We start from the raw sequence: 113,362 nt of genomic DNA on the forward strand, positions 1-113,362 counted from the left end.
CCGGGCCTGCGGGTCGTGCACGCCTACACCCACACCCAGGGCGGCGAACTGCGCGGCTTCTTCTCCCCGGACCACCTCGAACAGGTGGCGCCGTGGTTCCGCGACGCCGAGGCGTTCGTCTGCGGCCCGAAGCCGCTGATGGACGCCGTGCGTGATCATTTGGGTGAACGCGTGCACACCGAAGAGTTCACGCCGCCGGCGTTGACCTTCGACACGGAGAACGCCGAGGGCCAGGTGCGCTTCAAGCGCAGCGGGCGGGAGTGCGCGAACTCGGGGAAGCCGTTGCTGGAGCAGGCCGAAGAAGCGGGCCTGTTGCCGGAGCACGGCTGCCGGATGGGCATCTGCTTCTCCTGCACCCAGCTGAAGACCGCCGGGCGCGTCCGCAACGCGAAGACGGGCGAGATCTCCGGCGAAGAAGACGAAGAAATCCAGCTCTGCATCTCCGTCCCGGTCGGGGACGTCGAGATCGACGCTTAGAGGAGACAGCCATGACCGGTCTGCAGGATCGCCTGACCCCGGCGCAGGTCGAGGAGTTCGGCCGCGAGCTCGACGCGCTGCGCCAGCGGATCGTCGACGACCTCGGCCAGGAGGACGTCGACTACATCCACAACGTCATCAAGACCCAGCGCGGCCTGGAGGTCGCCGGCCGCGCGCTGCTGTTCGCCGGGTTCTTCCCGCCCGCGTGGCTCGCCGGCGTCGGCGCGCTGTCGGTGGCGAAGATCCTCGACAACATGGAGATCGGCCACAACGTCATGCACGGCCAGTACGACTGGACGCGCGACCCGGCGCTGAGCTCGCAGCGCTTCGAGTGGGACACGGTGGCGCCCGCGGAGAACTGGCGGCACTCGCACAACTACATCCACCACACGTACACGAACATCGTCGACAAGGACCGCGACGTCGGCTACGGCATCCTGCGGATGGACACCGCCCAGAAGTGGCACCCGTACTACCTGGGCAACCCGGTGTACGCGACGCTGCTGGCGCTGTTCTTCCAGTGGGGCGTCATGCTGCACGACCTCGAGGTCGAGAACGTCGTCAAGGGCGAGCGGTCGTGGGCCGACAACGTGCCGGTGCTGCGTCGCATCCTGCGTAAGGCGTCGCGGCAGGTGGGCAAGGACTACGTGCTGTTCCCGCTGCTGACCGGCCCGCTGGCGCCGCTGACGTTCCTCGGCAACGCGACGGCGAACCTGACCCGCAACCTGTGGGCGTTCGCGATCATCTTCTGCGGCCACTTCCCGGCCGACGTCGAGAGCTTCACCGAGGAAGAGACGTCGGAAGAGTCGCGCGGCCAGTGGTACCTGCGCCAGATCCTCGGCTCGGCGAACATCACCGGCGGCCCGCTGTTCCACATCATGAGCGGCAACCTGTCGCACCAGATCGAGCACCACCTGTTCCCCGACATCCCGGCGCGCCGCTACCCGCAGATCGCCGGCGAGGTGCGCGCGATCTGCGAGAAGTACGGCCTCCCGTACCACACGGGGCCGCTGCACAAGCAGCTCTGGTCGGTCGCGAAGAAGATCGTGAAGCTCGCGCTCCCGCAGACTTCGCCCTCGCCGACTACCGTGGAACCCGACCGGCAGCTCCGAGCAGCGTGAGGGTGACATGGTGGGCCAGTTCGAACGAGACAAGGACACCTTGCAGGTGATCACCGAATCGGCCGCGACGCACGTCGGCAACATAGCTTCGATCATCACCGGCGCGATCCGCGACATCGCCCGCGAGACGGGCGACTGGCTCACGGACGTCATCGAGATGCGCGAGGCGGCGCAGCGGGCCCGGGAGGACGACCCGGACACCCCCTGAGCCGAGGTTCGTGAAGGTCACCTTGAGGAACGTGGAGTTCCTTGAGGTGGCCTTCACGGCTTTCGCGATCCGGGATTGTCGGTGGTCGCCGGTAATGTGGAAGACGGGGGGCGCCCCCGCGGGCCCGCTCGCCGGCACTTGGTCACCTCCACTCGCCGAGCAGGTCGCGAATGTCTCATTCGCGACCTCAGCGGTCCCCCATGAGTCATTGGCGACGCAAGCGACCCGCCTCGCCGACCGCAGAGCCCCGCCCCCGACGCCATGAACGTCCCCTTCACCACGTCCGGGCCCCCCGGGCGCTTCCCCGAGCCCGTCCCGGGGGAAAACCGGATGGGCAGCAGGCCCCGCCCGGGCGAAACTGAACCCGTGACCAGCCTCGATCTGCCCCGACCCCACCTGCTCCGCCGGGTGTTCGGCCCCCTCGCCGCGCGGGACTTCCGGGCCGAGTACGCCTGGCTGTGGCTCGCCGGCCCGCTCAGCCTGTTCTCCCTCTTCACCTTCCTCGCCCTCGTCTTCGCCGGCCTCTGGCTGACGCCGGTCCTGCTCGGCTTCCTCGTTCTCGCCGGCGCGCTGCTCTACGCCCGCGCCCTCGGCGCCGCCCACCGCGGCCTCGCGAAAGCCCTGCTCGGCGTGAGCGTCCCCGCCCCGCGCCGTCCCGAGCTGAAACCCGGGCTCTGGAGCTGGGTGAAGGCCCGCGTCGGCGACCCGGCGGGCTGGCGCACGGCCGGCTACCTGCTGCTCCGGCTCCCGCTGACCTTCGCGGGCCTGCTCGCCGTGGGCTCCGCGACGGTCTACGGCGTGGCCGCGACCTCCTTCGCCGTCTTCTGGTTCCCGCTCGGCGAACGGGAGCTGCCGACCTTCGGCATCCGGGCCGACCATTGGGCCGGCGCGCTCGCCTGGTCGGCGTCGGGGCTGCTGGTGCTCGTGGTGCTGCCGCGGGTGACGCACGCCTTCACCGCGCTCGACCGGCTGCTGGTCGTCGGCCTGCTCGGCGAGCGGGTGCTGTCCGAACGGGTCCGCGACCTCGAGGAGAGCCGCGCGACCGCGGTCGAGGACGCCGCCCTGCGGCTGCGGCGCATCGAGCGCGACCTCCACGACGGCGCCCAAGCCCAGCTCGTCGCGCTGTCGATGAAGCTCGGCCTGGCCAAGGAGGAACTCGAAGGCGTCGACCTCCCCCAGGTGAAAGAGCTGGTCACCGCCGCGCACACCAACGCGAAGCAGGCTTTGACCGAGCTGCGCGACCTCGCCCGCGGCATCCACCCCGCCGCGCTGGACGCCGGTCTCGACGTCGCGCTCGCCACGCTCGTCGCGACGTCCGGGATCGACGCGCGGATCACCGTGCACCTGCCGCGCCGCCCGCCGCCGTCGCTGGAGACGATCGTCTACTTCAGCGCCGCCGAGCTGCTCACCAACGCCGCGAAGCACGGCGGGACGACGTCCGTCGAAGTCACGGAGGAGCGCGACGTCCTGTGGCTGCGGGTGCGCGACCACGGGGGCGGCGGCGCCCGGGTCGTGCCCGGTGGTGGCCTGGCCGGCGTCGCCGAACGGCTGCGGACCGTCGACGGCGAGCTCGCCGTCACCAGCCCCGCGGGTGGTCCGACCGAAGTGACCGCACGGGTGCCGCTGCCCCGCTAGGGTCGCGGCATGCGGATCGTCATCGCGGAGGACTCCACCATCCTGCGCCAAGGCCTCGTCGAGCTGCTGACCTTCCGCGGCCACGAGGTCGTCGCCGCGGTCAAGGACGCCGACGCGCTGCGGGCCGCCGTCGAAAGCCACACCCCCGACGTGTCCATTGTGGACATCCGGATGCCGCCGACGCACACCGACGAAGGCCTGCGGGCCGCGATCGCCCTGCGCGGCGCGCTGCCGGGCTGCGCCATCCTGCTGTTCTCCCAGTACGTCGAGACGAAGTACGCGGCACAGCTGCTGGCCGACCGCGCGGGCGGCGTCGGCTACCTGCTGAAGGACCGCGTCGCGGAGGTGTCGGACTTCCTGGACGCGCTGCGCCGGGTCGCGGACGGCGAGACCGTGCTCGACCCCGAAGTCGTCAGCCAGCTGTTCTCCGCGACGCGCCAGACCGACGCGCTCGACAGCCTCACGCCACGCGAACGCGAAGTGCTGGGCCTGATGGCCGAAGGCCGGTCGAACTCCGCGATCGCGGCGAAGCTGTTCCTCTCGGCCGGTTCCGTGGAGAAGTACGTGACCTCGATCTTCGGCAAGCTCGGCCTGCCACCGTCCGAAGGGGACAATCGGCGGGTGCTCGCGGTGCTGCGCTACCTCGACTCCTGAGCCTTACGCTGGAGCCATGTACTCCACCGAGATCGAGGTCCGCACCGGCTCCGAAGCCGTCGTCCACGACCTCACCCGCGAAGCCGAGGCCTTCCTGCGCGACGCCGACGCGGCCGACGGGCTGCTGCACGTCTGGGTCCCGCACGCCACCGCCGGGCTGGCGATCCTGGAGACCGGCGCCGGCAGCGACGAAGACCTGCTGACCGCGCTCGACGAGCTCCTCCCCCGCGACGGCCGCTGGCGGCACCGGCACGGGAGCCCGGGTCACGGCCGTGACCACGTGCTCCCGGCGCTGGTGCCGCCGTACGCGACGATCCCGGTGCTGGGCGGTGTGCTCGCGCTGGGCACCTGGCAGTCGATCTGCCTAGTGGACACCAACCTCGACAACCCGGTCCGCAAGGTGCGGTTCAGCCTGCTCGCGGGCTGAGGGCCACAGCGTCACCAGCAGGCCCGCGGCGAGCAGCGCGCCCAGCACCCACAGCCCGGTCGTGACGTCGGGCGCGTCCGGCACGCCCTGCAGCAGGCTGCGCAGACCCTCGGCCGAGAAGCGGAACGGCGTCCACGACCACAGCAGCGCGCGGTAGGCGGGGTTCAGCAGTTCCGGCACCTGGCCGGCGACCGCGGGCGCGACCAGGTACAGCGGCCCCAGCACGGCCATCGCGCGCAGGCCGAGCAGGCGGAGCAGCCCGGCTTGCACCGCCGCGAACGCCGTCGCCGCGAGGAAGACGAAGCCGAGCACGCCGGCGTCGAGCGGCAGCGCCGAGTCCCACAGAGCGAAGAACCCGGCCACGACCGCCGTCAGCAGCACACCGACGCCGACGACCTGCGCGAACCGCGCTCCGGCGCCGGGCACGCGGCCGGTCCGCTTCGCCAGCTGCGTCAGGCCGAGGCCGGCCACCAGCGCGCCGATCCAGGCCAGCGCGGACGCGGCCAGCGGCGCGGTCCGGCCGGCGAGGCTCACCGGGTGCAGCACCTCCTGCTTCGGCGGCCCGGCCAGCGCGGTCGCGGCGCCGGTCAGCGCCTGCTGCGCGACCTGCGTGCCCGCCGGGTTGACCGCGCCGGAGGTCACGACCGTCGCGACCGGTCCCGGCGCGAGTTCGAGCACGCCGTAGACCTTCTTGTCCGCCAGGAGCCGCCGCGCTTCGGCCGGGGTCGCGACGGTCCAGGCGAGCTGGCCCCCGCCGTGCGCGGCGATGCGCTGGGCGATCTCGGGCGGCGCGGCGACGGCGACCGGGACGCCGTCCGGCGCGACGGTGGCCTGCGCGCCGAAGGTGAGGAACCCGAGCACCGCCGCCACCAGCGCGCCGGCCGCGGCGGCGACCAGGGCGAGCGCCCCGGCGGGGCGCCGGACAGGACCGGTCATGACAACCTCCAGTTATTCGTCGCTTGTTGAATTCAACGCTACGACCACCCGGCCCCGGAAGTCAACACGTGTTGAATAGTGTCGCCGGTAACCTCGATCCCGTGACGAAGAAGCGGCTGGTGCTCTGGGACATCGACCACACCCTCGTGGACTTCACCGAGCTGGGTTCGGCCTGGTACGCGACGGCGTTCACCGCCGCGACCGGGGCCACCCTGCGCGTCAACCCGGTGTTCGGGGGCCGCACGGAGCTCGCCACGACGACCGACCTGCTCACCGCGAACGGCTTCGAGGCCGCGCAGGAGACGATCGAAGCGCTGTTCGAAGCCCTCGTGGCGGAGTCCGAACGCGCCGCGCACCGCTTTCCGGCGGAAGCCCGCGTGCTGCCGGGCGCGGTCGAGGCGCTGACCGCGTTCGCCGGGCACGGCGGCGTCGTCCAGACGCTGGTCACCGGCAACCTGCCGGAGATCTCGCGGCACAAGCTCGCCGCGTTCGGCCTCCAGGAGCACCTCGACCTGGAGATCGGCGGCTACGGCACGCTTTCGGTGCACCGCCCCGACCTGGTGCCGCACGCCATGGGGCTGGCCGCGGCCAAGCACGGCACCGAGTTCGACGCCGGCGAGGTCGTCGTCATCGGCGACACCCCGAACGACGTCAAGGCCGCATTGGACAACGGCGCGGTCTCCATCGCCGTGGCGACCGGCCACTTCTCCGCCGAGGAACTGTCCGCGGCGGGCGCGCACACCGTCCTGCCGGACCTGGCCGACACCGACGCCGTCCGCGCCGCCGTGCTCGGCTGATCTCCTCCTGAAGGAGGGGAAACCCTCAGCCGAAAGAACGATTTCCCCTAGGGGAAATCTCGTTCCCTTGCCCGATGTCCCCCGGCGACGCGGCTCGACAGACTCTTCCCATGACTCAAACAGGGGCGGCGGGCAAGCTCGCCGGAGGGGGACGTGTCCGGGCAACGGCCGCGGTGCTCAGAGAGCGGCTGCCGTTCACCAGCACCGTCACGGCGGCCATGCTCGTGCTCGCCGTCGCGTCGGGGGCGCTCTGGAACGCGGCCGAAGACCGCGCGGCCTACCCGTTCATCGCCTACGGACTGCCGTCACTGGAGGCGGGCCGGTGGTGGACCATGCTCACCGGGCCGTTCTTCGCCGTCATCCCTTGGTACTACTTGCCGATGGTCGGCAGCTTCGCGCTCTTCGCCGGCTTCGCCGAGTGGCAGCTGGGAACGCGGCGCGCGATGGCCGTGACCATCGGCGGCCAGATCGCTTCCGTCCTCGTCGCCACGCAGTTCCTCGCGCTGTGCCGCAACTCCGGCTGGCTGTGGGCCGAGCGGATGGCGGGCAGCCTCGACGTCGGGTTCTCCGGCGGCGCGCTCGCCGCGGTCGCGGTCGCCAGCGCGACGCTGCGGCCGCCGTGGGCGCTGCGGCTGCGGGCCGGGCTGTGCGTGTACGCCGGCGTCGCGATCGTCTACGTCGGCACGCTGGCCGACCTCGTGCACTTCTTCGCGCTGCTGCTGGCGATCCCGCTCGGCAAGCGGCTCGTCGGCGGCCGGCGCTCCGCCGACGCGGCGGGCCCGAACCTGCGGGAGTGGCGGCTGCTGGCCGTCGCCGGCCTGCTGCTGCTCACCGTCGCCGAGATCGTGATGTTCCTGGTCCCCGGTAACGGGCCGTTCGGGTCGACGGAAGGGGTTTCGCTGTCGGCGCCGGAGCTGGCGATCCTCGTGGTGCTCGTGCTGCCGATGCTCAACGGGCTGCGCCGGGGCGGGCGCGTCGCGTGGCGCTGGGCGGCCGCGCTGTCGGCTTTCGTGACGCTGCAAGGGCTCGCCGTCGCCACGCTCGTCGGGCTGGCCGACGTCTTCGGCGGAGACTACGACACCGAGGGCCTGCCGCTGTTCTTCGTCGACAATCTCTTGTGGACGGTCGAGCTCGGCGTCCTGATCGCCGCGCGCCACGCGTTCCGGGTGCCTTCGCGACGCCGGCTGCGGCGCCACGCGCAGGGCCCGGGTCCGGCGCTGGCCCGCTCGCTCCTGGGACGTCACGGCGGCAGCACGCTGTCGTGGATGACGACCTGGCCGCGCAACACCTACTTCGTCCGGGAAGACGGCCGGTCCTACCTCGCCTACCGGCGGCACGCGGGCGTCGCGGTCGCGCTCGGCGACCCGATCGCGCCGGACGGCACCGCGGCGGCCACGGTCACCGAATTCACCACGATGTGCGAGAACTCCGGCCTGGTGCCGTGCGTGTTCTCGGCGACGGAAGCCACCGTCGCGGCGACGCGCGAGCTGGGCTGGCAGCACGTCCAGGTCGCCGAGGACAACGTGCTGGACCTCGACGGTCTTGAGTTCCGCGGCAAGGCGTGGCAGGACGTCCGGTCCGCGCTGAACAAGGCCGCCAAGCAGCAGATCGACTTCCGGCTGGTGCGCTTGGCCGACCAGCCGGAACCCATCCTCGCCCAGGTCCGGGCCCTCTCGGAGGAGTGGATCGCCGACAAGGGCATGCCGGAGATGGGGTTCACCCTCGGCGGGCTCGACGAGGCGATGGACCCGGCCACCCGGGTCGGCCTCGCGGTCGACGCGGAGGGCACCGTTCACGGCGTGACGTCGTGGCTCCCGGTCCACACGGGAGCGGGCAAGATCGGCGGCTGGACGCTCGACGTCATGCGCCGCAGCGCGCACGGTTTCCGCCCGGTGATGGAGTTCCTCATCGCGTCGGCCTGCCTGGCGTTCCGCGACGAAGGCGCGCGGTTCGTCTCGCTGTCGGGCGCACCGCTGGCCCGCAGCGGCTCCGGCGCGGCGCGGCCGGTGGACCGGGTGCTGGAGTCGCTGGGCCGCGTGATGGAGCCGTACTACGGTTTCCGTTCGCTGCACGCGTTCAAGGCGAAGTTCCAGCCGCGGCACGTCCCGCTGTACCTGGCGTTCCGCGACGAAGCCGACCTGCCCCGGATCGGGCTGGCGCTGAGCCGGGCGTACCTGCCGGACGTCCGGCTGCGGGAACTGGCGAAGCTGGTCAGTAGCTCTCGGGCACGCTGATCCGCTGGGGAAAGCGGATCTTCCGGCGGCTGACGACGTTCTGGTCCTTTTCGATCAGCCTGCCGTCGGTCAGCCGGAGCCAGTGGCCGTTCCGCGAATCGGTGAAGGCGAGCATCACCCCCGGGGTCATGTCCGGGCGCTGCCACGATTCGCGGATCGGCATCCGCCACTTCCCGGGCGGGAGGATCGCGTAGAGGTACTCGTCGTCTTCGATCACCGGCCCGCGGTGCAGCGTGGATCCGGTCATCGGCAGCTGCCGCACCAGGTCGAACGAGACGACGACGTGGTTGACCGCCTCGGCGTTCGCGTTGGAGACGACCATGTACCCGGCCGCGTCCGTCCCGGGCTCGGCGCGCTCGATCCACGCGGTGACCTTCGCGGCCTGCTCCTGCCGCTCGCGCCGGTCCCGTTCCCGCCGGTCCGCCTGCGCGACCCGGCCGTCGCGGATGGCGATCCACAACGCCACGACCACCGCGGCGATCGTGCCGATGCCCCCGACCCACTGCCCGGACGCGCCCCACCAGTCCGGATCCCGCGGCTCGACGAGCCAGATCGCCCCCTTCGCCAGCAGCGGCCCGAAGAGGAGCAGGACCCCCGCGACCCCCAGCACCGCGAACGCGCCGATCCTGATCCGCGCGAGCCGTCTGTCCGCGTCACCACCCATGCGGGCAGCCTGCCGAATTCCGGCGCCTAGCGGTAGGTGGTCGGCGGCGGAGTCGTCGTGCTCCGGTCCGCCGCGGGGACGAACCGGTAGCTCCGCACGATCCCGACCAGGTCGTCGCGCACCGAGGGACCGCCCCGGTCGCTGTCCGCGTACGCCACCACGACCCCGGCCGTCCCGGCATTCCCGCCGAACGCCATCGCCGCCACCAGCGCGTGCTTGGCCGCGCACTCCCCCGTTTCCGTGGGGACGACTTCCGCGACCACGATCCGCGCCGGCGCCTTCGTGCCGTCGGCCTTCGTGAGCTGTGCGTCGGTACCCGCGTCCGCGGTCACCGCGGCGAGCGGGCCGTTGTCCGGGCTGAACGCGCTCATCCCAAGGTCGGTCACCGCCTTGCGGGCCGCCGCGTCGAGGTCGGTCAGCGGTTCCGTCGTGACGCCCGCGCCGCCGAGGTTGCTGTCGCCGCAGAAGTCCTCGCCCAGGAACGCGCTCGTGATCAGGCGGAGGCCCGGGACCGCGCCGGTCTTGTCCCAGCCGTGCAGCGTGCCGGGTTCGGGCGCCCAGCTCGGCGGGACGTCGTAGGCGTACGAACCGTCCCGGCCCGCGACCGACCGCCAGCCCGTGACGACCGCCGGGACCTCGGCCCGCGGCGACGGCGTCACGACTACCGGCGTACGCGGCGTCGGCGACGAGGACGCGTCACGCGGCTTGCCGACCCCCAGCGCGTTCAGCACGCCGGCGACCAGCGCGATGAACACCAGGCCGAACCACGGCGCCCGCCGCCATTTCAGCGGCTTCGCGGCCGGGCGGATCCGCTTCGGCCGCGCACGCGGCGGCTCCGGCGCGTCCGCGGGTTCGTAACCGCCGAACCCGCGGAGCGCCGCGTTGTCCTCGTACCCCGGCGTCTCGTCTTCGGGCCGCCGGCGGAACCGGGCCATCAGGACCGGACGAGCTTGACCAGGTGCTCGGCGACGGCGTCGACCGCGATCTCTTCGCGCTCGCCGGAGCGCCGGTCCTTGACCTCGACGACGCCGTTGGCCAGGCCGCGCCCGACCACCAGGATGGTCGGCACGCCGAGCAGCTCGGCGTCGGCGAACTTGACACCCGGCGTCGCCTTGCGGTCGTCGAGGATGACCTCGATGCCCGCCGCGTCCAGCTCGGCGGCGATCTTCTCGGCGCCGGCCGCGATCGCCTCGTCCTTGCCCGCGATGACGATGTGCACGTCGAACGGCGAGACCTCGCGCGGCCAGATCAGGCCGAGCTTGTCGTGGTTCTGCTCGGCGAGCACGCCGACCAGCCGCGAGACGCCGACGCCGTACGAACCCATCGTGATCCGGATCGGCTTCGAGTCCGGGCCGAGCGCGTCGAGCTCGAACGCGTCCGCGTACTTGCGGCCGAGCTGGAAGATGTGCCCGATCTCGATACCGCGCGCGGCGACCAGGGTGCCCTGGCCGTCGGGCGACGCGTCGCCCTCGCGGACCTCGGCGGCCTCGATCGTACCGTCCGGGGTGAAGTCGCGGCCGGCCAGCAGGTCGACGACGTGGTGGTCGACCTTGTCGGCACCGGTGACCCAGGCGGTGCCGGGGACGATCCGGGGGTCGGCGAGGTAGCGCACGCCGTTGTCCTGCAGCGCCTTCGGGCCGATGTAGCCCTTGACCAGGAAGGGGTTCTTCGCGAAGTCGGCCTCTTCGAGCAGCGCCACCTCGGCGGGCTCCAGCGACGCTTCGAGGCGCTTCATGTCCACTTCGCGGTCACCCGGGACCGCGACGCAGACCAGCTCCCACTCCTTCGCACCCGGCTGACGCGTCTTGAGCATGACGTTCTTCAGCGTGTCGGCCGCGGTGAACGTGCGGCCCAGGTTCGCGTTGTTGAGGAAGTTGACCAGCGTCTCGATGGTCGGCGTGTTCGGCGTGTGGTGCACCTGCGCCTCGGGGCGGCCCTCGATCGGCTGCGCGGGGGGCGCGGGCGTGACGACGGCTTCGACGTTCGCCGCGTAGCCCGAGTCCGTGCTGCGGACGTAGGTGTCTTCGCCCGTCTCGGCGACCGCGAGGAACTCCTCGGACGCCGAGCCGCCCATCGCACCCGACGTCGCCTTCACGACGACGTACTCGAGGCCGAGCCGGTCGAACAGCTTCGTGTAGGCGTCGCGGTGCGCCTGGTAGGAGCGCTCCAGGCCCTCGTCGTCGAGGTCGAAGGAGTAGGAGTCCTTCATGACGAACTCGCGGCCGCGCAGAATGCCGGCTCGGGGACGCGCTTCGTCGCGGTACTTCGTCTGGATCTGGTACAGCGTGACCGGGTAGTCGCGGTACGAGCTGTACTCGCCCTTCACGGTCAGCGTGAAGAGCTCCTCGTGCGTCGGGCCGAGCAGGTAGTCGGCGCCCTTGCGGTCCTTGAGGCGGAACAGGCTGTCGCCGTACTCGGTCCAGCGGCCGGTCGCCTCGTAGGGCTCCTTCGGCAGCAGCGCGGGGAACTGGATCTCCTGCGCGCCGATCTTGTTCATCTCGTCGCGCACGACGTTTTCGATCCGGCGCAGCACGCGCAGGCCCAGCGGCAGCCACGAGTACCCGCCCGGGGCGACCCGGCGGACGTAGCCGGCACGTACCAGGAGCCGGTGGCTCGGTACCTCGGCGTCCGCCGGATCCTCGCGCAACGTGCGAAGGAACAACGACGAAGTCCTGGTGATCACTGCGGGGCTCCCTGCGCCGGGCGGGTGTGAAAGTCCCGCTCAGGGTAGTCACTCACCCCGCCGTGACTCCAACGGGTTACTCGGCGGCCCGTTTTTGTCGGGGGTCGCCGCTAGCTTCGGGGCCATGGCTATCCACCTGGGCATGATCACGATCGACTGCGCGGACCCGCGCGGTCTGGCGGAATTCTGGACCGCGGCGCTGGAGACGACGGTGACGCAGGACTACGAGGGCGAGTTCCTCATCCTCGCGCCGACCGCCGGGGGCATCCCGCTTGCGCTGCAACGGGTACCGGAGCCGAGAGCGGGCAAGAACCGGGTGCACGTCGATTTCGGCGGTGACGATCGCGAAGCCGAGGTGAAACGCCTGGTGGGGCTGGGTGCGAAGGAGCTCGCCGAGCACCAGGTGCCGGGGCTGGCCTGGACGGTGCTGGCCGATCCGGAGGGCAACGAGTTCTGCGTTTCGGGAGGTGAGCACTGAGCGCGCGGCGTGCCGAGGCGAGCGGGTAGAAAGGCGGCATGAGCGCTCGCGTACTGCTGCCCTGGACCGACATCGAGGTGCCGGAGGGCGTCGAGGCCGCGTACTACGACGGTGGCGAGGCGGTTCCGGCCGGCCTCGGCGACGTCGAGTTCTACGTGCTGCCCTACGACCGCGGGCCGGAGCCGCCGAAGCTGATCAAGGAGCTGCCCGCGCTGCGGGTGGTGCAGTCGCTGTCGGCCGGCGTCGAGGCGCTGGTGCCGCTGCTGCCGCCGGGCGTCCGGCTGGCGAACGGGCGCGGGCTGCACGACCTGAGCGTCGCCGAGCACGCCCTCGCCCTGATCCACGCGGCGCAGCGGGACCTGCCCCGCTGGTTCGCGCAGCAGGCGCGGGGCGAGTGGGTGCGCGAGCACACGCGGTCGCTCGCCGACAGCCGCGTGCTCCTGATCGGCCACGGCTCGATCGGGCAGGCGATCGAGCGCCAGCTCGTCGCGGCGGAGGCGGTGGTGACGAAGGTGGCGAGCCGCCCTCGTCCGGCGGAGGGCGTCCACGGCGTCGCCGAGCTGCCGGAGCTGCTGCCCGCCGCCGACATCGTGGTGCTGATCCTGCCGGACACCCCGGCCACCCGCGGCCTGATCGGCCGCGGAGAGCTGGCGGCGCTCCCGGACGACGCCCTGGTGGTGAACGTCGGCCGCGGCACGGCGATCGACACCGCCGCGCTGCTGGCGGAGACCCGCACCGGACGGCTGCGCGCGGGCCTCGACGTGACCGACCCGGAGCCCCTGCCCGCCGACCATCCACTGTGGAGGTCTCCGGGCGTGGTGATCACCCCGCACATCGCGGGCGGGTCGGCGTCGTTCTACCCGCGCGCGAAGAAGCTGGCGGCCGAGCAGCTGAGGCGGTACGTGGCCGGGGAGGAGCTCCTCAACCTCGTGGAGCACTGAGCACGTACACGTGCCACTCGTCCGCGACGCGGTACCCGCACCGCTCGTAGACACCGAGCGCCCGGTGCGCGTTGTCGACGTCGACGTTGAGCGCCGACCGGTCGAACCCCGCGGCCTTCGCCGCTTGGAGCGTGTGGCCCAGCAGACCCGACGCGACCCCGCGCCCGCGCAGCACCTCGCGCGTTCCGACCCAGGTGGCGTGCAGCTCGCGGACGCCCGTCGCCGCGGCTTCGGCCGCGTAGAAGTGGCACAGCACGAACGCCAGGACCTTCTCCCCGTCCAGGACGAGGAACGACAGGTCCGGCCGGAAGTCCTTCGAGCCGGTGACCAGGTGCCGCCACGCCTCCGGCTCGTAGACCGTGCTGCCCCAGTGGTCGGCGAAGGTGTCGTTGCGGGCATCGAGGACGGCACGGTCGTGCTCGAACCCGAACGGCACCGCCTCGAAGCCGTCCGGCAGCGGCGGCTGCGGTGGCAGGTCCGCCAGGCCGACGCGCATGGTCACCATGGTCCGGCCGTGCCGGTAGCCCGCCCGGGCGAGGACCCCGGCGATCCAGCGCTCGTTCTCGTGGAGGCCGTAGTGCAGTTCCAGCGGTGCGCCCGGGAAGGTGCGCTCGTGGACCTCGCGGCTCGTCCGCGAGAACCAGCCGGCCAGGTGAGCGCCGAGAACGTCGTCACGGTGGTCCGGGTGCACGATCGACTGGAGCCGGATCATGTGCACGGGGTTCGCGGCGTCGCGGCGGCGGATCAGGCCGTACCCGACGAGCCGGTCGCCGGCCCAGGCACCGGTCGTGGCGCGCGCCAGGTCGATGTTGGGACCCTCGAGCTCCTCGCGGAGGTCTTCCTCGCTGAAGTGCTCACCCGTCCGGTCGACTTCCTCGGCGGCCGCGTACAGGCGGGTCAGCGCCGGTACGTCGGCGAACGTCAACGGGCGCCAGGTCAGGTCCATGCCGGGAGGCTAGGCCGGACGGCGGCGCCCGCGCACGCCGATTTACGCTCGGCACGTGCTGGTGCTCCTCCCCCCTTCAGAGACCAAGGCCGACGGCGGCCGCGGCGGCTCGCTCGACCTCAGCGCGCTGTCGTTCCCCGAGCTGAACCCGGCCCGCGCGAAGCTCGCGGACGCGCTGGTCGACCTGGCCGCCGACGTCCCGGCCAGCCTGGCGGCCCTGGGCCTCACCGAGCGCCAGGCCGGGGAGGTCGCGCGCAACGCCGAGCTCCGGACGTCCCCGACGATGCCGGCCCTGCACCGCTACACGGGCGTCCTCTACGACGCACTCGACGTGAAGAGCTTCACGAAAGCGGGCCTGGAGAAAGCCCACCGCCGCCTGGCGGTGACGTCCTCGCTGTTCGGCGTGGTCTCGGCGACCGACCCGATCCCGGCCTACCGCCTTTCGGGCGGCAACTCGCTCCCGTCGCTGGGCACCGTCCGCGGCCTGTGGAAACCGGTCCTCGAGCCGGTGCTGCAGGCGGTCGAAGGCCTGGTCGTGGACCTGCGCTCGGGCACGTACTCGGCATTCGCCAAACTCCGCCCGGACGCGGTGACGGTCCGCGTGGTCACCGAAAACGCCCGCGGCGAGCGCGTGACGGTCAGCCACTTCAACAAGGCGTACAAAGGCCGCCTGGCCCACGTGCTGGCCGTCACCCGGGCCGAACCGTCCACTGTGGACCAGCTGGTGAAGGTGATCACGAAGGCGGGCTTGGTGGTCGAGCGCACCGGCGAGCACACGCTGGAACTGGTCACCGAAGGCTGACGGCCCGCTCGAACAAGGCGCCGGAACCGCCGGGCCCGCCGTCGATCCGCACCAGCCGGAAGCCCTGCCGCCGGTAGTAGGCGTGCAGGCGGGCGTTGCTCTTCCACGCGTCGAGCCGCAGCCACCGCTTGCCCCGCCGCGCGGTCTCCTTCGCCGCCTCCTCGAGCAACCACGCGCCGACGCCGAGCCCGGCGAACGCACGGTCGACCGCGAGGTGACTGAGGTACAGCGCGGCGCAGCGGTCGTCCGCCGGACGCCAGAAGTCCGCCGTTTCCTCGCCGAGGGTCATGGTCGCGACCGGCACGGGCGCCGGCCCCGCGGTCTCCGCCATCCGCAGCGCGCCGGTCGCGAGGCCCGGCCGCAGCTCATCGGTGCGCCACGGCGTTCCCGCCCACTGGTCGAGCCCCTGGGAGCCGAGCCACGAGACCGCGCCGTCGAGGATCGTCACCAGCGCGGCGAGGTCCGCCTCCGTCGCCGCGCGGAGGCGGTGGCCGTTCAGAAGCGGTCCGGGGCGAACGGGGTCAGGTCGAAGCCCGGGTCCTCCCCCACCGCCAGCGCCGCGACGAGCTTGCCCGCGAACGGCGCGTTCGTCAGGCCGCCCGCGCCGAAGCCCGTCGACACCGCCAATCCGGGACGGAGCAGGCCGAGGATCGGCAGGCCGTCCGGTGTGCCCGGGCGGAAGCCGACCCGGGTTTCCGCCAGCGTGGCGTCCGCGAGGCCGGGCGCGACCGCCAGCGCGTGGTCCAGGACCTCGCGCTGCCCGGCGGCCGTGACGCGGTAGTCGAAGCCGGACTCCGCCTCGCGGGTCGCGCCCGCGACGACCCGGCCACCGCCGAACGCGAGGAGGTAGTGGCTGGTCCGCGGCAAGACCACCGGCCACGCCGCCGTGTCCGTGCCCGGCAGGTCGAAGTGGCTGATCTGGCCGCGGTGCGGCGTCACCGGCAGGTCGATGCCGAGCGGGGCCAGCAGGTCACGGCTCCACGCGCCGGCCGCGACCACGACGCTGTCCGCCTCCAGCGGTCCCTCTTCGCCCGCGACGGTGCCGTCGGCCCGGAACGCGACCTCCCCTTCGACGAACTTCGCGCCCTGGCGCTCGGCGTCACGCAAGAACGCCCGCCGCAGCTCGTGCCCGTCGACGCGCCCGGCGCCGGTCAAGTGCACCGCGCCCAGCCCGGGCGCCAGCGCCGGGAAGAGTTCGCGGGCCTGCGCCGGGTCGAGCCGGCGGACCTCGCCGATTTCCTGTGTGTCGGCCGACCGCTTGTCCAGCCGTTCCCGCGCTTCGGTCAGCTCGGCCTCGTCGGCCGACACGATCATCCCGCCGACCACCTCGAACGACGAGCCCTCGAGCTCCGCCGTGAATTCGCGGTAGTACCGGCCGGCGGCCGAGGCGAGCGGGTACAGCGCGTCTTCCCACTTCGACGTCCACGGGCTGACGATCCCGGCGCCGGCCTCGGTCGCCGTTCCCGGCCGCGCCGCGTCCGCCACGACCACTTCCACGCCGCGGCGCGCCAGGTGCCAGGCCGTCGCCGCGCCGCCGATTCCGCTTCCGATCACGAGCACTCGCATGGTTTCCACCCTGCCCGAACGTGCCGCGCCCGGGCCAGCAGGATTGTTCCGCGCCACGGCCCGGTCGGTCGTATGCTGCGCGCCATGCCGAGCCGTGCCGAGCGGTATGTCGCCCATCTCGACACCCTGACCGGGACCAGCGAACCCCGTCTGCAGCCGATCCCGTCGACCCACGACGGGCTCGACGACGTCATCGCGTTCGTCTACGACGACGAACCGGAACCGCGCTACGTGACGGGCGCGACCTACGGACTTTCGCTGGCCGACCACCCGGACTGGCACGGCGTGAGACCGGAGCTGTGGATCAGCGTCCGGTCCGACGACCCGACGTGGGCGCTGGCGATCGGCTACCTCGCCGAGCAGCTGCGCGGCACCTGCCCGTTCGTCTACGGCGACACGATCGACTTCGGGCAGCCGATCGCCGAGGAGTCGGCGATGACGGCCTTCGCGGTTTCGGCACCCGCGGGGCTCGACGCGCACCAGTACACGCTGATCGACGTCGGCGGCCCGCCGATCAGCATCGCCGGTTGCTTCCCGGTGCACGACACCGAGCGGAAGTTCATCCGCGAGCACGGCATCGACGCGTTCTGGCAGCTGGACTGGGACCTCTACGACGTCCGCCGCGGGCCAGTGGTCTAGACCCGATCCGCGAGCGAGCTCAGGCTCGGTACGCGGCCATCGCGATGTGGGCGAACGAGTGGACCAGAGGGTTCGTGCTCGCCTTCTGCCACGCCATGACCACCGGGCTCGGCGGCATCGCGGGCAGCGGCACCACGACCAGGTCGGCGGGTGGCTGGTGCCCCAGCGGCATCAAGCCGACCGTGCCGTTCCAGAGGACCGCCTGCAGGCATTCCTGGACCGCGCGCACCACCGGGCCCTCCCGGGGTTCGCCGCCGTGCCAGTACGACTGCCAGCGCGGGTCGGTGCCGTCCGGGAAGCGGAACCAGCGACGGTCCGCCAGGTCGGCGAGGTCGAGGTGGTCGCGGGCGGCCAGGGGGTCATCCGCGCGCAGGACCGCGCCCACCGGGTCGGTGCGCAGTTCGTGCACCGACAGGCCGGTTTCGTCGAACGGCCCGCGGGTCAGCGCCACGTCGACCAGGCCGGTGCGCAGGCCGCAGGTCGGGTCGGTCAGGTCGGCGTCGCGGACGCGGACCTCGACGTCCGGGTGGCGCTGCCGGTAGGTGTCGGCGAGCCGGACCGCGTCCGGGTCGGTGCTGTCGCCCAGGATGCCGACGGTGAGCACCGCTTCGCCCGCCGCCGCGGCCACGCGCACGCGGGCCCGGTCGGCCTGGTCGAGCAGGGACCGGGCTTCCGCCAGCAGCGCCGTTCCGGCCGGGGTGAGCGTGACCCCCGTGGCGGAGCGCAGCAGCAGCACGGCACCGACGTCGCTCTCCAGTTGCTTGATCGCCCGGCTCAGCGGCGGCTGGCTCATGTGCAGCCGCGCGGCCGCCCGCCCGAAGTGGAGTTCTTCGGCGACGGCCACGAAGTACCGAAGCGTGCGCAGCTCCATGACCGGCGACGATAGCCACCCGGTATCGGCGCCACCGAACCGGTCTTGGACGCCCGCGCTCCGGCGGCGGTGGAATCGGGGCATGACCGAACTGACCGATCCCGTCGTGCGCGTCGACGGCGCCGAAGAGATCGCCCCGGACCTGCTGGTGATCCCCAACCACCGGGTCGACCTGGTGCCCAACATCGGCGTCGTCGGCGGCTCGGAAGCCGTCCTCGTGATCGACACGGGCATCGGCACCGCCAACGCCGAGCAGGTCCTCGCTTTCGCGACGGAAGTGGCGAAGGGCCGCCGCCTGTACCTGACCACGACCCACTTCCACCCCGAGCACGCCTTCGGCGCGCAGGTGTTCGCCGGCGAGGCCACCTACCTGGTCAACCGCGCCCAGGCCGACGACCTGACGACCAAGGGCCCGGGCTACCTGGAGATGTTCCGGGGCCTGGGCGAGGTGGTCGCCCGCCGCCTCGAGGGCGTCCGGCTGCCCGTTCCCGACCAGGTCTACGAGGACGGGTACGACCTCGACCTCGGCGGCCGGACCGTCCGGCTGCGCCCCACCGGCCGCGGGCACACCAAGGGCGACCAGGTCGTCGAGGTGCCGGACGCCGGTGTCCTGTTCACCGGCGACCTGGCCGAGACCGGGCAGTTCGCGATCTTCCCGTGGTTCCCGCCGCACGACGCCGACGTCTCGGGCGTGGGCTGGCTCGCCGTCCTGGACCGGCTGACCGCCGCCGGGCACCGCGTGGTGGTTCCCGGGCACGGAGAGGTCGGCGGCGGTGCCGTACTCACCGACGTCCGTGACTACCTCCGGGAACTGCGGGACGAGACCTGGCGGCGCCGGGACTCGGCGATGGGCGTGGACGAGGTCGTCGCCGAGGTCCGCGCGCTGCTCGTCGAACGGCACCCGGAATGGGCCGGCCGCGAGTGGATCGAGCCAGGCGTCGCGTGTCTGTGCACCGAACACGACGCCTGACCCGGGTCACCGGGCGCCGAGCACCGCCATGGCCGCGTTGTGGCCGGGGATGCCGCTCACACCACCTCCCCTCGCGGCTCCCGCGCCGCACAACAGGACGCGTTCGTGCGGTGTCTCCACGCCCCAAAGGCCGGCCTGGGCCGGATCCTCGGCGAACGGCCAGGAAAGGTCCCGGTGGAAGATGTGCCCCGCCGGCAGGCCCAGCTCGGCTTCCAGGTCCAGCGGGGTTTTGGCTTCCACACAGGGTTTTCCGTCGGGCGTGGACAGCAGGCAGTCCTCGATCGGCTCGGCCAGCACGCTGTTCAGGGAAGCCAGCGTCGCGCGCAACGCCGCTTCCCGCGCCTCTTCGTTGCGCCCCTCGAAGAGCCGCGCGGGCATGTGCAGACCGAACAGGGTGAGGGTGTGCGCACCGGCCGCGCGTTCGGCCGGGCCGAGGATCGACGGATCCGTCAACGAATGGCAATAGATTTCGCACGGCGGCAGCGTGGGGATCCTGCCTGCTTCCGCCTCGCGATACGCCGCCTCCAGCTGGCTGAAGGTCTCGTTGACGTGGAAGGTGCCACCGAACGCCTCGGCCGGGTCGACGTCCGGATCTCGCAGCCTCGGCAGCCGCGAGAGCACCATGTTCACCTTCAGCTGCGCGCCTTCCGGCCGGCTCGGCGGCTCCTCGCCCAGCAGCCTCGCCAGCGTGGACGGCGCGACATTGGCGAGGACGTGCCCTCCGACAGCGACGTGCTCGGCGTCGTCACGCCGGTAACGCACCTCTCCGCCGGGATCCACCGAGAGCACCTCCGCGCCGGTCACCAGGCGCGCACCCGCTGCGGCCGCGGCCGCAGCGAGCGAGCCGGTGACCGCGCCCATGCCGCCGACCGGGACGTCCCAGTCGCCGGTGCCGTTGCCGATCACGTGGTAGAGCAGGCACCGGTTCTGCCGCAGGTCCTCGCTGTCCGCCGGGGCGAACGTGCCGATCAGCGCGTCGGTGAGCACCACGCCGCGCACCGTGTCGTCGCCGAACCACGACGTGAGCGCTTCGCCGATCGGCCGTTCGAACAGCAAGGACCACGCCCGGTCGTCACCGATCCGGTCGCGGAAGTCCACTTCGGACAACAGCGGTTCGGTGAGCGTGCCGAACGCGCGCCCGGCGACGCGCTCGGTCAGCTCGTAGAACCGCTGCCAGGACGCGAAATCCGAAGCGGACCCGGTGACGGCCCGGAACGACGACGCGGTCCGGCCGTCGTCGCCCGTGTCGACAAGGAGGCCGGAGCCGCCCGACGGGGTGTACGACGACATCCGGCGCCGTCGCAGCTCCACGTCGAGGCCGAGGTCGGCCACGATCTTCTTCGGCAGCAGGCTGACGAGGTACGAGTAGCGCGAAAGCCGGACGTCCACGCCCTCGAACGCGCGGAACGAGACGGCGGCGCCACCGGTCTCTCCCCGCCGTTCGAGGACGAGCACCGACCGGCCCGCCCGCGCCAGGTACGCGGCCGCGACCAGGCCGTTGTGCCCGCCGCCGACGATCACCACGTCGTACGCGTCCATCCGCTCCTCCTCTGTTCCGCCTGCCGGTTCATCGTGGCCACGGCCGCGAGCGGAATTCAAGGAAACGTCACGAACGGACCGTTCGCGCTATTCGGTTGCGCGGCCGGGGAGCGGTCCGGCAAGCTGAACGCATCCGGCAGGGAGCCGGTGCGCAAGAGCGGGGAGGTGCCTGTCGTGATGGATGTCCGGGCCCTTTCGCGCCCTTGCCCACTCGCCCCCTGGAGCTGACCACGCGCCCGGTGGGGCATCCCTGATCGAGGAGAAACCCACCAGTGCGCCAGCACGACTTCGAAGACTTCGACCACTTCGACGACCAACCTTCCCGCCGTCGCGGAGCGCGTTCGCGCCGCGGGCGGTTCGACGACCCGGAGCCCACGCGCAGCGGGCGGCTCACCGAAGGCGAGCGCGTCCGGCTCGCCAAGCTCCGCGACGACGCCTACACCGAAAACCAGCTGCCCGACGGGGCCGACCGCTGGTCCACCTGGGACGACGCCGAACACGGCCCGCGACCCCGGCCGGACTGGGTGGTCACCGAGCTCGCCGCGGTCGACACCGACCTCGGGGTGCTCAAGACCGGCAAGGAGGCCGACGTCCACCTGCTGCGGCGTGGCTTGCCCGGCACCGACGGGACGCTGCTCGCCGCGAAGCGCTACCGCAGCGACGAACACAAGCTGTTCCACCGCGACGCGGGCTACCTCGAGGGACGGCGGATGCGCCGCTCCCGCGAGATGCGCGCGATCGAGCACCGCACCGCGTTCGGCCGCAACCTGATCGCCGAACAGTGGGCCGTCGCGGAGTTCGCCGCGCTGAGTCGCTTGTGGACGCTCGGGGCGCCGGTGCCCTACCCGGTGCAGCGCAACGGGACCGAGCTGCTCCTCGAGTTCCTCGGCGAGGAGGACGGAACGGCGGCGCCGCGGCTGGCCCAGGCACGGCCGGACGCCGACGAGCTGAAGGACCTCTGGTTCCAGGCCGTCGCGGCGCTCGAGCTGCTCGCCACCGAGGGGCTCGCGCACGGCGACCTCTCGGCGTACAACCTGCTCGTGCACCGGGGCCGGCTGATGGTGATCGACCTGCCGCAGGTCGTCGACGTCGTGGCCAACCCCGGCGGGGCCGAATTCCTGGCCAGGGACGTGCGCAACTTGGCCGGCTGGTTCCACGGCCGCGGGCTCGGCGAGCACGTGACGAACACCGATGAGCTGCTGGCGGAGCTCGTGACCGCCGCCGGGCTCGGGTGAAAGCGGGGCGGCGTCGCGGCTGTGGCGTGGAACACGTCTGCGACGCCGCCCACAACCGGTGACCTCGATGCGTAGTCCCAGCTCCGGCTCGGGTACAGTATGTACAGACCGCAACCGGCGGCGTGGATGAGTTGGTGTCCGTCGCCTCCAGAGCCACCGAATGGCTCGCGGTGATCCGTAAATCCCATGCGGCGCGCAGTGTCGGCAAGCGAAAGACACGGTGTGCCGGGTCCGTCCCTGTGAACGCCCACCGCACACCATCTTGCCCTGCCTGCGCGCGGGCAGCCCGGGCCTCCCTTGTGACGAACCGCGTCCGAGAGGCATTTGTGACAGTCACGTTCAATTCCGGCCACACCTCGACGTCCGCGCGCGCGGACCGTCCCGACCGCAAGCCGCGCACCCGCCCGGCCGGTGGGGACATGCTGCGCGACGACGCGGTCGAGACCGTGGCCACCAAGACCTTCGCCCAGCTGGGCCTGCCGGAGCCGCTGCTCCGCGCGCTGGCTGACGCGGGCATCAACAACCCGTTCCCGATCCAGTCCGCGACCATCCCGGACGCGCTGGCCGGCCGTGACGTGCTGGGCCGCGCCCAGACCGGCTCCGGCAAGACCCTCGCCTTCGGCCTGGCCATGCTGGCCCGGCTCGACGGCGGCAAGGCCCGCCCGAAGCGCCCCCGCGCGCTGATCCTGGTCCCGACCCGTGAGCTGGCGATGCAGGTCGCCGACTCGCTGACCCCGCTGGCCAAGTCGCTCGGCCTGTGGTGCCGCACGGCCGTCGGCGGCATGGCCTTCGCCCGCCAGGCGGACGCGCTCTCCCGCGGCGTCGACCTCCTGATCGCCACCCCGGGCCGGCTGTCGGACCACGTCCGGCAGGGCACCGCGCACCTGGGCGACTGCAACTTCATCGCCCTCGACGAGGCCGACCAGATGGCGGACATGGGCTTCATGCCGCAGGTCCGCGAGATCCTCGACCTCACCCCGCCGGGTGGGCAGCGGCTGCTGTTCTCGGCGACGCTCGACGGTGACGTCAACCGCCTGGTCCGCCAGTACCTGACCGACCCGGTCACGCACTCGGTCGCGCCGTCGACCGCGAGCGTCGACACCATGGACCACCACGTGCTCCAGGTGTCGCACCAGGACAAGCAGGACATCATCACGCAGATCGGCGCCCGCGAGGGCCGCACGATCATGTTCGTGCGGACCAAGCACCACGTCGACCGCCTCACCGAGCGCCTGCGCGAGCAGGGCGTGAACGCGCAGGCGCTGCACGGCGGCAAGACGCAGGGGCAGCGCAACCGCGTCCTGGCCGACTTCAAGGAAGGCCACTCGCCGGTGCTCGTCGCCACGGACGTCGCGGCGCGCGGCATCCACGTCGACGACATCTCGCTGGTGCTGCACGTCGACCCGGCGGCCGACCACAAGGACTACCTGCACCGCGCGGGCCGCACGGCGCGCGCCGGGGCGTCCGGTGTCGTCGTCACGCTGGTCACCAACGACCAGCGCCGCATGGTCAAGCGGATGACCGACCGGGCCGGCGTGCGCGCCGAGTCCACGATGGTCCGTCCGGGCGACGACGCGCTGTCCCGCATCACCGGTGCCCGCGAGCCCAGCGGCGAGCCGGTCATCGAGCGGCGGCGCGAGAACCCGCGTCGCGGCGGCGGCGGCGGCTTCCGCGGCGACCGCGGCTTCGGCGGTTCGGGTCGCAGCGGCGGCTACCGCGGCGACCGCGACCGCGGCGGTGACCGTGGCAGCTTCGGCGGCGACCGTGGTGACCGCGGTGGCGACCGCGGCGGGTACCAGGGTTCGCGTGAGGGTTCCGGCCACCGCGAAGGCCGTCCCGGCGGCTTCGGCGGCCGCGGCCGTCAGCCCCGGTCGGGCAACGGCGGTGGCTACGGCCGCCCGAGCCGTGGCCCGCGTCGCGGCTACGACAGCTGATCGATCCCCTCTGGAAGCCCCGGGACCACGGTCCGGGGCTTCCGGCGTTTCCAGGGCCCGCCGCACGAGCGCGTGGATCGCGGATGGGAGACTGCGGGACGTGACTACGCCGCCGACGCCCCCGCCCGATGAGGTTTTCGACTGGCTCGACGCCGAGGCGGAAAAGCGGGCGAACGCGGGGCTCGTGCGGCAGCTGCGGCCGCGTCCCGCGCGGGTCGACGAGCTGGACCTGGCCGGGAACGACTACCTCGGGCTGGCCCGTGACAAGCGCGTCGCCGGAGCCGCCGCGGCCGCCGCCCTCCGCTGGGGCGCCGGGGCGACCGGGTCCCGGCTCGTCACCGGGTCGACCGAGCTGCACACCGAGCTCGAGCTGGAGCTCGCCCGGTTCTGCGGCGTCCAGGCGGCGCTCGTGTTCTCCTCCGGCTTCACGGCGAACCTCGGTGCGGTGACCGCGCTGTCCGGCGCCGAGTCCGCGATCGTCACCGACAAGTACATCCACGCTTCGCTGATCGAAGGCTGCCGGCTGTCGCGCGCCGACGTCGCCGCGGTCGCGCACTCGACGCCGTCGGCGATCAAGCACGCGCTCTCGACCCGGCGCAAGCCGCGCGCGCTCGTGGTGACCGACTCCGTGTTCTCGGTGGACGGTGACATCGCCCCGCTCGCCGAGCTGGCCGGCATCTGCCGCGAGCACGGGGCCGCGCTGCTGGTCGATGACGCGCACGGCTTCGGTGTCCTCGGCGAAGGCGGCCGCGGCGCGGTTCACGCGGCCGGGCTCGCGGGTGCGCCCGACGTCGTCACGACGTTGACGCTGTCGAAGTCGCTCGGTGCGCAGGGCGGGGCGGTGCTGGGGCCGCGTCGCGTGATCAAGCACCTCGTGGACACGGCTCGCAGCTTCATCTTCGACACCGCGCTGGCGCCGGCGAGCGCGGCCGCCGCGCTGGCCGCGTTGCACGCGCTGAAGGAAGAGCCCGGGCTGGCGGGGAAGGTCGTCGAGAACGCGGGCAACCTCGCGATGTCCTTGAAGGCGGCCGGGCTGAAGGCGAGCCTGCCGGACGCCGCCGTCATTTCCGTTCAGGCGCCTTCGGCCGAGACCGCGGTCGCGTGGGCGGCGGCGTGCGCGGAGCAGGGCATCCGCGTCGGGTGCTTCCGGCCGCCGTCGGTGCCGGACGGCATCTCGCGGCTGCGCCTGACCGCGCGGGCCGACCTCACGGAGGCCGATGTGGACCGTGCGGTGAAGGTGATCACCGCGACGGCGCCGCGGGGCGCGACCGTCTGACGCGACCCGCGGCCGTGGTCAGCGCGGGAGGCGGCGCATGCGGATGTGCGGGATGCCGTCGTCGTCGGTGTACTCCTCGCCTTCCGCGACGAAGCCGTAGCGGGCGTAGAACGCCTGGACGTACGTCTGGGCGTCGAGGACGTACTCGCCCGGGACCTTCAGCGCCTCTTCCATGAGCCGGGCCGCCAGGCCCTGGCCGCGGGCGTTCGCCGCCGTCGCCACGCGGCCGATGCGGCGGATGTCGCCCGGGTCGAGCAGTACGCGCAGGTACGCCGTCACTCCGGATTCGCCTTCGAACCACAGGTGGCGGGTGTCGGGGTTCAAGTCACGGCCGTCGAGTTCGGGGTACGCGGCTTTCTGCTCCACCACGAAGACGTCCACGCGGAGGCGGAGGATGTCGTGGAGCTGGGCGGCCGTCAGTTCGGGACCGGTCGCGTCGTGCAGGGTCGGCATATCCCTGCTTACCACGCTCAGGGGAAGAGAGTGCGCGGCCTGGCCTGGGCTTCGATGTCGTCGGTGTAGGCCGAGACGCGGGTGTAGACACCCGGCTTGCCCGCCTTGCCGCAGCCGTCGCCGAAGGAGACGATGCCGATCAGGGTGTCGCCCACGACGAGAGGGCCGCCGGAGTCGCCCTGGCAGGCGTCCTTGCCGCCCTCGGGGTAGCCCGCGCAGACCATCGTCTTCTGGTTGTAGACGTTGTAGTCGGCGCTGCAGTCGCTGTCGGAGACCAGCGGGACGTCGACGCTGCGCAGGTAGTCGGAGCGGGCGCCGCCGTCGGCGACGCGGCCCCAGCCGAGCACCGTCGCCTTCGTGCCTGCCGCGTACAGGCTCGCGTCGCCGTTGCCGGGCAGCTTCGCGGGCCGGTAGTCGAGCTGGCCGCGGACGGTCAGGACCGCGACGTCGTCGCCCTGCGTCGGGTCGCTGTATCCCTTGCTGATCCAGACCTTGGAGACGCCGAGGACCTGGCCATCGTCGGTGCGCTTGTCCTCGCGGCCCGCGACCACGCGAACCTCCTGCTTCGCGACCGCCTTCGCGCAGTGGGCCGCCGTCGCGACCGCCGTGGAGCTGACGATCACCGCGCCGCAGTACTGGTTGCCGCCGCTGTCGGTCAGGTACACCGCGTACGGGTGGTCACCGAGCGAGGCCTTCTCGCCGCCGACGATCCGCGCCTGGTTGCCGGATCCGGGATCGGCGGACGCCGTGCCGACCACGACCGGGACGACCACCGCGGCCACGGCGAGGAGCGCGCCGCTTGCGAGCAGCAGGGATCGACGGGACTTCACGGACATGGGACGTTCCCCTCATCAGACACGGCAAACAACAAGCGCTCGGCACCCGGGCGACTCCGGTGCGTGAACGCCGTGCGCTGAATACCCTAATCGGAGTGGGCCCAAAGCGGTGTCACTGGAACGGGTGGACTCCGCGTTCCGCGAGCGCCTCTGCGAAGCTGACCGGATGCGGCGAACGGCAGCGGTGCTCGGGGCGGTACTGGCCCTCGCCCTGACGTCGTGCGCTGCCGAAGAAGTGCCGTCGACGCCGCAACCCGTGCCCCCGGCATCCGCTCCGGTGAGGACCACGGCGACCGCGCCGGTGACGGCGTCTCGTACGCCCGCCGTCACCTGGCAGGTGGGTGCCCGGCCACTCCCCCGGCGCCCGGACGGCTTCGGCGAGGTCGAACCGACACCACCCGAACTGGTGAACCGGGCACTTCCGACAAAAGACCTCCTCCCACCGCCCGCCGGCGACCGGTACGCCTCGACGGTCAGCGCGGTGCCCGCCGACGTCCTCGCGCGCAGCACCTGGCAGGCCGCCTGCCCGGTCAAGGCGGCCGACCTGCGCTACCTGACGATGTCGTTCTGGGGCTTCGACGGCCGCGCGCACACCGGCGAGATGCTGGTCAACGCGAAGGGCGCCGCCGGGATCACCAAGGTGTTCGGGCAGCTCTTCGCGGCGCACTTCCCCCTCGAAGAGATGCGCGTGACCAGCCCGGCCGAACTCACCGCGCCGCCGACCGGCGACGGCAACTCGACCAGCGCGTTCGTCTGCCGTCCGGCGCGCGGGCAGACGAGCTGGTCGGCGCACGCGTACGGCCTCGCCGTCGACGTGAACCCGTTCTGCAACCCCTACACCCAGGGTGACCTCGTCCTGCCCGAGCTGGCCTCGGCGTATGTCGACCGCTCGAACCGCCGGCCGGGCATGGTCCAGGCCGGCGACGCGACCGTGCGGGCGTTCGCCGCGATCGGGTGGAGCTGGGGTGGCTCGTGGTCCAGCCCGAAAGACCGGATGCACTTCACCGGCAACGGCCACTGACCACGTAATACGACGTTAAGCACAACCCGGAACACCAGCCCCGCGACCTCGGTTGACTAGGGTGAATCGACCGGAACCGAGCCCGCGGAGGATGCAGTGCCCCACTACGACCTGGTGATCGTCGGGACGGGATCGGGGAACTCGATCCTCGGCCCGGAGTTCGCCGGCAAGAAGACGGCGATCGTCGAAAAGGGCACGTTCGGGGGCACCTGCCTCAACGTCGGCTGCATCCCCACGAAGATGTTCGTGTACGCCGCCGATGTCGCGTACACGCCTTCGCACAGCGCGAAGTACGGCGTCGACGAAGAGCTGAAGGGTGTGCGCTGGCGCGACATCCGCGACCGGATCTTCGGCCGGATCGACCCGATCGCCGCGGGTGGCGCGGAGTACCGCCGCAGCCACGAGGACAACGCGAACGTCGACGTCTACGACGGCACCGCCCGCTTCACCGGCCACAAGGAACTGCGCGTCAGCTTCGCCGACGGGCGTCCCGACGAGGTGCTGACCGCCGACAAGTTCGTGCTCGCCGCGGGCGGCCGCCCGGTGATCCCGGAGATCCCGGGCCTCGACACCGTCGAGTACCACACCTCCGACACCGTGATGCGGCTCGACGAGCTGCCCGAACACATCGTCGTCCTGGGCGGCGGGTACATCGCGGCCGAGTTCGCGCACGTCTTCGCCTCGTTCGGCGTTCAGGTCACGCTGGTCAACCGGTCCGGGCGGCTGCTGCGCTCGGAGGACGACGACGTCAGCGCGCGGTTCACCGAGCTGGCCGAGCAGCGGTTCGACGTCCGCCTCGACCGCAAGACCGTGCGGGCGCGCAAGACCGAACGCGGTGTCGCGCTGGACCTCGAAGGACCGCAGGGCGCCGAAACCGTCGAGGCCGACGTGCTGCTGGTCGCCACCGGCCGCCGGCCGAACTCCGACGTCCTGGACGTCGCCGCCACCGGAGTGACCACAATGGACAGTGGGCACGTCGTGGTCGACGACTACCAGGAGACCGTGGTCGAGGGCATCTACGCGCTCGGCGACCTTTCCTCGCCGCACGAGCTGAAGCACGTCGCGAACCACGAAGCCCGCGTGGTGCAGCACAACCTGCTGCACCCGGACGAGCGGATCACCGCCGACCACCGGTTCGTGCCACACGCGGTGTTCACCCACCCGCAGGTGGCGTCGGTCGGGCTGACCGAGCGGAAGGCCCGCGAAAAGGGCGTTTCCTTCGTGGTGTCCAAGCAGGACTACGCCGGGATCGCGTACGGCTGGGCGATGGAGGACACCACCGGCTTCGCGAAGCTCCTGGCCGACCCGGCGACCGGGCAGCTGCTCGGCGCGCACATCATCGGGCCGCAGGCTTCGTCGGTGATCCAGCCGCTGATCCAGGCGATGAGCTTCGGCCTCGACGCGCGGAGCATGGCGCGCGGGCAGTACTGGATCCACCCGGCGATGCCGGAGCTGATCGAGAACGCCCTGCTCAACCTGCCCCTGGACTGACGTTCGTGAAGGCCACCTCGAGGAACTCGAGGTGGCCTTCACGGCTTTTCAGAGGGTGAGGGACCAGGTGTCGAGGGTGCCGGTGTCGCCGGGGCCGTAGTCCGTCACGCGCAGCTGCCAGCGGCCGCCGGCCGGGGAAGCCGCCGGGACGGTGAACGTGCGGGCGCCGCTCCAGGCCGTGCACGTGCTGCCGCCGCTGTACTTCAGCGCGTACGCCTTGCCGTTCGGGTCCAGCAGCGTGACGCCGAGGTCTTCGGCGCACGTGTGGCGGATGGTCACCGCGACCGTCAGCGGGGTCGCCGCCTGGCCGGTGAGCGTGGACGTGATCGGGCTGAAGACCTGCTGGTAGTCGCGGATCGCGTAGTCGGTGTCGTTCGTCAAGGTCCGGCCGCTGCCCGCTTGGGTCCGCGCCGAGACCGCGGCGCTGGCCGGTGAGGTGTTCCCCGCCGCGTCGCGTGCTTTGACCGTGAACGAGTACGCCGTGTCCGGGGACAGCCCGGTGACGGTCGCCGAAGTCCCGGCGACGCTCGTGGCGAGCGCGGAGCCGTTGTAGACGTCGTACGCGGTGACGTCGCCGGTGGCCGCGTCCCAGGCCAGCGAAACGCTGGTGGCCGTCGTGCCGGTGACCCGCGGGTTGGCGGGTGCGCCCGGCAGCGTCGTGCCGCCGCCGGTCACGAGGGTGAGCCCCCACTTGGCCAGCGCCTCGGCGACCGGCTGGAACAGGGACATGTCGCCGTCGGACGGGTTGTCGACGCACTGCGACGGACCGCCGTCGTGCAGGCCGGTGGCCTTGTCGCCGAGCAGCCAGCCGCCGCCGGAGTCACCGCCGAGGGAGCACGCCGTCGTCCAGGTGAGGTCGTCGATGACCAGGCCGCCGCCGTAGTCGACGGACTTGTGCGTGTACTTCACCTCGCCGCACTGCCAGTGCGAGGTGTTGCCGGAGTGGCAGACGCGGTCGCCGACCATCGCCTCGGCCGCGCCGGACAGCGTGATCGCGGGCTGGCCCCAGGTGTTGACCGAAGCCGACAGGTTCCACCCGGCCTCCGTCACCGCCACGACGCCCATGTCCCCTTCGCTGGCGTTGACGCTGTGGGTGCCGCCGACGTTCGACGTGCCGATGCGGTTCTGCTGTCCCGAAGCACCGTACGCGGCTTGGTCGCGGTCGTTCGTGCAGTGGCCCGCGGTCAGGAAGTGTTTGGCACCGCTCGAATCCGTCACGGGAAAGCCGACCGAGCAGTTGCTTTCGCTGCCCGGCCACCACGGGTTCCCGGTCTGGATCGTGCCGGACTGCTGCCGCGGCGACGTGCCCGTCTCGGTGATCCGGACCCCGAGTTCCCGCACGCGGGAAAGGAAACTCTCGGTCGCCGCGGTCTTCTTCGTCCGGTCGACGTCCACGCCGACCTCGTTGCCGCGGACGTCGACGCCCCAGCCGTAGACGCCGGGCACGCCGGTGCCGACCAGGGCGCGGACGGCCGCGCCGGTGCGGTCCAGGTCGGCCTGGCTCCGCGCGACCACCCGGGCCGCCGCCCCCGCGGCCCGCGCCTGCTCGGCGGCTTCGGCCGTCGTGACGGCGACGGTCAGCTTCCCGGTGGCGGCGTCGAACCACTGCCCGGCCGACCGCGCGCGCACCGAAGCGGGCAGGGCGGCGGCCAGCCGGTGGGCGCCGTCCTGGGCGGCGAGCTGGGCCCGGGCCTGGTCCGCGGTGAGCCCGAAGGCCGCGGCCACGCCCGCCACCTCGGCGTCCGGATGTCCGGGTGCCGCTTCGGCGGGCGAGAAGCCCAGCCCCAACGCGGCCAGCGCGGCCACGCCGGCGACGGAAACGAATCTGCGCATCGAATTCTCCTCGGATCGGCGAGTGGAGTGCGCAGACGGTAAGCCGCCGGAAAGCCGGTTTCCCAGATCCGTACGTCTTTAACAGTTAACTGGCGGGCCATTCCCATTCGAAGCCGTACCGTCCGGGGCCGAAGTTGAGCGCGACCCCGTGCACCGCACCGGATTCCGGGACGACGTCGGTTTCTTCGCCGGGCTCGGCGAAGCGGCGGCAGACCGGCGGGACCGCCTCGGGCGAGAACCGGATTTCGAGCACGTATTCGCGGACCGGGAGCCGGAATTTGCGTTCGTAGTTCGTCGCGATCGGGTACGGCGCGCGGTTCACGAGCGTGTGCTCGGTGATGACGGTTTCGCCGCGCTCGAGCGGCCGGGCGAAAAGCAGTTCGACGACGAGAAGACCGTCTTCGGGCTTCAGCACGCTGCGGCCGGGGTGGCAGCCGCGCAGCGAACGCAGCTCCGGCAGCGGCCGGTCGTGCTCGTCCAGGTGCAGGATCACCACCCAGCGGTCCGGGCCATCGGCTTCGGCGCGCAGCACCTGCCGCGAACGGAATTCCAGCTCCTCGCGGCCGGCCCCGACGGTGACGACGTCGTGCTGGCTGAGCCGGGTCAGCCGTTCGTCCCACCGGGTGTCCACATCGGACACCGCAGCGTCGATGCGCCGCCCGTCCGGCCAGAACCGGCCGATCTCCGCGGCCGCGGACCGGCGGGCCCGGGGCGGGCCCAGCAGCGCGGCGAGCGAACCGGCCGGTACCTCCAGGACGGCTTCGAGCTGCCGCAGCCCGCGCAGCGAGTCCCGCCGTTCGGGGCGGCTGCGGCCGGACTGCCAGTAGCTCAGCGTCGCCGTCGTGACCGAGACGCCGCGGGCGCGCAGGTGCTCGCGAAGCCGGTCCAGGCTCAGCCCGCGGGCACGGATCGCCGCGCGCAGGGCGGCGTCGAACGGGCCCTCGCGCAGCAACACCCCGAGGTCGGGGGACGGCACGGCCACCGAAAGATCTTAAGCCGCGCCGACCCCGGCGAAAGGTGTTAACAGTTAAGAATCAGACGAACCGGCGGCGCCCGGCGAGCGCGCCGAACACCACCTGCACGACGAGCAGGCCGAGCAGCATCGCCAGCGGCACGGTCCAGCCGCCCGCGAGGTCGTGCAGCAGGCCGAAGAGGAACGGCCCGAGCGCGGCGAACAGGTAGCCGAAGCCCTGCGCCATGCCGGACAGCCGGGCGGTGTCCGCGCCGGTCCGCGCCCGCAGCGCGATGACGGTCAGCGCCAGTGAGAACACGCTCATGCCGAGCCCGATCAGCAGGCTCCACAGCAGCGGCGACCACGAGGGGGCGAACATCAGCCCGGCGGTGCCGGCGAACCCGAACACGCCGAGCGCGGCGATCCACGGACCCTGCCCGCGCTGCCGGGCGGCCATCGGCGCGACGAAGAGACTGATCGGCACGGCGATCAGCGAGACCAGGCCGAACAGCAGCCCGGCGTCGTCGCGCGACACGCCCGCGTCCATCAGCACCTGCGGGAACCAGCCCATCGCCGCGTAGGCGTAGAAGGCCTGCAGGCCGAAGAAGACCGTGACGATCCACGCCAGCCGGTTGCGCAGCAGCGACCGGCCGCCGGCCGCGGCGTCGGCATGCCTCGGCGCCCGGCCGGTGCCGCGGGCTGCGAGAATCCACGCCAGCAGCGCGACGAGGGCCACCACGGCCCAGCTGCCCAGCGCCGGGCGCCAGCCGCCGAACGCGTCGCCGAGCTGCGGGGTCACCGCCGACCCCAGCGCGCCGCCGCCCTGCAGGGCCGCGGTGTAGACACCGGTCATGACGCCGATGCGGGCCGGGAAGGAGTCCTTGATGACCACCGGGATCAGCACGTTGATCAGCGCGATGCCGGCGGTGGCCACCAGGGTCCCGCCGAGCACCACGGCCGGCCCGTCGAGCACGCGCAACACGAGCCCAGCCGCGAGCGTGCTCAGCGCGATCGCGATGGCGGCGCCGATGCCGGCCCGGCGGGCGAGCAGCGGCGCGGCCAGCCCGGCGCCGGCGAAGCACAGCGTCGGCAACGTCGTGAGCACACCGGCCCAGACCCCGGAAGTCCCCAGGTCGTGGCGCATTTCCGCGAGCATCGGGCCGACGCCGGTGATGGCCGGGCGCAGGTTGAGGGCGGTGAGCACCACCGCGACCGCCAGCAGCACCCCGCCGGCGACGACACCCGGAGTGCGGAACTCCACGGCGCCGTCCAGTTCGGGTTCGAGGGCGGATTCACGGTGTTCGACGCGCATGACGGCTACTATCGCATACGTAGGATGATTGGATGAAGGGATAATCCTGTGCCTCTGGCCACCACCCGGCGAGCAGGCCTCGTCGACCAGGTCATCGACCAGCTGCGGACCGCGGTCACGCAGGGCGAATGGCCCATCGGCGAACGCATCCCCACCGAAGCCGAACTCGTCGACCAACTCGGCGTCGGGCGCAACACCGTCCGCGAGGCCGTGCGCGCGCTCGCCCACACCGGCCTGCTGGAGGTCCGGCAGGGCGACGGCACCTACGTGCGCGCCACCAGCGAGGTGTCCGGCGCGATCCGGCGGCTCTGCGGGTCGGAGCTGCGCGAGGTCCTGCAGGTCCGGCGCACCCTGGAGGTCGAGGGCGCGCGCCTGGCCGCCGCCGAGCGGACCGACGACGAGGTCGCCGAACTGTGGGCCCTGCTGTCCCGCCGGGACACCGAGCTGCGCGACGGGCGCTGGGAGGACTTCGCGCGCACGGACGCGGAGTTCCACTGCGCCGTCGTCCGCGCCGGCCACAACCGGCTGCTCACCGAGCTCTACCGCGGGCTGACCGAGGTCATCACGGCCAGCGTCGCGGCGACGTCCAGCATCACGCCGGGCGCGGAGCACGTGCCCGAGATCGGCCACGAAGGTCTCGCCCGGGCCATCGCCGACCGGGACGCGGACCGGGCCGCCGCCGAGGCGTGCGGCTTCCTGGACGAGCTGCTGGAGCGCATCGAACGCGCTTGACCTGCACATTTGCCGCCTTTGGCATCACAATCGACCCCTAAGGGTGCCAATTCAGGGTTGTCGTGGCACCACCGTGGCGCCATAGTTGCGCCATGGACCTGACGCCCTTCGTGGAAGAACTCCGCCGGGAGCTCGCGGTCGCCGCCGAAGCGGCGGGTGAGGAAGCCGTCGCCCTGGCCGAGCGCCTCACCGCGCCGCTCGAATCGGCGATCCGGCTCACCCTGCTCGACGCCCTTTCCGCGGCGGCCGACGAGATCACCCGCGACCTCGCCCCCGGCTCCGTCGAGGTGCGCCTGCGCCGCCGCGAAGCCGAATTCGCCGTCGCGCTGCCTGCCGCACCCGAGCCACCACCCCAGGAAACGCCCCCGGCGCCCCCGGAAGCCGACGACGGCGCCGTCGCCCGGGTCAACCTCCGGCTGCCCGAAACGCTCAAGCAGCGCGTCGAAGAGGCCGCAAACCGGGAGATGCTCTCGATCAACGCCTGGCTCGTGCGGGCCGCGAGCGCCGCCCTCGGTCCCGGCAAGAGCCAGCCGCACCGCCGGTCGGTCTTCGGCGAGAAGTACACCGGCTGGGTTCAGTAACCCGCCACTCTTCCTTTTCCCTCACACGTCTCCGACCTGCGGAGACGCCACCCGAGCACCCCAGGAGGGCGCAGCCATGCCCGTTTTCGCCACCCCCGAGCCGATCTCGGCCACGATCGACGTCAGCATCGCCGACATCCGGATCGTCGCCGGCGAGCGCGCGGAAACCACCGTCGAGATCGAGCCCGCCGACCCGTCCGAACCCGAAGACGTGCGGGCGGTCGCCAAGACCCGCGTCGAGTTCGCGAGCGGTGAACTGCTGGTCAAGGGCCCGAAGTACGCCACCAAGCTGTGGGGCAAGGGCGGCTCCCTGCACGTCACGGTCGAGCTGCCCGCCGGCTCGCGCCTCCGGTCCACGGCCGCCATGGGCGACATCCGGGTCAGCGGCCAGGTCGGCGACAGCCGCATCAAGACCTCGGTCGGCGACATCCACCTCGACGAAGCCGCCCGGCTCGAGGCGAGCACCGCCACCGGCGACGTCTCCATCGAGCGGGCCACCGGGCACGTCGAGGCCCACACCGGCTCCGGCGAGCTGCGGATCCGCGAGATCGACGGCACCGCCGTGCTGAAGAACTCCAACGGCGAGACCCGCGTCGGCGAAGTCACCGGCGACCTGCGGGTCAACACCGCGAACGGCGACATCTTCGTTTCCCTCGCCCACGCGAGCGTGCACGCCAAGACCGCGTCCGGCGACATCCGGCTCAACGAGGTCATGCGCGACTCCGTCGTCCTCGAAACCGCGGTCGGCGAGATCGAGGTCGGCGTCCGCGAGGGCAGCGCCGCCTGGCTCGAGCTCAACTCCCTGACCGGTTCCGTGCGCAACACGCTCACCCCCTCCGAGGGGCCGGGCGGGACCACGGAAACGGTCGAGGTCAAAGCCCACACCTACACCGGCGACATCGTCATCCGCCGGGCCTGAAACTCCGCACAGAGAAGGGGAAGACCATGCCAGACGCCATCGTGGCCGAAGGGCTCGTCAAGAAGTACGGCTCCGTCACCGCCCTCGACGGGATGGACCTGCGGGTCCCGGAGGGCACCGTGCTCGGCGTGCTCGGGCCGAACGGCGCCGGGAAGACCACCACCGTCCAGATCCTCACGACGCTGCAGAAGCCGGACGCCGGCCGCGCGACGGTCGCCGGGTTCGACGTCGTCAAGGACGCGCACGTGCTGCGTTCGCACATCGGCGCGTCCGGCCAGTACGCCGCCGTCGACCAGGAGCTGACCGGGGCCGAGAACCTCGAGATGGTCGGGCGGCTCTACCACCTCGGCACCAAGCGGGCCAAGGCCCGCGGCCGGGAGCTGCTGGCCCGGTTCAGCCTCGAAGACGCCGCCGACCGGCCGGTGAAGGGGTACTCCGGCGGCATGCGGCGCCGGCTCGACCTGGCCGGCGCGCTCGTGGCCAACCCGCCGGTGCTGTTCCTCGACGAGCCCACGACCGGGCTCGACCCGCGCGCCCGCACCGAGCTGTGGGACGTCATCACCGAGCTGGTCGCGGGCGGCACCACGCTGCTGCTGACCACGCAGTACCTCGAAGAGGCCGACCGGCTGGCCGACAGCATCGCTGTGATCGACCACGGGCGCGTGATCGCCCGCGGCACCGCCGACGAGCTCAAGGACCTCGTCGGCGGCGAGCGGATCGAGCTGACCGTCGGCACGCACGCCGACGTCGGCGTCGCGCAGCGGGCGCTGGCGCGGCTGGCCAGCGGCGAGCCGCAGGCCGAGGCGTTCCGGCTCACCGTACCCGTGACCCACGGCGCGAAAGCGCTTACCGAAGCGCTCGCCCTGCTCGCCGCCGACGGCGTCGACGTCCGCGACGTCGGCGTCCGCCGCCCCACCCTCGACGACGTTTTCCTCACTCTCACCGGCCACGAGACGGCCGAACCCGCGAAGGAGGCCGTGTGATGAACGCGGTGCAGATGGCCGTGACCGACGGCGTGACCGTCGCCAAGCGCAACTCGATCAAGATCGTCCGGTCGCTGGACCTGCTCGGGTCCATCGTGTTCATGCCGGTGATGTTCGTGCTGCTCTTCGGCTACGTGTTCGGCAGCGTGATCGACATCCCCGGCATGTCCTACCGCGAGTTCATGCTCCCGGGGATCTTCACCCTCGCCGTGGCGATGGGCAGCATCGTCACCGGCTACGGGCTGACCGACGACCTGCAGAAGGGCATCATCGACCGGTTCAGATCGCTGCCGATGTCGCCGGCCGCGGTGCTGATCGGGCGCACCACGGCGGACCTGATCCTCAACGTGACGAGCCTGCTCATCATGGGCCTCGTCGGCCTGCTGGTCGGCTGGCGCATCCACACCGGCGTCTTCGAGGCGCTCGGCGGCGTGCTCCTGCTGCTCGCCTTCGCCTACGCGCTGTCGTGGGTGATGGGGACGCTCGGCCTGGCCGTGCGCAAGCCCGAGGTGTTCAACAACGTCTCGAGCGTGGCGATCTTCCCGCTCACCTTCCTGGCCAACACGTTCGTCGACAGCGGCCGCCTGCCCACCCCGCTGCGGGTGATCGCGGACTGGAACCCGGTCTCGGCGATCACCCAGGCGGCGCGGGAGCTGTTCGGCAACACCAGCGCGTCGATGCCGGTGCACGACGTCTGGCCGATGCAGCACGCCGTGCTGGCTTCGGTGCTGTGGATCGCGGTGCTGCTGGCGATCTTCGTGCCGCTTTCGGTGCGCTGCTACAAGAAGGCCACGAGCCACTGACTCAGGGCAGCGTGAGGATCTCGCTGCCGTCGGCCGTCACCACGAGGGTGTGCTCGAACTGGGCCGTCCACTTCTTGTCCTTCGTGGTGACGGTCCAGTCGTCGGACCAGATGTCGTAGTCGATGGTGCCCAGCGTGATCATCGGCTCGATCGTGAAGGTCATGCCCTCCTCGATGATCGTGTCGACGGAGGGCTCTTCGTAGTGCAGGACCGTCGGCGGCGTGTGGAACGCGGGGCCGACGCCGTGGCCGGTGAAGTCGCGGACCACGCCGTAGCCGAAGCGCTTGGCGTAGGACTCGATGACCCGGCCGATGACGTTGAGCTGACGGCCCGGCCGGACCGCCTTGATCGCCCGCATCGTCGCCTCGCGGGTGCGCTCGACCAGCAGGCGGGCCTCCTCGGAGACGTCGCCGGCCAGGAACGTCGCGTTCGTGTCGCCGTGGACGCCGCCGATGTAGGCGGTGACGTCGATGTTGCAGATGTCGCCGTCCTCGATCACCGTCGAGTCCGGGATGCCGTGGCAGATGACCTCGTTGAGCGAGGTGCAGCACGACTTCGGGAAGTGGCGGTAGCCCAGCGTCGAGGGGTAGGCGTGGTGGTCGAGCAGGAACTCGTGCACCACCTTGTCGATGTCGTCCGTGGTGGCGCCCGGCTTGACCGCCTTGCCGCCCTCTTCCAGGGCCTGCGCCGCGATCCGGCTCGCGATCCGCATCGCCTCGATCACCTCGGGCGTGCGCACGCCGTTGCCGGTGTCCCGCTTCGGCGCCGGCTTGTCCACGTACTCGGGACGGGCGATGGAACTGGGGACGTCGCGGCGCGGCGTCTGGACGCCGGGAACCAGCGGGGCACGAACGGACATGCCCCCCACCTTACGACGACCCGCTCAGCCGATCCCGGCCAGGAACCGGTGGGCGGCCTGCACCGCCGGTTTCGACGAACCGGCTTCGGTCAGCAGCACGGCGAACGCCAGGTCGCCGCGGTAGCCGACGAACCAGCCGTGCGAGCGGGAGCCGTCGCCGAACTGGGCGGTGCCGGTCTTGCCCGCCACGTCGGGGATGTCCCGCAGGCCGGTGGCGGTGCCGCTGGTGACGACCTCGCGCATCATCCCGCGCAGCGCGTCGATGACTTCCTGGGACGGCGCGTCGCCGACGTTCTTCGTGCTCGCCGGCATCCCCTTCACCAGCGACGGCGTCGGCACCTTCCCGGCCTGCACGGTCGCCGCGACCAGGGCCATGCCGAACGGGCTGGTGACCACCGTGCCCTGGCCGAAGCCGTTTTCGGCGCGCTGGACGGCCGAGTCGCTGGCCGGGACGGCGCCGGTGACCGTGGTCAGGCCGGGGACCACGAAGTCGGCGCCGAGCCCGAACGAGCGGGCGGTATCGGTCAGCGCCGACGCCGGGAGGCCCGCCGCGAGCCGGGCGAAGGTCGTGTTGCAGGACCGCGCGAACGCCGTCTTCAGCGGGACCCGGCCCAGGTCGAAGCGGCCTTCGTTCGGCACCACCCGGTTTTCGACCGTCGTGGTGCCGGGGCAGTCGACCGGGCTGCCCGCGTCGACGTCGCCCGCCGACAGCGCGGCCGCCGCCGTCACGATCTTGAACGTCGACCCCGGCGGGTAGCGCCCGGCCAGGGCCAGTGAGCCTTCGTCGTCGGCGGCGCCGTTCTGCGCCACGGCGAGGATGTCGCCGCTCGACGGCTGGATCGCCACCAGCGCGGCCGGGTACTCCTCGGGCTCGAGGGCCTTCTCGGCTGCGGCCTGGAGCCGCGCGCTGAGCGTGCTGGTCACGGCGGGCGCGGGCCGCGGCGGCTCGGCCTTGAGCTCGGCCGCCTCGCCCCCGGTGACGTCCCGGGTGACGATCCGCCAGCCCGCCGCCCCGGCCAGCTGCTGCTCGACCAGCGCGCGGATGCCCGGCAGGACCTGCTGCCCGGACCCGCGGGTCACCGGCAGCAGCCGCTCCTGGCTGGCGAAGCGGACGCCCGGCAGGTCGTAGATCGCCGGCTTGACCCGCTGGTAGTCGCCGGCGCGCAGGCTGATCACCGGGTAGGCGTCGCCGGGCTTGGTCTTGCTCATCCCGTCCAGCACCGAGCGGCCGGTGACCGACGGCTCGTACCGGTGCAGCGCCTTGGCGAGGGTCCCGGCGACCGCGCTCGGGTCGCCGGCCTTCTGCGGGTCGACGACCACGCCGATCACGGTCTGCGGGCGCATCAGCGGCACGCCGTCGCGGTCGAGCACCGGCGCCGTCTCCGGCAGCTGGGGCAGCACGCCGAGGGTCTGGCCGACGGCCAGCTGCGGGTGCACGACGGTCGGCTGCCAGTGCACCTGCCAGCCGTTCTCGGCCGCGCGCAGCTGCGCGTCGGCGCGGTAGGACCAGCTGCGGCCGTGCGGCAGGTGCCAGGTGAGCCGGTAGCCGGCCGTGACGACGTCGCCGTCCGGCTGCTTCACCTCTTCGTCGTCGACGTCGAGCGACTCCGGGGCGAGCACGCCGAGGACCTGGGCCAGCACGGTCTTGGCGGCATCGGGCGAGTCGGTGTTCGCCGCCGCGGCGGCGACGTCCCCGGACCCGACGGCGTCCAGGAAGGCGGAGAGGGCGTCCTCGGGACCGTCTCCCGAGCACCCGGCCGTGGTCGCGGCGGCGAGCAGCAGCACCGCGAGGGCACCGCGACGTCGACGTGCACTCATGGCGGGATAATGCCTGGTCAGCGGGTGTCTCCGCGGCTGAAACGCGGCCACGGAAGAGTGACTAGAAGAGCACCGTCGCGTACTGGCCGACCTGCTGGAACCCGATCTTGCGGTAGGCCGCGAGGGCCGGGGTGTTGAACGCGTTGACGTAGAGGCTCGCGGTGCGGCCCAGGCCGCGGACGAGCCGGTTGACCACGGCGGCCGTACCGGCGGTGCCGAGCCCGCTGCCCCGGCGTTCGGGGTGCACCCAGACGCCCTGGATCTGCCCGACGGTCGCCGACATGGCGCCGATCTCGGCCTTGAAGACGACTTCGCCGTTCTCGAACCGGGCGAACGCGCGCCCGGCGCCGATCAGCTCCGTGACGCGGGCGCGGTAGCTGGCGCCGCCGTCGCCGCTGCGCGGGTCGACGCCGACCTCCTCGATGAACATCGCGACGGCCGCGGGCAGGTACCGCTCGAGCTCGTCCGGCCGGACCGGCCGCACGAGGGGGTCAGCGGCCACCAGCGGCGTGCTGTCGAGTGCCATCAGCGGCTGGTCGTCGCGCACTTCGCGGGCCGGGCCCCACTCGTCTTCGAGCTCGTCCCAGAGCCCGAGGACCTGCTCGGCCGGGCCGACGAGCGACGAACAGGTGCGCTGCCGCCGCAGCGCGCGGTCGGCGAAGGACCGCAACGCGGGGGCGTTGCCGCGCAGGGGGATGAGGTTCGGCCCGGAAAAGCACAGCCCTTGGAGCCGCCCGGCACGAACCGGACGGCTGTCGGCGGCCCAAAGCTCGCCTCCGAGCCGCCACGGATCGAGACCGGCAGCCTCGACCCGGGCGCTGACCATGCAGCTGCCCACCGGGTCGGCGGCGAGCGCGGCACGGACCGCCGGATAGTCCCGATCATCGAGCAGCCGTGCACCTGCAAGCCGCAACACGGACTCCAGGGTGCCAGATTCGGCCGGTAAACGGAACGCGAGGCCGTCGACACGCTGAGATGAACGCCTGGTTCGCCTCCCGCGGGCGGAATCGGGCGTATGCAGTGGTGGACGGGCGGCCGGCGGCGGCGCTCACCTCGGCCGATCCACCGCCCGCCGCCGCCGCGGTCAGGGCGCGCCGCGGTAGGTGCCGATCGTCCAGGAGTTGCCCTCCGGGTCGCGGAGGCTGAACGTGTGCGAGCCGTACTCGGTGTCGGTGAGGGCGGCCGTGATCTCCGCGCCGGCGTCCTTCACCCGCGCGTGGATCTCGTCCACCTTGTCCGAGACGACGTACACCGCGCCCGTGCCCGGCTTCATCGCGTCGTGGACGCCGTCCGGCGGGCGGACGCTGCCCAGCATCACCGCGCCGCCCTCGGGCCAGCGCAGCTCGGCGTGCGCGATCAGGTCGCCTTCGGGCACCACCAGTGCCTCGGTGAAGCCCAGGACGTCGACCAGGAACCGGACCGCGGCCGGGGCGTCGTCGTACCGGAGGGCGGGCCAGACGTTCGGTTCAGGAGTCATGTCGCGAGTCTTGCCCGGCGGCTCCCTCCTGGTCTTGGAGGAACGGGAGCTCCTCCGCGATCCACGTGCCCGGCGTGCACCCGGCCAGCGCGCGCCACTCGTTGGTCAGGTGCGCCTGGTCGTAGTAGCCGCACTCCACCGCCAGCGCGGCCAGGTCCGCGCGGCCCCGGCGCAGCAGCCGCCCGGCCAGCTCGAACCGCAGGACCCGCGCCGCCTGCTTCGGGGCCAGGCCCAGCTCCGCGCGGAACCGCTCGCCGAGGTGGCGGCGGCTCCAGCCGACCGCACTGGCGAGGTCGGCGACGCGCACCCGCCCGTCCGCGCCCCGCATCCGGCGCCACGCCTCCCCCAGCTCGGGCGGCGGCGCCACCGGCTCGACGGCCCGGGCGGCCAGGACGTCGTCGAGCAGCGCGAACCGCTCCGGCCAGGTGGGCAGCTCCCGCAGCCGGTCCGGCAGCGAGCCGAGGCCGAAGCCGGCGAGGTCGGCCACCTCGCCGCCCAGCTCCGCCGCCGTGACGCCGAAGAGCGTGCGCACGCCCAGCGGATCGAGCTCCAGCTGGAGCCCCTCCTGCACGCGGTCCTGCCGGATCAGCACCGCGCTCGTGTGCAGCCCGCCGACCAGCGCCTGCAGGCTGTGCCCGGCCATCCGCACCGGCCCGGCGAGGCTGATGACCAGCGTCACGTGCCGGGACGGCAGCCCGCGGTGGACCGGCAGCGTCACCTCGCGCTGCGCGTACCCGACGTAGCGCGTGACCAGGGGCCGCACCACCGGGTGCGGCTCGTGAACAGCCCAGGTCACGGTCACGAATGCCAGCGTAAACGTCACCACCGACAGTTCCGGGTCTGATAACACGGAAGGTGCGTCCCCACCGCGGAAGGAACCACCCCATGACGATCCAGGAGCAGGCGCAGCAGCTGGAGCTGCTCGCCGACCAGGTGCCGACCGGCATCGCGCTGGCCACCAAGAGCGACCTCGAAGACCTGCAGGCGCAGGTGCTCGGCCTGCTCGGGGAGACGACCACCGCGACCGCGATCCAGGGCGCCATCCAGCTGGCTTCGCAGCAGATCGACGAGGTCGCCGCCGCGCTGGAGAACGTCCGCCTGCAGATCCGGGACGCCGCGCAGCACCACCTGCAGGGCTGAAAACGCCGTGAAGGCCTCCTTACCGGTCACAAAAGCCGGTAAGGAGGCCTTCACGGCACTTCGGAAGCTTAGCCGGCGGTGACGACCGGGGCGCCCTCGCCAAGGGTCTCGCCCGCCTCTTCGGCGATGCGCATGGCCTCTTCGATGAGCGTCTCGACGATCGCGTGCTCGGGCACGGTCTTGATGACCTCGCCCTTGACGAAGATCTGGCCCTTGCCGTTGCCGGAGGCGACACCCAGGTCGGCCTCGCGTGCCTCGCCCGGGCCGTTGACGACGCAGCCCATGACGGCCACGCGCAGCGGGATCTCCATGCCCTCGAGCCCGGCCGTGACCTGCTCGGCCAGCGTGTAGACGTCCACCTGCGCGCGCCCGCACGACGGGCAGGACACGATCTCCAGCTTGCGCTGCTTGAGGTTCAGCGACTGCAGGATCTGGATGCCGACCTTGACCTCTTCGACCGGCGGCGCGGACAGCGAGACGCGGATGGTGTCGCCGATGCCCTGGCGCAGCAGCGCGCCGAAGGCCACGGCCGACTTGATGGTGCCCTGGAACGCCGGCCCGGCTTCGGTCACGCCGAGGTGCAGCGGGTAGTCGCACTGCTCGGCGAGGATCTCGTACGCGCGCACCATGACCACGGGGTCGTTGTGCTTCACCGAGATCTTGATGTCGTGGAAGTCGTGCTCGGCGAACAGCGACGCCTCCCACAGCGCCGACTCCGCGAGCGCTTCCGGCGTCGCCTTGCCGTACTTGTCCATGATCCGCTTGTCGAGCGAACCGGCGTTGACACCGATCCGGATCGGCGTGCCGTGGTCCTTCGCGGCCTGCGCGATCTCCTTGACCTGGTCGTCGAACTTCCGGATGTTGCCCGGGTTCACGCGCACCGCCGCACAGCCGGCCTCGATCGCCGCGAAGACGTACTTCGGCTGGAAGTGGATGTCGGCGATCACCGGGATCTGCGACTTGCGCGCGATCGCGGGCAGCGCCTCGGCGTCGTCGGCCGACGGGCACGCGACGCGGACGATGTCGCAGCCCGCGGCGGTGAGCTCGGCGATCTGCTGCAGCGTGGCGTTGACGTCGGAGGTGAGCGTCGTCGTCATCGACTGGACGGAGATCGGGAAGTCGCTGCCGACGCCGACCGGGCCCACCTGGAGCTGGCGGGTCTTGCGGCGCTCGGAGAGGACGGGCGGGGGCAGGGCGGGCATACCGAGTGCGACGGTCACGGTTTCCAGCGTACCTACCCCGACCGGGCCACCTTCACCATGTCAACCGTCACGGTGAGCAGCATTACGGCCCGTGCGAGCCGCCGGGGAGGGGCCGCAACCCCTCCGTGGCGGCTACTGCCCGAGTCGAATCGGGTTGACGATGTCCGCTGTCACCGTGAGTAGCGTCACCGCACCCCCGATGAGCACCAGGACCATCGTGATCCCGGACAACCGGGTGTAGTCGACGGGCCCGCCCGCCGTCTTGCCCCGCCGGGCGCGGATCCAGTCGCGGACGCGCTCGTACCAGACCACCGCGATGTGCCCGCCGTCGAGCGGCAGCAGCGGCAGCAGGTTGAACACGCCGATGAAGAAGTTCAGGCTGGCCAGCAGGAAGAAGAACAGCACCCAGATGCCCCGCTCGACGGCCTCGCCGCCGATCCGGCTCGCGCCGACGACGCTGACCGGGGTGTTCGGGTCGCGCTCGCCGCCGAAGATCGCGGTGACCACCGCGGGGATGCGCTCCGGGAACTCGACGAGCCGCTGCGCCGTCTCGGCGAACATCGTGCCGGTGAAGCTGAACGTGGCGCCGACCGCGGCGACCGGCCCGTACTCGATGGTCTTGGGCGGCTCCTGCGGCGAGGCGCCGATCATCCCGACCTGCTTGACGCCGTCGCTGGTCCAGCGCTGCACCTTCGGCACGTCGACGGTGAGCGACAGCCGCTGCTCGCCGCGCTGCACCTGGAACACGGTCGGGCCGCTGGTGGCCTGCACGGTGGCGAGCATCTCGTCCCAGCTCCCGATCGGCTTCCCGCCGACGGACAGGACCTTGTCGCCCGGCTGCAGCCCGGCCGTCTTCGCCGGGGTCAGCGCGTCCGCGGCGCAGGTGGGGTTCTGCGCCTGCGCCTTGGCCTGGGCTTCGGTCGTGATCGACTGGGCGCACGACGTCGCCGACAGCACCGCCGGGGCCGGCGTGAGGTTCGGCAGGCCCATGGTGACGGCCATCAGGTAGAGCACCACGAAGCCGAGGATGAAGTGGGTGATCGACCCGGCCGACATCACGACGGTGCGCTTCCAGGTCTTGAACCGCCACATGGCGCGCGGCGCTTCGTCCGGGGTGACTTCGTCGAGCGCGGTCATGCCGGCGATGTCGCAGAACCCGCCGAGCGGGATCCACTTCAGGCCGTACTCCGTCTCGCCGCGGCGCCAGGAGAACACCGTGGGCCCGAAGCCCACGAAGTACCGGCGGACCTTCATGCCGAAGGCCTTCGCGGTGACCATGTGCCCGGCCTCGTGCAGCGCGACCGAGACACAGATCCCCAGCGCGAAGAGCACCACACCGATGATGTAGGACACCCGCTACTTCCCCTCGATGATCGAACCGGCCCGCGCGCGAGCCCAGCGCTCGGCGGCGAGAACGTCGTCGACGTCGCGCGGTTCGCGACGCCACTCGTCGGCGGCTCCCACCACCTCGGAAACAGTGTCCACTATCGACGTGAAGCTGGTGTTCTGCGCGAGGAAAGCGGACACGAGCTCCTCGTTCGCCGCGTTGTAGACGGCGGGCAGGCAGCCGCCCTCGGTGCCGCAGTGGCGGGCCAGCTCGACGGCCGGGAAGGCGTCGTCGTCCAGCGGCTCGAACGTCCAGGTCGCGGCCTTGTCCCAGGTGCACGCGGGTGCGGCGGCGGGGACGCGGTCGGGCCAGTGCAGCGCGAGCGCGATCGGCAGCCGCATGTCGGGCGGGCTGGCCTGGGCGATCGTCGAGCCGTCGGTGAAGGTCACCATCGAGTGCACGATCGACTGCGGGTGCACGGTGACGTCGATGTTTTCGGGCGCGATGTCGAACAGCAAGGCCGCTTCGATCAGCTCCAGGCCCTTGTTGACCAGGGTGGCGGAGTTGATGGTGATCAGCGGGCCCATGGACCAGGTCGGGTGCGCCATCGCCTGCTCGACGGTGACCCCGGCCAGCTCGGCGCGCTTGCGGCCGCGGAAGGGACCACCGGACGCGGTGAGCACGAGCCGGGCGACCTCGTCCTTGCGCCCGGCGCGCAGGGCCTGGGCGATGGCGGAGTGCTCGGAGTCGACGGGCACCAGCTGGCCGGGCTTGGCCGCGGCGAGCACGAGCGGCCCGCCGGCGATCAGGGACTCCTTGTTGGCCAGCGCGAGAGTGGCGCCGGTGGCGAGCGCTTTGAGCGTCGGCTCGAGGCCGCGGGACCCGGGCAGGGCGTTGAGGACGGTGTCGACCTCGACGGCGTCGATCAGCTCGGTGACGGCGTCGGAGCCCGCGAAGAGCCTTGGCAGCTTGAAGTCGCCTTGGCTGTAGCCGCGCTTCTGCGCCTCGGCGTACAGCGAGAGCTGCACGTCTTCGGCGGCCGTGGCCTTGGTCACCGCGACGGCCTCGACCCCGTGGGCGAGCGCCTGCGCGGCGAGCGCGGCCGGATCGGCCCCGCCCGCGGCGATCCCGGCCACCCGGAACAGGTGCGGGTTGCGGGCCGCGACGTCGAGGGCCTGCACACCGATGGACCCGGTCGAGCCGAGCACGAGAACGCTTCGCGAGGTAGTCATCGCGGGTCATTGTCGCGCGGGCCGGGTCCGCGGCGCACCCGGAGGTTCGGTGGCGGGGAATCCGGAGCGTTCGCCTCGCACCGATCGCGCACTCACCGGGTGTCCGGCGCCACGCGGGCCGTGTCCGCGGCGCGCCCGCAGGTGTGGGATCATCGGCGCGTACGAGGTTCACGGGTCTTGAGGAGTTCATCGTGGCAGGCAAGGCGGTCGAGAAGAGGCGGCCCGAGGTCGACCCCCGCGACGAGCCGTCCGCGGCCTGGGGCTGGCACGGCACGTTCCCGAAGGCCACCCGCATCGCCGGCTGGGTCAGCGCGATCATCCTGCTGGTGATGATCAAGGGCAACCACGAGAACAACACCGAGAACGTGTGGCTCGTGGGCCTGTCGCTGTTCCTGATGCTGCTGCTCGTGCTGGACATCCGCAAGCGCCGCACGGCCTGGCGCAAGTAGTCCGTTTTTCGCTAACGTCTCCGGCCATGAAGCTGCGCTGGGGTTTGGCCGTCGTCGCTGTCCTGGGTGCGTTGGTGGTACCCGCCACCCCGGCCGCGGCTTCCGCACCGGTGGTCCCGTGCACGTTCACGCCGACCCCGGAGAACCCGGCGGCCCGTCCGGTGGTGCGTCCGCTGCCGTTCGCTCTGACCCGCGGAACCGTGGACGTGACGTTCCGGTTCAACTACGGGCCGGTGACGGTCCGGTTGAACCGCGCCGGGGCGGCGCCTTGCGCGGTGCACAACATGGTTTCGCTGATCGCCCAGCGGTTCTACGACCGGTCACAGTGCTGGCGGCTTTCGAACTCTTCGCGATTGGGTGTTCTCCAGTGCGGGGACATCTACGAGGTCGAGAAGGGCGGGCCGGGGTACAAGTTCCCGGATGAAGTTTCGGGTGCCGAGACTTACCCGCGTGGGACCGTCGCCATGGGGAACCAGGGGCCGGGGACGAACGGGTCGGAGTTCTTCATCGTGCATTCGTTCGCGAACATCCCGGCGAACTACTCGGTGCTGGGCACTGTGGTGCGGGGGATGTCGGCCATTGATCGGATGGTGGCGGACGGGATCATCCCGACCGATCCGAACGGGCCGCTGGACGGGGCACCAGCCAAGCCGGTGAAGATCCAGCGGGCCACGCTCGGCCGGTAGGTCACCAGAAGTCACCCGGCCGCTTCGCCACTTCCCGGGCGAGTTCGCGGACCGCTTCCCGATCGTCGTCGACCGCGGCGGCCAGCACCGCACGGGATTCCGGTGTGTCGATGTGCAGCAGGGCGTCCAAGGCGTTGACCGCCAGGTCGTCGTCGATGTCGTTTTCGCGATGCCAGGCCACGGTCCTCGCCAGCACTGGAACCGACTCCGGTGCGGCGAGATCCGACAGGGTGTACACGATGTTCAGGGCGTACACGTGCGGCTCGGTTCGCGCCAGGTCGAGCGCATCGATCAGCACCGGCAGATAGGACGGCGACGGGAATTCGCCGACCACATTGACAAAACTGTCGAAGTGCGACCAATTGCGATTCGCGAAAGCTTCGGCAAGTCCACCGGACAGAGCCGCGACAACCTCACCTGGCTCTTTTTCACGAAGCCGGGCAGCTTTTTCGAGCGGATTGCCCTCACTGCCGAGAACAATCGCCGCGATTTCACGGTCGGTCACGACAATCACCTCCCGACAAAATCGGACAAAGACTCGACGTCATAGCCCAGCAGTTGCCCATTGTACAAGTCCGCACTGCCACCACCCGACTTGCCCCGTAGCCCATAAGTGATGAATCCGTGCTCATCCTTGACGTGCACTTGACGGATATCACTGGTCACCCGGGGCAGGCCATCGAGTCCACGTTCTCGGATCGAGGGCGACGGCGGGTAGTCGATGGCGCCGTTGTCGATCAGCAACTGCCGGGTTCCCGGCTTCGCGTACATCGTCACCACGACGTCGTACTTCCCGCGCTTGAACTTGGGGATCCGTCGCTGGATGTAACCAGGGTCGTCGACGATGAAACTCTCGTTCTTGCGGGGAACGATGCCGTTCTTCTTGAAGGACTCGAACTCTTCGAACGACATCGCCCGGTAGAAGACCTCGAGCTTCCCCTGCGCGACCAGGTCGGAGACCGGGAGATCCCCGATGTCCTGGACCACGTCCCCGTTGGGCCCGCGGACGAGATCGCGGAAGTGCCGGTAGACGTCGAACCACTTCTGCAGGTCACCCTGGTCGTCGGCCACCTTGTCCGCCGGCAGGTTCGGGTTGCTCGAGGTGGTGCCGTCGGCGAGGTACTGCTCCTGCGCGCCGACCGGGATCGGATCGGGGACGCGCAGCGCGCGGTCGTTGGCGACCTTGCGAGCGGCGATGCCCGGCGGCGGGGGCGGCGGCTGCCAGCGCGGTGCCACGCGCTTGCCCGGACCACCGCAGGACACCCGGCAGCCGCCGGATTTGCCCGAACCACCGTGCAGCGTGGCCGTTGCGGTGGCGTTGGCGCGACTGGGCGGTAGCGGTCCGACGACGACGGGGTTCCGGATATCGCCCGGCCCGTATGTGGTGACGCGGGGGACGAACGTCATCATCCACATGCAGGTGAGGTAGGCGTACCCGGAATAGTTGTCGCAAACCCCGTTGGGGTCGACTTCGTTGATGACCGACCACGGATCCGAGGCCTGGTGCCCGTCGAGGTCGACCTGGCCCAGCGGATCGGCGTTGCCGAAGAGGTACCGGTTCCCCCCGGTCGAAGGGCCGCCCGGGTCGACCTGGATGTCGTCCCGGCTGGTGAACGAGCCGGTTCCCGGCGAATACCACCGGGCACCCATGTCGACCTGGCCCGTCGACGGATCCGTGTAGTCCGACTGGAACCCCAGCGACGAAGTCGTCCCCGCGGAGGCCGTCCTCGCGCCGAACGGGTCGAAGCTCGAAGATCCGGTCAGCTGTGCCGCGGCCGGGTCCAGCCCCCCGACGACGTCGAAGTGCCGGTCGGTCAGGTCGATGCGCCCACTGCCCGAGCCGGGCTTCTCGGCGAGCAGCCCGTTCCGGCTGTCTCGCGAGAACGTCGACGTGCCGTCCGAGGTCAGGTCCAAGCTCGTACCGTCATACGACAGGGCCTGGTCGTTCCGCGACGACGCCCGATCCAGGCCGTCGTACGCGTACGTGGCCGAGCCCTGCTTCACCGCCCGGTCGAACGCGTCGAACTCCGATGTCACCGTTCCGGCCGGGCCGGTTCGGGCGTTCAACGTGCCCCGCGCGCTCCATGTCAGCGTGTCCGCGCCGTCCGTCAGCTGGCGGTTGCGCTCGTCGAACGTCGCTGTGCGGTCGCCCGCCTGCACTCGGTTGCCCGAGGCGTCCCACGCGTACGAGGTCGTCTTGCCGCCGGCGCTCCACGACGTCAGGCGGCCCGCCTGGTCGTAGCCGTAGGTGTTGTCGCCGGCTCCGGCCACTCCCGTCGTCTTCTTGCCGGTGAGGCGGTCGTCGAGGTCGTAGCTGTAGGCCAGCGCCGCGAGCGAGACGCCGCCGGTGGCCTTGAGCTCGTCGCTCGTCTGACGGCCGAAGTCGTCGTAGCCGTAGGTGCGGACGCGGCCGCTGCCGTAGTCGATCGACGCGAGGTTGCCCGCGTCGTCGTAGCCGAGCGTCTGCTTGACGCCGGTCAGGCCGTCCTGCTGGGTCGACAGGCGTCCCTGCTGGTAGCCGAACACCGCGGTGCCCGCTCCGTCGACGCGCTGGGTCAGCCGCCCGGAACCGTCGTAGGAGTACGCCGACGTTCCCGACACCGGCCCGGTGCTGGTCAGCAGGTCACCGCGGTCGTCGTAGGTGAACGTCTTCTCGCCTCCGGGCGCGTTCACCGCCAGCAGGCGCCCGGACGGGTCGAACCGCTGGACGCGGTCCGGGGTCGGCTGGGCCGCGCCGGTGCCGGTTTCCAGCGTCAGCCGGCCCAGTGCGTCGAACGTCCGCTGCCGGACGACGCCGCCCGGTGCCTGGACGCGCTCCGGCCGGCCGGCGAGGTCGTACGTGGTCGTCCACGTGCGGTCCGCGGCGGCCGGGTGGGCCGCCGTGGCCGGTTCGAGCACCGATTCGGACAGGCCCAGCGCGTTGTACGTCTCGATCGTGCTGTTGCCGCGGCCGTCGGTCGACCGGGTCCGGTTGCCCGCCGCGTCGTAGCCGAAGGACGTCGTGATCGACGTCGTGTCGGTGGTCGGCTCCTGCTGCCGGACCAGGAGGCCGCGGGAGTCGTAGTCGAACCGGGTGGTGCGGCCGAGCGCGTCCGACGCGGTGACCTTGTCGCCGTCCGCGTCGTAGCCGACCGAGCTCTTGCGCAGGACGCGCTCGGCCGGGTCGAGGCTGTAGAACCCGGTGGCCCGGCCTGCCGGGTCGTAGCTCACGTAGCCCGTGCGGCCGTGGCCGTCGGACTGCCGGACCTGGCGCCCGGCGAAGTCGTAGCCGAAGCGCGAGACCACCCCCGCCGGGTCCGTGGTCGTGGTCCGCTGCCCGAGCACGTCGTACTCGTTCTTCGTCAGCTCGCCGGTCGGCGCCGTCGAGGAGACGAGGTTGCCGGCGTCGTCGTAGCGGAGCTTGGTGCTGTACGCGGCCGGTGCCGGACGGCGCTCGATCCGGGTCGCCGTGACCTGCCGCCCGAAGTCGTCGTAGGTGGCTTCCACCCGCGAACCGGTCGGGTCTGTGGTCGAGAGCAGCTCGCCCTCGGTCGTGTAGCCGTAGCTCCACACCCCGCCGGGCTGATCGCCGTCGGCCGGGTCCGGGTCGGTGCGCTCGACCAGACGGCCGAGCTGGTCGTACCGGTAGCGGGTGACCGCGCCGGCCGGGTCCGTGACGCTCAGCAGGTTGCCCATCGCGTCGTACTGCCGGGTCGTGGCGACCTTCGCCGCGGTGGTCTCCCCCGGCTTGCGGTAGTCCGGCGACGCCACCTTCAGGATCCGGCTGTCCCGGTCGTAGGTGATCGTCCCGACGTTGCCGTTCGGGTCCTTCGTCTCGGTCTGGTTCCCGAAGGTGTCGTAGCCGCCGACGACCTCCGGCCGCACCTGCGCGGCCGCCGCTCCCCCGGACTCGGCCGCGACGAGCGGCTGCGTGGTCCGGATGAGCCTGCCGAGCTTGTCGTAGGCCAGGTTCGTCGTGAACGCGACCGGATCCGCGCCACGGACGTTGCCGCGCGGTGCGGTGACCGCGGTCATCAGGCCGCGCTCGTCGTACTGGTAGGTCGTGGTCAGCTTTTCGGTCGCGCTCTTGGTCACGGACTGGCTGATCTGCCTGCCCGCCGTGTCGTAGCCGTATTCGACGCTCTCGCGGTTGCCGAGGTCGAGCCGGGTGCTGTTCGAGCTCTGTCCGGTGTGGACGGTCTTGACGACGTCCCCGCCGGGGCCGTACGTCCACTCGGTCCGGTTCGCCAGCCCCGCCGGGTCGGCGGTTTCCGCGGTCCCGCGGCCCGCCGCGTCGTACTCGAACGTCGTGACGCGGCCACCGGGCTCGGTCAGCTTGGTCTTCTGCCCCGCGGCGTCGTAGGCGTACTCCTGCAGCGTGACGTCGCGTTTCGGCGCCGCCGGGTTGAAGGGGTCGCGCACGTCGTGAGCGACGACCTTCCAGACCTTCCCGTCCCCGAAGTACCGGTAGCGGGTGGTGCGCCCCATCGAGTCGGTTTCCCGCACCCGCCGGCCCGCGAGGTCGTAGGCGTAGGACGCGAGGACCAGGGTCGGCGCCGAAGTCGTGTCCCCGGCGCCGTCGGTGTCGCCGCCCCCGCTCGCCGGATCGGTCGCCTGCCCGTTCCAGGCCCGCAGCCGGACTTCGGCCAGCGCGTTGCGCGCGGTGTAGCCGTACTCGTACTTGTTCCCGCCGGCGTCGACCATCCAGACGCGGTTGCCGAAGGAGTCGTAGCCGGAGGAGGTGACCCCGCCCTCCGGGTCGACGACCCGGCTCGCCCGGCCGAAGTCGTCGTAGTCGGTCGTCGTGACCCGGGCGGCGTCCCCGCCGGTCAGGTCCTTTTCCTCGGTGCGCACGACGTTGCCGTCGGCGTCGTAGCCGGTGAGCGTCTGCGCGGTGTGGGTGACCCCGGTGATCGCGTTGGCCACGCCGGAACCGGTCGCGGCGGTCTGGTGCGACCGGGAGTCGTAGGCGTAGGTCGTCGTCACCCCGGCCGGATCCGAGGCGCTGCTTCGCGTTTCCGTCTTCTTGCGGCCGAAGACGTCGTACGTGTACGCCGTCGTCAGGCCGGCCGGGTCGACGACCTTCGCCAGGTCGCCGTTCTTGAAATACGAGTAAGCCGTGACGCCGTTGCGCGGGTCGGTCGTCTGCAGCAGCAGGCCCGCCGGGACGTTGCCGCCGCCGACCGCCGCTTCCGTGCCGTTCGCGTACTGGTGGCGGGTCACGCCGCCGTCCGGGGTGGTCTCCGTGGAGAGGAGACCCCGGACGCCCAGGTCCGTGTACGTGTACGTCGTCGCGTACGCCGGGTCGTCCGCGTTCGCCGAACGGGCGTCGCGGGTGGACAGGAGCTTGTCGTTGCGCGGGTCCGTCACGTCGGCCGCGTTGAGGTAGTACGTCGAGTACGACGTCTGGCAGTCGCCCGGGGCCACGCGGCACGTCTTGCGCGCGATCACGTTGCCGCGCTCGTCGTTGGTCAGGACGACGGTGTTGCCGAGCTCGTCGCCGATCGTGGTCTGGAAGCCCTTGTCGTCGTAGTCGTAGGTGCGGACGCCCTGGCCGTTGACCGGGCCGCCGACCCACGTGCCGTCGCCGCCGACCGGGCCGCCGCAGTACGTCGGGTCGCTCGGGTCCTGGGGTGCGGACGGGTCGCAGGTGGGGTTCTCCGGCGGCAGCGGGTTGCCGTCGCCGTCGCGGCGGTCCTCCGGGCGGATGCCCTGGCCCAGCGGGGCGATGTAGCGCAGGATTCGACCGCGCACCGGGTCGTAGTCGTAGAAGTGCGGGCGGTTCCCCGGATCCGTGACCTGCGTCGTGCGGACGAGATTGGTCTCGGTGCCGGTCACGGCGGGACGGCCGACACGCCAGTGGCCGCCGTTGCGGTCGACGACCTCGGTGATGCGGTCGGCCGGGGTGTCGTAGCTCAGCTGCGCGGCGACGCGGCCGCTCGGCAGCGTGATCTTCGTGAGCGAACTGGCCGCCGCGCGCGCCTGGTAGTGCGCGGCCGCGGTCGTCGGGCCGACGGCGTACTCGTAGAACGCCGCTTCGGCGATCTGCCCCGAGAAGAACCGGCGCGCGGCCGTGCCCCAGGCCGGCCACGCCGACGGCGGGACGGTGTACGCCGCGCCGATCTGGTCGTACACGACGTCGTCGTGCGCGATCTCGCCCTGCGCGGTGCCGACCGCCTTGCCGTCGAGGTAGAGCGTCTGGGTCGCGAGCGCGCCGGACAGCACCACGTGGTGCCAGGCGTTGTCGTTGACCGTCGTCGCCGAGGTGATCGGGGCCGCGCCGCCGTTCCAGAACTGGCCGCGCAGCTTGCCGTCGGTGCCGACGTACAGCACCGGCACCGCGCCGGTGGGCGTGCCGCTGATCGGCGCCTTCTGGTAGCCGAAGAGCGGACCTCCCGCCGTGGTCCGGAACCACATTTCGATGGCCAGGTCACGGTTCTTGCGCACCGTGCCGTCCGGCAGCGTCACCACCGACGACGTGCCGTTGAACGTCGCCGCGGTCCCGGTGCCGGTCAGCGGCCCCGGCTGGCCGAGGGTGACGTCCTTGTAGGTCCCCGCGTCCTTGCCGAGCTTGAGGCCGTTCTCGCTGGCCGCCGTGGTCCCGGACGTCTCGCCGAAGCGCCAGAACGACGAGGGGCGGGCGTCGACGACGGAGCTGCGGTAGTGCGAGCCCGCGGTGTAGTCGTAACCGGTGCACCCGTTGTCCGGATCGCACACCTTCGTCAGCCGGTCGCCGTCGTAGGTGTAGGTCCAGGTGAGCTGCTTGCCGTCGATCGGATCGGTGCTCACCGACGTGACGTGGCTGCCGGTCCACTTGAAGTACAGGATCCGGTCACTGGTCAGGCTGATCGCCCGGCTGAGGTGTTCCGGCGTGCCGTAGTCCAGCTGGACGTGGTGCCCGGCCTGGTCGTAGATCTCGATCAGCCGGCCGTCGGGGCGGAAGCGGTACAGCGTGGCCGCTTTGTCCGTCAGCACCCAGCCGCCACCCGCGGCTTCCGGCTCGATCCGGAAGTTCGCCTGCCGGCCGGGCGGCGGCGCGAACGTGCCGTCGGCGTTGCGGCCGAACCGGACCTGCTGGCCGTCCGGGTAGGTCACGACGACGTTGCCCGAACCGTCGTTGTCGGGCAGGACGCGCATGTCGTAGCGCGTCGACCAGCCCGCGCCGAAGGCGAGGTCGGTGCGCGGGTCGAGGCTGTTGTAGGTGCGGGCGACGGTCAGTTCCGGCCCGGTCACCTGCAGCGCGGCGTCGACCGCGCTGGAGAAGTAGTTCCCGGTCTGCGGGTCGAAGTCGCGCTGCGCGCCGCTGTAGGGCGCGTTCGCCAGGTGCGACGTGATCTCCGGCTGCGGGACCGCCGTCAGCAGGTGGCTCGGCGTGAGCTTTTCGCTCTCCGAATTCCCGTCGTAGGCGAAGACACGCCACTGGTAGTCCTTGCTCCAGCGCAGCGCGCCGACCGGGACCGTCCACGTCCGCTTGGTCACGTACCCGGAGTCCACACAGGACACCCCGGTCAGCGTGCCGTCCGGCTTGGCGACGTACTTTTCGCAGACCTCGAAGCGGTACTTGAGGGTCGACGAGACGGGCGCGTCGACGTCGACCGCGTCGGCCCAGAGCTGCGGGGTGAGCGTGGGCGCCGAGAACCCGTTGGGCGGGTACTGCGCCTTGACGATCGGCGGGACGTCGAACACGGTCATCGACAGCCGCGTCGGCGGGATCTGCTCGTCGGTGAACCAGGCCCCGCCGCGGCGCAGCATGCTGAAGTCGAACAGGTACTGACCGGGCTCGATGGCCTTGATGGTGGCGTCGAGCGTCACCGAGCCGCCGCGCGGCACGTCGTTCGGCAGCGACGCGGCTTCGACCGCCCCGACCGGGGCACCGGCCGCGGTGAAGACGCGGTAGCCGAGCGCGAAGTCCGCCGCGGTCCAGGTGTCGGCGCCGCGGTTGGTGACGGTGATCTTGACCTTGCCGGCCTGCGTGCGGGTGACCGGCGGCTGGGGAACGCCGCGGTCGACGCGGTATTCGGCGTCGTAGGCGGTGTGCGTGACGAACAGGCGCGGCGGGTTCGCCGTCCGGTTGCCGGTGAACTTCTTCCAGCCGTACGGATCGGTTTCCGAAGCGCGGACCGCGAGGCCGTAGTTGGCCTGCGCGCCGGTCACCCAGCGCTGCACGAGGTCGCGGCCGCCGATGCCGAGCGGGATCAGCTCGGTCGCCGACGGGCAGCTCGAAGCGTGCTGCTGGAGGCCGATGTACCCGTGGGCGAAGGACTCCTGCGCGAGCGCGGGACCGAAGGCGGGCCCGGGGTAGCCGGACGCGGTGGTCCACGGGGCGGTGACGTCGTGCACGGTGACCGGGCGCGGCTGGCAGGACCACGACCAGGTGCTCTTCAGCGTGAGCTGGGCACCGAGGATCTTGTGGTTGCGCAGCCGGCTTTCCACACCGCTGAAGGACAGGTAGCTCGCGGCCTTGACGGACCCGGTCGTCCCGATCTTGAGCTCGGTCGAGCCGTCGAGCCGGGAACCGCCCTGGAACACGGCGGCGCCGTCGGACGCGGTGGTCTCGACGCTGGGGTCGACCTCCACCGGGTAGACGCGCGCGGAGTCCTTGAGCCAGTTCGGGTCCAGCTTGACGCGGAGCACGAACGCGCCGGCGTTTTCCCGCAGTTCGTAGGTCACGCCCTCGGACCGGGCGGGGTCGCCGGTCGCGGGATCACGCCGGGAGTCGGTCATGAAGCCGGCCGGGATCCGGGCGCGCTCGCGCCCGGACGTGTCGGTGAGCGAGATCCGCCCGTCCACGAGGGACGGCCGGAGTCCCTTCAACCGCAACGGGAAGTCCCACGTCGCCGCGGCCTCCGGCGAGGTGAGGACGAGCGTTTCCTTGACGCCGCCGGGCACCACGTCGAGCCGGAGGTCGGCACCGGCCCGCACGCCCGGGTAGACGATGCGGCTGCCGGAGACGGCACCGGCCGACGGCACGGCACCGCCTACGCCGTAACCGAATTCGTGGTCGCCGTCCAGGGTGACGTGGACGAGGTCGTTCCCGGCCGCCTTGGCGGCGAAGGTGATCCGCTCGGCGTCGGCCGCGTTGGACCAGCCGGTGCCCGCGGGCACGATCGCCGTGTCGATCGGCTGGTAGCTGCCGTCCGGCGCGCGGAAGTTGATCGGCTCCTCGCCGAACTCCGTGGTGAGGGTGCCGTCGGTGTTGGCGTAGGTCTTGTCCGTGGCGGTGCGCCGCTCCGGCAGCTCACGGCTGGTCTTCTCGTCGAACCCGGTCACGTGCGAAGGCGCGCTCCCGACCTGCACGGCGTTCGCGCCGACCTTCGCCTCCCCGGCGGCCACCGCGGGGTACTTCGACTGCAGCGACTTCGGCCCGGCGGTGTTGGCCGGCCCGGCCGGGTCGTCCCCCTGCTCCCCCGCCGTCCCGGCCAGCTGCTTCGGGGCGAGCGCCATGGCCTGCTGCAGCAGGTTGGCGCCGGCGTCCGGCCCGGCCGGGATCGACGGCCCGACGATTCCCGCCGTCAGCGCGACGACGAGGACCAGCAACCCGGCCCGGCTCGCGTGCCCGGTCTTGCGACGTGGAGAAAACATGGGAAATCCCGCCCTCATCGGTCGGACGACTGCACGGCAAGGGGACAGCCGGGCGGGCCTCGAACCACGTCGAGGCCCGCCCGCCCGTCAGGCGAACTGCGTCAGAGAGCCGGCTTCGGCAGCGGGCCGCCGGTGAACACCGTCGCCGGGCTCGCGCTGCGCGCGAACGCGGTCGTGACCGGGACACCCGAACCGAAGGCGTAGGTGACGCCGTCGCTGTCCCGGTAAGTCACCACCACGCCCCCGGCCGAGAGCCCGGTGAACGTGGGGTCCGTCGCGGACTGGTAGGCCGCCCCGGTCCGGGAGTCGACCAGCTTCTGCCAGGCCTGGTAGCCCGTGCTGCCAGGCGCGTTCTGCTGGGTCACGTAGACGTAGCCGTCCGTGGCGCGGACGGCCACGTGGACCACGCCGCCGGTGTCGACCGCGGCGGCCGGGGAACCCTGCGCGGTGACGCCGGCCAGCGGCTGCCACGTGCCGGTGAAGCCCGCCGCCTGCTCACGCTGGTTGACGACCACGCCGTCCGGCTGGACGGCGAAGGCTTCGAGGTTCTTGTCCGGGTTCGCCGTCGCGGCGAGCTTGCCGGTCCAGCCGGTGCCGGGCACCGCGCTCCAGGCGCTGAGCGTGCCGTCGAGGTAGGTCGCCTTGGTGTAGGTACCGCTGGTGGTCCGGGCGACGAGGTCGATCCCGTCGCCCTGGGCCACCGCGGTCAGGTCCGCGGTCAGTCCCGACGACGGCAGGACCCGCCACGGCAGGAACTGCTTGCTGTTCGCGTCCTGCGGGCGGACCAGGAGGCGGCCCGCGCTGTCCACGGCGAACGCCGTGCCGGTGCCTGAACGCTGGACGAGGACCGCGGCGCCGGGCGTCCAGCCGCCGAAGCCGCTCGCGGCGGGCCAGGTCGTGGTGGCCGCCGCCTGGGTGCTGCTGCGGGTCTCGCTGTCCTGGCCGAGAGCCGTGACCAGCAAGCTGTCGTCGGAGCCGCGCAGCGCGCTCGGGGTGCCGGTGTACTCCTGGTAGCCCGGGACCACCGCGAAGTCGACGACGGTGATGTCCGTCGAGCGCTGGCGGCCGTGGATGAGCCGGCCGAACCCGTCGACGTAGAAGTGCTGGAGCTTCCCGCCGGTGCCTTCGACGACCGCGCTCGGCGCGTCGGCGACGACCGGGACCGAAGGACGTGTGGGCAGGCCGGGGTCGACCAGCTTGCAGTCGTCGGTCGTGACGCTCAGCTGGTAGTCCGTGCCGATCGTGCCGACCACCTTCCAGCCCAGCCAGCTGCCGGCGCCCAGGTAGCGGTACCACTTGATCTGGCCGGTGTTCTTGTCCAGCGCGTAGAGCACGTCCCCGCCCGCGGACGCGATCTGGCTGTAGTTCTGCCAGCCACCGCTGCCGACCAGCCGGGCGTACTCGAGCCAGCGCTGGCTGACCGGGTCGTACTGGAAGCGGTAGAGGTCGCCGCCCGGGGTGCGGGCGTAGAACACGCCGGCGCCCGCGCCGACGATCATGTCGTACTTGGTCGTGGTCCAGCCGGTGTCGATCAGCCGGCTGGTCCAGACCTTCGCCGTCTCGTCGTAGCGGAGCCAGGCGAGGATGTTGTCGTGCGACCAGTAGAAGTCGCCGGTCGCGTCGACGGTGATCCGGTTGCGCTGCGAAGCCAGGGTCACGCCGTTCCAGCCGGTCGCGATGATCTGGCCGGTGCCGCCGTTCTCCCAGCCGGTGGCCAGCCGCCGCTGGCGCAGCACGCTGCCGTTGTCGGAGATGAGGTACATCCGGCCGTCGGGGCCGGCGAGCGTCTTGCCCGCCCACGTGTTGCCGATCGTCGCGCGTCCCGTCCAGGAGACGGCGCCGGTCTCGGGTTCGTTGTGGCGGTCGAGGTCGAGGTGGGTGTCCGGGAGGGTGTAGAAGACGCCGGCGCTGGCGCGGCAGGTGATCGTGTCGGCCGCGGCGGCCACGTTCGCGCCGGTCACGGTCACCGCACCGGTGAAGGCGACGGTGAGGGCGCAGCCGAGGACGGCGGATCTGCGGGCAAAGGGTCTCTGGCGCATGGGACTTCCCCTTGTCGTGAAAGCGTTTTCGAACAGCGCGAAGCATGCCTGCGGCGATGGCGGGCAACGGTCGGCGATGGGCGCGGGGCACCGGGATCCGGGCAGACTTCCCCGTGCGCGACACCTCCCCATGCCGCGCGGCGACGAGCCCGCCTCCCGCGAGCTGTTCGATCTTCCCATCCGATCTTCTTACGGTGGCGTTACCGGCTCTTGGGTAGTTGCACCGTTCGGACTACGACCGAAGTAGGGGAACAAACGGGCCGGGTGCCACCGCGAAGGTGGCACCCGGCCCGTTTTCCTTGCGCTGTCTAGCGTTCGCTCGCCGGCGACACCAATTCGCTCGGCCCGCCGCCGGACTCACCGGCGACCGCCGCCAGTTCTTCGCCCACCGATTCGCGGTCCTTCGGGCGGGCGTCCTTCGTCAGCAGCGAGGCCACCGCGCCGATCAGGCAGACCACGATCGCGAAGCCGAACGCCACCGCCAGGCCTGACTGGAACGGCCCCGAAATCAGGTTCGGGAAGAAGCTGCGGCCGGTCAGGAAGGACGCCTGGTCCGGCGGGAGCGTCGCCAGCTGGCCGCCGAGCAGCTGCTGGATCGGGTTGTAGCCCAGGAACGCCGCGAACAGCACCGCCACCGCCGGGAGGTTCGCCACCTGGGACGCCGCCGCGTCCGGGACGCCGTGGGCGACCAGACCGTCGTGCATCGTGGCCGGGAGGCTGCTCGAGAGGCCCGAGATGATCAGGCTGAAGAAGAAGCCGATCGACAGGACCATCGCGGCGTTCTGGAAGGTCGTCATCATGCCCGCGCCGGAGCCGCGCGCGTCGGCCGGGAGGCTGTTCATCACCTCGGCGCGGTTGGGCGAGGAGAACATGCCCATGCCGATGCCGTTGATCAGCAGGATCGCGGCGAACGCCCAGTAGTTGAAGTTCACCGGCAGGATGATCAGCAGCAGGAACGTGATCGCCGTGATGAGCAGGCCACTGGAGGCGAGCAGGCGGCTGCCGATGCGGTCGGCGAGGATGCCCGACGTCGGCGCGGCCACCAGGAAGCCGATCGTCATCGGGAGCATGTAGATGCCCGCCCACAACGGCGTCTGCTCGAACGTGTAGCCGTGCTGCGGGAGCCAGATGCCCTGCAGCCAGATGATCAGGATGAACTGCAGGCCACCGCGGCCGAGTGACGCCGTCAGGTTCGCGATGTTGCCCCAGGTGAACGAGCGGATCCGGAACAGCGAGAGCCGGAACAGCGGGTTGTCCACCTTGGTTTCGATGACCACGAACGCGACCAGCACGGCGACGCCACCGATCAGGCAGGACAGCACCATCGGGCTGGTCCACCCGGTCTGCGACGTCCCGTAGGGCTGGATGCCGTAGGTGATGCCGACCAGCACCGAGATCAGGCCGACCGCGAAGGTGATGTTGCCCCACCAGTCCATCCGCGCGTGCTTGCGGACGCCGGTGTCGTGCAGCTTGAGGTACGCCCAGATCGTGCCGATCACGCCGAACGGCACCGAGACCAGGAAGATCAGGTTCCAGTCGACCGGCGCGAGCACCCCGCCGACGACCAGGCCGAGGAACGAGCCGGCGATGGCCGCGACGCCGTTCATGCCGAGCGCGAGCCCGCGCTGGTTGGCCGGGAAGGCGTCGGTGAGGATCGCCGAGGAGTTCGCCATCAGGAAGGCGCCGCCGACGCCCTGCACGATCCGCCAGCCGATCAGCCACAACGCGGCCGCGTCGCCGCCGAACCACGTGACGGCCAGCATGATGGAAGAAACGGTGAAGACGGCGAAGCCGAGGTTGTACATCCTCGCGCGGCCGTACATGTCGCCGAGCCTGCCGAAGCTCACCACCAGCACCGCGGTGACCACGAGGAAGCCCATGATCATCCACAGCAGGTAGCTGGTGTTGGCCGGCTCGAGGGGGTTGATCCCGATGCCCTTGAAGATGTCGGGGAGCGCGATCAGCACGATCGAGGAGTTGATCGTGGCGATCAGCATGCCCAGCGTCGTGTTGGACAGCGCGATCCACTTGTACCGCGGCCCCAGTTCCGCGATCGAATACGTCCGGCGTTCCGCCACTGTGCAACCCTTCTGCTCGCCAGTCCCTTAGCTAGGCTAAGCAAGTTGCTTGCGTATGGCAACCAAGTGGGCGAAACGCATGGGAGAGCATGATCACAGTCGGTTAACTGTCCTTTGTGGATCCTTTACCGGGGCGGCCGGTCGGCACCTTCGCCGGCCAATGGGTGACCGTGGCGCGAGTTGTGGTGTCTTGAATGAGTCATTCAGGTCGCCGGCGGTCCTGAATGACTCATTCAAGACGCCGGCGCAACGCTGCGGACCGCACCAAGCCCGACTTTGCCGGGCCCCTGACGTCTGGTGCGGTGAACGACCGGTTCATGACGCTTTCGGCCGGTGTTCCCGGTGAGGTCGGGTGGTGCCGGCTGCTGCTGGGTGTCGCGGAGCCCTGTCGCCACATTCACCGACGCCGGTCTCGCGGTACCGCTCCGGCCCGAGCGGGCTAAGGGACCAGCCGCCCCAGTACTGCGACGCCCTCCTCGATCTCCGAAGCCGTCCGCGCCGCGTACCCCAGCACCAGCCCGGGCCGACCCGGCCGCTGCCGGTGCCACGACAGCGGCTGCACCTTCACCCCCTCCGCCAGCGCGGCCGCCGCCACCGCGACGTCGTCGACCTCGCCGTCGAACGTGATCGTCAGGTGCAACCCGGCCGCCGCGCCGTGCACCCTCGCGGCCGGCAGGGACGCCGACAGCGCGCGGATCATCGCGTCCCGGCGACGCCGATGCCGCCCCCGCACCACCCGCAGCTGCCGCTCCAGCTCGCCCGTCTCCATCAGCCGGGCCAGCACCAGCTGGGCCAGCACGGCGTTGCCCAGGTCCGCGAACCGCTTCGCCGCCACCAGGTCGTCCCGGAACCGCGGCGGCGCCAGCAGCCAGCCCACCCGCAGCGCGGGCGCCAGCAGCTTCGACACGCTCCCCGTGTAGCAGACCTCCGGCACCATCGACCGCACCGCGGGCACCGGCGCGCGGTCGTAGCGGTGCTCGGCGTCGTAGTCGTCCTCGACGACGATCCCGCCGTCGGCCACCCAGCGCATCAGCTCGCGGCGGCGCTCGCCGCCCAGGACCACGCCCATCGGGAACTGGTGCGCCGGCGTCAGCAGCACCGCCGGGGACTGCAAGGAATTGACACGCACGCCGTCGTCGTCCACCGGGATCGGCGGGGTCGCCAGCCCGCAGTGGTGCAGGTGCTGGCGCGCGCCCAGCGATCCCGGGTCCTCCACCGCGATCTCGGCGATCCCGTGCTGCCGCAGCACCTCCCCCAGCAGCGTCAGCGCCTGCGCCACCCCCGCCACCACGATGATCTCGCCCGGATCGACGCGGATCCCGCGGTTGCGCGCCAGCCAGTGCGACACCGCCAGCCGCATCGACGGCGCGCCGCGCGGGTCGCCGTAGCCGAAGTGCGACGGCTCCAGCTCGTCGAGCACCGCCCGCTCGGCGCGCAGCCACGCCGCGCGCGGGAACGCCGTCAGGTCCGGGACACCCGGCGTCAGGTCGATGCGGGCCGGGATCGCGCGGATCGCGTCGAACACCTCGACGCCGGGCAGCGGCGTGATCACCTTCGACGGCACCCGGGCCGGCGCGGGGTCCGGGGGCAGCACCGGCGCGGCGACCACGACCGTGCCCGCGCGGCCGCGGCCGGCGGCGTGCCCGTCGTCGATGAGCCGCTGGTAGGCCTCGGTGACCACGCCCCGCGAGACGCGCAGCTCGGCCGCCAGCACCCGGGACGCCGGCAGCCGGCCGCCGACCGGGAGCCTGCCGTCGGCGACCGCGGCGCGCAGCTGGCCGGCGAGCCAGTCCGCGAGCCCGCCGGGCGGCGCCTCACGGACGTCGAGCTGGAGGAAGTCCGACCCTATGGACCCCTCCGAAGGGCCTGCTTTGGCTCTGTCCACCGGACCATTGTCGCAGCACGCTGAACTCATGGACACCACTTACGTGCACGGGTACACCGCTCCCGAAGCCCGCCGCCTCGGCGACCAGGCCGACACCCTCGCCGAGCTCCTGCACGCCGGCACGGCCTTCCCCGCCGGCAGCCGCGTGCTGGAGGTCGGCTGCGGCGTCGGCGCCCAGACCGTCCACCTCGCGGCCCGCAGCCCGGACGCGCACCTGACCGCGGTCGACGTCTCCGAAGCGTCGCTGGAGCAGGCCGCGGCCCGGGTGACCGGCGTCGACTTCCGCCACGCCGACCTGTTCGACCTCGACGGCGAGTACGACCACCTCTTCGTCTGCTTCGTGCTGGAACACCTGACGGCGCCGGAGAAGGCCCTCGCCCACCTGAAAACGCTGCTGCGACCCGGCGGCACGATCACCGTGATCGAGGGCGACCACGGCTCGGCCTTCTTCCACCCACGCAGCGAACCCGCGCAGGCCGCGATCGACTGCCTCGTGCGCCTGCAGGCCGACGCCGGCGGGGACGCGCTCATCGGGCGGCGCCTGTACCCGCTGCTCGACGGCGCCGGCTTCGACGACGTCGTGGTCGAACCGCGGACGGTTTACGCCGACCCGTCCCGCCCCGCCCTCGTCACCGGGTTCACCCGCGACACCTTCACCGCGATGGTCGAAGGCGTCGGCGAAACCGCCGTCGCCCGGGGCCTGGCCACCGCCGAAGACTGGGCTCGCGGCGTCGCGGACCTGCACCGGACCGAGGACGGGACCTTCCACTACACGTTCTTCAAGGCCACCGGGAGGACATCGTGATCACCCGACGGCTGGCGGGCAGCACCAACTTCGTCGACCGCGACCGCCAGCGGCTGGAAAGCGACCTCGCCGCGCTCGAACCGCGTTACCCGACCACGCGGTCCAAGGCCGCCAGGTGGTTGCGGACGCGGATCGCGCCGGGCACGCACTCCCCGGCGTAGCAGGCCAGCGCGCGTTCCCAGTGCTCGCGCGCGGCCACCGCGTCGCCGAGTCCACAGTGGACTTCGCCGAGCCCGCAGTGCGCGCGGCCCTGTTCGGGACCGCAGCCGGTTTCCTTGGCCGCGGCCAAGGCTTCCCGGTGGTACGCGAGCGCCTCCGACGTCGCCCCGCGCGCGGCCGCCACCGCGCCCAGGCTGTTGAGCACGCGGGATTCGAGGCCCCGGTCGCCGCATTCCCGGGCCAGGCCCAGTGCTTCTTCGAGGTGGCGGGCCGCTTCCCCGGGCCGCCCCTGCGCCAGCCGGACGTCGCCGAGGTGCTTCAAGGCGACCGCGCGGTTGGTCGGGCTGCCCGTCTCGCGCGCGATTTCCATCGCCCGCTCGAGGTGGGCCGCGGCCTCGGCGTACCGGCCGCGCGCGTGCTCGACGTCGCCGAGGATGCCGAGCGCGTACCCCTCGCTGACGCGCACGCCCATGGCCCGGAAGTGCTCCAGCCCTTCCGCCAGCGCCACCGCGGCTTCGTCGTGATTTCCCTGCGCCGACAACGCGTCGCCGAGGTTCACCAGCGCGTAGCCCTCGCTGGTGCGGTCGGCGGTTTCGCGCGCGAGGGCCAGGGCTTCCCGGTGGTACGCGGCCGCTTCCGCGTACCGGCCGATGCCGCGGCAGGAGCAGCCGAGCACGACCAGGACCAGGCCCTCGCTGGTGCGGTCACCCGTCTTCCTCGCCACCGCAAGCGCTTCCGTCGAGTAGGTGATCGCCTCGGCGAACCGGCCGAGCGCGCGGCAGACCAGGCCGAGGGTGTTGAGGACGTGGATCTCGGTGCGCCGATCCCCGGTTTCACGGACGAGGACGAGCGCTTCCTCCAGGTACCGCCGCGCTTCCCGCGACCGGCCGACGCGCCAGTGGCCGAGCGCGATCAGGGTCAGCGGCTCGGCTTCGGCGGCGCGGTCGCCGGCGTCGTGGGCCAGCGCCGACGCGTGCGTGTGCAGCACCAGCGCTTCCTCGTGGTAGCCGCCGACGTCGAGGTAGTGCCACAGGATCCCGGACAGCAGGCGCAGGTGGTCGGCCCAGCCGCGCCGGGTCGCGTGCGCGGCGACCGCGAGGAGGTTCCGCCGCTCGGCTTCCAGCCACGCCTGGGCGTCGATCACCTTGACGTCGGGGTCCGGCACGACCGGCCGCAGGTGCCGTTCCTGCGGCAGGACGACGTCCATGGCCTGCGCGGCCGCGCGGACGTAGTAGTCGAACAGCCGCTCCCGGGCCGCGTGGCTCTCGTCCGGCTCGGCGGCCGCGAGCTCGGCGGCGTACACGCGCAGCAGGTCGTGCAGCTGGACGCGGTCGTCGCCGGTCTGCTGCGCGAGGTGGGCGCGCACCAGCACACCGGTCAGCCGCTCGGCTTCGGGCAGGGCGACGTCGGCGAGCGCGGCGAGCGCGACCGGCGTCAGGTCGCGGCCCGGGTGCAGGCCGCAGAGTCGGAACACGCGCGCGGCGTCGGACGGCAGGTGCCGGTAGGACCACGAAAACACCGCGCGGACGGCGGTCAGCGGGTCGCCGCCGCCGTCGAGCAGGTCGAGCCGCCGCCGTTCGTCGGCCAGCTCCGCCGCGAGCGCGGCCAGCCGCTCGCCCTCGCGGCTCAGCGCCAGCTCGGCGACCAGCCGCAAGGCCAGCGGCAGCCGGGCCGAGTAGCCGATCAGCGCCGCGGTGGCCTCGGGTTCTTCGTCGACGCGCGGGCCGAGCAGCGCCCGCAGCAGGTCGCGGGCTTCGGCGTCGGTGAGCAGGCCGACCAGCACGCGGCGGGCGCCGTGCCGGGCGACCAGCCCGGGCAGCGCGTCCCGGCTGGTCACCAGCACCAGGCACGACGGCGAACCGGGCAGCAGCGGGCGGACCTGGCCGACGGAACCGGCGTTGTCCAGCACCAGCAGCATCCGGCGGCCGGCGAGCGCGGTGCGGAACTTCGCCGCGCGCTCGTCCGGTTCGGCGGGGATGTCCGCGCCGGGGACGCCGAGTGCGCGCAGGAACCCGGACAGCGCGTCGCCCGGCTCGACCGGCCGGACCGTGCCGTAGCCGTGCAGGTCGAGGTAGAGCTGCCCGTCGGGGAACTCCGCTGGCGCGCGCTGCGCCCAGTGCACGGCGAGCGCCGTCTTGCCGACCCCGCCGGTGCCGGAGAGGACGGCGATGCGCGCGCCGGTGTCGTCGCGGTGCAGCAGCTCGTCGAGCTCGGCCAGCTGGGCGACGCGGCCGCGGAAGCCGGGCACGTCGGCGGGCAGCTGCGCCGGGACGCGGGCCGGGGGCTCCGGCTCGGCGAAGTCCTGCCGCAGCACCTGGCGGTGGGCGGCGCGCAGTTCCGCGCCGGGGACGATGCCCAGCTCGTCGGCGAGCCGGCGGCGCACGTCCGCGAAGACGTCCAGCGCGGCGGCCTGGCGCCCGGACGCGGCGAGCACCAGCATCAGCCGGGCGTGCGCGGACTCGTTCAGCGGCTCCTCGGCGGTCAGCACCCGCAATTGCACCGCCGCGTCCTCGGGGGCCGCGACCCCGGCGTAGGCCATCACGGCCTTGGCGCGCCGCATCGCGAGCGCGAGCCGGGCGGGGTGCTGGCGCAGGCGGTCGACGTCGGCGAGCGCCGGGCCGCGCCAGAGTTCGAGGGCCGGTCCGGGCTCGTCCCGCGCCAGGAGGGCTTCGAACTCCAGCAGGTCGAGCTCGTTTTCCCCGGCGGAGAGGCGGTAGCCGCCCTTGTCGGTGGCGATCAGGTCCGCGGGCCGCAGCGCCCGCCGCAGCCGGGCGACGTAGGTGTGGAGCAGGTCCAGGCACGACGGCGGCGGCTCGTCCCAGACGACGTCGACGAGGTCTTCGCGCCGGACGGTCCGGTTCGGCTGCAGCGCCAGCAGTGCCAGGATGAGGCGCTGCTTTTCCGCGCCGATCTCGACCGGCTCGGCGCCCCGCGACACCGTCAGCGGGCCCAGCACGCCGATCCGCACCGGCTCGGGCGGGGCCTCCGCGAGTGCCTCCCGCAACCGCCGTTCGGTCTCCGGGCGCGGCCGCCGGACGCTGCCGAGCTCGGCGTTGCGCACCGCGCGGAGGCTCAGCCCGGCGCGCTCGGCGAGCTGGGCCTGCGTGAGCCCGGTCAGCACGCGGCGCTCACGAAGCCATCCGGCGAACGACCGGCCTTCCTCCACAGGCGTCCTCTCCCGAGCGGAACGTACCGCTCAAGCATCACGATCGTGCCTCCCGAGCTGTACCACCGAACGGCGAAGATAACCGTTTCCGCAGGTACCGACCGTGACCACGGTGTGACGGCGCAGTACAGGCGCTCGTCCACCACGAGTTCCTAGGCTTGCTCCCGTCCGGTGGTGACGAGGGGTTCGCGGAGCAGCCGTCGCATGGGGTACGACGGCTGCACCCGGGCCATCAGACGCCGAAGCGCTCCAGCAGGGCGCGCACGGCGGCTGGGTTCTCGACGTGGGCGTTGTGCCCGAGGCCGGCGAGGGTGACCGCGTCCGGGTCCAGCGCGCGCAGCTGCTCCGGGCGGCTCATGGGGTCGTGCTCGCCCGCCGCCAGCACGACCGGGCACCGCGCCGCGGCGAGCAGCGCCGGCATGTCCGGCGCGCCGACGCCGAACGCGGCCGGGTCCATCGCGAGGCGCCAACCTCCCTCGGTCTCGCGAAGCCCGGCCGGGTCCGCGGGCGCGATCCCGAGCAGCCCGGACACCTTGAGGTACGCCTGCTCGGCGTCCACCCGCGTCTCGAACACCCGCGACGGCTTGGCCGCGAAGCTCGCCGCGCGCCCGAGGTCGTCCTGGCTCCACTCGACCTTCACGCCGAGCGCCAGCACGCCCGCGACCTCGACGTCGTACTTCCCGGACGCCAGCTCCAGCGCCAGCACCCCGCCGAGCGAATGGCCGGCGACGACGTATGGGCCCTTCCCCGGCAGCGCACGGGCGACGGCGGCGGTGAGCGTCTCGAAGCTGTAGTGCGGCAGCGGCGAGGACGGGCCGTGACCGGGCAGGTCGGGCACCAGGACGCGGCGGGGCAGCGACGGGGCCAAGTGGGCCCACACGGCGCCGGTCGCGCCCAGGCCGTGCAGGAGGAGGACGGCCGGTTCGCCCTCGCCGCCGGTGCGCATGTTCAGGGTGTCCATTCCGGCAGCCTGCCAAATTGTCGGTGGGCGCGGCTAGGGTCGGGCTCGTGACGATCACCGATCCGGACACCTACGTGCGAGGTGTCCCGTACGAGGAGCTGGCGCGGCTGCGGCGCGCCGGCCCGGTGGTGCGCGTCGACGACTTCTGGGCCGTGCTCGGGCACGCCGAGGTGCGGCAGGTCCTGCGTGACCCGGGAGTGTTCTCGTCGCAGCTCGGCGGGACCCAGATCCGCGACGCGGCCGACCTCGCCTACGTGCGCCGGATGATGCTGAACATGGACCCGCCGGAGCACGGCAGGCTGCGCGGGCTGCTGACGAAGGCGTTCACCCCGCGGGCCGTCGCGAAGCTGACTTCGCAGATCGAGACGTGGGCGCGGGATCTCGTCGCTTCGGTCGCGGACCGGGGCGAGTGCGACTTCGCCGCAGTGGCCGCCGATCTGCCGCTGATCACCCTGGCCGGGGTGTTCGGCGTGCCGGAGCGGGACCGGCGGCTGATGTACGACTGGAGCAACCGCGTGATCGGCTACCAGGACGCCGAATACGCGGTCAGCTCGACGGTTTCCGTCTCCGAGGTGAGCGACCTCGCGCGGGCCGCGCTCGCCGTCCGCCCATCGCCGGGGCCGGACGGCGCGATGCCGGATCCGCGGACGCGCGCGGGCATGCCGGACCTCTACGCGTACGCGAACGCGCTGGGCGAGTACAAGCGTTCGCACCCGGGTGACGACGTCATGAGCAACCTGATGCGGCACGTCGGCGACGACGGCGGGCGCGTCTCGCTCGCCGAGTTCGAGAACCTGTTCTGGCTGTTTTCCGTGGCGGGCAACGAAACCCTGCGCAACGGGCTGCCGGGCGGGCTGCTCGCGCTGCTCTCGCACCCCGCGGAATACCGGCGGCTGCTGGCGGACCGGTCGCTGCTGCCGTCGGCGGTCGAGGAGATGCTCCGGTGGTGGACGCCGGTGATGCACTTCCGGCGCACGGCCGCTGCTGACGTCCGACTGTCCGATGTGGACATCCGCGCCGGGGACAAGGTGGTGGTGTGGTTCTCTTCGGCCAACCGGGATCCCGCGGTGTTCCCTTCCCCGGACACCTTCGACGTCGGGCGCACGCCGAACGACCACCTCACCTTCGGCCACGGCCCGCACTTCTGCCTCGGCGCGCACCTGGCCCGGGTGCAGCTGCGGGCGATGTTCGGTGCGGTCTTGGACCAGCTGGGTTTCGTGGAGCTCGCCGGCGAGCCGGTCCGGCTGCGGTCCAACTTCCAGAACGGCCTCAAGTCGCTGCCGATCCGGTGGGGCCGCTGATGGAGATCCGCGAGATGCGCGCGTTCGTCGCGGTGGCCGAAGCCGGGACGATGTCGAAGGCGGCGCGGCAGCTGCACATCAGCCAGCCCGCGCTGTCCCAGACGATCACGGCGCTGGAACGGCGGCTGGGTCTCCAGCTCCTGGTCCGCACGAGCACCGGCGTGCGGACCACCGACGCCGGGGCGACGTTGCTGGGCGAGGCCAGGGCGGTGCTGGCGCGGCACGAACAGGCCCTCGCCGCGCTGGCGCGCCACACGACGACGGACGTGCTGCGCGTCGGCGTCCCCCTGGAGCTGCCGCCGGAACTGCTGCCGTCGGCGCTGGCGCGGCTGGCGGCGGCGTTCCCGGAGACGCGGGTGCAGGCCCGGCACCTGTCGTCGGTGGCGCAGGTGGCGGCGCTGCGCGCGGGTGAACTGGACGTCGGGCTGGTGCGCGAGCGCCCGCCGGGGCCCGACCTGGACGCGGTGCTCGTGGTGGCGGAGGACGTCGGCGTCCTGCTGGCCGCGGACCTCGCGGAGAAGCTGGGTTCGCCGGTCCGGCTGGAGGACCTGGCCGGGCTGGAGTGGTTCGCGTTCGCCCGCGCGGGCAGCCCGGCGTGGTACGACGAGCTGGCGGCGATCCTGCGCAGCCACGGCCTCGACGTCGGCCCGGAGGTCCCGGAAGAGCAGCGGCTGATCGTCGAGCTGAAGATCCCGGCGGTCAACGCGGGCGGGGCGTACGCGTTCGCCCCGGCCGAGTGGCCGTACCCGCTGCCGGACACGGTGCGGTGGGTGCCGCTGGCGGGCAACCCGATCGTCCGGCGGACGTGGGCGGTCTGGCCTGCCGCGTCGCACCGGCGTGACGTCGCGGAGTTCGTCGCCGCGCTGGAGGACTATCGGGCGGACTGATCGCGGGCATAAGCGATGCCGAACGCCGGACCGGAAGTCCTGTCCGGGTCTCGCGCTTGAACCCTCCGACCGGGAGACACCCGGGTCTTCGGAGGAGTTGAACGATGAGTGCAGATCTGTCCGCGTCTCTGTCCGGGTCGACGGCGCTGGTGACCGGCGGGACGAGCGGCATCGGCCGCGCGACGGCGATCACGCTGGCCGGGCTCGGCGCCCACGTGGTCCTGTCCGGCCGGGACGCGGCGCGCGGTGCCGAGGTCGTGTCGGCCATCCGCGAGGCGGGCGGCAAGGCCGACTTCGTGGCGGCCGACCTGGCCGACGCGGCGTCGGCGCGCGCCCTCGCCGACCGGGCGCGGGAGGTGGGCGGTCACGTCGACGTGCTCGTGAACAACGCGGGCATCTTCCCGACCGGCCCGACGGCTTCGACGGCGGAAGCGGAGTACGACCGCGTCTACGCGATCAACGTGAAGGCGCCGTTCTACCTCGTGGCCGAGCTGGCCCCGGAGATGGCCGCCCGCGGCCGCGGCGCGATCGTCAACGTGTCCACCATGGTCGCGGCGCGCGGCATGACGGGCATGGCGCTGTACGGCTCGTCGAAGGCCGCGGTGGAACTGCTGACGAAGGCGTGGGCGGCGGAGTTCGGCCCATCCGGCGTCCGCGTCAACGCGGTCAGCCCGGGCCCGACCCGCACCGAAGGCACCGCCGCGTTCGGCGACGGCCTGGACGAGCTGGCAGCCGCGGGCCCGGCGGGCCGGGTGGCGTCCCCGTCCGAGATCGCGGCGGCGATCGCATTCTTGGTAACGGACGACTCGAGCTTCATCCAGGGCGCAATCGTCCCGGTGGACGGCGGCCGGCTGGCGGTGTGAGCCCCGCCCGGGACGGTGTCACCGCAGGAAGGTGACACCGTCCTGGGGGCGCTCGTCCACCGTCAGCGAGAACACGTCCGGCCGCGCGTAATGCCCCGAAACATCAAGACTCTGCCGCGCCGCAACAATGTCCGCCAGGTCGATCTCCGCCGTGATCAGGCCCTCCGCGTCCCGCAGCGGCCCGGCCAGCACGTCGCCCAACGGTCCCACGATCACGCTCCCACCACGAAACGGATCCTCGCCCGAAGTCTCAAACGGACAAGCCGAAACAACGAAACACCGGCCCTCGTCCGCGATGTGCCGCATCGACGCCTGCCACACATCGCGGTCGTCCGCCGTCGGGGCGCACCAGATCTCCACGCCCTTCGCGTACATCGCCGCCCGGAACAACGGCATGTGGTTCTCCCAGCAGATCGCCGCGCCCGCCAAGCCCGCCGCCGTCGGGACCGCCGGGAGGGTCGAGCCGTCGCCGCGGCCCCAGGCCAGGCGCTCGCGGGCCGTCGGGACCAGCTTGCGGTGCTTGGCGACCAGGCCCAGCGCCGGGTCGAGGAACACCGCCGTGCTGTAGAGCGTCGAACCGGCGCGCTCGATCACGCCGGCCACCAGGGACGTGCCGGTCCGGGCCGCGAGGCCGGCCAGTGCCGAAACCTCCCGTCCGGGGACCGCCACCGACGCGGCGAAGTAGTCCACGAACGGTGCCCGGCCCGGGTAGCCGCCGAGGACGGCCTCCGGCAGGACCACCAGGTCGGCGCCGCGGAGCTCGTCCTCGAACGCCAGGATCCGCTCGACGGGAATCCCCGTCCCGAGCTGCAGGGCCCCGACGACCGTCATCCGCGGGACGGCCACGGGACCACCGCGGACGTCCGCCGCTGGTAGTCCGCGTACTCCGGGTAGCGCGACTTCGTGATGCTCTCGGTGAACTTCGTCGACCCGACGAACAACAGCGTGAGCAGCACGGCGCCGAGCACCGTCCACTGCAGACCGCCGGCGACGATCCCGAACACCGCGATCACCCACCACTGCGCCTGCTCGAAGAAGAAGTTGGGGTGCCGCGAGTAGCGGAACAGCCCTTCCTGGAGGAACCGCGTCGGCGCGCGGCCCGCGTGCTTCTCGCGGTGGAACGCCCACTGCTGCTGGTCCGCCACCGTCTCACCCACCAGGAACGCCAGGAAGACCACCGCGACGACGACGTCCGCCACCCCGAACGAGCCCTGGTTCTCCAGCGCCGTGTACGCGGGCAGTGTGATCAGCAGCAGGATCGCGTTCTGGTACAGCGAGATGAAGAAGAAGTTGAACACCTGGAACTGCCACGGCGCCATCCGTTCGCGCAGCACCGCCCACCGGTAGTCCTCGCCGCCCGGGGCGTAACCACCCTTCCGGGCGAAGTTGAACGTCAGCCGGATCCCCCACAGGGTGACCAGCGCGAACATCACGTTCAGCCGGGCGTCGGCGAACCCGGCGGCGCCGGCGAAGATCGCCAGGTACGCGACCGGGACGATCGACCAGATCCGGTCCACCCAGGAGTACTCCCTGGTCAGCACCGACACCACCCAGGTGCCGAGCGTCACCCCGGCGAAGACGTACAGGCACACCCGCAGCGCGTCCATCCCCTCACAATAGGACTTAAGATCGGCGGCATGAACCTGCCGCTGCGGGAACGGAAGATCGACGTCTTCTTCGCGGTGCTGTTCTCGGCCTTCACGGTGACGTCGCTGATCAGCGACCTGCTTCCGACCGTCGGCGTCGACTTCTCGAAGCCTTCGGGCAACTTCTTCGTGAACTCCAACTACTGGTACGCCCACGACGCCGACCCGCTGTTCATGCACCCGCCGGACTGGATGCGGATCGTCACCGGGCTCTCGGCGTTCGTCTACATGCCGTTCTACGTCGTGCTCGTCTTCGCGCTGGTGACCGGCAGGAACTGGATCCAGCTGCCCTCGGTGACCTACGCGACGATGATCGTCACGCTGACCGGGGTCGTCGTGTTCGGCGTCGAGTTCTTCGGCGACCCGGCCACGCGCACCGGCAACCCGGCGAAGTTCCTCGCCTTCAACCTGCCCTACGTCCTGGTGCCGCTCCTGCTGCTGGTCCGGATGCGCAAGCCACTCCCGTTCACCCGCCGTTTCTGACCGGAGGCGCCGTGCCGTATTCGTTCCTCAGCCACCTCGACTGCTCCCGGACCGGCGAACGCTTCGACGCCGACGCCGTCCAGGGGCTTTCGCCGTCGGGCGCGCCGCTGCTCGCGCGGTACGACCTCGACGGGGTCCGCGAAGCCGTGACACCGAAGGAGATCGGCGGGCGCGAGCCGACGCTGTGGCGCTACCACGAGGTGCTGCCGGTGCGCTCGCCCGAGCACGTCGTGAGCCTCGGCGAAGGCATGACGCCGTTGCTGCGGCTCCCGCGCTACGGCCGCGAGCTGGGGCTGTCCCGGCTGTGGATGAAGGACGAGGGCCTGGTCCCGACCGGCACGTTCAAGGCGCGCGGCGCCGCGGTCGGCGTTTCGCGGGCGGTGGAGCTGGGCGTGCGCGGGATCGCGATGCCGACGAACGGCAACGCCGGCGCGGCGTGGGCGTTGTACGCGGCTCGCGCGGGGCTGACGAGCCTGATCGCGATGCCGGACGACGCGCCCGCGATCACCATGCGCGAGTGCGTCGCCGCCGGCGCCGAGCTGTACCGGGTGGACGGTCTCATCGGCGACGCGGGCAAGCTCGTCGCCGCGGCGGTCCCGCGGCGGCCCGGCGTGCAGGACGTTTCGACGCTGAAGGAGCCGTACCGCATCGAAGGCAAGAAGACGATGGGGTACGAGATCGCCGAGCAGTTCGGCTGGCGGCTGCCGGACGTCATCCTCTACCCCACCGGCGGCGGGGTGGGCATCATCGGGATCTACAAGGCTCTGCTGGAAATGCGGGAGCTGGGCTGGGTCACCGGCGACCTGCCGAAGCTGGTCGCGGTGCAGGCCACCGGGTGCGCGCCGATCGTCGGCGCTTTCGCCCGCGGCGCCCGGGAAAGCGAGCCGTTCCCGGACGCGCGCACGGTCGCCTTCGGCATCACCGTGCCCAAGGCCATCGGTGACTTCCTGGTGCTCGACGCCGTTTACGCGACCGGCGGGACCGCAGTCGCCGTCACCGACGAGGAACTCCTTGCGGCGCAACGGGAACTCACCGAGCGCGAAGGCACCTTCGTCTGCCCGGAAGGCGGGGCGTGCTTCGCCGCGCTGCGGCACCTGCGCGAGTCCGGGTGGCTCGAAGGCGACGAAGACGTCGTCGTGCTCAACACCGGCGCCGGGATCAAGTACCCGGAGACGGTGCCGCTCGACGTCCCGCTGCTGGCGAAGACGGACTCGGTTCCTTAAAGGACCGAGCGGACCGTTTCGGGGTCGCGGGCGACGACGGTGGTGCCGTCGTCGGCCGTGATGATCGGCCGCTGGATCAGCTTGGGGTGCTCGGCCAGCGCGTCGATCCAGCGGGACCGGTCGTCGGGCGTGCGGCCCCACGTCTTCAGGCCGAGTTCCTTCGCGATCGGCTCGGCCGTGCGCGCGATGTCCCACGGTTCGAGGCCGAGGCGCTCGAGCACCTCGGTCAGTTCCGCCGCCGTCGGCGGGTCGTCGAGGTAGCGGCGCACGGTGTACTCCGCGCCCGCTTCGTCCAGCATCGACACCGCGGACCGGCACTTCGAGCACGCCGGGTTGACCCAGATCTCCACGGGCGGCAGCCTACCGCGCTGGTTTTGGAGCAGCTGTTCTGTTACGGTCGCGGCATGCCCCGACCCCGTGTCCACGACCTCGACGCGCTGCTCGACGTCGCCGAACGGCTGGTCGCGACGTCGGGGTACGAGAACGTGACCGTGCGCGGGCTGGCGACGGCCGCGGGTGTGCCGAACGGCACGATCTACCACGCGTTCGGCTCGCTCAGCGAGCTGCTCGCCCGGGTCTGGGTGCGCGCGGCGACGGCGTTCCTCGACCTGCAGGAGTCCCAGGTGGACGCCGCGGCGACCCCGGTGGACGCCGTGGTCGCTGCGGCCGGCACCCCCGCGCTGTTCGCCGACCGGCGGCCCGACGCGGCCCGGATGCTGCTGAAGGTCCGGGGCGACCGGCTCTTCGGGCCCGAACTGCCCGGCGAGCTCGCCGACACCCTGCACGCGCTGGACAAACGGCTGGTCGCACTGCTGGTCCGGCTCGCGCGGCTGCTGTGGGACCGCGGCGACGGCCTGGCCGTCGAGGTCGTCACCACCTGCGTCGTCGACCTGCCGACCGCGTTCTTCCGCCGCGACCTCACCGATCCGCTGGTGCGGGAGCGGCTCGCCGCCGCCGTGCGGGCCGTGCTGACCGTGCCACCCCGAGAAAAGGACCGACCGTGACCGTTTCCGTGCTCGACCTGGGCGACGACGAAAACCGCTTCTCCCCCGACTGGCTGCAGCGCGTCCATTCCTTTTTGGACGGTGTCGAAGGCGCGCTGGTGACCACCGGCGGCGGGAAGTTCTACTCCAACGGCCTCGACCTCGAATGGCTGACCGCGCACGGCGACCAGGCCCAGCAGTACGTCACCGACGTGCAGGAGCTGTTCGCGCGGGTGCTGACGCTGCCGGTGCCGACGGTCGCGGCGGTCAACGGCCACGCGTTCGGCGCGGGCGCGATGCTGGCGATGGCGCACGACTTCCGCGTGATGCGCTCGGATCGCGGGTACTTCTGCTTCCCGGAGGCGGACATCAACATCCCGTTCACGCCGGGGATGGCGGCGCTGATCCAGGGCAAGCTGACCCCGGCGGCGGCGATCGCGTCGATGACCACGGGACGCCGGTTCGGCGGCGCCGACGCGCTGGAAACCGGTCTGGTGGACGAAATCGCGGCCGAGTCCGAACTGGTGAAGGTGGCTTCCGAGCGGGTGCGCGCCTTGGCGGGCAAGGACCGCGGCACGCTGGGCGCGATCAAGGCGACGATGTTCGCCCCGGCCGTCACGGCGCTGCGCGCACCTGCGTAGGCCTCCGGCCCCCGGTGTCCATTCTACCGGCGGGCACCGACAGTTCCGGGTGCTCGCGCTTCCGGAAGGCCGTGAATGCCACATTCACGTCCCAAGTGTCCGTGAATGTGGCATTCACGGATTTGCGACCGCGGTGAGGCGGCGGCGGAGGTGGGCGCGTTCCGGTTCCGTTCCGGCGAGGGACAGGGCTTCGCGGTAGGCGGCGGCTGCCTCCGGGTGGCGGCCCAGGCGGGTCAGCAAGTCGCCGCGGGCGGCCGGGAACGGGCTGTACTCGCGCAGGCGAGGGTCGCCCGTCAGAGCGTCGAGGAGGGACAGGCCCGCTGCCGGGCCGTCGCGCATCGCCACCGCCACCGCTCGATTGAGATCCACCACCGGCGAGGGGGCCAGGCCGCGCAGGACGTCGTACAGCGCGACGATCTGCGGCCAGTCCGTGCTCGCCACGTCCGGGGCCTCGTCGTGCAGTGCCGCGATCGCCGCCTGGACGCCGTACAAGCCGGGTGGGCCGCCGGTCAACGCGGTCTCGACTAATGGAGTGCCCTCGTCGATCATCGCGCGGTCCCAGCGGGCGCGGTCCTGGTCGTCGAGCAGCACCAGATCGCCGTCCGGGCCGGTGCGGGCGTCGCGGCGGGCGTGGATCAGCAGCATCAGCGCCAGCAGGCCCGCGACCTCGCGTTCGCCCGGCAGCAGGCGGCGCAGGATCCGAGCGAGCCGGATCGCTTCCTCCGCCAGGTCGAGGCGCTGCAGGTCCGGCCCCGAACTCGCCGCGTACCCCTCGGTGAAGATCGAGTAGACGACTTGGAGCACACCCGGCAGCCGGCCGGGCAGCTCGCCGGGATCCGGGACCCGGAACGGGATCCGCAGCGTGCGGATCCGGTTCTTCGCGCGGACGATCCGCTTCCCCATCGTCGCGCCCGGCACCAGGAACGCGCGCGCCACCTCGGTCGTGGTCAGCCCGGCGAGGCAGCGCAACGTCAGCGCCGTGCGGTCCTCCGCGGACAGGGCCGGGTGGGCGCAGGTGAAGAACAGCTGGAGCCGCTCGTCCGGCAAGCCGCCGTCCGGCGCCGACGCCGGGGCCGCGCGGTCGGCCTCGACCTGCAGCACCGCGAGCCGGGCCGCGTAGGCCTGGTCGCGGCGCAGCCGGTCGACGGCCTTGCGCCGCGCCGTCGTCATCAGCCACGCACCCGGCTTCGGCGGCACGCCCTCGGCCGGCCAGTGCACCAGCGCCGCTTCGATCGCCTCCGACGTCACCTCCTCGGCCAGGTCGAGGTCGCCGAACCGGCGGGCGAGCGCGGCCAGCAGCAGCCCGCGCTCCTCCCGGAACACGGCTTCGATCGACGCGGCCGCCCGCTCCGGCACGGCGTCAGTCCCCGTAGGACGCGAGCGGGCGCACCACGATGTGCCCGCCGTCGCGGGCGCCGGGGCAGCGTGCCGCCCAGTCGAGGGCGACGTCGAAGTCCGGCACGTCGATGACGAAGTAGCCCCCGAGCACCTCGCGGGACTCGGCGAACGGCCCGTCGGTGACGATCCGCTCGCCGGTCTCGGTGACGCGGACCGCGGCGGCCGTGGTGAAGTCGGCGAGCGAGTTGCCGCCGACGTGGACGCCGGCGTCCTTCATGGACTTGTCGAACAGCATCCAGTCCTCGGGCGTGCTGCAGCCGGTGGGGGCGCCCTCGGCGTCGAGGGCGGCGTTGATCAGCATCAGGTACTTCACGGTGTCCTCCGGTGTCTCGGTTGCCGTACGCGAGCACTACGAACGGCAGGCGCCGCCTTGGACACCCTCGCCGAAGATTTTCTCATGTCAAGAAACTTTGACATGATGTCTGGTTTGTTTTACCTTGGCGAAGGTGACCCACGAAGAGAAGAACGCCTGGATCCAAGGGCTCGCCGCGGTGGTGAGCTACGCGGTGTATCTGACGCTGGTCCTCGGCCGGGCCGGCGGGCGGCCGCTGGCCGAAGTCCCCTACGTCGCGGCGCTGCTCTGGACGGTGGGCGCGTCCATCGTCGCGGCGATCGTGCTGAGCATCCTCACCGCGGTGGTCTCGAAGGACGGCGAGAAGGACCAGCGCGACCGCGAGATCGGCCGGTTCGGCGACCACGTGGGACAGTCGTTCGTGATCGCCGGCGCGGTCGCCGCGCTGCTGCTGGCGCTGGCCGAGGCGCCGCACTTCTGGATCGCCAACGCCGTCTACCTGGCGTTCACGCTCTCGGCGATCCTCGGGTCGACCGCCCGGATCTTCGCCTACCGCCGGGGTTTCCAGCCGTGGTGAAACCGACCCGCGTCACGAACTCGCTGCGCGCCCTCCGGTTCGCCAACGGCCAGATGACCCAGGCCGACCTCGCCGCCCGGATCGGCGTCACCCGCCAGACCGTCATCGCGATCGAGCAGGGCCGCTATTCGCCGTCGCTCGAAGTGGCGTTCCAGCTCGCGCACGTGTTCGGCGTCCCGCTCGAAGAAGTGTTCCAGTACCCGGAGGAGTCCTCGTGAAAGCGATCGTCCAATCCCGCTACGGCAGCCCTGACCTGCTCGAGTTCCGCGACGTCGGCAGACCGTCGCCCGGAGCCGGCGAGGTCCTCGTGCGGGTGCACGCGGCCGGCGTCGACCCGGGCGTGTGGCACCTGACCACCGGGCAGCCGTACCTGCTGCGGCTCCTGGGTTTCGGGTTCAGGCGGCCGAAGCAGCCGGTGCGGGGCCTCGACTTCGCCGGCACCGTCGAAGAGACCGGCGACGGCGTGACGCGGTTCCGGCCGGGCGACGAGGTGTTCGGCATCGGCAAAGGGTCCTTCGCCGAACTCGCCGTCGCCGGGCAGGACCTCGTCGCGGCGAAACCCACGCGCCTGTCGTTCGAGCAGGCGGCGGCCGTCCTGGTCTCCGGCGGCACCGCCCTGCAGGCCGTGCGCGACGCCGGCGACGTCCGGCCGGGGCAGCGCGTCCTGGTCATCGGGGCGGCGGGCGGCGTGGGCTCCTTCGCCGTCCAGCTGGCCAAGGCCTTCGGCGCGCACGTCACGGGACTGTGCAGCACCGCCAAGACGGACCTGGTCCGCGCGCTCGGCGCCGACCACGTCGTCGATTACACGCGCGAAGACTTCGCGGCCGAGCGGTACGACCTGATCGTGGACACCGCCGGCCTGCGTTCGCTGACCCGCCTGCGCCGGGCGCTGACCCCGCGCGGGACGCTGGTGATCGTCGGCGGCGAAGGCGGCCGCTGGTTCGGCGGCATCCAGCGGGTGCTCGTGGCGGCGCTGCTGAACCCGCTCGTGCGGCACCGGCTGCGGGGGCTCGTCGCCCGCGAGCGCGGCGCGGACCTCGAGACCCTGCGGGAACTTATCGAAGCCGGGAAGGTCACGCCGGTGCTCGACCGCACCTATCCCCTCGCCGACGCCGCCGCCGCGATCGGCCACCTCCACGCGGGGCGCGCGGCGGGCAAGGTCGTCCTGCTCCCCTGAATCCCGCGGCCGGTCAGCGGAACGCGCCGGCGTGCGCCGCCGCCCAGTCGGCGAACGTGCGCGCCGGCCGGCCCGTGATCTCGGGGACGTCCGGGTGGACCGTCGCCTCGTCGAGCGTCCCGCCGACGTAGAAGTCCCAGAACGCCTCGACGTACGGGGCCGGCATGCTCGCCTCGAGCTCCGCGCGCGTCTCGTCGTCGGTGAGCCCCACGAAGCGAAGGTCCCGTCCGAGCACTTCGGCCAGCACGGCGACCTGCTCGGCGGGACGCATCGCGACCGGTCCGGTCAGCTCGTGGATCCGGCCTTCGTGGCCGCCCTTCAGCGCTTTCACCGCCACCGCGGCGATGTCGGCCGGGTCGACGCACGCGGCGGCGACGTCCGGGAACTGCGCGCGGACGGTGTCCCCCGCGCGCAGCTGCGGCAGCCAGCGCAGCGCGTTCGCCATGAACGCGCGCGGCCGTAGGAACGTCCAGTCCAGACCGGACGCGCGCACCGCGCGTTCGGCCAGGGTCATGTACCGCGAAACCGCGTTGTCCAGGTCCTCGAGCGCGGCCGAACCGCCGGACAGCAGGACGATCCGCCGTACGCCCGCCTCGCGCGCCAGCGCCAGCATGCCGGGCATGTCCTGGTAACCGGGCAGGAGGAAGATCCCTTCGACGCCCTCGAGCGCCTCGCCGAGACCGGCCGGCTCGTCGAGGTTCCCCACGGCGGCCTCGACGCCGTCCGGGAGCACCGCGTCCGGCCGGCGCACCAGCGCCCGGACCGGTTCGCCCGCCTCCTTGCACGCCGCGACCACTTCCGAGCCGACGTTGCCGGTGGCGCCGGTGACCAGGAACATGTGCGAACCCCCCACGGATCGTCCTGGGCCCACCGTAGCGCCACCGGCCCGCGCGTCAGCCCTGCGGCAGGTCCTCGAACTCGACGACCTGCCGGACCTCCACCTCGATCTCCAGGTCGAACAGCTCGACGTAGCGCCGGGCGAACTCGACGGCTTCCGCGAGGTCCGCGGCGTTGATCAGCGCGAACCCGCCGATGACCTCCTTGGCCTCGGCGAACGGGCCGTCGGTCACCCGGATCGCGGCGCCGCGCGGCTTGCGCACGAGCGCGCCCTTCTCCGACTTGTGCACGCCCTCCGCCGTGATCAGGACGCCCTTTTCGGCCGACTCCTGGACGAAGGCGCCCATCTTCTCCATGAACTCCGGGCTGGGGTTCCACGCCTGCGGGTCGTTCTCGTCGATCCGGTGCATCATGAGGAAACGCATGGTCTTGCTCCCTGGTCGTACTGGGCCGGGGTCCGGTGCCTTCCGAACGCGATGACCGGCCTTCCACCCCCGCGTCGATCGGCCGCGCACGGCGTTCGACATTTCTCCCGGACATTTTCCCGGGCAGAGTACTGTGACGCGCGTCACCATCGACTGGAGGTGCCGGATGCCCGTCGTACTCGCGATCGGAACGCGCAAAGGCCTGTGGCTGGCGACCAGCCGGGACGACCGGAAGACCTGGGAGGTGACCGGCCCGCACCACCCGATGACCGACGTCTACGCCATCGGCATCGACACCCGCCGCGCCACCCCGCGCCTGCTCGCCGGGGTGACCAGCGAGCACTTCGGGCCGAGCGTGGCCACCAGCGACGACCTCGGCGCGACCTGGGACGAGCCGGACCACGCGCCGATCGCGTTCCCGGCGGACACCGGCGAATCCCTGGCCAGGGCGTGGCAGCTGGTGCCCGGTCCGGCGAGCGAGCCGGACGTCGTCTACGCCGGCACCGAGCCGTCCGCGCTGTTCCGCTCCACTGACGGTGGCCGCACGTACGAACTGGTCCGCGGCCTGTGGGAGCACCCGCACCGCGAGCACTGGACGCCCGGGGGCGGCGGCAAGGCCATCCACACCGTGCTCCCGCACCCGGCCGACCCCGCCCACGTCACCGTCGCGATGTCCACCGGCGGCGTCTACCGCACCGAGGACGGCGGCGAGTCGTGGCGGGCGAGCAACACCGGCATCAAGGCCGTCCACGTGCCCGACCCGTACCCCGAATACGGCCAGTGCGTGCACAAGGTCGCGACGCACCCGGCCGAGCCGGACCGCTTCTACGCCCAGGTGCACCACGGCGTCTACCGCAGCGACGACGGCGGCGAGACCTGGCAGTCCATCGCCGACGGGCTGCCCAGCGACTTCGGCTTCCCCGTCGTGGTCCACCCGCACCGGCCCGAGGTGATCTACACGTTCCCGCTGGTCGCCGACGCCCTGCGGTTCCCGCCGGACGGCCGCTGCCGCGTGTACCGCAGCGAGGACGCCGGGAAGTCGTGGGAAGCGGTCGGCGCCGGCCTGCCGGACGGCTACTGGGCGGGCGTGCTGCGGGACGCGATGTGCACCGACGACGCCGATCCGGCCGGGGTGTACTTCGGCTCGCGCTGCGGCGACGTCTACGCCAGCCGGGACGAGGGCGACAGCTGGCAGCTCGTCGCGGCGCACCTGCCCGACGTGCTGAGCGTCCGCGCGGCGACGGTGTGACCGTGCGGATCACCGTGCTGCTGCCCGGAACCCTGCGAGAAAAGGCGGGCGGCGAGGCGAAGCTGGACGTCGAAGTCGGCGAGCCGGCCACCCTGGGCGCTGTGCTCGACGCGCTCGCCAAGCGGTACCCGGCGCTCGAACGGCGGCTGCGCGACGAGCAGGCAGGCTTGCGCCGGTACGTCAACTTCTACGTCGACGGCGAGGAGTGCCGTGCCCTCGGCGGCACCGGAACCGTGCTCCGCGATGCCGCCGAGGTGCAGATCATCCCGTCGGTCGCGGGAGGCTGAGCGCCTCGGCCCGGCGGCCGGTGCCCACCAGCGCCAGCGCGAGCAGCCCGGCACCGAGCCCGGCCACCAGCCACCACACCCCGTGCGCGGTGCCCGCGAGCGCGACGCCCAGTGTCGTGCCGGTCTGCCGTCCGGTGGAGGCCAGCGAAGCGGCCACCCCGGCCATCGAACCGGGCATCCCGGAGACGGCGGTGTTGGTGATCGGCGGGTTGACCGTGCCGAGGAAGACGCCGAACAGCAGGAAGACCGCGAGCACCAGGGGCAGCGGCGTCGCCGGGCCGAGCCACGCGGCCGCGGCGCCGCCGAGGGCGAGCGCGCTCCCGGCGACGACCAGCGGCACCCGCGGGCCCCGCGTGCCGACCAGCCGTCCGGTGCACGGCGACAGCACGAGCACCAGCAGCCCGACGGGGAGCAGGCACAACCCGGCGGACAACGGCGTCATGCCGCGGACGTCCTGGAGGTACTGGGTGGCGGTGAACAGGAAGATCCCGAACCCGCACAGGGCCAGCACCGCCATGAGGATCGCCGAGCTGAACGCGACACTGCGGAACAGGTGCAGCTCCAGCAGCGGATCGGCGCGGCGCGGTTCGTGGACCAGCAGGCCTGCCACGCCGAGCGCGGCGAGCGCGAACAGGCCGAGGACCAGCGGCGACGTCCAGCCCAGCGGGCGCGACTCGATCAGCGCGTAGACGACGCTGCCGAGCACCACCAGCACGAGGAGCTGCCCGAGGGGATCGAACCGGCGGGCGCGCGGCGCGCGGGACTCGGGCACGACCAGGACGGTGGCCACGAGCGCGGCGGCGACGATCGGGACGTTGACCCAGAACACGGCCCGCCAGCCGAAGCCGTCGACGAGCGCGCCGCCGAGGATCGGCCCGAGCGCCAGCGCCAGCCCCGACATCGAGCCGAACACGCCGATCGCGCGGGCGCGTTCGGCCGGGGCGGGGAAGGTGGTGGCGACGATGGCCATCGCGACCGGGTTGAGCATGGTGCCGCCGACGGCTTGCAGCGCGCGGGCCGCGATCAGCCAGCCGATCCCCGGCGCGAGGCTGCACAGCAGCGAGCCGAGCCCGAACGCGGCGAGGCCGCACTGGAAGACCCGCCGGCGCCCGAACCGGTCGGCGGCCGACCCGGCGAGCACGAGGAACCCGGCCAGCACGAGCGTGTAGGCGTCGACTGTCCACTGCAGACCGGAGACGGACGCGCCGAGGTCGCGGCGGATGGCGGGCAGGGCGACGGTGACGATGGAGATGTCCATCACCACCACGACGATGCTGGCGCAGCAGACGGCCAGCACGAGCGCGGGGCGATGAGCGGTGGGAACGTTCATGCGATCGACGCTAGGATTTAGAGCGTGCTCGAAGTCAAACCGCCGATCCCCGCCGAGGGGCTGACCATCGCGGACGCGGCCCGCCACACCGGGGTCAGCGCGCACACGCTGCGGTACTACGAACGCGCGGGCCTGGTGGTCACGAAGGTCGACCGCACGAGCGGCGGCCGCCGCCGCTACCACAAGCTCGACCTCGAATGGATCAAGATCTGCACCAAGCTCCGCGCCACGGGCATGCCGATCAAGACGATGCGCCGCTACGCCGACCTGGTCGCCGCCGGCCGCGGCAACGAGCCGGAACGCCTGGCGCTGCTGGAGGAGCACCGCGCGGAGGTGCTGGCGAAGCTGGCCGAGCTGCAGGAGAACCTGCAGCTGATCGACCGCAAGATCGGCGTGTACCGGGGCCGGTTGGAAGCGGGCGACGCGGACGGGCTCTGGGCGCCGGGGCAGGCGTAGAACCGCCCACCGGGGACGATTGACAGCAACCGCACAGCTTCCGCACAAGGCGGGACAACCTTCCGGCGGCAAGGTGGCAGCCATGAACCCCACCTACGAAGGCCGCCCGCTGCCCCGGCCGCGAGACGAGGTCGTCGACCAGGGTCTCGGCTTCGACATCGCCACCCTGCTCAGCCGCCGCCGGGCGCTGCGGTTCCTCGGCCTCGGTGCGGCCGGCGCCGTGCTGACCGCCTGCGGGACTTCGGCCACCACCACGTCGGCTGCCTCCTCGACCGCGGCAACGGCGTCGGGCGAGATCCCGGACGAGACCGCCGGCCCGTACCCGGGCGACGGCTCCAACGGGCCCGACGTACTGGAGCAGAGCGGCGTCGTCCGCTCCGACATCCGGTCCAGCTTCGGCACCGGCAGCGGCACCGCCGAAGGCATCCCGATGACGCTCGAGCTGGTGGTCGCGGACCTGGCCAAGGGCGGCTCGCCGTTCGCCGGGGTCGCCGTGTACGTCTGGCACTGTGATCGCGAGGGCCGGTATTCCCTTTACTCGCAAGGGATCCAGGACGAGAACTACCTGCGCGGCGTCCAGCTCGCCGACGCCGGCGGCCGCGTGCGCTACACCAGCGTCTTCCCCGCCTGCTACGACGGCCGGTGGCCGCACATCCACTTCGAGGTGTACCCGGACCAGGCCTCGATCACCGACAGCACGAAGGCGATCGCCACGTCCCAGGTCGCGCTGCCGCAGAACGTGTGCGAGGCGGTCTACGCGCAACCGGGGTACGAAGCGTCGGTCTCCAACCTCCGGAAGGTGAGCTTGAGCAGCGACAACGTCTTCGGCGACGACAGCGGCGCGCTGCAGCTGGGGACCGTGACCGGCGACGTGACCAGCGGCTACACGGTCACGCTCAAGGTCGGCGTCGACACCACGACGACCCCGGCGGCCGGCGGCGGCCCGGGCGGACCGCCGCCGTCGCGCTAGTTGCCCGGCTTGAGCTCCTCGAACAGGTGCAGCAGCTGCTCGGGGATCTCGCCGCCGAACACGCTCTCGATGAGGACCGCCTCGTCGACCGGGGTCGCGCTGCGGGTGAACATGGCTTCCTCGTACACCGCCAGCGCCTCTTCGACCGGGTGCGCGGCGAGCGCCTGGCCGAGTTCGGCGCCGTCGAGCATGGCCAGGTTGGCGCCTTCGCCGTTCGGCCCGGCGAGGTGGGCGGCGTCGCCGACGAGCGTCACCCCGGGCACGCGCTCCCACCGCAAGCCGATCGGCAGGGTGTGGTGCGGGCGCAGCACCGGCCCGGAATCGGCGGCGGTGAGCAGCGCGGTGAGCTCCGGGGCCCAGCCCTCGAACTCCGCCGCGATCCGGGCGGCGGCCGCGGCGGGATCGGCGAAGTCGATGGCGTCGAACCACTCGAGCGGCCGCTCGAGTTCGACGTAGGCGTGCAGGGTGTCCCCGCTTTCCCGGTGCGCGTTGATCCCCTGCCCCGGCGTGGGCCCGTTGACGAACATCGCCCCGCCGCCGACCGCCTTCGCCACGGCGGTGTGCCGGGTGTCGGCGTCGAAGAGGTAGGTCTCGGCGAAGGCGGTCCCGGCGTACTCGGGGGTCGCCGGCGTCAGCAGCGGGCGCACCCGCGACCAGGCGCCGTCCGCCCCGACGAGCACCGCGGCTTCGACGGTGGTCCCGTCGGCGAAGACCACCTCGTGCCCGGGCCGGACTTCCGCGACCTTGTGTCCCCAGTGGACAGTGCCGGGCGGAAGTGAGTCGAGCAGCATCTGCCGCAGCTCGCCCCGCTGCACCTCGGGACGACCGCCGGTGCCGTCGTCGGCCTTCTCGAACAGGAGTTTCCCGTTCGCGTCCAGGACCCGCATCGCCTGGCGGCCCTCCAGGATCAAGCTTTGGAACTCGGTCATCAGCCCGGCCGCCTCGACCGCGAGCTGGCCGTTGTAGTCGTGGATGTCCAGCATCCCGCCCTGCAGCCGCGCCATCGGGGACGCTTCGGCTTCGTAGACGACGGACTCGATGCCGTGGGCGTGCAGCACGCGGGCGAGGGTGAGTCCCCCGAGCCCGGCGCCGACGATCGTGACTGGGGTGCGCATGGCGGCTCCTTCGGTCTCTGGAATTACGTTCCAGAGCTTGTCGGGAGCCGCTGGCAGGCGGCGCACACGGACCTGGCAGGGCCCTGGCAGGTCAGTGGGCGTGCCACCAGGGCACGTCGGTGTCCCCGAAGAGCAGGACGAACAGCGAGACCGGAAACCGGCCGTCCGCCGGCGCGAAGTCGAAGTCGAAGTCGACCGTCGTCTCGACTTCCTCCGCGCTCAGCAACCGGACCCCCGCCTGCCCCGCTTCGGTGACGATCCGCTCCTCGGCCGGCGGCCGGCCCTCCTCGACGCCGGTGATCACGTCGGCGCGGCCGACGGCCAGCTCCAGACCGCGAACCGGAAGGACAAGAAACCTTTTCTGGCCCGGAACCGGAACTGGGATCCGCTCCCGCTGCCGGACATCACGAGACCGATCTCCTGGCCGTTCCTGAAGCCGTCGCTCTTCAGGAGATCGGCGTTCGCGAAGTGGGACGTTCTCGGCCTCGACTTCGTCCGGCAGCCGCGGTTCGTCGCGGTCGCCGTCCCGATGGACTTGGACACCTCGAAACCGCCGCCGTTCCTGGTGCACTTCGAGCACATCCCCGGCCAATTGGCGGAGGAGCACCTGTTCACCCACTTCCGGCCGCTCGGGTTCGACTGGCTGTACTACGACATCTGGAGCTGGCTGGTGTACCACGCACGGCTGGTGTCCGACGACAACTTCGACGCCGACATGCCGTTCTTTTCGAAGCAGCAGGGTTCTTTCGGATTTTCCTACCAGCTGCGGCACGCGAACAAGCCGTACGTCATCGTGCTGCCCCAGATCAGCCGGGTCTTCGACCAGGCCACCAAGCAGCTCCGCGACTACCAGCTCTACTCGGCGGCGACCCTGCGCAAGATCCTGCTCGCGATCCAGGGCGACATCCTGCCGATCCACGACGACACCCTCTCCCACGTCGCGATCTCCGCCAACAGCAGCGGGTGCAACGTCCTCGCGAAGTTCCTGGTCGACAACGTGGCCGCGGCGAAGCGCGATCCGAAGGTGGGAACCTTCATGAACGACGAGTTCAACGAACTCTTCGTCCTCGATCCGCGCGGGGACTTCGCCGACCCGATGATCGCCGCCATGGGCGGCGCCAAGGCGAACCCGCTCAAACGGGGGAAGCACGGGCTGGCGGAGTCCCCCGACAAGCGGGTTTCAGTGGCGTACCTGCCCTTCGACGCACGCGACGGCAACGACGTGTGGCAGCAGACCTACGACGAACACCAGCCGGACGGCGACCTGCGGGTGAACAACCTCGAGTTCGTCCACCACGCGATCCCCGCACTCTGCCTGACCGACGCGGCGGCGCGCAGCCTCTACGTGTGAGATCGGCGTCGTCTACGGTAAAGGGCTGAACGACGAGCACGGCGACGACAAGGTGATGGGTGAAGGAACGCGAGTTGCGGCGCCGCTGCCGGCGGTTGCTGAACGAACTGGGCATCCGGCCCCCGCTCGACGTCGTCGAGCTGTGCCGGAGCGTCGGGGAGCAGCGCGGGCGGCCGATCCGGCTGATCCCGCACCGGATCCCGGTGCCGGGCCCGTTCGGCGCGTGGATCGCCACCGAGCGGGCCGACTACATCATCTACCAGCGCGACACGAGCAAGGCCCACCAGAGCCACATCATCCTGCACGAGCTGGGCCACATGCTGGCCGGTCACCATGCCACCGCGGAGGACGACAGCCTGGTCGCCGGCCTGACCCCGCCGGGGCCGCACCCGGACCTGACGCCCGAGCCGGTCCGGCGGGCGCTGCTGCGGACCTCCTACGACAGCGACCACGAGCGGGAAGCCGAGACGGTCGCGACGATCATCCTGGAATGGGCGTCCGTGCTGGACCTGGTCGCGCCGGCGTCGTCGGACGAGGACACCGCGCAGCGGATCGAGAACGCACTGGGCGAACGGCTGGGGTGGCTGTGAACAGCAAGATCGCACTGCTCGTCGTCCAAGGGGTCATCCTCTACCCCGCTCTGCTGTGGAAGCTCTACCAGCTCAGCCGCGCACCCGAGAACATCGCGCGCTGGATGGTCACCGCCTGCCTGGCCTGCTTCGCGGCGTCCTTCCCCCTCGGCCTCCTGGCGGGGGACGTGAACCAGCCGGACCCCGGGGCGATCGTGCCGCTGCTGTTCCAGCACGTCTTCCTCTGCGGGCTCGTCTACTCCCTGATGTGCTTCTTCCTGTTCTCGGCGCTGCCGCCCGCCCGCGCCCGGCGGCGGGCGTGGTGGGAAGCGGTGCCGCTGGGCACCACGATCCTGGTGATGGCGGCCGTGGCGGTGCTCATGCCCGGCGGCCCGCCGTCGACGTACCCGCGCGCGGGCGTCTCGGTCTTCTACCTCGCGGCCGACCTGTACCTGACCTACGGCATCGCGAGCGCGTGCTTCCTCGCCCGGCGCTACGCCCGGGGCGCCGCACCCCGGCTGGCCCGCGGGCTCCTGATCGCGTCCGTGGGCTTCGCCTTCGGCGCGGTGGGCGGGGCGACGCTGGTCGCGGTCGTGCTGGTGCACTGGGCGGGCGCGGCGATCCCCGCGCTGCTGGTGCAGGCCACGGTCTTCCTGGTGTTCCCGAGCGCGATCCTGCTCGTGGTCGGCCTGTCCTACCCCGGCGTCGCCACCCGGCTGGCCGCGACCCGCGTGTGGTGGCGGCACCTGCGCACCTACCACCGGCTCGGTCCACTGTGGACACGACTGCACGAGGCGTTCCCGGAGGACGCGCTGAGCCGGACCGCGCCGAGCCCGTGGCGGGACGCCCTGAGCGTGTTCGGCGTGCACCGCCGCTACTACCGCCGGGTCATCGAGTGCCGGGACGGGCTGGTGCGGATCAGCCCGTACCTCGCCCACCTGCCGCACGACGGTTCGCTGGCCACGCGGCTCACCGAAGCGCTGCGCGCCCACGCCCGCCGTGAACCGGTCCCGGACACGGGGATGCCGGTCGCGGTGCCGGAGGGCGGCGGCCTGGACGACGACGTCCGGGAGCTGGTCGCGCTTTCGGAGTCGCTGGGGACGGTCACCGCGTGACGCGGTAGGTCAGCGGACGAGCCAGGGAGCGAGCAGCTTCTCCAGATCCGCGTCCGACAGCGCCCGCGGCCCACCGTGGAACTCGTGCCACCGCGCGGCGTCACACGCGGCCGCGTACTCCACCTCGAAGGCGCGCATCAGGACGTACATGAACGTCACCGAGCTGAACCGCTCACCCAGCAACGTCCGCGCCTCACGGGCGACGTCCGTGGCGCCGGTGAAGTCCGCGAGCCGAAGCTCCTCCGCAGCCGGGTCCAGCAGGCTGGGGGCATACATCACGACAAACACTCCATCATCGAAAGGAAAACTCAGCCCTCGGCAGCAAGCTGCCCACAGGCGGCGGCGATCTCCTGGCCGCGGGTGTCCCGCCCCGTGCACGCTACTCCGCCGGCGTTCACCAACCGCACGAACTCCCGCTCCACCGGCTTCGGCGACGCATCCCCCTTCGAACCCGGCGTCGGTGTGGCGAAACGCGCTGCCCGCTTCCGCCCGCAGCGAACCACGCAGTACCCGGAGACGTAAGTCCTGACGCCCAGGAGCACTTCGGCCCTGCCGAGGACAGGCCGTCTTCGTCACGGTGAGAGCCGGGCGACCAGGACGGACGGCGTTCAAGGGCTGTCCGCGGCCGGCTTCAGGACTGCCGATGAGGAGACCGATCGTGACTACCGACGATTCCGGCACGCCTCGGATCATCCAGGGTGGCATGGGGGTGGCGATCTCGTCCTGGCCGCTGGCCAGAGCGGTGTCCCGGACCGGCCAACTGGGAGTCGTCTCGGGCACCGCTCTCGAAATCGTGTGCGCACGCCGGCTGCAGCAAGGCGACCCCGGCGGCCACGTCCGCCGTGCGCTGGCGCACTTCCCCCTGCCCGGAGCCGCCGACCGGATACTGCGCACCTACTACGTCCCGGACGGCAAAACCCCGCGGGCCGGGTACCGGCCGGTGCCGCGGTTCACCCTGAACCCGTCGGCCGCACTGCGGGAGCTCACCATCGCAGCGAACTTCGTCGAGGTGTTCCTGGCCAAGGAAAACCACGACGGGCCGGTCGGGATCAACTACCTGCGCAAGATCGAACTGCCGATCCCGTTCGCCTGCTACGGCGCGATGCTGGCCGGTGTCGACCACGTGCTGATGGGCGCCGGCAACCCCGCCGACCTGCCCCTCCTCCTGGACCGCCTGGCCCGCCACGAACCGGTCACCCTGCCGGTCCGGGTCCAGGGCGCCACCTCGGCCGACGGCGACTTCGCCATCCACTTCGACCCGCGGGACCTCGCCATCGACGACCGGCCGGTGCTGCGCCGGCCACGCTTCGACGCGATCGTGGCCTCGGTCGACCTCGCCACCGCGCTGGCCGCCGATCCCACCACGCGGCCCGACGGATTCGTGGTCGAGGGCCACTCCGCCGGCGGTCACAACGCACCGCCCCGCGGACCACGCCGGCTCGACGCACAGGGGCAACCCCTCTACGACGACCGGGACATCGTGGAACCACGGCAAATGGCCGGCATCGGCCTGCCGTTCTGGATGGCCGGCTCGTACGGCACTCCGTCCGGCCTCACCGACGCGCTGGCCGGCGGCGCGGCCGGAGTGCAGGTCGGCACCGCGTTCGCCCTGTGCCGCGAGTCCGGCATGGCCGACGAGTACAAGTACCGCCTGCTCGACCAGGCGGCCCGAGGACAGGTCGACGTCCGCACCGACGCCCGCGTTTCACCCACCGGCTTCCCGTTCAAGGTCGCCCAGCTGGCGGGCACCCTCTCCGACGAACAGGTCTACGCCGACCGGCAGCGCGTCTGCGACCTCGGCGTGCTGCGTTCCGCCTACCGCAAACCCGACGGCACGATCGGCTACCGGTGCCCGTCCGAACCCACGGCGGTCTACCAACGCCACGGCGGACGACCGGCGAACACCGTCGGCCGGCGCTGCTTGTGCAACGCACTGCTGGCCACCGCCGATTTCGCCCAGCAACGTCCCAGTGGCTACACCGAGCCCGCGATCGTCACCACCGGCGCCGATTACACCGCGGTACACGACCTCATCGCGCAGCTGCCCGCCGGCGACCGCACCTACACCGCCCAGGCTGTTGTCAGCTATCTGCTCGGCGACCAAACACTGTGACGCAGTCCGCTGATCGGTCGGCTTTCGAGCTGTTCGGGTCCCGCGCCAACGAAGTCACTGACGCACGCCTCGGACGGCTGGTTCGATGATCAGCGGTCAAGCCACGGCGCGAGCAGCTTCTCCAGGTCAGCATCCGACAGCGCCCGCGGCCCACCGTGGAACTCGTGCCACCGCGACGCGTCGCACGCCGCCGTGTACTCCACCTCGAACGCCCGCATCAGCACGTACATGAACGTCACCGAGCTGAACCGCTCACCCAGCAACGTCCGCGCCTCACGGGCGACGTCCGTGGCGCCGGTGAAGTCCGCGAGCCGAAGCTCCTCCGCAGCCGGGTCCAGCAGGCTGGGGGCATACATCACGACAAACACTCCATCACTGAAAGGAAAACTCAGCCTTCGGCGGCGAGCTGACCGCAAGCCGCGGCGATCTCCTGGCCGCGCGTGTCACGCACCGTGCACGCTACTCCGCCGGCGTTGACCAGCCGCACGAACTCCCGCTCCACCGGCTTCGGCGACGCATCCCACTTCGAACCCGGCGTCGGGTTCAAGGGGATGACATTGACGTGGACCAGCTGGCCCAGGTGCTTGCGCAGCCGCTTCGCGAGCAGCTCGGCCCGCCACGGCTGGTCGTTGATGTCCCGGATCAGGGCGTACTCGATCGAGACCCGACGACCAGAAGTATCGGCGTAGTACCGCGCGGCGGAGAGCACCTCATCGACCGACCAGCGCTCGTTCACCGGCACCAGCGTGTCCCGCAGCTCGTCGTCCGGCGTGTGCAACGACACCGCCAGCCGAACCTGCATCTTCTCATCGGCCAGCTTCCGGATCGCCGGCGCCAGCCCCACGGTCGACACCGTCACCGACCGCTGCCCGATCCCCAGCCCACCCGGCGCCGGATCCGTGATCCGCCGGACCGCGGCCACCACGCGCTTGTAGTTGGCCAGCGGCTCGCCCATCCCCATGAAGACGATGTTCGACAGCCGTCCGGGGCCGCCCGGCATCGTGCCGTCGCGCATGACCGCCGCCGCCGAGCGGACCTGGTCGACGATCTCCGCCGTCGACAGGTTTCGATCAAGCCCGCCCTGGCCAGTCGCGCAGAACGGGCAGGCCATGCCGCAGCCCGCCTGGCTCGAGATGCACAGGGTCGCGCGGTCCGGGTAGCGCATCAGGACGCTCTCCAGCAGCGTGCCGTCGTGCGCCCGCCACAGCGTCTTGCGCGTCGCGCCGTTGTCGGCCGCCAACGCGCGGACCTCGGTCAGCAGCGTCGGCATCAGGTCGGCGACCAGCTTTTCGCGGGACGCCGCCGGGATGTCCGTCATCTCCGCCGGGTCGACCGTGAGACGGGAGAAGTAGTGGTTCGACAGCTGCTTCGCCCGGAACGGCTTCTCCCCCAGCTCGGCCACGGCGGCGGCGCGCTCGGCCACCGAAAGGTCGGCGAGGTGGCGCGGCGGGAGGCCGCGCTTGGGGGCGTCGAAAACGAGGGGGAGGGCAGTCATAACCGGTTAAGTGTCCCACGCCCCCGAAACCCCCGCCCGGCCCGCCCCGGCCGGGTGTCCGCCGGGTCACACCCCAGCTCGGTAGCCTCTCGGCATGAATCCGGGGGAAAGCGACGCCGGCATCGCCGAGGCGATGGCCGAAGCCCTGCGCGCGGGCGCGGGAGCCGGCTGGACGAACGCCACGCTCCAGCTGCGGCACACCGGCGGGTCCGTCTCGTGCACGGCGTGGAGTGACGTGCGGGACTCCCTTCGCGTCGACTACACGTCGATCGCGAGGCGGCTGTTCGAGCTGCCGCCCGCCGTGCTGGAAGTGCGGCTCGACGTCGCGGGGACCTACAGCTTCACCGCCCGGCCGGACCTCACGGCCGTCTCGCCGGGGCAGCTCGTCTTCGACCCGGACTTCCGCTATCCCGGGCACCCTCTGCCGGGGCTGCCGCGCCCGGCGGCCGCCGAACCGACCGGCGCGCCGACGGATCCCCGGGTGCGCGCCGAGGTCTTCCGGCTCACCGGCCAGTACGCGGAGGCCTACACCCGCATCAAAGGCACGGCTCCCCCGTGGCCCGCGGGGAAGACCGAAGCGGAGCTGGCCGGCGCCGAGGCGCGCATGGGCGTCCGGCTGCCCGAGGACCTGCGGGCGCTGTACCTGGTGGCGGACGGCGATCCCCGGGAGACCGGCCTGCTCGGGCCCTACTCCCACGACCCGCTGGAGCGCGTCGTCGACAACTACCTCGAGGGCGCACCCGGTTCTTACGGCTGGGAAGACGCGCTGGACGACGACGGCGTCGTGTTCGAGACCGTGCCCTTCGGCCACGTGAAGCGCCTGTCGCGCAACGACTGGTGGATCACCTTCGGCGGGGACCGGGCGATGAACTACCTCGCGGTGGACGTCGACCCCGCCGCGCGGGGGCACGCGGGCCAGGTCCTCGAGTACGGCCGCGACATCTACGGCCCGCTGCGCTACGTGGCGACGTCGATCACCGCCATGCTGACCGAAGTCGTGACAGCGCTGCGGGCCGGGCGCTTCGACGACCCGGGCGGGCAGTACCTGGTCGCGGAGACGGATCTCCGCGACGCCGCCGAGCGGTCGTACAACGAGGTGGTCTCGAAGGCGGCCGAGCTGGACCTGCCGTCGGTGGTGGCCGGGCTGCCCGGCCGGGAGCTGGTGCAGGAGGTCTACCTGAACGACGCCGCCGACGTCGACCTGGCCGTGTTCGCCCCGCTGACGTCGTTGCGGCGGCTGAGCGTCAACCGCGCCGCCGCCGTCACCGCGTCCGTCGGCGGCCTCGGCGCGCTGGAATCGGTGCAGCTCGAGGCCGGAAGCGCCGACCTCGCCGGGCTCGCCGCGCACCCGGTGCTGTGGGACCTGCAGCTGGAAGGCGTTCAGGAACCGCTCGACCTGGGGGTGCTGCGCACGCTGCCCCGGCTGGCGAGGCTGCACCTCGCCGGCTCGACGGTGCCGGACCTCGGCCAGGTCGCCGATCTCCCCGGCCTGCGCGTGCTGGGGCTCGACGCCGGGCAGGTCCGCCGGCTGCTCGACCTCGGCCGTCCCCTGCCCCGCCTCGCGGCGCTGTTCGTCTCCGGGCGGACGACGCTGCCGGAGATGGCCGAGCTGCGGTCCGCGCTCGGAGCCGGCCGGGCGGGCCCGGTGACCGAGTTCTCGGCCGTGCTGCCCGGGCGTCACTGACGACGTGCTTCACATCGCGCCTTGCGCCGCGACCAGCCGCGTCATGTGCGGTGACGGGCGCACGCCCAGCTCGCGGTGCAGCAGCGCCCGGTAGTGCTGGTAGTGCCGCAGCGCCGAGCCGCCGTTGCCCTGGGCCAGGTGGGCCGCGATCACCGTGCGGTGAGCGCTTTCCCGGACCGGGTCGATGCCGATCGCCGTGAACGCCGCTTCCAGCGCGGCCAGGTGCGCGCCGGCCGTGATCAGGTGCTGGGCGATCGCTTCCAGCGCGTGCAGGCGGACCTGCTCCCAGCGCTGCCGTTCCGGGGCCAGCCAGTCCTCGGTCCAGTCGGGCAGCAGGTCGCGGGACAGCGCGTCGACGAGCCCCTCCGGCGCCGGGCGGGCCGAAGCGCCGACGACGTGGTGGGCCGCGTCGAGCGCACCGCGGAAGTCGACCGGGAGCGCCGGGGCCAGCCGCAGGTGGTCGACCGGGGTCTCGACGACCGGGGCGGCCGTGGAGCGCCGGACGTGCCACAGCGCCTGGCGCAGGTTGGCCGCCGCGCGCTGGCGGCGGCTCTCCGGCCACAGCCGCTCGGCCGCCGCGTTGCGGTTCACCGCGGCGCCGTCGCGTACTGCCAGGAACGCCAGCAGGCGCTGCGCCGCCCGCGGCAGCGCGATCCGCTCGCCGCCGTCCAGCAGCTCGAACCGGCCCAGCAGCACCAATTCCACGCCGGGTCTGTCGCCCTCGTCCATCGCGGTCCCCTCGTCTGGCGCCGGCGTCGTTCGCCGGTCTCCGAGCATGGCACCGGCGGTGTCTCCGGGGCGTCTCGCCGCCCTCTCACGCCGCGTCCGGACCGCCGTGCCCGCGCCGGCGCCCCTCAGTCGTGCGCGGGCTTGACTGGTCACCCGGACGGGACCGGGCCGCGACGGCGCGTCGCCGGACTCCCCGGGGAACGCGCGCCCCGGGTCGCCAATGGCCCAACGGCACTGGTCCGCCCCGGTTTAGCCCATCGTGTGACGCCCGACGGCGCGCGGCACGCGGAACCGACGTCCGCGCGACGGCGACCCCGGAAGGTCGGTGCCGAGGGCCGCACCGGCCCAGCCCGAACCGAGGAGCGGAAACCATGACGGACGGACAGCTCAAGAGCGTCGACATCCAGATCGCCGCGGAGGACCTGGAGACCCTGAAGAAGAACGGCTACCAGCTGTGCTTCGCGAAGAAGGTGAACGACACCTACAACGTGGTGTGGGAGTCGGCCGACAAGTACCTCGCCGACAACACCTTCTCGTGGCAGCCGCTGTACGAGCTGTTCGGCAGCAACAAGTTCGAGAGCAGCGTCGGCGTGAAGGTCTCGACGAACCGGGTCTCGATCGGCCTGGGTGACGAGTCGGTGCTGGACTCGAGCGGCGTGCTCGGGGAGTCCTCCTCGGGCGGCCCGGCGACCGGCATCACGCTGGTCAACGACTACGGCACGATCCACCCCGGGCTGTGCGCGTTCTCGACCAACCTCGACGGCAGCACGTCGACCAGCCCGATCTACGTGGCCGAGAAGGCCATCGTCACCGGCTCGGACGTGCTGACCCCAGTGGAGTGCGTGCAGGTCTGGTTCGAGCAGAACGTCACCACCAGCACGATGTTCAGCACCGCGCGGTCCAACGCGATCGAGATCGACCTCACCGAGGTGAACTCGGCGGCCCGGCTCTACAGCAAGGGCGAGTGGACGACGCCGCGGGTGAGTTCGCTCTACGTCGACACGAAGGCGATCGTGACCATCATCGCGGCGCTGACCGCGGCGGTCAGTGTCCAGCAGCTCCTGGCCAAGATCACCTCGAAGCTCACCGGGGTGTACCAGGACATCCAGGTCGACGTGAAGGCGGCGGGCGGAAACAGCGTCAGCATCGTGTACTCCGAGAAGCCGAAGCTCTCCGCGATCCGGGGGAACCAGACGCGACTGCTGCTGCGGAACCCGGCCGTCGTCGACCAGCTCGCCGGGTTCACGCTCGAGGCGTTCGCGCAGCTGAACGCCGGCTACGTCTCGCTCACCGCGACGGCGGCCGCCTGATCCGCGGCGCACGGGCGGCCTTTACGGTGAAACCGGACGGGCCGCCCGGGCGTCCGAGGTCCGACGAAAGAGGTGAGCCCGTGTCCTTCCGGCACAGCGTCCTGGTCCTCGTGGCGCTCTTGAGCGCCGCGGCCTGCAGCACATCGACCGCGGGGCAGGCCCAGCCCGTCCCGACGGTGACGGCGGCCGCGGGGCCGCAAGCGGTCGTCGGGACCATGCGCGTGACGTTGCCGGTGGGCGCGACCTACACCGAGCACAGCCAGGACGGCCTGCTCGACGGCTGTGTCGCCGAAGGCACCACGGTCTGCGAAGCGCGGCTGCTGGACCTGCGCGAAGCGACGTCGGACCCGAACGCGCCGATCAACCTGCCGAGCGCGAAGCGGCCCTTCGGCTGGTACACCGGCACGGACGTGCCGACGTGCATCACGGCCGCGTCGCCGCCCGGGGAGGCCGCCGAAGCGACCGGCAGCAACCTCCTCGAGTCCGGCTTCAAGCCGATCGGGCCGAAGAAGGCCGAGTACGGCCGGTGGGCGGTCACCTGCAAGGACGAGACGCAGAACAACCAGGTCCGGATGTGGTGGCTGCCGACGAGCAAGATCCTCGTCGTTCAGTACGGGGCCTTCCCCGGCTGGGACCAGAAGATGGACACCCTCCTCGCCGGCGCCACCTTCGCTTAGGCGGTCACGTCCAGCGCGGCCCGGATGATCGCGTCGGTGTCGATGCCGTGGTACCGGTACACGTCCTCGAGCGAGCCCGACTGGCCGAAGCCCGTGACGCCCAGCGCGACCGACGGGACCCGGTTGACCCCGGCGAGGAACGCCAGCGTGTGCGGGTGGCCGTCGAGCACCGTGACCAGCGGCTTCGCCCGCGAAGCCGGGAAGACCTGGTCGAGGATCCACGACTCGCCGCTTCCCCGGCCGGAACGGGCCTGGAGCGCCTCGAACAGCAAGCCGGGGCTGGTCACGCAGACGACATCGGCCTCGATGCCGACCTGGGCCAGCCGCTCGGCCGCCGCCAGGGTGTCCGGGACCAGCGCACCCATCGCCGCGAGGGTGACCGAAGGCGCCGAAGCCCGTCGCAGCAGGTACGCGCCCGCCACCACCTGGCGGCGACGGCGTTCGCGCGCCGCCGGGTCGGCGGGCACCGCGGCCAGCGTCTGGTCGACCGGGCGGGTCGAGAGGCGGAAGTACGACGACGTGCCGCCCGGCTTGCCGAGCCGGCCGAGCGCGGCCAGCAGCGTCCACTCGGTGTCGATCGCGAACGCCGGTTCGTAGCTGACGCAGCCGGGCTGCTCGATGCCGATCGACGGCGTGGTGATCGACTGGTGCGCGCCGCCTTCCGGGGCGAGCGTGACGCCGGACGGCGTGCCGATCAGGATCGACTGCCCGCCCGCGTAGATACCGAACGACCACGGCTCCAGCGCGCGCTCGACGAACGGGTCGTACATGACGCCGATGGGCAGCAGCGGTTCGCCCCACCGGCTCCAGGTGGCGCCGAGCTCGCCCAGCAGGCCGACCAGGTTCGTCTCGGCGATGCCCAGCTCGACGTGCTGGCCGGTGGGCTTCTCCCGCCAGTGCATGATCGTTTCGGGGTCGTCTTCGAACCAGTCGTGGCGCTCGGTGGCCGACCAGACGCCGACCTTGTTGACCCAGCCGCCGAGGTTGGTCGTCGAGCTGACGTCGGGGCTGACCGTCACCACGCGCTTCGCCGCTTCGGGCGCTTCGCGCGTCAGGTCGAGCAGGACGCGGCCCAGCGCCGCCTGCGTCGTGGCGGTCCCGGACGGCGTGCGCCCGATGTCGGCGGGCAGCTCCAGCGAAGGCAGCGAAGGAATGTCGGGGCGGCTAAGGCGCGAAGCGACTTCGGCGCACAACGCAGCTTCAGCCGAGTCGGCCGCGAAGCCCTCCCACGGCGAAGCGAGGTCCGTCCCCAGCGACGACGCCAGCTCTTCCATCTGCGCGACGGTCAGCAGCGACGAGTGGTTCTGCGGGTGCCCCTGCGTCGGGAGGCCGCGGCCCTTGACGGTGTAGCAGAAGATCACCGTCGGCCGGCTGTCCGAAATGGACGCGAAGGCGTCGTCGAGCGAGCCGAGGTCGTGGCCGCCGAGGTTGCGGATCGCGGCCAGCAGCGTCTCGTCGTCGAGCGAGGCGACCAACGACGCCAGCGCGGCGTTCCCCGCGGGCAGCCGGTCGCGGACCTGAGCGGCGTCGCAGCGCAGCAGCCGCTGGTACTCCGGGTTCGGCATCTCGTCGATCCGCGTGCGCAGTTCCGCGCCGCCGGGCCGGGTGAACAGCTCTTCCAGCAGCCGCCCGTACTTCAGCGTCAGCACCTGCCAGCCGGCGGCGTCGAACATGCCCTGCAGCCGTCCCGCCGCGATGTTCGGCACGACGCGGTCGAGCGACTGGCGGTTGAGGTCGACGATCCAGACGATCTCGCCCAGCTCCGCGACGCCCGGGTCGAGGATGGCCTCCCAGATCGCGCCCTCGTCCAGCTCGGCGTCGCCGACCAGCGAGTACTGGCGGCCGGTGCCCGCGGACGAACCGCGGGCGGTCAGGTAGCGGCGGGCCAGCGCGCCCCAGATCGGGGCGGTCGCGCCGATGCCGACCGAGCCGGTCGAGTAGTCGACGGGGTCGGGGTCCTTGGCGCGGCTCGGGTAGCTCTGCAGGCCGCCGAATTCGCGCAGCGTCGGCAGGTAGGCCTCGTCGAGCTCGCCGAGCAGGTAGTTGATCGCGTGGAGCACCGGCGACGCGTGTGGCTTCACCGAGACGCGGTCCTCGGGCCGCAGGTGCCGGAACCACAGCGACGTCATGATCGACACGAGCGACGCGCACGACGCCTGGTGGCCACCGACCTTCAGCCCGGACGGGTTGGGCCGGACGCGGTTGGCCTGGTGCACGATCGCCGTGGCGAGCCACAGCACCCGCTGCTCAATGGAGGCGAGCGTGCCCGTCGCCGGAGCCGCCGGGGTGGCCTGAGTCATCGTCGACACCTTTCGTGCAGGAAGCACCCCCAGAACAGCACTGGTGAACGCTTCGCACAACCGATGCCGATCCGGCTGCGCAGAATGCACACCGGAACCGGACGGCTCAGGCCTCCGGGTGCGCAGAATGCACGCGCTCCAGCAGGGGCGTCAGGCGGTAGGGAACGAGCTCGCGCATGACGAGCGAGATGTTCGTCCGCTCCACTCCCGGCGAGGCGAGGACGCGCCCGGCGATCCGGTAGAGGTCGTCCGCGTCGACGGCGACGACCTGCACCATCAGGTCGCTCGCCCCGGTCAGCCCGCACACCTCGGTGACCTCGGGGATTTCGGCGAGCGCCGCGGCGATCTCGGCGAGGCGGCGCTGGTCGACCTGCGCGTTGACGAACGCGCGCAGCGGGTAGCCCAGCCGCGCGGGGTCGATGCAGCGCTCGAACGACCGGAGCGCGCCGCGCTGCTCCAGCCGCGCGAGCCGGGCCTGCACCGTGTTGCGGGACAGGCCCAGCCGCTCGGCCAGCGCGACCGCGGTGGACCGGGGGTCCTCCCCCAGCGCCTGGAGCAGGCGCGCGTCGATCTCGTCGATGGTGTCGGGCACCGCCCGATCCTCTCAGCCCAAGTACTTCTTGAGGTCGTCGAGGACCTTCATCGCCCCGATCGGGCCGAGGCCGAGGAACCACACCGAGTCGTCGACCGGGATCGCGTGCTTCGCCTTGACCGCGCTCAGCCCGGCCCACAGCCCGCTGCCCGTGACGGCCTTCTCGTCCGCGCTCGGGCCCGCGCCGAGGCTGGAGTAGAAGATCCAGTCGGCGTCGGCCTCGTCGATGCGCTCCTTGGAGATCTGCGCGGCGAGCTCGTTGATGTCCTGGTTGGCCGGGCGGCCCAGGCCGGTGTCCTTGAGGATGACGCCGATGAAGGACAGGTTGCCGTAGAGCCGGATGCCGGTGGAGTGGAACCGCAGCAGCGAGATCTTCGGCGCGCCCTTGACCGCGGCCTTCACCTCGTTCGCGCGCTTCTGGTAGTCGTTCAGCAGCCCGGTCGCCTGCGTCTCCGCGCCCAGCGAAGCGCCGATCAGGAGCAGGTTCTCCTTCCACGGGAACCCGGGGCGGATGCTGAACACCGTCGGCGCGATCTTCGACAGCTGCGGGTAGAGGTCGTTCGCGCGCAGCTTGCTGCCGAGGATCAGGTCCGGGGTCAGCGCCGCGATGGCTTCGAGGTTGAGGTTGCTGACCCCGCCGACGGCCGGGATGCCCTTGGCGCGGTCGGCGAGGTAGGCCGGCACGTCGTTCTGCCCGGCGTTGGTGGCCATGCCGACCGGGGTGATGCCGAGCGCGAGGACGTCGTCCAGCTCACCGCTGTCGAGCACGACGACCCGCGACGGCTTCTTGTCCAGCTTCGTCTTGCCCAGCGCGTGGGTGACGGTCCGCGGGAAGACGCCGGGCCCGACGTCCGCGCCGAGCTTCGCGGTCTCGGTGTCCGCAGTGGAGAACAGCCGGCCGCCGGTGGCGACGTCGGTGTCGCCGACGCCGGAGGTGCTCGGCTTCTCGGGCTGGCCGCAGGCGGCGAGGAGCGTGCCGGCGGCGAGCAGCGCGGCCAGGCGAGTCCACTTAGGACGCATCGGGGGTTCCTTCTTCTCGGGGAGTGGCCCGCCGCCTGCCGATCGGGACGACCAGCGGCGTGGCGGAGACCGGGTCGGGGATGACCCGGCAGGGCATGCCGAAGACGTCGGCGACGAGCTCGGCGGTGAGGACGTCGGCGGGCGCGCCCTCGGCGGCGATCCGGCCGTCCTTCATCGCGATCAGGTGGTCGCCGTAGCGGGCGGCCAGGTTGAGGTCGTGCAGGACGATGACGACCGTCCGGCCGTCCTCGGCGTTCAGCTCGGCCAGCAGGTCGAGGACCTCGACCTGGTGGGCGATGTCGAGGAACGTCGTGGGCTCGTCGAGCAGCAGCAGCGGCGTCCGCTGCGCCAGCGCCATGGCGATCCAGACGCGCTGGCGCTGCCCGCCGGACAGCTCGTCGACCGGGCGGTCGGCCAGCTCGACGGTGTCGGTCGCGAGCATCGCCTTCGCGACGGCGTCGTCGTCTTCGGCGCTCCAGCGGCGGAACATCCCCTGGTGCGGGTAGCGGCCGCGGCCGACGAGGTCGGCGACGGTGATGCCCTCGGGGGCGGTCGGCGACTGCGGCAGCAGGCCGAGCACGGTGGCGACGTCCTTGCTGCGCCACGTCGTGATGGCCTTGCCGTCGAGGTAGACCGCGCCCGCGGTCGGGGTGAGCAGGCGCGCGAGGCCGCGCAGCAACGTCGACTTCCCGCAGGCGTTGGTCCCGACGATCATCGTGACCTTGCCTTCGGGGATCCGGACGGAGAGGTTCTTGACCACGCGAAGCGGCCCGTAGCCGAGCTCGAGGTTCTCGGTGTGCAGTGTCACGGCGTTCCTCTCACACGCGCCCGGCGCGGTTGGCGGTGGCCAGCAGCCACAGCAGGTACGGCGCGCCGACCGCGCCGGTGACGACGCCGACCGGCAGCTGCTCGCCGAGCAGGTGCTGGGCCGCGAAGTCGCCCAGCAGCACCACGAGCGCGCCGGTCAGCGCGGCGGGGACGAGCCCGGCGCGGGCGCCGCCGACGAGCCGGGCCGCGATCGGGTTGGCCACGAACGCGACGAACGAGACGGGCCCGGCGGCCGCCGTCGCGAAGGCGGCGAGCGCGACGGCGACCAGGAGCAAGGTGAGCCGGTTGCGCTCGACGCGGAGCCCGAGCCCGGCCGCGGTGTCGTCGCCGAGCTGCAGGCCGGTCAGCGCCCGGCTCTGCACCAGTGCCAAGGGCAGCAGGACGACGAGCGCGGCGGCGAGCGGTCCGGCGTGGTCCCAGCCGCGGCCGTTGAGGTTTCCGGTGAGCCAGATCAGCGCCTGCTGGGCGAGGGTGACGTCGGCCCAGGTCATCAGGTACGAGACGACGCTGGTCAGCACCGCGCCCACGCCGACGCCGACCAGGACGAGCCGGTAGCCGTGCACGCCGCCGCGGCGGGACAGCAGGTAGATCGTGGCGCCGGTGAGGACCGCGCCGGCCAGCGCCGCGGCCGAGACCACCACGCCCGAGGCCTCGAAGAGCACGATCGCCACGACCGCCGCGGCGCTCGCGCCCTGCGTCACGCCGATGACGTCCGGGCTCGCGAGCGGGTTGCGCAGGAGGCGCTGGAAGAGCGCGCCTGCCGTGCCGAACGCGAGGCCGACGAGCAGGCCGGTGACCGCCCGCGGCAGCCGGAGTTCCGTGACGACGTAGGCCGCGCGGCCGACGCCGTCGCCGAAGAGGAGACCGGGGAGGTCGCCGAGCGGCACCGGGAAGTCGCCCACGGCCAGGGAAAGCGCGAAGACGGCCACGATGGCGACCGCCAGTCCCGCCGACACCCCACGGGCCCGGACCGCTCCGCGCCGGCGTGCGGCGGCGACCAGCTCGACGGCGCTCACACCGCCACGACCTTCCGGCGCCGCACCAGGAACACGAACACGGGCGCGCCGACGAGCGCGGTGATGATCCCGACCTGCACCTCGGCCGGGCGCGCGACAACCCGGCCGACGACGTCGGAGATCAGCAGGAGCAGCGGCGCGAGCAACGCCGAGTACGGCAGCAGCCACCGGTGGTCGGGACCGGTGAGCAGGCGGGCGGCGTGCGGCACGGTGAGCCCGACGAAGGCGATCGGCCCGGCGATCGCCGTCGCCGTCCCGCACAGCACGACCACGGCGAGCGCGCACACCAGCCGTGCGAGCGGGACGTTCTGGCCGAGCGCGCGGGCGACGTCTTCGCCGAGCGCGAGGGCGTTGAGCAGGCGGGCGGCGACGAGCGCGAGCACCACGCCCGTGACCACGAACGGCACGGCCTGGGTGACCGTCGCGGCGTCGCGGCCGGTCAGGGAGCCGACCTGCCAGAAGCGGTACTGGTCGAACGTCGTGGCGTCGGTGAGCAGGAGCGCGCTGGTCACCGACCCGAGCGCCGCCGTCACCGCGGCGCCGGCCAGCGCGAGCTTCACCGGCGTCGCCCCCGCCCGGCCGAGGGAGCTGATGCCGTAGACGACGGCCCCCGCGGCCGCCGCGCCGGCGAAGCCGAACCAGACGTACCCGCCGACGCTCGTGAGGCCGAAGGTGCCGATGCCGAGGACGACGAAGAGCGCGGCACCCGCGTTGACGCCGAGCAGGCCCGGATCGGCCAGCGGGTTGCGCGTGGCGCCCTGGATGACGGCGCCGGACAGGCCGAGCGCGACGCCGGCGAGCACCCCGGCGAGCGTGCGCGGGAGCCGGAGTTCGCGCACGACGAGGTGGTCGGGGTTGCCCGCGTCGAAGTGGAAGAGCGCGTCGAGCACGGTGCCCGGGCTCAGGCCGCGGGTGCCGACGGCGATGCTGAGCAGCACGGCGGCGGCCACGGCCGCGGTGAGGACCACCAGCCCGGCCGTGAGCGGGAGCGAGCGGGTCCGCACTGGTCGTTACCTCTGCTAACAGGTCTTTAGGCTTGCCTACCCTATGCGTACGAACTTGAGCTCTCAAGTTCCGTGAGCGGCATCACCGGAAGCAGGTTGTCATCCGACCGTTTCCGATATATCGTGAACGTGTCGCAACAGTTCGAGAAAGGAACACAGACATGCGTAGGCAACGACACCCCTTCGCCCACGAACGTGGGCGCACCCCCTTCGGGCCCTTCGGTGGCTTCGGCGAGTTCCCCCCGGGTTTCGGCCCCGGTGGACGCGGTCGCGGCCACGGACCGGGCCGGCGGGGTCACGGCGGACGGCGCAGCCGCCGCGGTGACGTCCGCGCCGCGATCCTGGCGCTGCTCGCCGAGCAGCCCCGGCACGGCTACGAGATCATCCGCGAAATCGGCGAGCGCTCCGGCGGCTTCTGGCGGCCCAGCCCCGGCTCGGTCTACCCGACGCTGCAACTGCTGGCCGACGAAGGCCTGGTCATCAGCAAGGACGAGCACGGCAAGAAGCTCTTCGAGCTGACCGACGCCGGCCGCGCCGCCGCGGAGCAGCAGGACAGCACCCCGCCGTGGGAGCAGATCGCGCAGGACGTCGACCCGACCGAGGTCGGGCTCGCCAAGGCGGGCAAGAACCTGGCCGCCGCCGTCGTGCAGATCATGCGCGCGGGCACCGAGAGCCAGCAGGCCCGCGCGGCCGAGGTGCTCAACGACGCCCGGCGCTCGCTCTACGGAATCTTGGGTGAGGACGAAGACGAGTCCTCGGCGCCCGGAGAGGCAGCCGAGTGACCTGGCAGGACGAGGCCGGTGGGCTTGCGCCGCGCGTGAACGCGGTAGCCCACCGGCAGCGTCAGGTCTTCGGCGCGATTCCCGTTACGCTGCAAGGACTCCGTGATCGCCTGTTCGGCGACGGGCTTGCTGAACTCGATCTTCAGCACCGCTTCGAGGTCCGCGGCGGTCGCGAAACGCCACTCGGTGGCGACCCGGCGTAGGCCGAACCCGGCGCGAGCGAAGAACCGCTCGACCGCGACCGGGTCGTAGTGCGGCAAATCGGCGCGCATCCAGCCGCCGTAGGGCTCGCCGGTCACGTCGAGGTCGACGATCAGGATCTTCCCGCCCGGCCGCAGGACCCGTTCCGCCTCCGCCAGCCCGGGTTCGCACCCCGGCCCGAAGAAGTACGCCGTGCGCGCGTGCACGACGTCGACGCTCGCGCTGCGCACCGGCAGCCGCTGGGCCCGGCCCATCCGGACGTCCACGTTCGACAGTCCCTCGACGCGCTTCAGCGCGCTTCGCACCAACGGTTCGTGCGGTTCGACGCCGAGCACGGTCCGCGCGTCCCGGGCGAAGACCGGCAAGTGGAAGCCGTCGCCGCAGCCGACGTCCAGCACGTCCCGGCCGGTCCAGTCGCACTCCTCGCGCAGCACGCGCCAGATCTCGCCGCCGCTGTCCTGCGCGCGGTTCTCCCGCTCGTAATCGGCCTGGTAGTACCAGATGTTGGGGCTCGGCACGACCTCCGCGCGCCGGGACGACCACCGCACCCCGCTGCTCCTTCCGGGTCCTCGTCGCCGTCCCGTGCTCTCCCGGTGGCGAATTCTTGGCGGAAACCACACGGATCGCGCCTAGAATCCGGTGGGTATCGGGAGGAGCACCCATGGCATTCGGCCCGTCCAGTACCCCGTCCCCGGTCCCGGCCGGACTTCCGTGCTGGATCGAGCTGGCCTGCCGCGAGCAGGCCGTGGCGGAAAGATTCTACGGTGCCCTCTTCGGCTGGGAGTACACCACTCAACGGGATCCGGCGACGTCCGACGGCCGGTACGCCATCGCGACGATGAACAACCTCCCCGTGGGCGGCCTCTACCGCGCCGCGCAGGGCGCGCCGCTGGGCTGGATGCCCCACCTTTCGGTGCCGCACACCGCGAGCGCGGCGGAGTGGGTCGAGCACTTGGGCGGGCGGCTGACGCTCGGGCCGATGCCGATCCCGCGGCGGGGCACCATCCTGCACGCCTTCGACGCGTGCGGCGCGCCGGTCGTGTTCTGGGAGGTGCCGCCGGACTGGGAGTTCGTCACCGGGATCCCCAACACCTTCAGCGGCGCGGACCTCAACACCCACGACGGCGTCGCGGCGGATCACTTCTACACCAAGCTCTTCACCTACGGCAGCCACCAGATCGGTGACGGCGAGTCCCTGGACTACGTCGAATGGCTCATCGAGCACGAGCCCGTGCTGTACCGGTACGTGATGGGGTCGGAGTACAGCCTCGACACCCCGCCGCACTGGCTCGTCTACTTCGACATCGACCCGGCCCGCGGCGCCGACGCGGTGGCGGGCGAGGCGCTCATGCACGGCGGCACCGTCGTGATCCAGCCGTACGACACGCCGTTCGGCCGGATGTCGATCCTCGCCGACCCCGAGGGCCACGTCTTCGCCGTGATCGACCACTCGCGCGTCTCCGAAGAGTGGGGCCGCGCCGAGGTCGACGACCCCTACGACGACTGACGCCCGGCGAACGCCAGCCCCGCGACCAGCGCGTACCCGGCCACCACCAGCCACATCCCGGTGGCCGGGGCCAGCGCGCCGACGAGCGCGACCCCGATCGCTCCCCCGGTCTGGCGCGACGCGTTGAGCACGCCCGCGGCCAGCCCGGCCTGCCCCGGCAGGGCGTTCATCGCCAGCGACGTCATCGCGGGCATGGCGAGCGAACAGCAGCCGAAGACGACCGAGACGGCGGCGAACGCCACGAGCGCGCGATCGGCCGGCAGCAGCGCGAAGCCGGCCGAGCCGGCGAGCCCGGCCAGGGCGCCCGCGACCATCGGCCCGCGCGGGCCGGACCGGCCGGTCAGGCGTCCGCTGAAGAAGGCGTTGAGCCCGACCACCGCCGTGAGCGGCACCAGCGCGAGCCCGGCGGCGAGCGCGCCGAGCGACCACGCGCGCTGCAGGTACAGCGCGAGGCTGAAGAGCGTGCCGTAGAGGCAGAAGTTGAACAGGCCGCCGATCCCCGTGGCCACCGCGAAGTTCCGGATCTTCAGGATGCCCAGCGGCAGCACGGGTTCCGCCACGCGCTGCTCCACGGCCACGAACACGACACCGGCCACCACTCCCCCGGCGAGCAGCGCGAGGGTCGCGGACGCGCCCCAGCCCGCGTGCCCGGCCTCGATGAACCCGGCGACGAACGCGGCCAGCGAAACCGTGCCGGCGACCTGCCCGGCGAAGTCGAGGTGCGTCTCCCGCCGCGGTGGTTCGGTGACCGCCCGCCGCGTCAGGACGATGGCGAGGATCCCGACCGGGACGTTGACGGCGAAGACCAGGCGCCAGTCGGCGAGGCCGACGGCGAGCCCGCCGAGCACCGGCCCGGCGGCCAGGCCCGCGCCGCTCATGCCGCCCCAGACGCCGAGCGCGTGGGCGCGTTCCCGCACGTCCGGGAACTGGTGGACGATCAAGGCGAGCGACGACGGCAGCAGCGCGGCGGCCCCGGCCCCCTGCACGGCCCGCGCGGCGATCAGCCAAACGGCGTCACCGGCGAGCGCGCACCCGGCGCTCGCGACGACGAAGACGGCGACGCCCGCTTCGAAGACGCGCCGCGAACCCCACCGATCCCCGGCGGCGCCCCAGGTGAGCAGGAACGCGGCGAGGGTGACGGTGTAGGCGTCGACGACCCATTGCAGGGCGGCCGTCGACGGCTCCCCGAAGTCGGCGCCGATCGCGGGCAGGGCCAGGTTCACGATGGTCGCGTCGAGCGTGATCATCAGGAAGCCCAGGCAGACGGCGGTCAGGGCGAGCCGAGTGCGGGTTTCGGTGACCATGTCCCCGAGTCAAACCCGCGGAAGCTTCGGCCGTCCACGAACCTTTGCCTCCGGGCTGAGAGCTTTTGGCTCCCACCGCAGGTCAGCCGAGCGGGACGAACGCCGAGAGCAGCAGCCAGGAAACGACGGCCGAGGGCAGCAGCGAGTCGAGGCGGTCCATGATCCCGCCGTGGCCCGGCAGCAGGGTGCCCATGTCCTTGACGCCGAGGTCGCGCTTGATCAGCGACTCGACGAGGTCGCCCAGGGTCGCGGTGAGCACGATGGCGACGCCGAAGATCACGCCCTGCCAGACGTGGCCGTCCAGCAGCAGGCTCAGCGTCAGGGCGCCGGCGACGACCCCACCGACCAGCGAACCCCCGAAGCCTTCCCAGGTCTTCTTCGGGCTGATGGTGGGGGCCATCGGGTGCTTGCCGCCGAGCACGCCGGCGATGTAGCCGCCGGTGTCGGAGGCGACGACCCCGATCAAGAAGGTGAGCACGCGCCCGACGCCGTCCGACGGCGGCACGAGCATGGCCGCGAACGCGCCGAAGAGCGGCAGGTACGCGGCGGCGAACACGGACGCGCTGATGTCGCGCAGGTAGCCCTTCGCGCCGCCGGGCAGGCGCCAGAGCAGGCAGGCGAGCACGGTGAGGACGAACGCGGTGAGCGCGCCTTCGCGGCCGAACGGCCAGGCGAGCCAGATCATCGCCTGCCCGCCCACGAGCACCGGGATCATCGCGACCTTGGTGTCGGCGACCCGGCGCAGCACCCCGGCGAATTCGAAGGTGCCGACCGCGATCGCGATCGCGATGATCCCGATGAACAGGAAGCGCACGGTGAGCAGGGAAACGATGATCGCGGCCCCGAGCACCAGCCCGACCCCGATGGCCGCGGGCAGGTTCCGGCCGGCCTTGGAAGCCTTCTTGGCTTCCGGCGCGGCTTCGGTACCGGGGGTCCCCGGCACCGAGGTCGCCTCAGCGGCCCCGGCCGCCGACAACCGGCTCGCCTCGCCGTTTCCCGAGGTCTCCGGCACGACCGGCGTCTCCGCCGCCCCACCGGTCCCCGGGAATTCAGGCGTGGCCGGGGTGCCGGCTCGCGCCGGCTCCGGCGTCCCGGGCGCGGCCGCCGGGTGTTCTCCGGTGGCGTCCACCCGGTCCTCGCGTTCCTCGCTCACCTGTGCCATCAGACCTCGAGCAGCTCGGCTTCCTTGTGCTTGACCAGCTCGTCGACCTTGTGCACGTAGGTGTCGGTCAGGTTCTGCAGTTCCTTCTCCGCGCGCGCGACGTCGTCCTCGCCGGCCTCGCCGTCCTTGGCGATGCGGTCCAGTTCGTCCTTGGCCTTGCGGCGGATGCTGCGGATCGACACCCGGGCGTCCTCGCCCTTGCCCTTGGCGACCTTCACCATCTCCTTGCGCCGCTCCTCGGTGAGCTGCGGGATGACGATGCGGATGACCTGCCCGTCGTTGCTCGGGTTGACCCCGAGGTCCGACTCCCGGATCGCCTTCTCGATCGCGCCGAGCTGCGTCTGGTCGTAGGGCTTGATGAGCGCCATCCGGGCTTCCGGCACGTTCACGCTGGCCAGCTGGTTCAGCGGGGTCGGCGAGCCGTAGTACTCGACGACGATCCGCGCGAACATCGTCGAGGAAGCCCGCCCGGTGCGTACCGACGTCAGCTCGTCCTTGGCGACGGACACCGCTTTTTCCATCTTCTCCTCGGCATCGAGGAGGGTCTCGTCGATCACGGCTACTCCCGTTGTTGTGATGGGTGGCGCTTGCTGATCCCAGCAGGTCTAGGCCGGCACCCCGTCAGCGGGGGTGCTGACCAACGTGCCGATTCTTTCACCACTCACCGCGCGGGCGATGTTCCCCTCGGTGAGCAGGTTGAACACGATGATCGGCATGTTGTTGTCCATGCAGAGGCTGAACGCCGTCGCGTCGGCGACCTTGAGGTCCCGCTCCAGCACCTCGCGGTGGGTGATCTCGCGGAACATCTCGGCGGTCGGGTCGGCCTTCGGGTCCGCGGTGTAGACGCCGTCGACGGCCTTCGCCATCAGCACGGCTTCGCAGCCCAGCTCGAGCGCCCGCTGCGCGGCCGCGGTGTCGGTGGAGAAGTACGGCATGCCGACCCCGGCGCCGAAGATCACGACGCGCCCCTTCTCCAGGTGCCGCTCGGCGCGGCGCGGGATGTAGGGCTCGGCGACCTGGCCCATCGTGATGGCGGTCTGCACGCGGGTGGGCAGGCCCTCCTTCTCCAGGAAGTCCTGCAGCGCCAGGCAGTTCATCACGGTGCCCAGCATCGCCATGTAGTCGGCGCGGTCACGGTCCATGCCGCGCTGCGAGAGTTCGGCGCCGCGGAAGTAGTTGCCGCCACCGATCACGACCGCGACCTGGACGCCGGTGCGGGCGACGTCGGCGATCTGCTGCGCGACCGAGTGGACGACATCCGGATCGACGCCGATCGAACCACCGCCGAACATTTCGCCGCCCAGTTTCAGCAGCACCCGCCGGTAGCCACCTTCGACCCGGTCACCCATCTATGTCGCCTCCTAGGCCCCTCGACCGTTGAATTCTCCTGGACCCGACAGTGCCCCGTCCCCGATGGACGGAGACGGGGCACTGTGGGTGTGAAACCTACGCCCTGGCCTGGGGTCAGGCCTGGCCGACCTCGAACCGCGCGAACTTGGTCAGCGTCACGCCGGCCTCGTCGAGCAGAGCCTTGACGGTCTTCTTGTTGTCCTTGACCGACGGCTGCTCGAGCAGCACGTTGTCCTTGTAGTAGGCGTTGACCTTGCCCTCGATGATCTTCGGCATGGCCTGCTCCGGCTTGCCCTCTTCGCGAGCGGTCTTCTCCGCGATCGAGCGCTCGTTCTCGACGATCTCGGCCGGCACCTCGTCGCGGGTCAGGTACTTCGCGCGCAGCGCGGCGACCTGCATGGCGGCACCGCGGGCGGCCTCGGCGTCGTCACCGGTGAACTCGACGAGCACGCCGACGGCCGGCGGCAGGTCGGAACCACGGCGGTGCAGGTAGGTCGCGGTCTGGCCCTCGAAGGCCACGACGCGGCGCAGCTCGAGCTTCTCGCCGATGCGGGCCGACAGCTCCTGGACGACCTCGCTGACGGTCTTGCCGTCGAGCTCGGCGGCCTTGAGCGCCTCGACGTCGGAGGTCTTGAGGGTCTTCGCGACCTCGACGATCTTCGCGGCCAGCGCCTGGAAGTCGGCGTTCTTGGCGACGAAGTCGGTCTCGGAGTCGAGCTCGATCAGGACGCCGCCGTCGCCGGTGACCAGGCCCTCGGCGGTGGCGCGCTCGGCGCGCTTGCCGACGTCCTTGGCACCCTTGATGCGGAGGAACTCGACGGCCTTGTCGAAGTCGCCGCCGTTCTCTTCCAGGGCCTTCTTGCAGTCCATCATGCCGGCGCCGGTCATCTCGCGCAGGCGCTTCACGTCAGCGGCGGTGTAGTTCGCCATTCTGGTAAATCCGTCCTTTTCAGGTACGTAAGCCTTGGAGGGTGCTGCGCCCGTGCGGCCGGCCGGAGCCGGCCGCACGGGCGAGGATGAACATCAGGAGGAGGCGGTCGCCTGCTCGGTGGCGGCCTCGGTCGCGGCAGCGGCCTCGGTCGCGTCGGCAGCGGCGGTCGCGTCGGCGGCGGCGGTCTCGGAGCCGGCGAGCAGCTCCTTCTCCCACTCGGCCAGCGGCTCGTCCGCGGCCACACCCGGCTCCGGCTTCGCGTCGGCCGACGCACCGTTGCGGCTGGACCGCGCCATCAGACCGGCGGCCGCGGCCTCGGCGACGACCTTGGTCAGCAGCGCGGCCGAGCGGATCGCGTCGTCGTTGCCCGGGATCGGGTAGTCGACCTCGTCCGGGTCGCAGTTGGTGTCCAGGATCGCGACGACCGGGATGTTCAGCTTGCGAGCCTCGCCGACGGCGATGTGCTCCTTCTTCGTGTCGACGATCCACACCGCGCTCGGGACCTTCGACATGTCGCGGATACCGCCGAGGGTCTTCTCGAGCTTGTCCTTCTCGCGGGTCAGCGTCAGGATCTCGCGCTTGGTGAGGCCCGCGAAGCCGCCGGTCTGCTCCTGCGACTCGAGCTCCTTGAGGCGGAGGAGGCGCTTGTGCACGGTCTGGAAGTTGGTCAGCATGCCGCCGAGCCAGCGCTGGTTGACGTAGGGCATGCCTACGCGCGCGGCCTCGTTGGCGATGGCTTCCTGGGCCTGCTTCTTGGTGCCGACGAACATGATCGTGCCACCGTGCGCGACGGTTTCCTTGATGAACTCGAAGGCACGGTCGATGTAGGTCAGCGTCTGCTGCAGGTCGATGATGTAGATGCCGTTGCGCTCGGTGAAGATGTAGCGCTTCATCTTCGGGTTCCACCGACGGGTCTGGTGCCCGAAGTGCACGCCGCTGTCGAGCAGCTGCTTCATGGTGACGACGGCCATTGCCGGAATCACACCTCTTCTGTGTAGTGCGCGCCGGTTGCGGTCGGCGCGCTGCTCGGTTTTGTCGCTCCCGGCCGGGTGGCCGTTCGCCCTGGTGCCCGTGGCGGCGTCCGGACCCCGAGGCGTTGAAGAACCCCTGGGACCGCCGGACCCCGTGCGTCTCCCCCGCGAGGAAAATCGAAGGGAACGCGCACGTGCACGCGAAGTCAGTCCGCTCACACGGACCGCGCAAAAGATTCTACCCCCTCCCACCACCCCACCCCTCACCGGCGGCGATTGGGCGGCGGAGTTGTCCACATGGGGTCCGGTTATCCACAGATTCGCCGGCGCTCCCCCACGAGGCCGTCCGGTGCCGCACGCTGGGGACATGGAGTCGATCATGCGTTCCCGGCGGTGGCCGCCGGGCTGGTTCGGAGTGGTGTTCGTGCTGGTAGTGGCGGTGTGCGTGGGGCTGGGAGGTGGAGTGGGAACGGCGATGGCGCCGGCCCGGGATCCGGTTTACGAGAGACCCGGAACGGCGGTCGCGTCGCCGGCCGCCGGGTCGGCCGGGCTGGGGACAGGTGGTGAGGCGGAGGTCGATCCGGGGCCGCCGCCGACCTCGCCGTTGTTCCTCCCGGCGCCACCGGCCGGGCAATGGCCGCCACCCCTGCCCGCATCGCCGATCGGGCTTGGGCCGGAGTTGTTCCGGACGGCGGCGCGGGACGACCGGCAGCCGCGACTGTCCTGGCCACTATCACCCGTTCCGGTGGTGACGAAGTACTTCGACGCCCCCGAAACGCCCTACGGCGCGGGGCACCGCGGGGTCGACCTGGCCGCCGTGCCCGGGCAGGAGGTGCTCGCGGCCGATGCCGGCGTCGTCGTGTTCGTCGGGCCGGTGGGCGGGCGGACCGTCATGTCCGTCGACCACGACGGCGGACTGCGCACCACCTACGAGCCCGTCGTGCCGAAGGTGGCCGTGGGCGAGCAGGTCTACCGGGGGCAGGTGCTCGGGACCGTCCTCGCCGGGCACCCCGGCTGCCTGGTGGCGGCGTGCCTGCACTGGGGCGTGCGGCGGGGCGACGAGTACGTCGATCCCCTGGCACTGACCGGCGAAGTGGGCGAATACCGGCTCAAGGCGTGGGGAGGTGGTTAGTTGATCAGGTGCCGGTCTGCTCGACGAGCTTCGCGCGCAGGCGCATGACGGCCCGGGTGTGCAGCTGGCTGACCCGCGACTCCGTGACGCCGAGGACCTTGCCGATTTCGGCGAGGGTCAGGCTCTCGAAGTAGTAGAGGCTGACGACGATCTTGTCCCGCTCGGTGAGCTGCGCGATGGCCTGCGCGAGCTGGCGGCGGTTGTCCTGGTCGACGAGCACCGCGACCGGGTCGACGGCGTCGTCGTCGGGCAGCGTGTCGACCAGGGAGCCGCTGTCCTTGCCGGC

Annotated in this window: 107 protein-coding genes and 1 pseudogene (2 of these 108 cut by a window edge); 51 read left to right on the plus strand and 57 right to left on the minus strand. The window is 71.8% G+C overall.

What is annotated here, in order from left to right:
- From H4696_RS22905 to H4696_RS22930, 6 genes are all read left to right on the plus strand, one after another.
- Positions 1-477: the final stretch of a ferredoxin reductase gene (locus H4696_RS22905; protein ID WP_086859933.1), read on the plus strand. 591 nt of this gene lie to the left of the window's left edge; only the last 477 of its 1,068 coding nucleotides appear in the window; the start codon falls outside the window, past its left edge; the stop codon is at positions 475-477.
- 11 nt (positions 478-488) lie between these two features.
- Positions 489-1,598, plus strand: a complete 1,110-nt coding sequence (locus H4696_RS22910) for a fatty acid desaturase family protein (RefSeq protein WP_086859934.1) — start codon at positions 489-491, stop codon at positions 1,596-1,598.
- Between the two features lie 7 nt (positions 1,599-1,605).
- Positions 1,606-1,806 (plus strand): hypothetical protein, encoded by a 201-nt coding sequence (locus H4696_RS22915; RefSeq protein ID WP_086859936.1) that lies wholly within the window; start codon positions 1,606-1,608, stop codon positions 1,804-1,806.
- 330 nt (positions 1,807-2,136) lie between these two features.
- Positions 2,137-3,441, plus strand: a complete 1,305-nt coding sequence (locus H4696_RS22920) for a sensor histidine kinase (protein WP_086859938.1) — start codon at positions 2,137-2,139, stop codon at positions 3,439-3,441.
- A gap of 9 nt (positions 3,442-3,450) precedes the next feature.
- Positions 3,451-4,095: a LuxR C-terminal-related transcriptional regulator gene (locus H4696_RS22925; RefSeq protein ID WP_086859940.1), complete on the plus strand. Its 645-nt coding sequence runs from the start codon at positions 3,451-3,453 to the stop codon at positions 4,093-4,095.
- Positions 4,096-4,111: 16 nt separating this feature from the next.
- A complete protein-coding gene (locus tag H4696_RS22930; RefSeq protein ID WP_086859956.1) occupies positions 4,112-4,522 on the plus strand; it encodes a secondary thiamine-phosphate synthase enzyme YjbQ in 411 nt (136 codons plus the stop codon).
- Here the strand turns inward: H4696_RS22930 and H4696_RS22935 are convergent.
- Complete coding sequence (locus tag H4696_RS22935) at positions 4,460-5,458, minus strand: YhgE/Pip domain-containing protein (RefSeq protein ID WP_086859958.1); 999 nt, start codon at positions 5,456-5,458, stop codon at positions 4,460-4,462. The two genes, H4696_RS22930 and H4696_RS22935, sit on opposite strands and share 63 nt — an antisense overlap.
- A gap of 101 nt (positions 5,459-5,559) precedes the next feature.
- Here H4696_RS22935 and H4696_RS22940 point away from each other — a divergent pair, with 101 nt between their 5' ends.
- Entirely contained in the window at positions 5,560-6,255 is a 696-nt protein-coding gene (locus H4696_RS22940) for an HAD family hydrolase (RefSeq protein WP_086859960.1), read from the plus strand.
- 110 nt (positions 6,256-6,365) lie between these two features.
- Positions 6,366-8,489 (plus strand): bifunctional lysylphosphatidylglycerol flippase/synthetase MprF, encoded by a 2,124-nt coding sequence (locus H4696_RS22945; protein WP_225955781.1) that lies wholly within the window; start codon positions 6,366-6,368, stop codon positions 8,487-8,489.
- Here H4696_RS22945 and H4696_RS22950 read toward each other — a convergent pair.
- Genes H4696_RS22950 through H4696_RS22960 form a run of 3 tightly spaced genes read right to left on the minus strand, consistent with a single transcriptional unit; the run spans position 8,467 to position 11,836 of the window.
- Entirely contained in the window at positions 8,467-9,153 is a 687-nt protein-coding gene (locus tag H4696_RS22950) for a hypothetical protein (protein ID WP_086859964.1), read from the minus strand. The two genes, H4696_RS22945 and H4696_RS22950, sit on opposite strands and share 23 nt — an antisense overlap.
- A gap of 26 nt (positions 9,154-9,179) precedes the next feature.
- A complete protein-coding gene (locus H4696_RS22955; protein WP_086859966.1) occupies positions 9,180-10,088 on the minus strand; it encodes a DUF8017 domain-containing protein in 909 nt (302 codons plus the stop codon).
- Complete coding sequence (locus H4696_RS22960; RefSeq protein ID WP_086859968.1) at positions 10,088-11,836, minus strand: proline--tRNA ligase; 1,749 nt, start codon at positions 11,834-11,836, stop codon at positions 10,088-10,090. Before H4696_RS22960 ends, H4696_RS22955 begins: the two co-directional genes overlap by 1 nt.
- A gap of 124 nt (positions 11,837-11,960) precedes the next feature.
- On the opposite strand from H4696_RS22960, the gene H4696_RS22965 reads away from it, so the two are divergent.
- Both H4696_RS22965 and H4696_RS22970 read left to right on the plus strand, forming a co-directional pair.
- Positions 11,961-12,314: a VOC family protein gene (locus H4696_RS22965; RefSeq protein ID WP_086859970.1), complete on the plus strand. Its 354-nt coding sequence runs from the start codon at positions 11,961-11,963 to the stop codon at positions 12,312-12,314.
- Between the two features lie 38 nt (positions 12,315-12,352).
- Positions 12,353-13,255: a 2-hydroxyacid dehydrogenase gene (locus H4696_RS22970; RefSeq protein WP_086859972.1), complete on the plus strand. Its 903-nt coding sequence runs from the start codon at positions 12,353-12,355 to the stop codon at positions 13,253-13,255.
- Here H4696_RS22970 and H4696_RS22975 read toward each other — a convergent pair.
- A complete protein-coding gene (locus tag H4696_RS22975) occupies positions 13,236-14,201 on the minus strand; it encodes a GNAT family N-acetyltransferase (protein WP_086859974.1) in 966 nt (321 codons plus the stop codon). The two genes, H4696_RS22970 and H4696_RS22975, sit on opposite strands and share 20 nt — an antisense overlap.
- Positions 14,202-14,256: 55 nt before the next feature.
- On the opposite strand from H4696_RS22975, the gene yaaA reads away from it, so the two are divergent.
- A complete protein-coding gene (yaaA, locus tag H4696_RS22980; protein ID WP_086859976.1) occupies positions 14,257-15,003 on the plus strand; it encodes a peroxide stress protein YaaA in 747 nt (248 codons plus the stop codon).
- On the opposite strand, the gene H4696_RS22985 is transcribed toward yaaA, so the two are convergent.
- Together H4696_RS22985 and H4696_RS22990 are read right to left on the minus strand one after the other, a co-directional pair.
- Positions 14,990-15,451, minus strand: coding sequence for a GNAT family N-acetyltransferase (locus H4696_RS22985; protein ID WP_086859978.1), 462 nt, complete (start codon positions 15,449-15,451; stop codon positions 14,990-14,992). The genes yaaA and H4696_RS22985 overlap by 14 nt on opposite strands.
- Positions 15,452-15,498: 47 nt before the next feature.
- On the minus strand, positions 15,499-16,569 hold the full coding sequence (locus H4696_RS22990; protein ID WP_192782488.1) for an NAD(P)/FAD-dependent oxidoreductase: 1,071 nt from the start codon (positions 16,567-16,569) through the stop codon (positions 15,499-15,501).
- An 84-nt stretch (positions 16,570-16,653) separates the two neighbouring features.
- Between H4696_RS22990 and H4696_RS22995 the strand changes: the two genes are divergently transcribed.
- Positions 16,654-17,208 carry a suppressor of fused domain protein gene (locus H4696_RS22995; protein WP_225955782.1) on the plus strand — a complete coding sequence of 185 codons (555 nt, stop codon included), beginning with the start codon at positions 16,654-16,656 and terminating at the stop codon, positions 17,206-17,208.
- 19 nt (positions 17,209-17,227) lie between these two features.
- On the opposite strand, the gene H4696_RS23000 is transcribed toward H4696_RS22995, so the two are convergent.
- Positions 17,228-18,079, minus strand: a complete 852-nt coding sequence (locus H4696_RS23000) for a LysR family transcriptional regulator (RefSeq protein WP_086859983.1) — start codon at positions 18,077-18,079, stop codon at positions 17,228-17,230.
- 82 nt (positions 18,080-18,161) lie between these two features.
- Between H4696_RS23000 and H4696_RS23005 the strand changes: the two genes are divergently transcribed.
- On the plus strand, positions 18,162-19,049 hold the full coding sequence (locus H4696_RS23005; protein ID WP_086859985.1) for an MBL fold metallo-hydrolase: 888 nt from the start codon (positions 18,162-18,164) through the stop codon (positions 19,047-19,049).
- A gap of 6 nt (positions 19,050-19,055) precedes the next feature.
- On the opposite strand, the gene H4696_RS23010 is transcribed toward H4696_RS23005, so the two are convergent.
- Positions 19,056-20,588 carry a phytoene desaturase family protein gene (locus H4696_RS23010; RefSeq protein WP_086859987.1) on the minus strand — a complete coding sequence of 511 codons (1,533 nt, stop codon included), beginning with the start codon at positions 20,586-20,588 and terminating at the stop codon, positions 19,056-19,058.
- Positions 20,589-20,860: 272 nt separating this feature from the next.
- Between H4696_RS23010 and H4696_RS23015 the strand changes: the two genes are divergently transcribed.
- From H4696_RS23015 to H4696_RS23025, 3 genes are all read left to right on the plus strand, one after another.
- Entirely contained in the window at positions 20,861-21,823 is a 963-nt protein-coding gene (locus H4696_RS23015) for an RIO1 family regulatory kinase/ATPase domain-containing protein (protein ID WP_086859988.1), read from the plus strand.
- Between the two features lie 326 nt (positions 21,824-22,149).
- Positions 22,150-23,757, plus strand: coding sequence for a DEAD/DEAH box helicase (locus tag H4696_RS23020; protein ID WP_086859992.1), 1,608 nt, complete (start codon positions 22,150-22,152; stop codon positions 23,755-23,757).
- A gap of 100 nt (positions 23,758-23,857) precedes the next feature.
- Complete coding sequence (locus H4696_RS23025) at positions 23,858-25,033, plus strand: 8-amino-7-oxononanoate synthase (RefSeq protein ID WP_086859994.1); 1,176 nt, start codon at positions 23,858-23,860, stop codon at positions 25,031-25,033.
- 18 nt (positions 25,034-25,051) lie between these two features.
- On the opposite strand, the gene H4696_RS23030 is transcribed toward H4696_RS23025, so the two are convergent.
- Positions 25,052-25,486 carry a GNAT family N-acetyltransferase gene (locus H4696_RS23030; protein ID WP_086859996.1) on the minus strand — a complete coding sequence of 145 codons (435 nt, stop codon included), beginning with the start codon at positions 25,484-25,486 and terminating at the stop codon, positions 25,052-25,054.
- Between the two features lie 17 nt (positions 25,487-25,503).
- Positions 25,504-26,322, minus strand: coding sequence for a S1 family peptidase (locus tag H4696_RS23035; RefSeq protein ID WP_086859998.1), 819 nt, complete (start codon positions 26,320-26,322; stop codon positions 25,504-25,506).
- Positions 26,323-26,488: 166 nt separating this feature from the next.
- Here H4696_RS23035 and H4696_RS23040 point away from each other — a divergent pair, with 166 nt between their 5' ends.
- Together H4696_RS23040 and H4696_RS23045 are read left to right on the plus strand one after the other, a co-directional pair.
- On the plus strand, positions 26,489-27,343 hold the full coding sequence (locus H4696_RS23040) for a M15 family metallopeptidase (RefSeq protein ID WP_225955783.1): 855 nt from the start codon (positions 26,489-26,491) through the stop codon (positions 27,341-27,343).
- A gap of 96 nt (positions 27,344-27,439) precedes the next feature.
- The gene (locus H4696_RS23045) at positions 27,440-28,834 is read left to right on the plus strand and encodes a mycothione reductase (protein ID WP_086859999.1); all 1,395 of its coding nucleotides are present in this window, start codon (positions 27,440-27,442) and stop codon (positions 28,832-28,834) included.
- 48 nt (positions 28,835-28,882) lie between these two features.
- On the opposite strand, the gene H4696_RS23050 is transcribed toward H4696_RS23045, so the two are convergent.
- From H4696_RS23050 to H4696_RS23060, 3 genes are all read right to left on the minus strand, one after another.
- Complete coding sequence (locus tag H4696_RS23050; protein ID WP_086860001.1) at positions 28,883-30,667, minus strand: fibronectin type III domain-containing protein; 1,785 nt, start codon at positions 30,665-30,667, stop codon at positions 28,883-28,885.
- An 85-nt stretch (positions 30,668-30,752) separates the two neighbouring features.
- Positions 30,753-31,649 carry a transcriptional regulator gene (locus H4696_RS23055; protein ID WP_086860002.1) on the minus strand — a complete coding sequence of 299 codons (897 nt, stop codon included), beginning with the start codon at positions 31,647-31,649 and terminating at the stop codon, positions 30,753-30,755.
- Positions 31,650-31,701: 52 nt separating this feature from the next.
- Positions 31,702-32,931 carry a CynX/NimT family MFS transporter gene (locus tag H4696_RS23060; protein ID WP_086860004.1) on the minus strand — a complete coding sequence of 410 codons (1,230 nt, stop codon included), beginning with the start codon at positions 32,929-32,931 and terminating at the stop codon, positions 31,702-31,704.
- Between the two features lie 48 nt (positions 32,932-32,979).
- Here H4696_RS23060 and H4696_RS23065 point away from each other — a divergent pair, with 48 nt between their 5' ends.
- From H4696_RS23065 to H4696_RS23085, 5 genes are all read left to right on the plus strand, one after another.
- Entirely contained in the window at positions 32,980-33,663 is a 684-nt protein-coding gene (locus tag H4696_RS23065; RefSeq protein ID WP_086860006.1) for a FadR/GntR family transcriptional regulator, read from the plus strand.
- 92 nt (positions 33,664-33,755) lie between these two features.
- On the plus strand, positions 33,756-34,244 hold the full coding sequence (locus tag H4696_RS23070) for a hypothetical protein (protein ID WP_086860008.1): 489 nt from the start codon (positions 33,756-33,758) through the stop codon (positions 34,242-34,244).
- A gap of 76 nt (positions 34,245-34,320) precedes the next feature.
- Entirely contained in the window at positions 34,321-35,163 is an 843-nt protein-coding gene (locus H4696_RS23075) for a DUF4097 family beta strand repeat-containing protein (RefSeq protein WP_086860010.1), read from the plus strand.
- A 26-nt stretch (positions 35,164-35,189) separates the two neighbouring features.
- A complete protein-coding gene (locus tag H4696_RS23080; protein ID WP_086860012.1) occupies positions 35,190-36,146 on the plus strand; it encodes an ATP-binding cassette domain-containing protein in 957 nt (318 codons plus the stop codon).
- Positions 36,146-36,949: an ABC transporter permease gene (locus tag H4696_RS23085; RefSeq protein WP_169734978.1), complete on the plus strand. Its 804-nt coding sequence runs from the start codon at positions 36,146-36,148 to the stop codon at positions 36,947-36,949. The genes H4696_RS23080 and H4696_RS23085 overlap by 1 nt, the downstream gene beginning before the upstream one ends.
- Before the next feature lies 1 nt (position 36,950).
- Here the strand turns inward: H4696_RS23085 and map are convergent, their stop codons facing one another.
- The 5 genes from map to H4696_RS23110 form a co-directional block, all read right to left on the minus strand.
- A complete protein-coding gene (gene map / locus H4696_RS23090; protein WP_086860015.1) occupies positions 36,951-37,808 on the minus strand; it encodes a type I methionyl aminopeptidase in 858 nt (285 codons plus the stop codon).
- Positions 37,809-37,832: 24 nt separating this feature from the next.
- On the minus strand, positions 37,833-39,626 hold the full coding sequence (locus tag H4696_RS23095) for a penicillin-binding transpeptidase domain-containing protein (protein WP_192782489.1): 1,794 nt from the start codon (positions 39,624-39,626) through the stop codon (positions 37,833-37,835).
- Between the two features lie 61 nt (positions 39,627-39,687).
- Positions 39,688-40,542: a GNAT family N-acetyltransferase gene (locus H4696_RS23100; RefSeq protein WP_086860021.1), complete on the minus strand. Its 855-nt coding sequence runs from the start codon at positions 40,540-40,542 to the stop codon at positions 39,688-39,690.
- A 168-nt stretch (positions 40,543-40,710) separates the two neighbouring features.
- On the minus strand, positions 40,711-41,103 hold the full coding sequence (locus tag H4696_RS23105) for a VOC family protein (protein ID WP_086860023.1): 393 nt from the start codon (positions 41,101-41,103) through the stop codon (positions 40,711-40,713).
- Positions 41,093-41,905 (minus strand): helix-turn-helix domain-containing protein, encoded by an 813-nt coding sequence (locus H4696_RS23110; RefSeq protein ID WP_192782490.1) that lies wholly within the window; start codon positions 41,903-41,905, stop codon positions 41,093-41,095. The genes H4696_RS23105 and H4696_RS23110 overlap by 11 nt, the downstream gene beginning before the upstream one ends.
- A gap of 83 nt (positions 41,906-41,988) precedes the next feature.
- On the opposite strand from H4696_RS23110, the gene H4696_RS23115 reads away from it, so the two are divergent.
- A complete protein-coding gene (locus tag H4696_RS23115; RefSeq protein WP_086860025.1) occupies positions 41,989-42,243 on the plus strand; it encodes a hypothetical protein in 255 nt (84 codons plus the stop codon).
- 68 nt (positions 42,244-42,311) lie between these two features.
- Here H4696_RS23115 and ispG read toward each other — a convergent pair whose 3' ends face one another.
- From ispG to dxr, 3 genes are all read right to left on the minus strand, one after another.
- Positions 42,312-43,445 carry a flavodoxin-dependent (E)-4-hydroxy-3-methylbut-2-enyl-diphosphate synthase gene (ispG, locus tag H4696_RS23120; RefSeq protein WP_192783061.1) on the minus strand — a complete coding sequence of 378 codons (1,134 nt, stop codon included), beginning with the start codon at positions 43,443-43,445 and terminating at the stop codon, positions 42,312-42,314.
- A 132-nt stretch (positions 43,446-43,577) separates the two neighbouring features.
- Positions 43,578-44,798, minus strand: a complete 1,221-nt coding sequence (locus tag H4696_RS23125) for a site-2 protease family protein (protein WP_192782491.1) — start codon at positions 44,796-44,798, stop codon at positions 43,578-43,580.
- A gap of 3 nt (positions 44,799-44,801) precedes the next feature.
- Positions 44,802-46,004: a 1-deoxy-D-xylulose-5-phosphate reductoisomerase gene (gene dxr / locus H4696_RS23130; RefSeq protein ID WP_086862014.1), complete on the minus strand. Its 1,203-nt coding sequence runs from the start codon at positions 46,002-46,004 to the stop codon at positions 44,802-44,804.
- 191 nt (positions 46,005-46,195) lie between these two features.
- Here dxr and H4696_RS23135 point away from each other — a divergent pair, with 191 nt between their 5' ends.
- Complete coding sequence (locus H4696_RS23135; protein WP_086862013.1) at positions 46,196-46,453, plus strand: DUF2631 domain-containing protein; 258 nt, start codon at positions 46,196-46,198, stop codon at positions 46,451-46,453.
- A 26-nt stretch (positions 46,454-46,479) separates the two neighbouring features.
- Positions 46,480-47,139, plus strand: a complete 660-nt coding sequence (locus tag H4696_RS23140; RefSeq protein WP_086862012.1) for a peptidylprolyl isomerase — start codon at positions 46,480-46,482, stop codon at positions 47,137-47,139.
- Position 47,140: 1 nt separating this feature from the next.
- On the opposite strand, the gene H4696_RS23145 is transcribed toward H4696_RS23140, so the two are convergent.
- From H4696_RS23145 to pdxR, 5 genes are all read right to left on the minus strand, one after another.
- A complete protein-coding gene (locus H4696_RS23145; RefSeq protein WP_143265181.1) occupies positions 47,141-47,644 on the minus strand; it encodes a HEAT repeat domain-containing protein in 504 nt (167 codons plus the stop codon).
- Positions 47,645-47,649: 5 nt separating this feature from the next.
- Complete coding sequence (locus H4696_RS23150; RefSeq protein WP_192782492.1) at positions 47,650-56,700, minus strand: DNRLRE domain-containing protein; 9,051 nt, start codon at positions 56,698-56,700, stop codon at positions 47,650-47,652.
- Between the two features lie 101 nt (positions 56,701-56,801).
- A complete protein-coding gene (locus H4696_RS23155; RefSeq protein WP_158104282.1) occupies positions 56,802-58,739 on the minus strand; it encodes a tachylectin-related carbohydrate-binding protein in 1,938 nt (645 codons plus the stop codon).
- Positions 58,740-59,047: 308 nt separating this feature from the next.
- Positions 59,048-60,817 carry an MFS transporter gene (locus H4696_RS23160; protein ID WP_086858170.1) on the minus strand — a complete coding sequence of 590 codons (1,770 nt, stop codon included), beginning with the start codon at positions 60,815-60,817 and terminating at the stop codon, positions 59,048-59,050.
- A 439-nt stretch (positions 60,818-61,256) separates the two neighbouring features.
- Complete coding sequence (gene pdxR, locus H4696_RS23165) at positions 61,257-62,702, minus strand: MocR-like pyridoxine biosynthesis transcription factor PdxR (RefSeq protein ID WP_086858171.1); 1,446 nt, start codon at positions 62,700-62,702, stop codon at positions 61,257-61,259.
- A 28-nt stretch (positions 62,703-62,730) separates the two neighbouring features.
- Between pdxR and H4696_RS23170 the strand changes: the two genes are divergently transcribed.
- A complete protein-coding gene (locus tag H4696_RS23170) occupies positions 62,731-63,507 on the plus strand; it encodes an L-histidine N(alpha)-methyltransferase (RefSeq protein ID WP_086858172.1) in 777 nt (258 codons plus the stop codon).
- Between the two features lie 85 nt (positions 63,508-63,592).
- Here H4696_RS23170 and H4696_RS51290 read toward each other — a convergent pair whose 3' ends face one another.
- Together H4696_RS51290 and H4696_RS23180 are read right to left on the minus strand one after the other, a co-directional pair.
- Positions 63,593-66,832 carry a tetratricopeptide repeat protein gene (locus H4696_RS51290; protein WP_086858173.1) on the minus strand — a complete coding sequence of 1,080 codons (3,240 nt, stop codon included), beginning with the start codon at positions 66,830-66,832 and terminating at the stop codon, positions 63,593-63,595.
- Between the two features lie 232 nt (positions 66,833-67,064).
- Positions 67,065-67,793, minus strand: a complete 729-nt coding sequence (locus tag H4696_RS23180; RefSeq protein WP_086858174.1) for an alpha/beta fold hydrolase — start codon at positions 67,791-67,793, stop codon at positions 67,065-67,067.
- Between the two features lie 47 nt (positions 67,794-67,840).
- On the opposite strand from H4696_RS23180, the gene H4696_RS23185 reads away from it, so the two are divergent.
- From H4696_RS23185 to H4696_RS23195, 3 genes are all read left to right on the plus strand, one after another.
- Entirely contained in the window at positions 67,841-69,094 is a 1,254-nt protein-coding gene (locus tag H4696_RS23185) for a cytochrome P450 (protein ID WP_086858175.1), read from the plus strand.
- The gene (locus H4696_RS23190) at positions 69,094-69,981 is read left to right on the plus strand and encodes a LysR family transcriptional regulator (RefSeq protein ID WP_225955785.1); all 888 of its coding nucleotides are present in this window, start codon (positions 69,094-69,096) and stop codon (positions 69,979-69,981) included. The genes H4696_RS23185 and H4696_RS23190 overlap by 1 nt, the downstream gene beginning before the upstream one ends.
- Positions 69,982-70,085: 104 nt before the next feature.
- A complete protein-coding gene (locus H4696_RS23195; protein ID WP_086858177.1) occupies positions 70,086-70,844 on the plus strand; it encodes an SDR family NAD(P)-dependent oxidoreductase in 759 nt (252 codons plus the stop codon).
- Positions 70,845-70,862: 18 nt separating this feature from the next.
- Here the strand turns inward: H4696_RS23195 and H4696_RS23200 are convergent, their stop codons facing one another.
- Both H4696_RS23200 and H4696_RS23205 read right to left on the minus strand, forming a co-directional pair.
- Positions 70,863-71,690: a carbon-nitrogen hydrolase family protein gene (locus tag H4696_RS23200; RefSeq protein ID WP_086858178.1), complete on the minus strand. Its 828-nt coding sequence runs from the start codon at positions 71,688-71,690 to the stop codon at positions 70,863-70,865.
- On the minus strand, positions 71,672-72,451 hold the full coding sequence (locus tag H4696_RS23205) for a DUF1295 domain-containing protein (RefSeq protein ID WP_086858179.1): 780 nt from the start codon (positions 72,449-72,451) through the stop codon (positions 71,672-71,674). The genes H4696_RS23200 and H4696_RS23205 overlap by 19 nt, the downstream gene beginning before the upstream one ends.
- 30 nt (positions 72,452-72,481) lie before the next feature.
- On the opposite strand from H4696_RS23205, the gene H4696_RS23210 reads away from it, so the two are divergent.
- Both H4696_RS23210 and H4696_RS23215 read left to right on the plus strand, forming a co-directional pair.
- Entirely contained in the window at positions 72,482-72,973 is a 492-nt protein-coding gene (locus H4696_RS23210; protein ID WP_086858180.1) for an EXPERA domain-containing protein, read from the plus strand.
- A gap of 11 nt (positions 72,974-72,984) precedes the next feature.
- The gene (locus tag H4696_RS23215; RefSeq protein ID WP_086858181.1) at positions 72,985-74,196 is read left to right on the plus strand and encodes a threonine synthase; all 1,212 of its coding nucleotides are present in this window, start codon (positions 72,985-72,987) and stop codon (positions 74,194-74,196) included.
- On the opposite strand, the gene H4696_RS23220 is transcribed toward H4696_RS23215, so the two are convergent.
- A complete protein-coding gene (locus H4696_RS23220) occupies positions 74,193-74,546 on the minus strand; it encodes an arsenate reductase family protein (RefSeq protein ID WP_086858182.1) in 354 nt (117 codons plus the stop codon). The two genes, H4696_RS23215 and H4696_RS23220, sit on opposite strands and share 4 nt — an antisense overlap.
- Positions 74,547-74,600: 54 nt before the next feature.
- Here H4696_RS23220 and H4696_RS23225 point away from each other — a divergent pair, with 54 nt between their 5' ends.
- Both H4696_RS23225 and H4696_RS23230 read left to right on the plus strand, forming a co-directional pair.
- Entirely contained in the window at positions 74,601-75,200 is a 600-nt protein-coding gene (locus H4696_RS23225) for a TetR/AcrR family transcriptional regulator (RefSeq protein WP_169734909.1), read from the plus strand.
- Positions 75,197-75,820 carry an enoyl-CoA hydratase/isomerase family protein gene (locus tag H4696_RS23230; RefSeq protein WP_086858183.1) on the plus strand — a complete coding sequence of 208 codons (624 nt, stop codon included), beginning with the start codon at positions 75,197-75,199 and terminating at the stop codon, positions 75,818-75,820. The genes H4696_RS23225 and H4696_RS23230 overlap by 4 nt, the downstream gene beginning before the upstream one ends.
- A 114-nt stretch (positions 75,821-75,934) precedes the next feature.
- Here H4696_RS23230 and H4696_RS23235 read toward each other — a convergent pair whose 3' ends face one another.
- The gene (locus H4696_RS23235) at positions 75,935-77,176 is read right to left on the minus strand and encodes an RNA polymerase sigma factor (protein ID WP_086858184.1); all 1,242 of its coding nucleotides are present in this window, start codon (positions 77,174-77,176) and stop codon (positions 75,935-75,937) included.
- Between the two features lie 4 nt (positions 77,177-77,180).
- Entirely contained in the window at positions 77,181-77,531 is a 351-nt protein-coding gene (locus H4696_RS23240) for a YciI family protein (protein WP_086858185.1), read from the minus strand.
- A 133-nt stretch (positions 77,532-77,664) separates the two neighbouring features.
- Between H4696_RS23240 and H4696_RS23245 the strand changes: the two genes are divergently transcribed.
- The 3 genes from H4696_RS23245 to H4696_RS23255 are packed head-to-tail and all read left to right on the plus strand — an operon-like array spanning position 77,665 to position 79,264.
- Complete coding sequence (locus tag H4696_RS23245) at positions 77,665-78,087, plus strand: hypothetical protein (RefSeq protein WP_143265017.1); 423 nt, start codon at positions 77,665-77,667, stop codon at positions 78,085-78,087.
- A complete protein-coding gene (locus tag H4696_RS23250; RefSeq protein WP_086858186.1) occupies positions 78,081-78,305 on the plus strand; it encodes a helix-turn-helix transcriptional regulator in 225 nt (74 codons plus the stop codon). The genes H4696_RS23245 and H4696_RS23250 overlap by 7 nt, the downstream gene beginning before the upstream one ends.
- Positions 78,302-79,264, plus strand: a complete 963-nt coding sequence (locus H4696_RS23255; protein WP_086858187.1) for an NAD(P)-dependent alcohol dehydrogenase — start codon at positions 78,302-78,304, stop codon at positions 79,262-79,264. The genes H4696_RS23250 and H4696_RS23255 overlap by 4 nt, the downstream gene beginning before the upstream one ends.
- Positions 79,265-79,277: 13 nt before the next feature.
- On the opposite strand, the gene H4696_RS23260 is transcribed toward H4696_RS23255, so the two are convergent.
- A complete protein-coding gene (locus H4696_RS23260; RefSeq protein ID WP_086858188.1) occupies positions 79,278-80,102 on the minus strand; it encodes an NAD(P)H-binding protein in 825 nt (274 codons plus the stop codon).
- Positions 80,103-80,157: 55 nt separating this feature from the next.
- Positions 80,158-80,526 carry a YciI family protein gene (locus tag H4696_RS23265; protein WP_086858189.1) on the minus strand — a complete coding sequence of 123 codons (369 nt, stop codon included), beginning with the start codon at positions 80,524-80,526 and terminating at the stop codon, positions 80,158-80,160.
- A 166-nt stretch (positions 80,527-80,692) separates the two neighbouring features.
- On the opposite strand from H4696_RS23265, the gene H4696_RS23270 reads away from it, so the two are divergent.
- Together H4696_RS23270 and H4696_RS23275 are read left to right on the plus strand one after the other, a co-directional pair.
- Positions 80,693-81,775, plus strand: a complete 1,083-nt coding sequence (locus H4696_RS23270; protein ID WP_086858190.1) for a sialidase family protein — start codon at positions 80,693-80,695, stop codon at positions 81,773-81,775.
- Positions 81,776-81,777: 2 nt separating this feature from the next.
- Complete coding sequence (locus tag H4696_RS23275; protein ID WP_086858203.1) at positions 81,778-82,062, plus strand: ubiquitin-like small modifier protein 1; 285 nt, start codon at positions 81,778-81,780, stop codon at positions 82,060-82,062.
- On the opposite strand, the gene H4696_RS23280 is transcribed toward H4696_RS23275, so the two are convergent.
- Positions 82,037-83,392, minus strand: coding sequence for an MFS transporter (locus tag H4696_RS23280; RefSeq protein WP_086858191.1), 1,356 nt, complete (start codon positions 83,390-83,392; stop codon positions 82,037-82,039). The genes H4696_RS23275 and H4696_RS23280 overlap by 26 nt on opposite strands.
- A 24-nt stretch (positions 83,393-83,416) precedes the next feature.
- Here H4696_RS23280 and H4696_RS23285 point away from each other — a divergent pair, with 24 nt between their 5' ends.
- Positions 83,417-83,848: a MerR family transcriptional regulator gene (locus H4696_RS23285; RefSeq protein WP_086858192.1), complete on the plus strand. Its 432-nt coding sequence runs from the start codon at positions 83,417-83,419 to the stop codon at positions 83,846-83,848.
- Between the two features lie 82 nt (positions 83,849-83,930).
- A complete protein-coding gene (locus tag H4696_RS23290) occupies positions 83,931-84,818 on the plus strand; it encodes an intradiol ring-cleavage dioxygenase (RefSeq protein WP_086858193.1) in 888 nt (295 codons plus the stop codon).
- Here the strand turns inward: H4696_RS23290 and H4696_RS23295 are convergent.
- Entirely contained in the window at positions 84,815-85,933 is a 1,119-nt protein-coding gene (locus H4696_RS23295) for an FAD-dependent oxidoreductase (RefSeq protein ID WP_086858194.1), read from the minus strand. The genes H4696_RS23290 and H4696_RS23295 overlap by 4 nt on opposite strands.
- Before the next feature lie 100 nt (positions 85,934-86,033).
- Between H4696_RS23295 and H4696_RS23300 the strand changes: the two genes are divergently transcribed.
- The 3 genes from H4696_RS23300 to H4696_RS23310 are packed head-to-tail and all read left to right on the plus strand — an operon-like array spanning position 86,034 to position 88,968.
- Positions 86,034-87,284: a hypothetical protein gene (locus H4696_RS23300; protein WP_192782493.1), complete on the plus strand. Its 1,251-nt coding sequence runs from the start codon at positions 86,034-86,036 to the stop codon at positions 87,282-87,284.
- Between the two features lie 59 nt (positions 87,285-87,343).
- Positions 87,344-87,874 carry a hypothetical protein gene (locus tag H4696_RS23305; RefSeq protein WP_086858198.1) on the plus strand — a complete coding sequence of 177 codons (531 nt, stop codon included), beginning with the start codon at positions 87,344-87,346 and terminating at the stop codon, positions 87,872-87,874.
- On the plus strand, positions 87,871-88,968 hold the full coding sequence (locus H4696_RS23310) for an MAB_1171c family putative transporter (RefSeq protein WP_086858199.1): 1,098 nt from the start codon (positions 87,871-87,873) through the stop codon (positions 88,966-88,968). Before H4696_RS23305 ends, H4696_RS23310 begins: the two co-directional genes overlap by 4 nt.
- 9 nt (positions 88,969-88,977) lie before the next feature.
- On the opposite strand, the gene H4696_RS23315 is transcribed toward H4696_RS23310, so the two are convergent.
- Both H4696_RS23315 and H4696_RS23320 read right to left on the minus strand, forming a co-directional pair.
- Complete coding sequence (locus H4696_RS23315; protein ID WP_086858204.1) at positions 88,978-89,244, minus strand: hypothetical protein; 267 nt, start codon at positions 89,242-89,244, stop codon at positions 88,978-88,980.
- A 32-nt stretch (positions 89,245-89,276) separates the two neighbouring features.
- Positions 89,277-89,429 (minus strand): annotated as a pseudogene (locus tag H4696_RS23320) (dual-specificity RNA methyltransferase RlmN); the annotation flags it as partial.
- A 197-nt stretch (positions 89,430-89,626) separates the two neighbouring features.
- On the opposite strand from H4696_RS23320, the gene H4696_RS23325 reads away from it, so the two are divergent.
- Entirely contained in the window at positions 89,627-91,081 is a 1,455-nt protein-coding gene (locus H4696_RS23325) for a nitronate monooxygenase (protein ID WP_211299651.1), read from the plus strand.
- Between the two features lie 89 nt (positions 91,082-91,170).
- On the opposite strand, the gene H4696_RS23330 is transcribed toward H4696_RS23325, so the two are convergent.
- Positions 91,171-91,437 (minus strand): hypothetical protein, encoded by a 267-nt coding sequence (locus H4696_RS23330; protein WP_086858205.1) that lies wholly within the window; start codon positions 91,435-91,437, stop codon positions 91,171-91,173.
- A 32-nt stretch (positions 91,438-91,469) separates the two neighbouring features.
- Entirely contained in the window at positions 91,470-92,576 is a 1,107-nt protein-coding gene (rlmN, locus tag H4696_RS23335; protein WP_192782494.1) for a dual-specificity RNA methyltransferase RlmN, read from the minus strand.
- Positions 92,577-92,670: 94 nt separating this feature from the next.
- Here rlmN and H4696_RS23340 point away from each other — a divergent pair, with 94 nt between their 5' ends.
- Complete coding sequence (locus H4696_RS23340; protein WP_192782495.1) at positions 92,671-94,260, plus strand: SMI1/KNR4 family protein; 1,590 nt, start codon at positions 92,671-92,673, stop codon at positions 94,258-94,260.
- A gap of 9 nt (positions 94,261-94,269) precedes the next feature.
- Here H4696_RS23340 and H4696_RS23345 read toward each other — a convergent pair whose 3' ends face one another.
- A complete protein-coding gene (locus H4696_RS23345; protein ID WP_086855901.1) occupies positions 94,270-94,989 on the minus strand; it encodes an AfsR/SARP family transcriptional regulator in 720 nt (239 codons plus the stop codon).
- A gap of 371 nt (positions 94,990-95,360) precedes the next feature.
- On the opposite strand from H4696_RS23345, the gene H4696_RS23350 reads away from it, so the two are divergent.
- Both H4696_RS23350 and H4696_RS23355 read left to right on the plus strand, forming a co-directional pair.
- Positions 95,361-96,299, plus strand: a complete 939-nt coding sequence (locus H4696_RS23350) for a hypothetical protein (protein WP_086855900.1) — start codon at positions 95,361-95,363, stop codon at positions 96,297-96,299.
- Between the two features lie 80 nt (positions 96,300-96,379).
- Positions 96,380-96,976, plus strand: coding sequence for a hypothetical protein (locus H4696_RS23355; protein ID WP_086855899.1), 597 nt, complete (start codon positions 96,380-96,382; stop codon positions 96,974-96,976).
- On the opposite strand, the gene H4696_RS23360 is transcribed toward H4696_RS23355, so the two are convergent.
- The 6 genes from H4696_RS23360 to H4696_RS23385 form a co-directional block, all read right to left on the minus strand.
- Positions 96,973-99,276 carry a transketolase-like TK C-terminal-containing protein gene (locus tag H4696_RS23360; RefSeq protein WP_086855898.1) on the minus strand — a complete coding sequence of 768 codons (2,304 nt, stop codon included), beginning with the start codon at positions 99,274-99,276 and terminating at the stop codon, positions 96,973-96,975. The genes H4696_RS23355 and H4696_RS23360 overlap by 4 nt on opposite strands.
- A 106-nt stretch (positions 99,277-99,382) precedes the next feature.
- Positions 99,383-99,868 (minus strand): Lrp/AsnC family transcriptional regulator, encoded by a 486-nt coding sequence (locus H4696_RS23365; RefSeq protein WP_086855897.1) that lies wholly within the window; start codon positions 99,866-99,868, stop codon positions 99,383-99,385.
- A 12-nt stretch (positions 99,869-99,880) separates the two neighbouring features.
- The gene (locus tag H4696_RS23370) at positions 99,881-100,888 is read right to left on the minus strand and encodes an ABC transporter substrate-binding protein (protein ID WP_143264900.1); all 1,008 of its coding nucleotides are present in this window, start codon (positions 100,886-100,888) and stop codon (positions 99,881-99,883) included.
- Positions 100,878-101,696, minus strand: a complete 819-nt coding sequence (locus tag H4696_RS23375; RefSeq protein ID WP_086855896.1) for an ABC transporter ATP-binding protein — start codon at positions 101,694-101,696, stop codon at positions 100,878-100,880. The genes H4696_RS23370 and H4696_RS23375 overlap by 11 nt, the downstream gene beginning before the upstream one ends.
- Before the next feature lie 10 nt (positions 101,697-101,706).
- Complete coding sequence (locus tag H4696_RS23380; protein WP_143264899.1) at positions 101,707-102,732, minus strand: FecCD family ABC transporter permease; 1,026 nt, start codon at positions 102,730-102,732, stop codon at positions 101,707-101,709.
- Positions 102,729-103,736 (minus strand): FecCD family ABC transporter permease, encoded by a 1,008-nt coding sequence (locus H4696_RS23385; protein ID WP_143264898.1) that lies wholly within the window; start codon positions 103,734-103,736, stop codon positions 102,729-102,731. Before H4696_RS23385 ends, H4696_RS23380 begins: the two co-directional genes overlap by 4 nt.
- 161 nt (positions 103,737-103,897) lie before the next feature.
- Between H4696_RS23385 and H4696_RS23390 the strand changes: the two genes are divergently transcribed.
- A complete protein-coding gene (locus H4696_RS23390; protein ID WP_086855895.1) occupies positions 103,898-104,518 on the plus strand; it encodes a PadR family transcriptional regulator in 621 nt (206 codons plus the stop codon).
- Here H4696_RS23390 and H4696_RS23395 read toward each other — a convergent pair.
- On the minus strand, positions 104,458-105,267 hold the full coding sequence (locus tag H4696_RS23395; RefSeq protein WP_086855894.1) for a class I SAM-dependent methyltransferase: 810 nt from the start codon (positions 105,265-105,267) through the stop codon (positions 104,458-104,460). The two genes, H4696_RS23390 and H4696_RS23395, sit on opposite strands and share 61 nt — an antisense overlap.
- 113 nt (positions 105,268-105,380) lie before the next feature.
- On the opposite strand from H4696_RS23395, the gene H4696_RS23400 reads away from it, so the two are divergent.
- On the plus strand, positions 105,381-106,226 hold the full coding sequence (locus H4696_RS23400) for a VOC family protein (protein WP_086855893.1): 846 nt from the start codon (positions 105,381-105,383) through the stop codon (positions 106,224-106,226).
- On the opposite strand, the gene H4696_RS23405 is transcribed toward H4696_RS23400, so the two are convergent.
- The 6 genes from H4696_RS23405 to rpsB form a co-directional block, all read right to left on the minus strand.
- Entirely contained in the window at positions 106,214-107,530 is a 1,317-nt protein-coding gene (locus H4696_RS23405; protein ID WP_086855892.1) for an MFS transporter, read from the minus strand. The two genes, H4696_RS23400 and H4696_RS23405, sit on opposite strands and share 13 nt — an antisense overlap.
- Before the next feature lie 82 nt (positions 107,531-107,612).
- Entirely contained in the window at positions 107,613-108,692 is a 1,080-nt protein-coding gene (locus H4696_RS23410) for a phosphatidate cytidylyltransferase (protein WP_086855891.1), read from the minus strand.
- Positions 108,692-109,249 carry a ribosome recycling factor gene (gene frr, locus H4696_RS23415; RefSeq protein ID WP_086855890.1) on the minus strand — a complete coding sequence of 186 codons (558 nt, stop codon included), beginning with the start codon at positions 109,247-109,249 and terminating at the stop codon, positions 108,692-108,694. The genes H4696_RS23410 and frr overlap by 1 nt, the downstream gene beginning before the upstream one ends.
- Before the next feature lie 48 nt (positions 109,250-109,297).
- On the minus strand, positions 109,298-110,041 hold the full coding sequence (gene pyrH / locus H4696_RS23420; protein WP_003065595.1) for a UMP kinase: 744 nt from the start codon (positions 110,039-110,041) through the stop codon (positions 109,298-109,300).
- Between the two features lie 115 nt (positions 110,042-110,156).
- The gene (tsf, locus tag H4696_RS23425; RefSeq protein WP_086855889.1) at positions 110,157-110,972 is read right to left on the minus strand and encodes a translation elongation factor Ts; all 816 of its coding nucleotides are present in this window, start codon (positions 110,970-110,972) and stop codon (positions 110,157-110,159) included.
- Positions 110,973-111,065: 93 nt separating this feature from the next.
- The gene (gene rpsB, locus H4696_RS23430; protein WP_086855888.1) at positions 111,066-111,944 is read right to left on the minus strand and encodes a 30S ribosomal protein S2; all 879 of its coding nucleotides are present in this window, start codon (positions 111,942-111,944) and stop codon (positions 111,066-111,068) included.
- 661 nt (positions 111,945-112,605) lie between these two features.
- On the opposite strand from rpsB, the gene H4696_RS23435 reads away from it, so the two are divergent.
- Positions 112,606-113,076, plus strand: a complete 471-nt coding sequence (locus H4696_RS23435; protein ID WP_086855905.1) for a M23 family metallopeptidase — start codon at positions 112,606-112,608, stop codon at positions 113,074-113,076.
- A gap of 4 nt (positions 113,077-113,080) precedes the next feature.
- Here the strand turns inward: H4696_RS23435 and H4696_RS23440 are convergent, their stop codons facing one another.
- A protein-coding gene (locus tag H4696_RS23440; protein WP_086855887.1) for a FliA/WhiG family RNA polymerase sigma factor crosses the window boundary here: on the minus strand, positions 113,081-113,362 show its 3' end. 567 nt of this gene lie beyond the right edge of the window; the window shows 282 of its 849 coding nt (coding positions 568-849); its start codon lies beyond the right edge, outside the window; it ends in the stop codon at positions 113,081-113,083.

It is taken from the genome of Amycolatopsis lexingtonensis (assembly GCF_014873755.1).
GTDB classification, from domain to species: domain Bacteria; phylum Actinomycetota; class Actinomycetes; order Mycobacteriales; family Pseudonocardiaceae; genus Amycolatopsis; species Amycolatopsis lexingtonensis.

What these genes read in the sequence shown, in the direction of transcription:
- H4696_RS22910 (WP_086859934.1), top strand. Translation starts at nt 489, where the DNA reads ATGACCGGTCTGCAGGATCGCCTGACCCCGGCGCAGGTCGAGGAGTTC.
- H4696_RS23295 (WP_086858194.1), bottom strand. Translation starts at nt 85,933, where the DNA reads ATGCGCACCCCAGTCACGATCGTCGGCGCCGGGCTCGGGGGACTCACC.
- H4696_RS23350 (WP_086855900.1), top strand. Translation starts at nt 95,361, where the DNA reads ATGACGGACGGACAGCTCAAGAGCGTCGACATCCAGATCGCCGCGGAG.
- H4696_RS22955 (WP_086859966.1), bottom strand. Translation starts at nt 10,088, where the DNA reads ATGGCCCGGTTCCGCCGGCGGCCCGAAGACGAGACGCCGGGGTACGAG.
- H4696_RS23150 (WP_192782492.1), bottom strand. Translation starts at nt 56,700, where the DNA reads ATGTTTTCTCCACGTCGCAAGACCGGGCACGCGAGCCGGGCCGGGTTG.
- rpsB (WP_086855888.1), bottom strand. Translation starts at nt 111,944, where the DNA reads ATGGCCGTCGTCACCATGAAGCAGCTGCTCGACAGCGGCGTGCACTTC.
- H4696_RS23170 (WP_086858172.1), top strand. Translation starts at nt 62,731, where the DNA reads ATGGACACCACTTACGTGCACGGGTACACCGCTCCCGAAGCCCGCCGC.
- ispG (WP_192783061.1), bottom strand. Translation starts at nt 43,445, where the DNA reads ATGCCCGCCCTGCCCCCGCCCGTCCTCTCCGAGCGCCGCAAGACCCGC.
- H4696_RS23080 (WP_086860012.1), top strand. Translation starts at nt 35,190, where the DNA reads ATGCCAGACGCCATCGTGGCCGAAGGGCTCGTCAAGAAGTACGGCTCC.
- H4696_RS23005 (WP_086859985.1), top strand. Translation starts at nt 18,162, where the DNA reads ATGACCGAACTGACCGATCCCGTCGTGCGCGTCGACGGCGCCGAAGAG.
- H4696_RS23060 (WP_086860004.1), bottom strand. Translation starts at nt 32,931, where the DNA reads ATGCGCGTCGAACACCGTGAATCCGCCCTCGAACCCGAACTGGACGGC.
- H4696_RS23140 (WP_086862012.1), top strand. Translation starts at nt 46,480, where the DNA reads ATGAAGCTGCGCTGGGGTTTGGCCGTCGTCGCTGTCCTGGGTGCGTTG.
- H4696_RS23205 (WP_086858179.1), bottom strand. Translation starts at nt 72,451, where the DNA reads ATGGACGCGCTGCGGGTGTGCCTGTACGTCTTCGCCGGGGTGACGCTC.
- pyrH (WP_003065595.1), bottom strand. Translation starts at nt 110,041, where the DNA reads ATGGGTGACCGGGTCGAAGGTGGCTACCGGCGGGTGCTGCTGAAACTG.
- map (WP_086860015.1), bottom strand. Translation starts at nt 37,808, where the DNA reads ATGTCCGTTCGTGCCCCGCTGGTTCCCGGCGTCCAGACGCCGCGCCGC.
- H4696_RS23115 (WP_086860025.1), top strand. Translation starts at nt 41,989, where the DNA reads ATGACGATCCAGGAGCAGGCGCAGCAGCTGGAGCTGCTCGCCGACCAG.
- H4696_RS23390 (WP_086855895.1), top strand. Translation starts at nt 103,898, where the DNA reads ATGCGTAGGCAACGACACCCCTTCGCCCACGAACGTGGGCGCACCCCC.
- H4696_RS23315 (WP_086858204.1), bottom strand. Translation starts at nt 89,244, where the DNA reads ATGTATGCCCCCAGCCTGCTGGACCCGGCTGCGGAGGAGCTTCGGCTC.
- H4696_RS22925 (WP_086859940.1), top strand. Translation starts at nt 3,451, where the DNA reads ATGCGGATCGTCATCGCGGAGGACTCCACCATCCTGCGCCAAGGCCTC.
- H4696_RS23210 (WP_086858180.1), top strand. Translation starts at nt 72,482, where the DNA reads ATGAACCTGCCGCTGCGGGAACGGAAGATCGACGTCTTCTTCGCGGTG.
- H4696_RS23345 (WP_086855901.1), bottom strand. Translation starts at nt 94,989, where the DNA reads ATGGACGAGGGCGACAGACCCGGCGTGGAATTGGTGCTGCTGGGCCGG.
- dxr (WP_086862014.1), bottom strand. Translation starts at nt 46,004, where the DNA reads ATGACTACCTCGCGAAGCGTTCTCGTGCTCGGCTCGACCGGGTCCATC.
- H4696_RS23085 (WP_169734978.1), top strand. Translation starts at nt 36,146, where the DNA reads ATGAACGCGGTGCAGATGGCCGTGACCGACGGCGTGACCGTCGCCAAG.
- H4696_RS22945 (WP_225955781.1), top strand. Translation starts at nt 6,366, where the DNA reads ATGACTCAAACAGGGGCGGCGGGCAAGCTCGCCGGAGGGGGACGTGTC.
- H4696_RS23410 (WP_086855891.1), bottom strand. Translation starts at nt 108,692, where the DNA reads ATGGCACAGGTGAGCGAGGAACGCGAGGACCGGGTGGACGCCACCGGA.
- H4696_RS23290 (WP_086858193.1), top strand. Translation starts at nt 83,931, where the DNA reads ATGAACCCCACCTACGAAGGCCGCCCGCTGCCCCGGCCGCGAGACGAG.
- H4696_RS22995 (WP_225955782.1), top strand. Translation starts at nt 16,654, where the DNA reads ATGCCGAGCCGTGCCGAGCGGTATGTCGCCCATCTCGACACCCTGACC.
- H4696_RS23370 (WP_143264900.1), bottom strand. Translation starts at nt 100,888, where the DNA reads ATGCGTCCTAAGTGGACTCGCCTGGCCGCGCTGCTCGCCGCCGGCACG.
- H4696_RS23400 (WP_086855893.1), top strand. Translation starts at nt 105,381, where the DNA reads ATGGCATTCGGCCCGTCCAGTACCCCGTCCCCGGTCCCGGCCGGACTT.
- H4696_RS22975 (WP_086859974.1), bottom strand. Translation starts at nt 14,201, where the DNA reads ATGGACCTGACCTGGCGCCCGTTGACGTTCGCCGACGTACCGGCGCTG.
- H4696_RS22920 (WP_086859938.1), top strand. Translation starts at nt 2,137, where the DNA reads ATGGGCAGCAGGCCCCGCCCGGGCGAAACTGAACCCGTGACCAGCCTC.
- H4696_RS23070 (WP_086860008.1), top strand. Translation starts at nt 33,756, where the DNA reads ATGGACCTGACGCCCTTCGTGGAAGAACTCCGCCGGGAGCTCGCGGTC.
- H4696_RS23105 (WP_086860023.1), bottom strand. Translation starts at nt 41,103, where the DNA reads ATGACTCCTGAACCGAACGTCTGGCCCGCCCTCCGGTACGACGACGCC.
- H4696_RS22990 (WP_192782488.1), bottom strand. Translation starts at nt 16,569, where the DNA reads ATGCGAGTGCTCGTGATCGGAAGCGGAATCGGCGGCGCGGCGACGGCC.
- H4696_RS22915 (WP_086859936.1), top strand. Translation starts at nt 1,606, where the DNA reads ATGGTGGGCCAGTTCGAACGAGACAAGGACACCTTGCAGGTGATCACC.
- H4696_RS23360 (WP_086855898.1), bottom strand. Translation starts at nt 99,276, where the DNA reads ATGACTCAGGCCACCCCGGCGGCTCCGGCGACGGGCACGCTCGCCTCC.
- H4696_RS22935 (WP_086859958.1), bottom strand. Translation starts at nt 5,458, where the DNA reads ATGACCGGTCCTGTCCGGCGCCCCGCCGGGGCGCTCGCCCTGGTCGCC.
- tsf (WP_086855889.1), bottom strand. Translation starts at nt 110,972, where the DNA reads ATGGCGAACTACACCGCCGCTGACGTGAAGCGCCTGCGCGAGATGACC.
- H4696_RS23040 (WP_225955783.1), top strand. Translation starts at nt 26,489, where the DNA reads ATGCGGCGAACGGCAGCGGTGCTCGGGGCGGTACTGGCCCTCGCCCTG.
- H4696_RS23260 (WP_086858188.1), bottom strand. Translation starts at nt 80,102, where the DNA reads ATGTTCCTGGTCACCGGCGCCACCGGCAACGTCGGCTCGGAAGTGGTC.
- H4696_RS22930 (WP_086859956.1), top strand. Translation starts at nt 4,112, where the DNA reads ATGTACTCCACCGAGATCGAGGTCCGCACCGGCTCCGAAGCCGTCGTC.
- H4696_RS23155 (WP_158104282.1), bottom strand. Translation starts at nt 58,739, where the DNA reads ATGCGCCAGAGACCCTTTGCCCGCAGATCCGCCGTCCTCGGCTGCGCC.
- H4696_RS23225 (WP_169734909.1), top strand. Translation starts at nt 74,601, where the DNA reads ATGCCCCGACCCCGTGTCCACGACCTCGACGCGCTGCTCGACGTCGCC.
- rlmN (WP_192782494.1), bottom strand. Translation starts at nt 92,576, where the DNA reads ATGACTGCCCTCCCCCTCGTTTTCGACGCCCCCAAGCGCGGCCTCCCG.
- H4696_RS23405 (WP_086855892.1), bottom strand. Translation starts at nt 107,530, where the DNA reads ATGGTCACCGAAACCCGCACTCGGCTCGCCCTGACCGCCGTCTGCCTG.
- H4696_RS23180 (WP_086858174.1), bottom strand. Translation starts at nt 67,793, where the DNA reads ATGGACACCCTGAACATGCGCACCGGCGGCGAGGGCGAACCGGCCGTC.
- H4696_RS23195 (WP_086858177.1), top strand. Translation starts at nt 70,086, where the DNA reads ATGAGTGCAGATCTGTCCGCGTCTCTGTCCGGGTCGACGGCGCTGGTG.
- H4696_RS23270 (WP_086858190.1), top strand. Translation starts at nt 80,693, where the DNA reads ATGCCCGTCGTACTCGCGATCGGAACGCGCAAAGGCCTGTGGCTGGCG.
- H4696_RS23330 (WP_086858205.1), bottom strand. Translation starts at nt 91,437, where the DNA reads ATGTATGCCCCCAGCCTGCTGGACCCGGCTGCGGAGGAGCTTCGGCTC.
- H4696_RS23075 (WP_086860010.1), top strand. Translation starts at nt 34,321, where the DNA reads ATGCCCGTTTTCGCCACCCCCGAGCCGATCTCGGCCACGATCGACGTC.
- H4696_RS23035 (WP_086859998.1), bottom strand. Translation starts at nt 26,322, where the DNA reads ATGTCCGTGAAGTCCCGTCGATCCCTGCTGCTCGCAAGCGGCGCGCTC.
- H4696_RS23265 (WP_086858189.1), bottom strand. Translation starts at nt 80,526, where the DNA reads ATGCGTTTCCTCATGATGCACCGGATCGACGAGAACGACCCGCAGGCG.
- H4696_RS23190 (WP_225955785.1), top strand. Translation starts at nt 69,094, where the DNA reads ATGGAGATCCGCGAGATGCGCGCGTTCGTCGCGGTGGCCGAAGCCGGG.
- H4696_RS22970 (WP_086859972.1), top strand. Translation starts at nt 12,353, where the DNA reads ATGAGCGCTCGCGTACTGCTGCCCTGGACCGACATCGAGGTGCCGGAG.
- H4696_RS23095 (WP_192782489.1), bottom strand. Translation starts at nt 39,626, where the DNA reads ATGAGTGCACGTCGACGTCGCGGTGCCCTCGCGGTGCTGCTGCTCGCC.
- H4696_RS23050 (WP_086860001.1), bottom strand. Translation starts at nt 30,667, where the DNA reads ATGCGCAGATTCGTTTCCGTCGCCGGCGTGGCCGCGCTGGCCGCGTTG.
- H4696_RS23280 (WP_086858191.1), bottom strand. Translation starts at nt 83,392, where the DNA reads ATGAACGTTCCCACCGCTCATCGCCCCGCGCTCGTGCTGGCCGTCTGC.
- H4696_RS22950 (WP_086859964.1), bottom strand. Translation starts at nt 9,153, where the DNA reads ATGGGTGGTGACGCGGACAGACGGCTCGCGCGGATCAGGATCGGCGCG.
- H4696_RS23340 (WP_192782495.1), top strand. Translation starts at nt 92,671, where the DNA reads ATGAATCCGGGGGAAAGCGACGCCGGCATCGCCGAGGCGATGGCCGAA.
- H4696_RS22965 (WP_086859970.1), top strand. Translation starts at nt 11,961, where the DNA reads ATGGCTATCCACCTGGGCATGATCACGATCGACTGCGCGGACCCGCGC.
- H4696_RS23030 (WP_086859996.1), bottom strand. Translation starts at nt 25,486, where the DNA reads ATGCCGACCCTGCACGACGCGACCGGTCCCGAACTGACGGCCGCCCAG.
- H4696_RS23000 (WP_086859983.1), bottom strand. Translation starts at nt 18,079, where the DNA reads ATGGAGCTGCGCACGCTTCGGTACTTCGTGGCCGTCGCCGAAGAACTC.
- H4696_RS23010 (WP_086859987.1), bottom strand. Translation starts at nt 20,588, where the DNA reads ATGGACGCGTACGACGTGGTGATCGTCGGCGGCGGGCACAACGGCCTG.